This is a genomic window from Dyella sp. S184 (assembly GCF_009766065.1).
In the GTDB taxonomy this organism is placed as follows: domain Bacteria; phylum Pseudomonadota; class Gammaproteobacteria; order Xanthomonadales; family Rhodanobacteraceae; genus Rhodanobacter.
Genome location: NZ_LMUE01000002.1, coordinates 1515537 through 1628717, shown reverse-complemented (window position 1 = coordinate 1628717; position 113181 = coordinate 1515537). Strand labels below are relative to the sequence as shown.

The window sequence follows — 113181 nt, the reverse complement described above, 5'->3', positions numbered from 1 at the left end:
CGGAACACTGGGTAGATTGCGCGTAATAAACGGTAGCCGAAATTAGGTTCCGTTCGCGGCTTCACGGGATAGATGTAAGCAGGGCGGAAGAAGTAGGTAGTGGGGAACCCCGCCACGCGCAGTGCGCTCTCTGCTTGTCCTTTGTAACGAGCGAAGGGGATGCGGCTTCGTCCCGATGGATCCGCGCCGCTCCCACTTAAAAATGTAAACGCCGCGTTGGGGCTGTTTTCGGACAGGACATGCGCGAACTCGATCGTATATTCAACCGTAATGGCGCGGAGTTCCGTGTCTGACACGGCACCGGTATACGCGCCCAGGCAAAAGATCGCGGCATCTTGATCCGATAACACCGGTGCCAGCTCGGAGCAGTCTGCGAAGTTTTGATGAACAACTTCTTCGAGCTTCGGGTGCTTGATGCCAATCTTTCCACGCGCGATCGACGTCACGTGACTAACATCGGGGTGATCGAGGGCGTAACGAAGCACGTAGCCGCCCACCATTCCCGTCGCGCCAACAACGACTACGCGCATTTTGTCCGACTTTGTGGGTGTCATTTACGTCTCCGATACGCGCTGAATCGCAACCATCGAAGCTGTCCAATTTGTGGTGCTCATGACAGTGGGCGCTCATCCACCCAATCGACGAAGAGCTTACGTTCTGCAAACAGCCACTGATCATCCGTCTTTACGAACGTGTCGGAATAACGAAGGGACGCAACCATCAACCGGCGCATTTCATTCTCGGCCGTCACGTGATGCGCGAGGCAATAGGTCTCGCCGGTAGCATAGTCAGCGGTCAGCGAGGAGATCGTGCTCTGGCCGATGAAGTGGGTCGTTGCGTCATACTTGTTGAGATCCGCAAAGACCGGGGCGAGTGCATCACGCGAATGAAGTTCCATTGATGGCGTCAGATCTTTCGCATTCATGTAGACCACAAAGTGGGTGTTTGGCGTAAAGAGCGACATCTGACCTTTTGCATCACGACGATCCGCGCAGTGTGCACAAGCTTCGACGAGTTCGCGGATGGCGAGGCGATCCGCGACTTCAACGAGGGAGATAGTGACGCGCTTGCTCATGGGTTGACCTTCTGATGCGTCGATCGGAGACGAAGGTCGTGTTATTCAAGGATGGCCCGTGATTCAAGAAACGCCTCGATCCCGAATGTGCCAAATTCGCGGCCAACACCGGAATGCTTGAATCCGCCCCATGGTGCCTGTTGATCATCGCGCATGCCATTGATCACCACGCGCCCGGCGATGATCTGGGAGGCCACACGACGTGCGCGCTGCAGATCCGCGCCGCTTACGAAGCCATGCAGCCCATAGCGCGAGTCGTTGGCAATTCGGACGGCGTCTTCTTCGCTTTCGTAGGTAATGACGCACAGAACGGGACCGAAAATCTCTTCCTGAGCAATGGTCATGTCGTTCGTCACATTCACAAACACCGTTGGTTTCACGAAGTAACCCGCCTCGAAACCTTGTGGATGGCCCTCACCTCCGACGAGAACGTCCGCACCTTCCGAGATACCAGTGCGGATATAAGCCTGCACTTGTTCATATTGTTTCTTCGAAACCATGGGGCCTACGGTGGTCTTTCTGTTGGCCGGGTCACCCACTGCAAAGGCCGGCATAGCGCCCAAAATAGCTTTCTTGACGTCGTCGAGGCGACTCTTAGGCACAAGCAGCCGTGTCCCTGCTGCACACGCTTGGCCGCTGTTCATGAATGCGATGCCGAGGGCGGTTGGGATTGCTTTGTCGAGCTCGACATCATCGAGCAATATGTTGGGGGACTTGCCTCCCAGCTCGAGCGTGACACGCTTCATCGTCGCGGCGCCGTCGCGCATGATCTTTTCACCAACGGCGGCCGAGCCCGTGAAGGAGATCTTGGCGACATCTGGATTTCGAACGAGTTCGGCTCCGACGACGTCTCCACGACCAATGACCACGTTGAAAACACCACTCGGGAGTCTTGCCTCATGCAAACATTCGAGCAATACCTGTGTCTGTAGCGAACTCATTTCGCTGGGTTTGATGACCACCGTACAACCAGCGGCAATCGCCGAGGCAAGCTTGACTGAAATGAACAGCGCATTCGCGTTCCAGGCCGTGATTAGGCCGGCAACTCCTACAGGCTCATAGAAGACTGTGGTCTTGTCCCAGGTTCGAACCAACGGCAACTGCTGGAGCGCTTTCTCGGCCTGAAGAAACGACTCGGCAGCGGATCGCACAATAATTTCAGAGAACTGTGCGGTGCCGCCGTATTCTTCAATCATCACGGCTATTAGATCGTCAATACGTGCAGCGACTACCTCATGCAGCCTGTGCAACATACTGGCGCGTTCCTCCTTGGTCGTATGGGCGAAACTGATGAGTGCCTGCTTGGCCGCGGCGATGGCGAACTTTGCATCTTCCTCGTCTCCGAGTAGCGTCTTCCCGATCACCTTGCCGTTGCTCGGATTGATGCTCTCGATAACCTCGCGGCCGTGGGACTCAACGAACGCCCCATCAATGTAGTGCTTCGTGATTGTTTTCATCGAACATCTCCTTGCATGAGTATTTGCAATCGCAACTGCACCGCGAAAATTCTCGACGCTCCGATCCTTTACGTCAGCACGGCATGAAGCCCAATGAGCCCCGCGTTTGGGACTCGCTGGTTTGAATTTAAGGGTAGAGGCGCTCATCAAAATGCGCCAATCAGATCGCGCCGCGGACTCATCGCATTGCGCCAATTGGCGCGCATGTGATGCAGGTTGGATCACGTCCGGGTGAATTGTTCTGCCGGATGCGCTACGCAAATATGCATCGCTGCAACGGCTGCTTGGTGTCTATCAAATCCGGACCGTTACGGAGCAGAGCGCGTTAGCTCCATCGCGTGAGCTTCTTGAGTGCTTCGCGATATCTGGCTAGCCATGTGAAATTGATGGGGAACAGCACCAAGAAGTCGTACTTCTGCAACGCTTGTGACGCGGCCGTTGATCAGCTTCAACGCAGGGCGAGCTGCGCGCGCGAGAGTGATAGCGGCGTGATATCCATCAGAGCTTGCCCACCTTTGACACGACTTGCTCAGGCTTTGCGTTTAGAGGTTCAGGTATCAAACGCGAGCTGCGTTGCCCACTGAAATAGGACCAGAGCCACTGCATCTGAACCCGCAGACGGTTTTGCAGCTGCGGCAGGAACATCACGTGAAGGAACGCCCAGAGGAGCCAGGTTGCGAAGCCGCTTGTGCGGATGCGGCCGCGCTCCAAGACGGCAAAATTCTTGCCAACTACTGCCATGTTGCCTCGGTCGAAATACTCAAAGGGCCTTGAATCTGGCCGGCGCTTCCGAATTTCTCCTGCGATCCGTTTGCCGACGTAGCGACCTTGCTGGATCGCCACTTGTGCAACGCCCGGTAGTGGCCTATCTGCCTGAATGAACGCGGCAGCGTCCCCCACCACGAATACGTTCGAGTGATCCGCCAGAGAAAGAAAGGGTCCAACACAAGCACGGCCTGCACGATCCGTCGTCGTGTCCAGCATTTTGACGATCGGAGATGCCTGGACACCCGCCGTCCACAAAACCGTCGCGCTTTCAATTCTCTCACCGGAAGCGAACACACCTCGTTCGTCGACAACTTCAACTACGACGCCGGTGCGGACAGTCACGCCGAGTTTCTCGAGCCGCAGAGCTGCCTTGCGAGAAAGTGATTCGTCGAAATTGGCGAGAATACGCTTGCCGCCTTCAAGAAGGAGAATCCTAGTGTCAGCAGCATCAATGCGTCTGAAGTTGCAACGCATCGTAATACGAGCCATTTGCGCGATTGAAGCGGCGAGTTCTACACCGGTCGCACCTCCGCCTACCAGAACGAAAGTGAGCGCCCTGGAGCGTTCCTCAAGATCGTCTGTCTGCTCGGCGAATTCGTATGCGCTGAGCACCCGTGCGCGAATTGCTTCTGCATCCGCCAGTGTTTTCAGACTAGGGGCATAGGCCGCAAATTCATCGTGCCCGAAGTAACTTGGGCGTGCTCCTGTCGCAACCACCAAATAGTCGAAGGCCAGCCGTCGCTCAGGCAGCCCCGGGGCTTTAAGGCGCACGATCTTGGCAGCAAGATCCACACCAGTGACTTCGCCCATCATCACCGACAGATTGGGTTGCTCTTGGGCAAGCTGCCGCAGCGGCGCGGCCACCTCTGATGGGGCGAGCACGGCAGTTGCCACTTGATACAGCAATGGCTGGAATATGTGATGGTTTCGACGATCCAGCAATAGGACCTCTGCATCGCATCCCTTAAGCGCACGAACAGCCGCGATACCACCGAAGCCACCACCAAGAATGATGATTCGGTTCAAAGACATGTTCGGTTACTTCTGAAGTTTGGCATGCGCTCTTCTACGAAATCTGCGGCGGTCAGAACAACTGCTAGGACTAACTCGCTAGGTGCTACTAGATCCAAAGCGTCGCTAGCTTCGGCGATCATGTCCGGCGTGAGAGCGTTTCGCGTGCGTGAATGCACTCGCAAATATGGTTCGGTGGCGTCGCATAAAAAGGATCGGTTTGGGCCACCTGTCTTAGGTGGCTCCACCTTGACAGCGCTCACGCCGGAGTTAGAGAGGATGGTCGTCGAGGCAGGCCCTGCGATGTTGGTGGCCAAATCACTGACTTTTAGATCCGAAGAGATATTTGCGGGCTGCGCCATGGCTTGCCTTCAGAACGACTGATGGTGTGAGGCTTCGGCGAACCCATTGCACACTGAAATCATCCGCGCATTTGTATCAGTGCGGTACCTAATTAGTAATTGGAAGAAATGACAACTTGGTTGTTGATTTGCACATTCACTCGCATCGTGTGTCACCTTGGCAATCCAAAATAATTTCAACTGCGCATCACCCCGTTGAGGGCAGTAGTTCGCTCTCCTGTCGAGATCGGTTCCGTCAGTCTCACTACCGATTCCATGGGACCGACCGCGACGTATAACCATCCAGTACTCGGATGTCTTGTTGCGTTCGCCATCATTTTAGCGATCGGCTCTCTGTTCGCTATTAACAGCAGCGGAGATGCCATAGCGTCAAAAAACGGAGTGGCTCGCATATGACTGAGCATGCAGCGACAGTGCTTCACCCCGAACAGCGACCGTCGTCAACAGACAAGTCTTAGCCCAACGATCTCTAGTCATTTGGCACAATGCGATGAGTCAGTGGCGCGATCTGATTGGCACATTTTGATAAGCGTCCTTAACCTTAAACACGAACCGCCGAGTCGCATCCACTGACTCAGTGGCCTCAATGCCGTTCCGACACGTGACCAGGGATGCATAGCCAGACTCACGGGTCCGTATATTTGGCTGTTAAGTACATAGGGGGAGCTTCATGGGTCGCAGGAAAGGAATAGCTGGGCTGTCACTCTCTTGGAAGCGAGCATCAGGCTTAGCCGCCGCTAAGGGACGGCTTTCTCGCAAGATCGGTGTGCCGCTCACGAAATCTGGCCGTCAGCGCAAAGCCGGTGGGGCGATAGGATGCCCACCGCTTGACCGTCACGGCATGAGCGCCATCGCCAGGAACCATGGCGAACATGTGCTTCTCCTTTGGGCTCGCACACTATCTCGGTGGCTGAGATTCATCGCCCTTATCGTTAGGGTCAAAGGTCATCCAGGGAAGTACTCATGCACACTTTTGGCGTGCTGTGCAGCAACACCAACGACATCGTCTATCTCGGAGAGGCCTCGGACCCTGAAAATGCTTGTTATCGGGCGATTGGGACCGGAAACGGATGGGGCCGCCTCAGTCGCTTCAAACGTTTCGATCTGGGTGAGCCGAAGACTGAGGACAGTCGCTCGTGGTTGTGCTTCATCGTTTTCGATGTCTCCGGTGTTCTTGAACCAGACCCAAATGTTCGCCATGACGATCAGGCGATCATGAACGCGATCGGCGATGACATGCATGTGGGCACCTTCATCGCGGAGCAGCTTTGACAATGGATAGCATGCTCTGAATTGGTTTTCGTAAAGTTGGCCAGTGGGTCGCTAAAGGAGACGCGATCGCTTATGAGCTGGAAACCCATTCCCCTTACCGATATCGATAACCATTACTTGGCGGTCGGTTCGTATTGCGACAAAGCGCAGACCACGGATGGACGGATGCGCAAGAAGGATCGGCGGTTGCGCGCAGCGTTAGCCCTTGCTGATCCGTGGCACATGGATCTGACAGTTAGCCGCCGCAGCGGCAGGCTCTTCGCGGTAGTTGAGCCGCTGGATCGGCGTAAGTTCAATGAACTTCGGTGGATGAAACATCCCTGGATGTCGACTCGAAAGAGTAGAAAAGAATTACCGAAAGTGAGATTGGCTGTCGGTGAAAGTTCGTAGAAAGTAGCACCCATCACTGCAGCTATTTGATTCGATCTTGGTTCAGCGATTCTATGATCGCCTTCTCCGCGTTCAACGAGAAGGTGGCTCAAGCGTTCGCACTGATGAGTCGGATCGTGACAACGCTGCAGTACTCGGGACATAGGACGTACAGCGCCCACCCAAGAGGGGATAGCGTTCTGTTGTAAGAGATCGAGGGATCTGATGTGTCTGATGTGCGCGCTTATCCCGATCTCATGCTCTGCGAGCAGTGCGATGAGGTTTACGATCGACAGGCCATGGTGCAAGGTGCCAGTTGCTTCTGCAGCCGCTGCGGTTCAAGGCTTGGAAAGGGGTCGCTGCTTTCGATCGGTGCGTGGCTAGCATGGACGATCACAGCCGGATGCTTGTTCATTTTTGCCAATACGTTCCCAGTGGCGACCATCAGTCTCGACGGTCTGCAAAGCGAGGCGACCGTGTGGCAATCCATCTCGGCGTTGGCGCAAGGGCCTGGGACACCTACGGCCATTGCTGCAGGAGTCGTCATCATTGGCATTCCAGGATTTCAAATTGCACTCTTGTTGTGGCTGCTTTCATTCGCCGCTGTCGGGAAAGCGTGTCCTTACTTCGTCACCGTCTTGCGCTTCCTTCATGCCAGCCGCCCCTGGGGCATGACCGAGGTCTTTTTGCTCGGCGTGCTGGTGGCCATCGTCAAGTTGTCCAGCTACTTACATGTGGTGGCCGGGGCAGGGGTGGTCTGCGTCGCGTTGCTGGCGCCACTTATGGTGGTTATTACAGCACACGACACTGACGAGCTGTGGCGTCTGTATGAGAGGCATTTGCCATGTCGAGTGGTATGAGGGCGCGCGAGCTCGATTTGGTCTCCTGTTACCTCTGCGGAATGGTTTGCGAAGGTCGATCCTGCTGTGAGATTGAGACGCTCTATTGCTGGCGATGTGGAAGCGCCTTGCGTGTTCGGAAACACAATTCGCATGCACGATCAACCGCCTATCTCATCGCGGCATTGGCGCTGTATATCCCCGCGAATATCTATCCGGTGATGTATACGAAGATGCTGGGTGATGAAGCCGATAGCACGATCGTCGGCGGAATTATGGAGTTTTGGGAATCCGGCTCGTGGGATATCGCTCTGCTCATTTTTCTGGCCAGCGTCGCCGTGCCATGCACGAAGTTTATCGCCATGAGTTTTCTATTGTGGAATGGATCGACCACGGAGCAGGCGATGGTCGGCAAGACTCGACTTTTGAAGTTCGTCGAAGGGATTGGCTATTGGTCGATGCTCGATGTCCTTGTCGTAGCCATCGTTGCCGCACTTATTCAATTTAATGCGCTGGGGGTCGCCGAGCCGCGGCTCGGTATCGTTTTCTTTGGTGCTACGGTGGTGCTGACCATGATGTCTGCGCTTAGCTTTGATGGGCGTTTAACGTGGGATCGAAAGGTGGCTCATGGCTGAGCCTACGACGTCCTCTCCAGGACCCTTTCGAGATCCGCGCGTTCAGCTTCGAAAACATCGCACACCGATCGTGTGGGTCATTCCTCTCATCGCGATCGCGATCGGCATTGGCCTGCTGGTCCATGCAAAGCTTCAACAGGGTCCCTCAGTCGTGGTGAGCTTCGACTCTGCCTCCGGTTTGCAGGCGGGCAAGACCCTCGTCAAATATAAGGAAGTCGTTGTCGGCACAGTCAGTTCGGTTGGACTGAATGACGACGACCGCGTTCTGGCGACGGTGCAATTTGAGAAGAGCGCGCAGCGCCTGCTCCACGCCAACACGCAATTTTGGATTGTGCGTCCACAAATTGGCCCTGGGGGTGTATCGGGAATCGATACATTGCTTTCCGGGGCCTATATCGCACTTGATCCAGGCGCGCAGGCCAAGGCAAAGAAATCCTACGTCGCGCTCGAGAACCCTCCGATGGTCACAAGCGGGGAGCAGGGGCGTAGTTTTGTATTGAAGACGGATGACCTGAATTCGATCAATGTGGGCTCGCCCCTGTATTTTCGCCACATCGAAGTGGGAAGGGTATCGGCATACTCACTCGACGGTGCGACGAAGACCGTTGCCATTCGTGTCTTCGTTCGCGCGCCTTACGATCAGTTTGTCAGTGACGCCACGCGATTCTGGAATGCCAGCGGGCTGGATGTGTCGCTCACCTCCACCGGACTCAAGATGCGAACTCAGTCGTTGGCGACGATTGTGTCAGGAGGCATCGCATTTGATAACGCCCCCGAAGCGAAAGACTTGACCGAGGTTGCACCGGACACGGTATTTCCGTTGGCGGTCGACCAGGACGCGGCGATGTCCGATCGCGAGGGCACTCCTATCTTTTTTCAACTTCGCTTTCCCGAGGCCCTTCGAGGCTTGGAGAAAGGGGCTGCAGTTGAGTTCTTCGGAGTCAACGTGGGTGACGTGCGCAAGGTCACCCTCGATTACGACCCGCCTACGCGAAAGTTTAGCGTGGTCGTCGACCTGGTTGTTTACGCACATCGATTGGGGCCGGTGTTAGCCAAGTTTCCTTCAAGCGAGGGCAACGAAGCGCAAGTGGCCACCTTCGTCGGATCCATGGTGAAAGATGGATTGAGGGCACAAGCACGCTCGGGAAATTTGCTCACTGGGCAGCTCTACATATCGCTCGACTTTGTCCCCCACGCATCTACCGTATCGTTTGACGAGCAGCGCAGACCTCTGTCGATACCCACGGTTCCGGGCAGTTTGAGCCAATTGCCAGAACAACTGGCGGGCATGGTCAATAAAATCCAGAAAATTCCTTTCGATTCGATCGGAAAAGGGGTCGATCACGACGTCGCTGAACTGGGTAAGACACTCCATCTCCTCAATACGCAGACCCTTCCTACTGCACATGCGACTCTGGGGCAGGCGACATTGACCCTCCAGACAGCCAACGGCGCGCTGCAACCCGAGTCGTCTCTACAAACGAACCTCAACCAGCTCCTCGTCGAGTTGACTCGACTGAGCTACTCCTTGCGTGGTGTGTCGGATATGTTGAATGAACATCCGGAATCCTTGATCCGCGGTCGTCCGAACGCTTCGTCTTCTGACCACTCTTCGGGCGGCAAAGCACCCCAAGGCGGTCATCCATGAAGAGCTATGCGATGGTGGTCGTGTTGGCGCTTCTTGTAGGATGCGCTTCCACTGGTTTCCGATTTCACACCCTACAGCCGGGGGCCAGCAATCCAGAGACTTTGGCCTCAAAGTTCAAGGCACACCTGACCACGGTGCAAATTCCCGCAGAAGTGGATACCGAGCAATTGGTTGTTCGCGATAGTGGCAACACCTTGATCCGGGAACCGGCAGATCGATGGGCCGCGCCTTTAACGGATGAAATCAGGGCTGCCTTGGGTGATGCCTGGCGGCGGGACTACGGTTTGGATGATGTTCAAGGCGTCGACAGTACGGGGGCCTCCATCCCGCAAGTAGGCGTTCAAGTTCAAAAGCTCGATGCAACGATGGGATCTCACGTTGAGCTTGTGGCCAGCTGGCGGGTTTCTCTGGACCAAGGGCAAAAGATGAAGTCGTGGTCATGTCAGCGTGTCTTCTTCGAGCGTGCGTCCGGCGGTATCGATGAATTGGTCGACGCACAGCAACGTGTCTTTCGCTCTCTTGCCGGGGACATGGCCGCCTCTGTGATCGCTATGATCAACCGCGAGCCCCACTTTTGCCCTGAGCATTAATTCGATTCTTGCCAAGACCTATATGTCGCCGCTCATCTGAGCGGCGACATATAGCAGTTTTTCTAATACGCAAGGTCTTCTATCGACCCTGAGCAGAGGCCTCAAGCTACTCTCGGGAGAGGCGCCAGCCGCCAAAGCGGCCGGCTCGGCCACGAATTCGATCGATCTTGATCGCCAGATGAGATCGTCTCTGCCTACTGTTATCTGACATATCCGCGCCGTAGCGGTGACGCTAGCTTTTCGACACGAAGCGAACTCCTCTGACATGTCGACATACACTTTTGAGTCATTCGAATTATTCCTTTGGGTCAAGAATTCTACCCTGATGGAGGCATCGGACAGATCTGAATGCGCGTAACGTTTAGACGAGCACAGGTGTACATATCAGGTTGAGAGAGGCGGCTATGTATGAAGGTGCATTTGGTGAAAGGTTAGGACGTTCGTTTCAGATAAGTAGTCCGCCTACGCTTCAGAGTCAGACGAAGCGGGGAAGCCGGCTCGCTGTTACAGAGCTGAGTATCGATAAAGGCGGCTACGGCATGACCTCGCCGATGGGAAGCGATGATGCCTATCTAATCTGCCTGAACTTCAAGCAGCAGACCGCGCACGAGTTGTGGTGCGATGGTCGATCGGTATGTTCAATGGCCTATGAGGCAGGAACCACATATCTCTTAGATTTACGCAGAGATCCATTTGTTTACATTGGAGATCCGCTCCATTCGTTGTATTTCTACATGCCGCGAAGCGCGATCAGCGAAGTAAGCGGGGAGCTCGATAATCTGAGTGCTGGCGACATCGCTTTGCAGCCTGGCGAATACGTTAGAGATTCAACCATCTTGTGCATTGGTCAAACGCTGTTAACTATCTTTCGTAACCCATCGACCTCTCATCAGCCGCTCGTAGACCATCTTCTTCAGGGCCTATGTGCTTACTTCGCTTCCAATTTCGCCGGGTCTTCGTCTGCTACCGCCATCGTCAAAGGTACGCTCGCCCCATGGCAACAACGTCTAGTCACGCAGATGATGCGTGATCGACTATTTGAGGGCATATCGATCACAGAGCTTGCGGATGCCTGCAGCTTATCCGCCGGAGCGCTAGTGAGAGGGTTTAAGAGGAGTACCGGAGTATCGCCACATCAGTGGCTTCTCTATCGTCGCATCGACCTGGCGATCGAACTCATGTCGAGTACCGATACGTCTTTGGCGCAAATTGCCTTTAACGCTGGCTTTTCGGATCAAAGTCACTTTAGCCGCGTCTTCACGCAAAAATTGGGTGTCACTCCCGGCGCGTGGCGCAAATCCCAAGGCTCCGCTTGGAGGGCCGAAAGCGCGTAGTTGGTTAGCGATGCAATATTGCGCCAGCTCGCTAGGGAAACGAATCCAGGAAGCCACGCTTGACCGCGATCATAACGGCGTGCGTGCGGTCTTCGGCACCCAGCTTGGCCATGATGCTCTTCATACGTGCCTTGACCGTATCTTCGGTGACATTCAGTGCCTCAGCGATATCGCGATTGCTGCGCCCTTGAGCCACCAGAGAGAGAACGACAACCTCACGATCAGTCAGTCTCTCTCGTCCTGTGTGGCTTGCAATTTCTTGAGCAACCTCGGGGGCCACGATATGGCGACCAGCCAGTGCACCACGTATCGCTTTAATGATTTCGTCACGACGAGCGGTCTTCAGAAGGTAGGACGTGGCGCCGAGCGTGAAGGCTCGAACAACTCGCGCATCTCCCGGGAAGGTCGTTAGCACGATGATGATCGCGTCGGGAAATTCGGCGCGAATGGCGGTAATAGCCTGCAGCCCGTCCATGACAGGCATCTGAAGGTCAATCAACATCACGTCGGGAAGCAGCTTTCGAAACTGATCGATCGCTTCCCTGCCATCGGCTGCTTCGCCGGCTAATTCCATATCGGATTCTTGTTCGATGACCGCCCGCAACCCGTCTCGCATGACGGGATGGTCATCCACAACGAGGATCCCGAATCGTTCTTTGGTCTCGTTCAAAAGAGTCACCTGTCATCCATCGCGAGCACCGAAAATACGGATGTGAGCGGGATCCCTACCTTGTCCTCAATCGTAACGACTATGCGCTGACGTATGAGGCAATTCAATGCTCAAAAGTGTATTCTTCTTCGCTACCTAGCACTGCCTATTGCTCCCCGCATACGGCGGCGCCAACCGGCGTGGATTCCAGCGGGCGATTTGGAAAAACCCACATTCCAGTGCAAAAACCTACAAGAAGAAGATCAGCATTGTGCGTACTGTAGCCTGCACTGGCCCGTGATGAGGATTGCACGATGGCGACACACCTTTTGGCGGTCACATGGCAGAAGGCTCCCACAACCAATGCCGCTCACAATGGTGTATTGGATAAGGACTTCGAGGCTGTGCTGCGATTGGCTAGAGAAATCGACCATGAAGAAGAGCGCTTACGCGATTGGTACCTGACGGCGAAGATAAGTGAACTCGGCGGCAAGACGGCTCAGGAACTGGTCCAGGCGGGTGATGTCGGCCTCGTTATAGGTTTTTTGAGATCGATTGGGCGTGGCTATCGCGACTGATTTTTGGGGTCACGCACATGAGAGAGAGAAACCCATTCGAGACGGTGAGCGCGCAACTCGAAGAGGCCTATTCCATGAAGGAGAGGACAGCCTTTGTTGCGTTCTCGATCCTTGAGGAGCACCTCAGCGATTTCTCCAATACGCTGATAAGTGGGCTTGGCGACCGGGCGCGCGCGGTGCGATGGATGTGCATGCACCACAGGGTGTTTGAAGGTAGAAATGCCTATCAAGTCATCGCCGATGGCGAGACTGATCGGCTTTGGGAGGAAGTGACTCGTGCTTGCGGCGTGGCTGACTGAGTTCGTTAGGTATCTGCAAAGGAGTGATTTTTCATCCTTCGTCGTCAACTTTGTCCAAGAACGGAATGGTTTCGGGTGCCATAGTCACCTTGATTGAGTCCGCATCGCAACACGCTTCGTTTCATGAAGCATCTATCTACTTCTCACGAAAACTCGCCAAGCTCGTAAAGAACGCTTAGTACGCTGAGTGCGGAGGAATTCACCATGACAAATATTTCGTCGATCGTCAGCTGTCTTTTCGCGGCCCTCGCCGTGGCGGCGTTGACGTGGCTCGTGATCCGTATACCGGGTGAATACGCCTATGCGAGCGTGTGGCTCATGCCAACGGTAGCCGCCTTCTCTGCGTGCGCTACGGGGTTTGTGGTTATGTATCGCAGCATGGAACATAAGGTGGCTTTAGCCGGGAAGCCATCTAGCTCTGCTCAACTACTCTCGGGCCACCTACGCATGGCCGGCGTGTTCGACTCCGTCGGTAGGGTATGCATCGGTACAGGCGTCTTGAGTGCGTTGATTCAAACAATTTCCAGTCCGGTTCATTGCAGTTGGGAATTGCCGTTCGCCATGGGTGTGGGCATCTTGGTCGGCGTCAAAGCGTTGAGAAAAATATCCGTTCAGCGTGTTGAAACAGGATCCAGGCCTTTTTCGGGATTTACTGTCAGTTGAGCATGTTGCTCACCGTTGAGTGTTCGGTCGAATGACCGATGGCGAAAAAGATCGTCTCTGGCGAATGCTGGATGAGCTGTTCGGGACACAATAACTCTGATCAGCATTCACGTCGCGGCGTAAGTTTTCTGCTTTTGCAGTCATATTTGTTCAAGACCCGTCGAGCTGTGAATGTCATCGTATTCGCCCGGGCCATGGTCGGGTCGACAGGCCGCTCTTGTCTGACGTTCATCCAGGAGATGCCATATGAAACGCAATTTTTTCGTTCCCCTGACACCCCGCGGTCTCTCCAACATCTCTCCGCCTCCGCCTTGGCACTACGCCGGCGATTTCCTCGTCATTGACTTCTGGGCGCGTCCAGACGCTGTTGCGTCTCTTCTGCCTGCGGAGCTGCAGGAAGATACCAAGGCGGAAGGACACGCGCAGGCGTACTTCATTGACTGGCAATTCACCGGCGAGCATGACGAGTTACTGAATCCGGCACGATATCAGTACCGGGAATTCTTCATACTCGTTGATGCGTTGTTCGACGGTAAACCGGTTGCATTCTGTCCTTATATCTTCGTTGATAACGACGCGGCGATTGCGCGCGGTTTGACGCAGGGTTTCCCAAAGCGCCTAGGCTCGGTTTTCCAGACGCGCACGTTTAGTGCGAAAGGCCCCGCTGCCACCAAGCTCGCAGCCGGAAGTCGATTTGGCGCGAGTGCGTCAACGAACGGACAGCGCATAGCGAAGGGTATCGTTACCCTTGAAAAGCCCGTAACGGACCCTGCTGCCCTGGGTTCTCGTCCTACTATCAATATGCGTCATTTCCCCAGACTCGCAGCTGGACAGTGGGAGCGTCCTGCTGTGCACGAATTGGTGGAATCCATCATGGATAATTTCACAGTGGCTGATGCATGGATGGGTAAGGGCGAGCTGGCGCTGCCGGAGTGCGAGAACGAGGAGATTTCGGACCTTTCACCCGTGCGATGCGGCAACGGTTATCGGATGTGTGTCTCGTATTCCGTGACTGATCTCAAGACGCTGGTCGATCATTCGGTGAAGTGACGCCTATTGCGCTGCGCTGGTGCCATCAAGCATTAGGGATAGATAAACTTATGCCTCTCTACACGCTAGTGACACAGAAAGGAACGCTCGATGGTCACGCCAAAAATCGCTTGGCGAAACAATTGACATCGTTTCACTCCGAATATGCAGGTGTACCGCAAAACTGGGTGCATGTTGTGTTTCAGGACTTTGAGCCGGGCGATGGTTTTAGTGCGGGCGAAGAGGCGCCTACTGCTGCGCTTACCGTGCTCATTCGGTCGGGGAGGTCGGCGGAATACAAAAGGAAATTTCTCACCGAGTTGTGGGCCATGTTTCAGGCAGCAACCGCTGCGCCTGACGAACAAATCGTCATCGGAATACAAGAGGTGTCTCCAAGTCAGGCTATGGAAATGGGGAAGGTCATGCCTGACGTCGCAGGAGAAGAGTAAAGCGGATGCCCATGTACGGTGTTAGTCCATGGCTTCCTCTTGGTCACACTGCTAGGCGGCCTATCAATCTGGAGGCGTCGCGGTGGATCTGGGAATCACAGGAAAGACCGCCTTGGTTTGTGGTGCCAGTCAGGGACTGGGGCGGGCATGTGCCGAAGCGCTAGCTGCAGAGGGTATCAACGTGGTCTTGCTGGCGCGCACACACTAGCGACGCTTGAAAGCGCTCCCGATGAAATACGTCAGCGCTACCAGGTAAACGTCTCGGCTCTACCTTGCGGCGTCCCCACGGAGCAGGGGCGCCGCGAAGCTACCCACGCAGACAGTCAATTGGCCGGTCAAGGCTGGCTCGCAGCCGGCGGCGAAGGCACCTGCTTCTTCATGGCGAGCATGCACCCATTCAATGGTGCTGTTGTCGAGATGTTCGGCGATCAGACTAAGGGTATCGCCGACGATGCCATAGCAGCGTTTGACACCCGTTTGTTCGAGGACTTCCACGATGATTTCGGCGACTTTCTTGCTCATGGCGGACTCCACTGCTTGGGTGATGCAAGAGATGGATGGCAGGCGTTATGGCGATACCGGATGACGACCGAGTGCAAGATCGAGCGCGGCCTTGGCAATTTGCACATCGGCATCTGCGTCTTCCTGATCCGCCTGCGCTTGCGCGAGAACCGCCTCGTTATTCATGAGATCGGTGATACTACTGAGACCGCGTCGATAGGAATCCAAGGTCGCTTGATAGGCGACGTCTGAGGCCCTTGTGTAGGCAAGCGACTGCACGCGGTTATCGAGGCTGGTTTTGAGATTGTTATAGGCCTGCACGACTTGCTGTGAAGCACCGTCCTTGGTGGCCGCCAGAGAATCTTCGGCAGCGGATTTCTCGGAAAGGGCGACTGACACGTTGGTCGCGCGCGCGCCGCCATCGAATAATGCCCATTCGAACGAGACGAACACGGCATTGCCGGTACGGTTGATCGACGAATAGGGGCTGCCGTCGCTGCTGATTTCGCCGACGTTCTGAAACACCTGTGCAGCCAAACTGATCGTGGGCCGATAAGCAGCCCTCATTGTGTCGACTTTGGCTTCTGATGCGGCTACCTTGTCCTTGGCAGCGAGGATGTCCGGTCGCGACTCGAGTGCATCATCCATCAAGGCGTTCAGCGGTTTCAAAGAAGCAGCTGCTGCAACTTCCGATGGAGCGGCGATTTCAAAGTGACTTTCGGGTGGTAAACCGACGGTCGCGACCAGGCCTGCAAACGCGGTATCGGCGGCACCGGAAGCTTTGGTGAGCGCCAAATGCATGGCAGCGGTCTGGCGCTGAGCTTCGGCTACCTGGACCACGGTAGCGCGTCCATGATTGCGTTGGTCAAGGACGGCCTGTTCGGCAAGTCCGGCGGCGTCGATGGCTTTCTGCGCGGCACGAATGCGCCCTTGCGCAGAGACGGTCTCGAAGTAGGCTTCCGACACTTCGTAGATCAGCTTTTCCTGTGTCCCCAAGACCGCCGACTGCGCGGCATCGGCGTTGTGTCGGGCCTCTTCGACTTCGCCTTTGCGCCGCCCGAAATCGAACAGGAGCCACTTCATTTCGAGGGTTGGAAAAACCTCACGCGTCGACGAAACGAAATAACCTTTCGCCGAGACGGTCGGTGGAATGGCTAGCGGCGTGCGTTGGATACCACCCAGTGCCTTGAGGCTGACCTGCGGCGCGTATTGGCTCTTGGCCAATCGCGTCGCCAGATTCGCCTGGTACGCCTGTTCTTCAACTTCGCGTGTTTGCGGGTTGATCGACAACGCCAATTTCACCAGTTCCGCCAAAGAATAGGCCCGGTTTTCGACCGTGGGTGTATTCGCTGCCGCCGGCGCGGCGGTGGTTGTCGACGCCTGTGCCCACGAAACGGGTGCGTCGTTCGCGAATGCAGGCGTGGAGTGAGCCCAAAGCGCGATGGTGACGCCACAGCCGACAAGGAGTGACGATCTATAGCAGGCGCGATGCATGATCGATCTCTTCGTTCAGGCGCAAACGCGCACGACCGGCAAGTGACGTCGGATCCGGCACGTCAAGAAGTAGGGAATCGGGGGCAGGTCCTTTGGAAAGCGCGAGCAAGCGCTGCGACATGCAAAGATCGACGGCGGCTGGAGAGGGAGCCGAAGACTGCAGGCGCCGAAGGACAAAGGTCGAATAGACCAATCGCTCCATCGCAGATGCTTCGAGTTCGGCGGTATGAGCCGGTCGACGGCGCTGAACCCATGATCCTTCGAATACCGAGCGCGACTTCAACAAGGCTGCTTGTTGGACCTTGGTGTTGACCTCGAGCCGCAGGTCTGCGGCAGCTTGTGCCGTCGGCGCGACAAGGATTGCGCTTAGTTTCTCCAGTGACGAAAGCCAAAGGTTGCGAGCCTGCTGAAGCGCGCTGACGGGCCAAAGACTCGTAAAAAAGACACTGATCCAGATGTTTCCGATCACGATACCCACGACACGATCCCTCAAGACCGTTAGGTCGCTGGCTGGTGCGTACCCTTGCAAAACCCCCAAAAAAAACGCAAACGCCATTTGCATGCCGGCGTAAGAAATGTTTTCGCTGCTCGTGGAGATGCATGCGCAAAGTGCGGAGACGGTAGCGACAAGCAGGCATAGTTGACCGATATCCGTCAGCAACGGAATGACGAAGACCAGGCACAGGGCGCCGAGGATACCTCCCAAGACAGCACCCGAAATTCGTAGCGTCAGCTTATGCGCGCTTTCGCCAAAGGTGGTCAGAGAAACGAAGAAGCATGTCGTGACCGCGGTACTGATGCCTGGCCAATCCAGCAGCGAGTAGGTGGCGTAGGCGGCCAAAACGGCGAAAGTCACTTTGAGCGCGTAGCGTACGTATGCCGGGTTGTGAATGGCATCCGGCACAAACAGCCGACGAGCAGCGGTGGCGTGAGCATTTGAAGTGCCCACCTGGGCGTGCCCGCCGGCTTCCCTACGCAATTCCCAAAGCGCCAGACGAAGGGCTGCATACACAGGGTCGGAGCCGGATTTCACGCCCTCTTGAGCCATCGGAACGGCCGCGTCGTCGACTCCTCTGCGCTCGAGAAAGAGCGCCCGGCTTTGGCGAACGCTCGAAGCCAATCCATGCCGGGAGGTCGCTGGAAGCTGCGGCGGCAAAGCCCGGGCAATCTGGAGTATTTCGAGCATGAGCCCTAACAACCGTTGATCTTCTCCCGCGAATGCCTTGAGCTTTTTGTCCCACAAAAGGGCTTTCCCTTTTAGCTGGTTAAGCGCTACAAGCTTTTCGCGCAGCAAGGACGGGTCCTGGGAAAGCGGCAGTTCGATGTAGTCCGCGACGGCGTCCATCAACGCCGCGGCTCGTTGACGGGAAAGCGAAACGGGGCTTTGTCCGGTCAAAAGATTGAGCACGATGACGGTAAAGACAGGTATGGCGACCACGACCCAAAGCCACAGCACGATGTGCGTAACCGCCTCGGTATTGGGTGCGTTATCGACAAGTGTTTGCGAAAGCACCAGGACGAAACCAGAGAGAAAGGCGATGGGGCCAAGCGTGCTCGTCCGCGACAGGAACATGCCCAGGAACGTGCTCAGGGCCAGCAGCGGAATCCGTAGCGCGGGTTCCGACGCGTCGAACACGTAGAACAGCAGCGAGAGCGCGACTGCGAGCGTTACGGCCACCAGCCCACCGATCGCTCCGATAATCGTTGAAGCCGTGTCTTCCTGACTAAGAAGAAAGATCAGGTACGCAACGTAAGCGGGCAGGGGTATCTGAAATACCATCGCGACCGTAACCGCGATGGCCGTGCCCGTCGCGATGCGCGCGATGGAGCGAATCCGCGCTGCATCAAGCTGTAGCTCACGGTGCAGTAGAGTTTGGAGTCGTGCTGGGGAGGCGCTGTCGCTTATGACAGTCATTTCGCCACCTTGACCGAAGCGGTGGCGCCGATGCGCAAGAAGCTTGTATCGGCCTGATCCAGGCGCACCCATACCGGGAAGCGCTGCGCAACGACGACCCAGTTGAGGTTTCGATCGACCTCGGGCAATCCAGGGCCAGCCTGTCCCTCCGGTTGTACGCCGGGGCCAAGGCTTTCTACCGCACCTTGGAGCGGATGCTCGTCGTAGCCCATTACCCAGACCGTGGCACGATCGCCCACCTTAAGGTGATGCAGATCCGTTTCACGGAAATTGGCGATCGCATACCAATGGTTGTTGTCGATCAGCGTGAAAAGCGGATGGCCCTCGACAGCGAACGAGCCGATCGACAAATTGAATCCGGCGATTCGGCCATCGACCGGCGCCCGAATCACCGTCTCACGGACGTCACGCGCGGCCAGGTCCCGGGCTGCTTGGGCTCCGAGCAGCTGCGCCTTGAGGCTCTCCACGTCGCCGATGGCTTCCTGGGCTTGCGAGGCCTGTTGAATCGTTGCCGCCAACTGTGCGTTGGCCGTGCGCTCGTTCGTACGCGCTTCGTCCATTTGCTGTGCTGTCACGAAGCCTTTCGCCAACAGAGGCGCCATGCGCTCGACCGTGTTGTGCGCCAGCGCAAGTTGCTGGCGCGCGCGATCGACTTCGCGAGCGGCTGCCTGTGCACCCGAGCCCTGTGCTGTTACCTGACGGCCCGTCAGGTCTATTTCGGCCTCTAGGGCCGCGACCTGCGCGTTCGCCTGTCGAAGCTTCATCTCGAACGGCTCGGAATCGATGCGAAGCAGTACGTCACCCTGGTGGACAAACTGGTCGTTCTTGATGTCGGACTCGACGATGCGTCCGCTTACCTCCGGCGTAATGCCTGCGCTGTAGGCAAACACGTAGGCGTCATGTGTGCGAGGGCGCTGGTCCAGGACAATCATCGTCGTGATCAGCATCACTACTGCGCTGGCAATCGCAACAAATGCGATGATTCGACCCAGAGTTGTCTTTTCGGACATGCGTGGTGTCTCCTTCATCCCAGCCATAGCAGCCAGATCGCCAGGGTGACGGCCACCCACGTGCACAAGTAGACGACCACCGGAATCGGTAGCCCCGCGTCGATGCCAGTTTTTCCAAACACGGCGCGCAGAACCACTACGCCGGCCAGTCCAAGCAATGCGCAAATCATCCAGGTCGGAAAATAAGATCCCAAAATATTCCGAGAAGGGGACGCGCTACACGCAGCCAACGCGGCGACCGAGGTCAGGGCTAGCGCGGCACGCCACCAGGCTCTTGCTTGCGGTAATGAAACCAGTGGCTTCGAGCATCGACGTGAATTCATGGTGCGTTATTTCCTGGTGTCAGCGTCATTTGCACGAGAGTCATAGGTGGATTTGGCAGCCTGTCGCGGAGCAAGTACTTTTCGAAGATGCGCGACTTGTCCGGCGTCCACTGTCGTTTGTTGAACTCCCCAACCGGTCCTGACGAAGCTCGGAATGTCCGCAATATCGCGATCCGAGAGGGGGTCCGCGAAAGGTGGCATTGTGAACTGAGCGGGAGTAATGACCCCGCGGTGCAAGCGCGTGATGCGATTCTCCTGATTAGCGAAGTAGGTTCACTTTCGCCAAGTCGACCAACTGGCTTCCTCGGCCATCGAGAACCGCCTTGATCATGAAGAGACCGAATTTGTAGGCTTCATCGAACGTTGTCGTTGGCGGCATTGCCAATTCCTGGCGCGCGCTAACAACGTCCACTAGCACGGGGCCGTCGTGGTTGAACGCTTCAACAAGCGCCGAGCGAAGGTATTTTGGATCTTCAACGCGAATGCCCCTGACACCCACGGCATTCGCCATGTCTGCGAAATTGGGATTGACTAGGTCGCAGCCGGTATCCACAAAACCGTTGGCCTTCATCTCCATCTCAACGAAGCCCAAGGTTCCATTATTGAGCAGGATGATCTTGACCGGAAGCTTAAGTTGTACGAGCGAAAGGAAGTCGCCCATCATCATGGAGAAGCCGCCGTCGCCAGACATTGAGATCACTTGGCGTTGGGGGAAGGCGACCTGCGCGCCTATTGCGTGCAGCATCGCGTTCGCCATGGAGCCGTGGTTGAATGAGCCGACGATACGGCGCTTACCGTTGACTTTGAGGTAGCGCGCCGTCCAAAGAACGGGGGTACCGACGTCGCATGTAAAGATCGCATCCTCAGCAGCTAACTCGCTGACGAGTTGGGTTACGTATTGCGGATGGATTAACTTGCTGCCTTCCTTGGGTTCGGCCAGCTTATCAAGCCCTTTCCGCGCCTCTTTATAGTGAGCGAGAGACGCATCCAAATGGCTGGAGTCGACCTTCTCGGGAATCGAAGGAAGCAGGCTCTGAAGTGTTTCCCTCACGTCGCCAATGAGGCCAAGCTCAAGTGAGCAGCGATTTCCCAGCGCTTCGGGGCGTATATCGATTTGCGCGATCTTGGCGTGTGTTGGAAAGAACTGGCGGTATGGAAAATCGGTGCCTAGCAACAACAGTGTGTCGCAGTCCTTCATGGCGGCATAACCCGACGAGAAGCCTACGAGCCCAGTCATGCCGACATCGTAGGGATTGTCATACTCAATAAATTCCTTGCCGCGCAAGGTATGAACGATCGGCGCTTTCAGGCGCTTGGCGAGCTCGATCACTTCGTCGTGCGCTCCGGCACAACCTGCACCACAGAAAATGGTGACGCGTGTCGCATCCCTCAGCAGGTTTGCCAGTCGTTTGAGATCCTTCAATGAGGGGTGAACGATCGGCTTGGTCGGCATCACCCAGCGTGGCGGCTCGGCTACCGCGTCCTTGAGTGCGATGTCGCCAGGTATGACGATAACTGCCACGCCGCGTCGAGCGACAGCAGCGCGAATGGCACGCCCAAGAATCTGTGGGAGCTGGCTTGGATTCGACACCAACTCCACGTAATGGCTGCATTCCTTAAAGAGTGATTCCGGGTGCGTCGACTGAAAGTAATCGATACCGATTTCGCTACTTGGGATGTGCGCCGCGATAGCGAGAACGGGAACACCGCTGCGATGGCAGTCGAAAAGACCGTTGATGAGGTGAAGATTGCCCGGACCACAACTGCCAGCGCAAATAGCCAGTTGACCCGTCAAATGCGCTTCTGCACCGGCGGCGAACGCAGCGCTTTCTTCGTGACGCGTGTGGATCCATTCGATGGCGCCGGACTTGCGGAAAGCATCTGTCAAGCCGTTGAGCGAATCTCCAACGACGCCGTAAACGTGTTTGATGCCCGCTAGCTCGAGTACGCGGGCAATGTATTCGGCAGACGTCATAGCCATACCTGCAATCTCCTTACAATGAAAGTCGACGCACACCTGGGTGCCAATCAAGCGAATCGAACGAATCCGTAGATAGTCGGAAGGCCCGAATCGGCTGATGTCCGTGCTGTTCTTTCTAGAAAGAACCAAGCTCTAGCCGAAGACGACGTTAGCGCCAACGTCGCACGATAGGCTTGTACGCGATTGACCGGATATGTACGAAAACCACGCGACTTGTTTGGTCTACGACTCTGTTGAGCAATTCGACACTTTTGAGCCAGGGTGTGCGCGACTTTATTTGCATCGATCACGATGACAGGTCTCATCTGTTCCTTATGGGGCAGTTTTGTCCAAGACCGCGCTGGTAGTTGCGACCTAACGTCTCTGCATCGTTATGTCACGCAGTGGACGAATTGTGGCCACCCATCGGGCCGCCGATCGCGGAGACCAATCATGATGCTTAGAAATACGATCTCGTCGTCTTTGGTTCGTTTGACAACTGTGGCGGTCTGTGCGTCTTTGGGCGCCTGCACTGAGGGTGTACTTCTCCCTAAGGGACCTGTTGGGGCGCAAGAGAAACAGCTTCTGCTGGAAGCGCTCATTCCGATGCTGATGGTAATTACACCCATCATCATTCTTACGCTTTGGTTCGCCTGGTGGTTCCGCGCATCCAATGCAAGGGCGAAATATCGGCCGCAATGGGAATACTCCGGAGCCATCGAGTTTTCAATTTGGATGATCCCCATGCTGGTCATCCTGTTTCTCGGAAGCTTGGCTTGGGTCGGTGCACACCAGCTCGACCCGTATCGGCCACTGGCATCAAAGCAAAAGCCGCTTGTCGTCCAAGTCGTCGCATTGGACTGGCGCTGGCTGTTCATCTATCCGGAGCAAGGTGTTGCCAGTGTCAATGAGTTGGCCGTACCGATAAACACGCCGGTCTCCTTCAAGCTGACATCGGCGACCGTGATGAATTCGTTCTTCATCCCCTCATTGGGCGGTCAGGTCTACGCCATGCCAGGTATGCAGACACAGTTGCAACTGCAGGCGAACGAGGCGGGCAACTACCGTGGCCTGTCCGCGCAGTTCAGCGGCGATGGATTCTCTGATATGCATTTCCAAGTGCTTGCGACCGACGCGGCAGGCTTCGAAGCGTGGGTCGCGCGGACGAAGTCGGCGGCGACACAACTGGATGCAACGGCCTATGACCGTTTAGTGGCAGATCACAAGGTCGGCGAGGTCACGTACTACTTCCCGGTTTCAGGCGATCTGTTCGACCACGCCATCGACCACGCCACGAAACGTCCGGAATCGACGTTGGCCACCTCTGCAAACGCCCCTGGCGCTGCGCGCATACCCGCACGATCGGAGCACTGACATGTTCGGAAAGCTTACGTTAAGTGCGATCCCCTTCGACCAGCCTATCGTCATGATCACGTGTTCCGTGCTCATCGTCGGCATCCTGGCGATCCTTGCTCTGATCACCTACATGCACAAATGGACATGGCTTTGGACCGAGTGGATCACGACCGTCGACCACAAGCGCATCGGCATCATGTACACGCTGTTGGCAACGGTGATGCTTCTTCGCGGATTCAGTGATGCGATCATGATGCGTTCGCAGCAGGCGTTGGCAAGCAGCAACGCCCACGGCTTCCTTCCACCCGAGCACTACGATCAGATCTTTTCCGCGCATGGCACGATCATGATTTTCTTCATGGCGATGCCGTTCGTGGTGGGCTTGATGAATTTCGTCGTGCCGCTGCAGATTGGTGCGCGCGACGTGGCGTTCCCTGTACTGAATTCCGTCAGTTTTTGGCTGACCGCAGCTGGGGCACTCCTGATCAATCTTTCCCTTGGTATTGGTGAATTTGCGCGCACTGGCTGGTTGGCCTATCCGCCTCTCTCCGAGTTGCCTTTCAGCCCTGGCGTAGGGGTCGACTACTACCTTTGGTCGTTGCAAATATCGGGAGTCGGAACGCTTCTCTCGGGCGTAAATCTGGTGACGACGATCCTGAAGATGCGTGCTCCCGGCATGCGCTTGTCGATGATGCCGATTTTCACGTGGACCGCGCTTGCGTCAAACATGCTCATAGTCGCAGCGTTTCCGATCTTGACGGCAACGTTTGCGATGTTGCTGTTGGATCGCTATTTAGGAATGCACTTTTTTACCAACGATGGCGGTGGGAACCCCATGATGTACATCAACCTCATATGGACATGGGGTCATCCAGAGGTATACATCCTCATTCTTCCGCCATTTGGCGTGTTCTCGGAGGTCATAGCAACGTTCTCCCGCAAGCCGTTGTTCGGATACCGGTCGATGGTCATAGCAACAATGGTCATCACCCTTTTGGCGTTCACCACGTGGTTGCATCACTTTTTCACGATGGGCTCGGGCGCGGACGTCAATGGATTCTTTGGCATCACCACCATGGTGATTGCCATACCGACAGGCGTGAAGATCTTCAATTGGCTCTTTACGATGTATGGCGGGCGCGTGCGTTTTGCATCGCCGGTGCTATGGACCATCGGATTCATGGTGACGTTCACGATCGGCGGTATGACCGGTGTTTTGATGGCGGTGCCTCCGGCGGACTTTGTGTTGCATAACAGCCTGTTTCTCGTCGCGCACTTCCACAACGTGATCATCGGCGGTGTGGTTTTCGGCTGCTTTGCTGGTTTCACCTATTGGTTTCCGAAAGCCTTTGGATTTCGACTTCACGAAGGTTTGGGTAAAGCCGCGTTTTGGTGTTGGTTCTTCGGCTTTTATCTTGCCTTTATGCCGCTCTACATTCTTGGCTTCATGGGCATGACACGTCGCATGAACCATTACGACGATCCGGCATGGCTGCCATACCTGCTGTTCGCCGAGGGCGGAGCCGTGTTGATCCTGATCGGCATTCTGCTTCAGGTCACCCAGTTGGTATGGAGCATCAGGCACCGCGAGACGTTGCGTGGCGGCGCGGCGGACCCGTGGGATGGACGCACCCTGGAGTGGTCAACGACCTCGCCGCCTCCCGCTTATAACTTTGCGCGAGTACCGAAGGTGAGTGGTCTCGACGCGTACTGGGGAGCAAAGCAAGAGGTCAGGCCTGCCTCAAGCGAATCTTTCGAGGCTATTGAGATACCAAAGAACTCGGGGCTTGGATTTTTCATGAGTTTCTTCGCCGTCATCGGCGGGTTCGGCATGATCTGGCACATCTGGTGGATGGGTGTCTTGGCGATCATTGCGTTTTTCGCGTTGATCGCGTGGTCGTCCTGGGACGAAAACGATGAATTCGAGCTTTCGGCCGCTGAAGTAGGCCGGCTCGAGCGCACGCAACCTCACGTCGTCTGATCAGGAAGGGACAGAATTATGTCTAGCAATGTTGCATCGTTGGATATTCCCGTAGATGGCTCGGATGAGCAGTTGTCCTCCAGACAACATATCACCGGCTTTGGCTTCTACATCTATCTTCTGAGCGATGGCATCCTCTTTGCTGCGCTGTTCGCCGCGTTCGCCGTATTGAGGACTGCGACGGATGGTGGTCCTGATGGACACATGCTTTTCAGTGCGCACAACGCATTTATCGAAACGGCTTGCCTTCTCACAAGCAGCTTTACCTGCGGTATCGCCATGCTGGCGTGCGATCGGCGAAACAAGTTCGTTGCGCTTATAGGATTTCTTGTTACAGCTGCGCTTGGCCTGACGTTTCTAACGTTAGAGGTTCATGAGTTTGCCGACCTCATCTCGAGGGGCGACGGCCCCGATCGCAGCGCGTTCCTATCCTCGTTTTTTACGCTCGTCAGTACGCATGGTTTGCATGTGACATGCGGGCTCCTGTGGCTCGGCGTTCTCCTTGTTCAATTCCTCGGACGCGGATTTACGCCAGCAATGGTGCGTCGCTTCCTATGCTTTAGCCTTTTCTGGCACGTCCTCGACGTGGTTTGGATTGGCGTCTTCACATTTGTCTATTTGGTCGGAGGCTATCTATGACGACACATCTACGGCACGACCCGCCCCCCGGGGATTCACATACCCCTGGATTGGAGAGTCGAGAGGCCCACGGAGGCCTACGCGGCTACATTGTTGGCTACGTTTTGGCGATCGTGCTCACGGTCGCCGCATTCAGTGTGGCACGCAGCACGAATATGGCTCCGTTCAGCGTCGAGGCCGGATTGGCCGTTTTGGCGATCGCTCAGATGCTTGTTCATCTCATCTTCTTTCTGCACATCAACACTGCTCCCGCGCAAAAGATCAATGTCATAGCTTTCGCAACGACAATGCTGATCATCATGATCGTCGTCGTGGGATCCATGTGGATCATGGGTCACCTCAATCACAACATGGTCCCCATGGATCATCTGATGCAAATGCAACGCTAAGTCGCACTGCACGAAGTGACACCGTCGACGGATAGCGAGTGAGGCTCAGATACTCACGAAGACCGCGATTTCGTCGACATCGGATGGTGGTAGCGAAGGCGTCAGCCTGGGCCTTTCTGCAGGCAGGGCATCGATTACCAAGCGGAGATTCTGAAATTTCGAGAACAAAGGGCGCCGTACAGCGCCCTTTGTTCTGTTGTGCTCCGATTGAAAGGCTAGACTGGAGACCGGCAGCCTTTTCAGTTCTCGCATAAGTCTTTCACCCAGGTGTGCGCTTGGGAACGAGCACTATCTCATTGTCTCGGTGCAAACATGAAAATTCCAAAAGTAACGGGAAAGCTTCGCGAAGTGACCGCGGAATATGCGAGAGATCCGAGCATGATTGTCGATAGGTCCTATCGGGCGATCTCGCAAAGTGACGGGACTTACAACGACCTATCATCGAGCACCAAGAGCGATGTTATGGAGTCGATTCGGTTCTCAGCAACGCTTTGGTTCAATTCCATGTTGACGGGACAAAGTCCTACGGATGAAGACATGGAGATATTTCGAAACCTTGGGCGAAGACGTGTTCATCAAGGTGTTGACCTCGCGTCACTCCTAAGGGCCTATCGAGTCGGATCAAAAGAGCTTTGGAACGCTTACCTGGAGCTCGCGTCGAAGCAACAGGACGTACAGAGCGAGCTTCTTTTCACCGTATCACCGTATCTTCTCGATCATTTCGACGAAATGGCACAGTCGATCGCAATCGCCTATATGGAGGAGCAACACGGGCAGTCAAGGTGGAAGGACGCACTACGATACGAACTCTGCAATCTGATCTTTAGCCCTGCAGGCGAGATAGACGAGTTCAATAGAGTCTCGGAGGCCATTGGCATCGATCCAACGATCGCGCGGGTCGCGTTAGCGTTCGATACGAATGCGATAGACACGATGCCATCTCGCATAGAAGCTGAGCTAGACCGCGTGCAATTGGTTGTCACGCGCATGGCCAAGATCAGCGGGTCGGATCTTGTGAGGGTGATGTATCGCGGGCGATTGATTTTTTGGGTCCCCTGCATTCGAGGTGACTCCCTTCTCGCTAGTGATCGAAGAATGGGAGAGTTGGCTACGCGGTTAGTCGAGACTGTCCCCGAGTTCAAACGGGTAGGTGTAGGGATGATGGGATTGGGACCATCCGGTTGGTCCGGTTCCGTGGACGAAGCGGTCAAGGCACTGGAAGTCGGTGAGCGCGATGGGAGCGGCAATCGCCTGTATCGGTATTCAGACATCGCGCTGAACGAAGGCGCGAGACGTTCAGATAACGTTCTTCGTTACTTAGAGTCCCTCATTGAACGGCTGTCGCATGAACCGGATCTATTGAGAACCTTGGAGTGCTATTTGGATCAGTTCCAAAAGCGCAAGCAAACGGCCGACATTTTGGGGATCCACCCCAATACGCTGAACTATAGGCTTGAGCGCATCCAAGAGATTACTGGAGGGAGCATTCAAGATCCTGCATGGCTGGCGAAGCTCCATGTGGCGATACGGCTTCGCAAAGGGAGCTTGTGAGAGCAGCTTGGTCTAGCGACGTTGCCTGTCGCGTCGGACATACCTCAGATACCTCAGTATTTCCTTGCCGCGGGTGCCCATTTGCGCCTGGAAAAATTTCGTAGCCAGCCAGCCGTCAAATGCGAGTTGCTCACACGCTTTCCCGTCAGGCGTTGTGGGTTTCTACAAAAAAAATCAAGAATCGTCCAATTTCTATCAAGAAGGCATCGAGATATACAGGTGGCCGAAGGCAAGTGTGCCGACTACTGAGGCTGTATTTGTGCGGAGCGGGCTATCTATTTCTTCCTCGAGCTGGATGTGGCCGCTGGGGAGTGGTGCGACGCTGTTCTTCGCGCTTTGGAACTTAAACAGGTTACGGCCTGGATCCACAGAGCAAGGGAATCGCCCCCTGGAAGATGAGAGGCGTACCGAGCGCAAGCGCATAGCGCGAGAGCTGCACGACACCTTATTGCAGGGGCTGCAGGGAATCCTGCTTGAGATTGAAGTGCTTTCCTCCAGGCTTCCGGAAGAAGAGCGCGAGCGCGCGACAAGGATTGAGCAAAAGCTTCGTCATATCGTCGTGGACGGGCGCAACGCTATTAATGCGCTTCGTTTGCCCGACGACGACGAAAAGGATTGGGTAGCGGCGATCCTGGAAATGGGAGAGCGCGCGGCCTCAGATTCGAATGCCAAATTCACCTTAATGATAAAGGGTTCGCCTTGGAAATTACGACCAAAAGTACGAATTGAGGTGTTGGCTATTGTTCGTGAGGGTTTGCGCAATGCTTTTGAACATTCGCTTGCAAAGAACATCTCTATCGTCGTGGTCTTCGTGAAACGCGGATTGAAGATTTTGATTCAAGACAATGGTATCGGTGTCAGCGAGCAGCGCCTTGAGTTGTGCCAGAAAGAGGGCCACTGGGGAATCGCTGGTATGCGCGAGCGGGCCGAGAAATTGGGAGGAAGGTTAATGATCAAGAGCCGACTCTCCAGAGGAACGACGGTCATTCTAGTCATACCAAGGGAGCCCGTGCTTATGAGGCATCGCCTCTCATGCATGTCTAGGCAACGGTGGCCATTGAGCGACAGTAAGCACCAAGGGAAATTCTCTCTGCCACGGTGGTAACCGCGTTAATGTTGCAGCGGGTGGAGTGTGAAGCGGACGCAGAAACGGTAGGCACCTCGTGCGCAGATATCACCCATCCCGACGATTTCCTTGAGCATCGACGATGCTCTTGTGATTGTAATCGTTGGCGTTGGAAGTCTAATCCAGTCGATTTCCATAGTTATCGCGGCTCTCTTATTTAGCTGAAACAAAAATGAAATAACAACCATTTGAAACGCAATTAACGACTCGAAGCTCGCCTGAAGTCGAATTAGTAATAAGCACAATCGTCCCTATGGTGGCGGTTTCATTCAATACCAGAAGCTTCACTCGCGGCACTGTAGCGCTTTGGCTCTGACCAATTTCGTGTCAGAGCAATAGATAGGTATCCCATGTCTGAAACTATCAAAGGAAACAATCGAGACGTTGACGTCAAAGCCACCGTCTCCCGCCTTTTTGTACTTGAGTTGAATGCCGGGCGCATTCATTCCATGAATCCGGATGGTTCGGACCGTAAAACAATCGTAACGGATTGCCGGTTGCCGGATGGCATCGCGGTTGACGTAGATGCAGGTCACATCTATTGGACCAACATGGGTGTGCCGAGTCTCAACGATGGCTCGATCGAACGCGCCGACATTGACGGCACGAATCGAAAGACGATTGTTGCGCAGGGAGAAACCCACACACCGAAGCAGATCATCCTCGATAAGCGAGACGGCAAGCTCTATTGGTGCGATCGCGAAGGAATGCGTGTCATGCGCTGCAACCGTGATGGCTCGCAGCTGGAGACACTGGTCGAGACTGGCCATAGCGACACCGATCGCCACGATCAAAGGCGCTGGTGTGTCGGACTGGCGATCGATGAGAAATACGAACGAATCTACTGGACGCAAAAAGGACCCGATGATGCCGGGCTCGGTCGCATCTTGCGCGCTAATCTCAACATTCCAGCAGGTCAAGCGGCAGCAACCAGAGCCGACATCGAAGTCTTTTTCGATGACCTGCCGGAACCGATCGACCTTGAACTCGACGTCCATAGCCGTGTGCTCTACTGGACCGACCGCGGCGATCCTCCGCGTGGCAATACCGTCAATCGCGCCTCTATCGACGACAAGCCAGCCGAGCCTGAGATCCTGATAAGCCATCTAATGGAAGGCATCGGCATCGCCCTGAATGTGGCCAACGATCGCATGTTTGTGACCGATCTAGCCGGATCGATTTACTCCGCGCGGCTTGATGGCTCCGATAAACAAAATGTTCTTTACGCGCAAGGCAACCTGACCGGTATCGCCTACGCCGAAATCCCGCAGGAGCAATGAGATGTCGCAAAACAAACCCATTCGCCGGATTGCGATTATTGGCACAGGCGTCATCGGCGCCAGTTGGGCGGCCCTCTTCCTTGCCAAAGGTCTTGATGTCGTCGCCACCGACGTTGCGCCAGACGCGGAAGCAGCGTTGATTCGCTTTGTTGCTAATGCCTGGCCGGCACTGCAGCGGCTCGGCCTCGCATCCGGTGCCTCGCAGGATAGGTTGTCGTTCACGGCGTCCCTTCCCGATGCGATTAAAGATGTCGATCTCGTGCAGGAAAATGGGCCCGAGAAAATCGATTTCAAAAAGACGCTCTATCGTCAACTCGATGAGCTATTGCACGCCGACGTGATCATCGCTTCCAGCTCGTCAGGTTTGACGATGAGCGAGATCCAGTCGGCATGTGCCTTACACCCCGAGCGCTGCGTCATCGCTCATCCATTCAATCCGCCGCATTTGGTGCCCTTGGTCGAGATTGTCGGGGGTGCCAAGACCTCGGAAAAAACCATCGAACGTACCGCTGAATTTTATACCGGCCTCGGCAAGCGGACCGTCCGCTTAAACAAGGAAGTACCTGGGCATGTGGCGAACCGTTTGCAGGCCGCACTGGCACGCGAGGTATACCATCTCGTTGCCGACGGCGTCGTCAGCGTCGCCGATGTCGATACCGCACTGTGCTGGGGGCCTGGTTTGCGCTGGGGCATCATGGGTCAGGTGATGCTCAATCATCTCGGTGGCGGCCAAGGCGGCATCGAGCACTTCTTCCAGCAATTCACCGGGCCGATGACCGCTTGGTGGTATGTGCTGGGCAATCCGCAGCTGACGCCCGAAGTCCAACAAAAACTGATCGACGGCGTGCATGCCGAGGTCGGTTCGCGCTCGATCGATGAACTGGCGGCGGAGCGCGATGAAGTTCTGCTCGGACTGATTGAGCTGCGCAACAAAGCCGACAAGTTCCGCTCAACTACATCGAACTGAAATCGGGCATCAGCGCCAAGATCGATCATACCTTTTTAAATCTTCCGGCTTTCCAGCCGCAGGAAATAGGAACTCTACATGTCCACAGCGACCGAAACGAACAAGGCCGCCGGGCCGAAGCCTGTGCCAGTGCCGAATGGCGATTTCTATCTGCTCGTCGAGCTTCTCACGCCCGAGGAGAGAGACATCGTCAAAAAAGTGCGGACCTACATGGAAACCAAGGTCCAGCCAGTTATCAACAAATACTGGTCCGATGACGCGTTTCCGTTCGAACTGCTGCCTTCGTTCAAGGAACTTGGCATCGGCGGGCTTGGCTATGAGGGTTATGGCTGCGCTGGCGGTAGCCAGAAACTGTTCGGCTACGTCACGATGGAGATGGCGCGCACCGATGCATCCATGTGTACGTTCTTCGGTGTACACAGCGGCTTGGCCATGGGCTCGATTTTTCTCGACGGCTCTGAAGAACAGCGGCAAAAGTGGCTGCCGCCGATGGCGCGCTTTGAAAAGATCGGTTGTTTCGGGCTGACCGAACCGCTGGTCGGTTCGGGATCCAGCGGAGGTCTGAATACGACGGCCAAGCGCGAGGGCGATACCTGGGTTATCAACGGCCAGAAGCGCTGGATCGGCAACTCGCCATGGTGCGATATCTCGATCATCTGGGCACGCGATCTGGATGACAATCAGGTCAAGGGCTTCATCATCGAGAACAAGAATACGCCTGGTTTCCTCGTCGAAAAGATGGAGCACAAGATCGCGTTGAAGGTCGTTCAGAACGGCCAGATCACGCTGACCAACGTACGGGTACCGGAGGAGAATCGCCTGCAGGGCGGCAACTCGTTCCGCGACACCGCGCGCGTTTTGCGGATGACACGCTACATGGTGGGCTGGGCGTCCACCGGCATCCAGATGGGCGCGTTCGAGGCCACGCTTAAATACACGCAGGAGCGTTCGCAATTCGGCAAGCCAATCGCCTCATTCCAGTTGGTGCAGGACATCCTGGCCAAGATGCTCGCCAACGTGACGGCGTGTCAATGCATGATGCTGCGGCTCGCACAACTCGATGACGAGGGGAAACTCACCGATCACCAGGCGGCGCTCGCGAAAGCGTTCTGCACGGCCAAGTCGCGCGAAACTGTCGCCTGGGGACGCGAGCTTTTGGGCGGCAACGGGATCCTCGCCGACTACAACGTCGGACGTTTCTTCGCCGATGCCGAGGCACTCTATTCCTACGAAGGCACGTATCAGATGCAGAATCTGATCGTCGGCAAAGCCATCACCGGTCACGGCGCCTTTGTTTGACGCGCGCCGCGGCGACCAGCCAGAAAATCTAGCGAGATGGAAATGCCTGAGATCGTGACCGAGCGCTTTGAGAACATACTTCGAATCCAGTTCAACCGACCGGAAAAGAAGAACGCAATGACGTCCAACATGTACTCGACCTTAGCCGAGCTGCTCAATGCTGCTGCCAAGGACGACGAAACGCGGGTTGTGCTCCTGCACGGAGCCGGCGATTCATTCTGCGCGGGCAATGACCTCGAGGATTTTCTCCACAACCCCCCGAAGAGTGACGACAGCCCGCAGGCCCGCTTTTTCGCGGCGCTGATCGAGTTCGACAAGCCACTTATCGCCGCAGTACATGGCGTCGCCATCGGCGGGGGCACGACCATGCTCACGCACTTCGACTTCGTGTACGCCGCGGAGCACACGAGATTCCAGATGCCTTTCGTGAATCTCGCCCTGGTACCGGAACTGGGAACGAGCTATTGGCTTCCTGCGCAGATCGGCTACCTCGCCGCAGCGGAATTGGTTCTACTGGCGCAGCAGTTCGATGCACACCGTGCTGCCGAGCTGGGGTTCATCACGCGCATCGTGGACGAGGCAGACCTCATGGCGACAGCTCTGGACACGGCACACAAATTGAAACGACAGCCGGCCGGAGCCGTGCGTGCGAGCAAACGACTGATGAGGCGCACCTTGACCGCTCAAATGACGGCCGCTGCAGAACTCGAGTTCCAGGAGTACGCGTCGCGCTTGCAATCGGGTGATGCCAAGGAAGCCATCACGGCATTCTTCGAAAAGCGCCAGCCCGACTTCACAAAGTCGAAGGCTACAGTTGGAGGGTCCTTGCAATGACTTCGCCCATAACTACGTCGGCACTCGAACCATCTTCAACAACGGGGTTGAACCTCGAGAACGTTCTGTACGAGAAAAAGTGTTCGATTGCCTACGTAACAGTCGATCGGCCCAAGGTACTCAACGCTCTGAGTACGTCCACATGGACAGATTTGAAAGCTGCGTTCGAGGATGCGAAAGCCGACACCTCCGTGCGCGGTGTGATCCTAACCGGTACGGGTGACAAGGCATTCATTGCTGGCGCCGATATCGGTGAACTTGCGCATTTGGACACCTACGAAGCGGAGGAGTCGAGCCGGTTCGGGCAAGGTGTGCTGGACCTTATTGAAAATCTTGGCAAGCCGGTGATCGCTGCGATCAATGGCTTTGCGCTTGGTGGAGGCTGCGAGACGGCCATGGCCTGCACCATGCGGATCTCCGTGGAACATGCCAGATTCGGACAGCCCGAAGTGAAATTAGGCCTCTTGCCCGGTGGGGGTGGAACGCAACGTTTGCCGCGTCTTGTAGGAAAAGGGCGTGCGTTGCAACTGATCCTCACCGGCGAAACAATTTCCGCGCAAGAAGCCTACCGCATTGGCCTTGTCAACGAAGTCGTTTCTGCGGACAGCCTGATTGGTCGTGCCGAAACCATCCTGAAGCAGGTAGCGGCCAACGCGCCCATTGCTGTGAAGTTTTCCTTGGATGCGGCGAACAAAGGCATGGAGACCAGCCAAAGCGCAGGCCTCGCGCTGGAAGCTGCCTACTTCGGCATTTGTGCCGCCAGCGAAGACAAGAAGGAGGGTACCTCCGCCTTCCTCGAAAAACGTGCACCCCGGTTTCAAGGGCGCTGAAGTAACAGTCGCATATAGCAATTCAAAGAGAACACACATGGCAAGCGAGAATATTTTTTCCGGACTGAAAGTGGTTGATATGGCGAGCTTCATCGCAGGTCCCAGTGCCGCGGTGATCTTGTCCGACTTCGGCGCTGACGTCATCAAAGTGGAACCGCCAAGCGGCGAACTGTGGCGGCACGCGCACAACGCTCCCCCACAACCTGTCGCCGAGGATGCTTACCCGTGGCACCTGAACAATCGCAACAAGCGGGGTATGGCGCTCGACCTGAAGTCTCCGAGCTCCCAGCAGGTCCTCGAGAAACTCGTCAAATGGGCTGACGTTCTCATTGTCAATACGCCGCACCCGGCACGTGCGCGACTTAAGCTTGAGTATGAAGATGTTGCTGCATGGAATCCGCGTCTGATCTATGCAGACGTTACGGGTTTCGGCGATAAGGGGCCCGATGCAAATCTCCCTGGCTTTGACATTACGTCGTACTGGGCTCGCAGCGGGTTGTTGTCGATGACGCGTGATGCCGGCGCACCACCCACGTGGCCGGTGGCCGGCAGCGGCGATAACGCGACCGCGGTCGGACTCTATTCGGCGATAGTTACCGCTCTGTATCGTCGAGAGCGAACGGGTGAAGGGGCGCATGTCACGACCTCGTTACTCGCGCAAGGCGTATGGTCTGCGAGCGTCTCTATCCAAGCTGCGCTGTGCGACGCAAAATTCTTTGGGTTGCACGATCGAAAAAATCCTGCGAATGCGGCGATGAACGTCTACCGCGCTGCTGATGACACGTGGTTCGTTCTTGTTGTTACTTCTGACAAGTTGGCGGCCGTGGCAACCGCGATCGGCCGCCCCGATCTGCTGACCGATCCGAGATTCGCCGATCCGGCAGAGCTGTTGGCGAATATGCCGCAGCTCACTGCCATCCTGGACGAAGTTTTCGGCGCGCACCCGATGGAGCATTGGTACAAGGTGTTCAACGGTGTTCACGTGACGTTCGGCGCGGTGCGTGACCAGCGAGAAGTCATTAACGATCCACAGCTTCATGCCAATAACATCATCGTTCCGCTCGAGGGCGCCGGCGGTAAGCTGACGTCGACAATCAGCAGCCCAATTCAGGTGCATGGTGTTGCCAAGGTATCCGCCAGGCGAGCTCCAAGGATTGGAGAGCACAATGATGAAATTCTTCAGCAATTGGGATTCGACGCAACCGAAATAGAGGGGTTGCGCATAAGTGGAGCTGTTCCGGTGATGAAGGAACATGCAGGCTAGTACAACAATAGCGACCACATGATCATGAAGCCCGATAGCGCCCAGTTGCTTATGGGTGCCTACCACTTGTCGAGTGGCAAGCAGAGCGAGTGGTCTCGTGAAAGCAAGGAGTATGGGGGCTATATAAGTATCCCTACGCCATTTCGACCCAAACCTCGAAAGAGTGCTTATGGAAACGGCATTGATTGGCACATTGTCTGCGCTCACGGGCTCTGCTATCGGCGCGCTCGCACCAGTTCTAAGTAATGTCATTTTACAGAGGAGCACGACACGCAGAGAATTTCTGACCAGGAGCGTGGCGTCCAGGGAGTCCCTATATTCTGACTTCATTAATCAAGCATCGCACTTGTACGTCAGTTCACTAACGCGTGACATGGAGGACTTCGAGAGCTTGTTGCAAGTCCACGCGCTGGTGGGCCGAATGAGGCTTACATCTTCCAGCGAAGTCGTGAAGGAAGCTGAGGCACTCGTGCGCAAGATAACGGCTAATTTTTCTCAAAAAAATATGACGCTGAATGAAATACAGAAGCTCTCGCTCAGTGCCGGGAAGTCGCCTATTGAGCCCTTTAGCCTGGCCTGCCGCATTGAACTGAATACCATCGTTCAAACGATGCATCTTCCTCGATATAAATTGGATCATGCGTAGCATTGAGCAGTGTCGCACCCTGCATGTGAGTGCGGCCAATCTTGACTCACGGGGTTATTTTGTTGGGGAGAGTCTCCCTATGAAATCCATCTCCAACTCGCCTTCATACGTTTCAGCCCCGACCCTCAATGCTTCCTTGACGAGCGCTTGCGACACCTCGCTGGCCACACTCAAATCGGACTCATGAGCTTCCACCAGAAGCCCCTCGGCCAAGGAGCCAAATGCTCCAATGTCCACCGCTGCCTTGACGTGAGCGATGGTATGCGCAGGAAATGCAGCTACACGGCGAGCCAGTTTCTCGACAAAGGGGGTCAACTCTTCGGCCGGCAACGCTCGATTGATATAACCGTAAAGTTCTGCCAGCTCCGCCGAGAGATCATTGCAACTTAGCAGCACCTCCAAGGCGCGTGCGCGTCCCATGACCCGTGGCAATCGTTGCGTAGCGCCGCCGCCCGGTACAAGCCCAACCGCAACCTCTGGATGGCCAAAGATCGCTTTGCCTATGGCACCAAAACACATGTCCGCAGCCAGCGCGATCTCACTCCCGCCGCCCCGGCACCGTCCTTCGATTTTGGCAATGGTGACCTTGGGCATGTTCCTGAAGCGCTCGCCGATCATCTGTGTAAGACGAAAGCTTCGCGTATGCGATACCAATTTGGAAGCAGCTCCGACCCGGCCTAAACCAGAGTGGGCAATAAAGAAATCAGGAAGAGCGCTCTGCAAGACGATAACCCGGACACTCTCGTCGAATTCGAGCTCTCTACCGAGTCTGTCGAATTCCGGCGACAGAACTTCATCAAGAAGATTTATCGGAGGATGATTGATGCTGATGAATGCGACTCCGGATTCGAACTTGAGTTGGAAACATTTGTAGTCGGAATATGGCATGGGTTGGCTCCTATTCGGCGATCGATTTAGTAAGGCCCGATTTCAGCAGGATCCATGTTTTCGAATGCGTGGTCTTATGCGGTATGTAGCAACTGCGAGCAGCGGCGCGCGAGGCTGAGGTGGATGCGGTTAGGCAGAGCAGAGGAGGCTGCAAAAGTTCTGCAGGCTGCTACTCGCAATTCGCAGAAGCGTTTCGGAGGGCCGATCTGTCGGTAAGTAAGCGTCTCGATGCGCTCGGATCGTTCGTCAGTGCGCCTCCGGACGACTCAATTCTTCGAGCAGGAAAACAAACGACTCATACGGTCGCCCGGTCGCATGTCGAAGGCCCATCTCACAGGTTCGGTTCGCTGAAATGTAGGCCTCGGCCGGGTGAGCATCCAGAACGGCTTTGATCTCGCGGGTCGACGAGACGACGAGTTCGGGATGTAAGAGGCCTCTATCACCAGCCGTGCCACAGCAGGTCGTACCAATCGGCACCTCGACATCATCGGCCAAATGTGTCGCGATTTGCTTGAGCGTCTTAGCCAATTCCAAATGTGTGATAGAGCACGTTGGATGTACGGCGATCCGTCCGAGTTTCCGCCGGATAGTCAACTTCGGAAGCAGGTCGCGACACCATGCAATCGAGTCGATGATGGTCAAACTCTCGTACTTGGCCTTGGTCTCAGCGTCGAGTATTGAAGCAATATCCTGGCTGAGAGCGAGAGTGCAAGATGCTGCATCAACGACGATCGGGAGCTTACCGCCGTCACTCCATCGCAGCATGGCGTCGGCGATGGATTTGGCCATGAACGCGTGGCCTTTGGGATAGCCTTTCGACTTCCAAGGAGTGGAGCAACATAGGCCGGCGACATCAGGCGGAATCCACAACGGCTTTCCGGCTCGTTCGGACAGCGTGACGAATGCCTCCGGCAAGGACGGCGAAGCCGGGCCATCCGGATCGCGGCCAAACATCCGATTGATGCACGCGGGGAAGTAGACGGCTACGGCACCATTTTTTGGAGTCGAAGACGGAGCCCGAGCTGCCCGAGGCATAGGACCCGGCACACTGGGCATCAGATCGGAACTCACGATCGCTCGCGCAGCCCCGGTCAATGCCGTCAGTGGCTTGACTCCGAATAGCTTGTAGAACGCATGCGTGGCGGACAGGCTACCTCGGGCCAGCGTCTCGACCGCGCTCCAGTTCTTGGCGAGTCGCAACGCGACGTTGTCGGCCGTCGACGTGGTCTCTTTTGCACGGAATTCGCGGATCAGCGCGCCGGTGTTGATTCCGATCGGGCAGGGAATCGCGCATGTACCATCGCCGGCACAGGTCTCGATTCCGTCGTACTGATATTCCTCTTGCAGTTGGGCAAGCATCGGGGATTCAGGCGATTGGCGGGCCATTTCACGCCTGGTCACGATCCGCTGCCTTGGTGTCATGGTGACGTTGCGGCTGGGACAAACCGGTTCGCAAAATCCGCACTCAATGCATTGCGTGGAGTCCGTGACGTTTTCGATCAACGGCACCGATTTCATATTCTCCAAGTGGATTTTTGCATTGTGGGTCAGGATCACGTTCGGCCCTAAGATGCCTTTAGGGTCGGCGAGTTCTTTGATTCGCCACATCATGGCGGTGGCCTTTGCGCCCCATTCTGCCTCGACGAAAGGCGCCATGTTGAGACCGGTGCCGTGCTCAGCCTTTAGTGAGCCGTCGTGTTTTCGGATGACGAGATCGACGAGCTCCTTCATGAAGACCTCGTACCGCGTGTGGTCTTTTGGGTCGCCAAAGTCTGCGACCAGCGTGAAGTGAAGATTTCCGTGGGCTGCGTGGCCCGCGACCCCGGGGATGAAGCCGTGCTTGCTCAGCAATTCTTGGACGTCTCTTGCCCCTTGCGCCAGGCGTTCAGGCGGGAAGCACACGTCTTCGGTTATGAGCGTCGAACCCTTCGGACGCAGTTTGCCGATCAACCCGAGTAGTCCTTCGCGTACGTGCCACGCCAGCTCGACAGCTTCCTCCATGCTCGTGAACTCTACGGGATGGAGTAGATTGGCGTGAGCGGTCAACTCGACGACCTTGCTTTGCAAGACTTCAAGCGCTTGCATGTCTTCGGCGCCAAACTCGACGAGCAGGGCTGCAGCTTTTGGATCGAGAGTTTTCCAATAGCAAGGGGTGTTCGCGAAAGCTTGGCCGGCGGCAGTGAGGGCGGGGGCGACCATCAACTCGACGGCGGTGGCTCCGAGAGCAACGAGGCTGGGAACTAAGCCGACTGCTTCGTCGATGGTTGGGACTGGTATCCAGGCGACGCTGGTCACGTTCGGAGAAGGAACGGTACCAATCACCGCTTCGGCAACGAATGCCAGCGTGCCCTCGGATCCCACAAGCAGACGACGAAAGATTTCAAGTGGCGTCTCGCCATCGAGCAGCGCGCAGAGCCGATAGCCATGGGTGTTCCGTATCGAATACTTGCGTCGCACGCGGTCGGCCAACTCCCGGTCGGCGAGCAGCTCTTCGCGAAGTGCCAGCAGCCCTCCCGCAAGATCAGGTTCGGCTCGTTCAAATGCAGCTTCCGCGTCGGAAGCTGAGGTGTCGATTACAGCACCGGAGGCTGTTACGAACGTCATCGCCGAAACTGTCTGATAAGCGTCGTTTTTGACGGTGCAGCGCATACCACCGGAATTGTTAGCGATCACGCCACCGATGGTGCACGCTTTCGAACTTGCCGGGTCCGGTCCGAGCCGTCGGCCGTATCGCCCGAGCATTGCGTTTACGTGCGCTAGGATCATTCCAGGACGCGCGCGCACTCTGAAGCCATCGTCCTCCACTTTGGCGCCGTACCAATGACGGCGCACGTCGATGAGTAGATCGTCCGATAGAGATTGACCGTTCAGGCTGGTCCCCGCGGCGCGAAGCGTCGCGTGCCTCCCGTTCTCTCGGCAATAGCGGAAGAGCTTGACGATGTCTTCGGTGGTTCGAGGCTGCACGACGACTTGTGGGATGAGCCGATATGGGCTTGCGTCGGAGGCAAACCGTACGAGATCGATCGCTCTGTGGAGGACGCTCTGCTTTCCCAATAGGTTGATGAGATCAGTCTTCAGATTAGTGGGTGTCCCATCGACCAGAGAGGCGGGAACTGCATCGCTCTCTGATGGGCCATTGCCTCGTCCAATGCGCGAAGGAGTCGCAGAAAATAGCTTTCTCATCGCGGCGCATCCTCTTGTGACTCGCTCTGGACGGTGTTGCTCAAGACACCGATTCCCTCGATCTCCACTTCGAAGACATCGCCCGGCTTCATGAAAATAGGCGGCTTGCGCGCCGCTCCAACGCCACCGGGGGTTCCAGTGATGATCACGTCACCCGGCTCAAGACTGATCGCGATGCTGATTGTTTCGATCAGCACTGGGACGCTGAAAATGAGCTTGTCGATAGACGAATCCTGCATCACCTGGCCGTTTAAGCGCCCCTGAATGTGCAGCCCGTGAGCCCCCGGTGGCAGGGCATCGGGCGTCACCAGCCAAGGGCCGAACGCCCCTGTGCCATCGAAATTCTTGCCTATCGTCCATTGCGGCGTGCGCAGTTGAAAATCGCGGATCGTCGCATCATTGAAGAGGGAGTAGCCCGCAACGTGCTCGAGGGCTCTGTCGCGGTTGATGCGGCGTCCTCCCCGGCCGATCACCACGGCGAGCTCTGCCTCATAGTCCAGTGCGATCGATTCGGGTGGCAGAAGGATCGGCTCGCTGTGAGCGATCAGACTCGTCGCGAACCGCGCGAAAATTTCGGGATAGACCGGCTTTTTGAGTCCGCTTTCCTCGAGGTGATCATCGTAGTTGAGACCGACACAGAAGATTTTCGGCGGCTTGGGCACTGGAGGCAGTATCCGAACTGCGTTGAGGTCGATTGCATGCATAGGTAGAAGGCCTCTGCCTATGCGTAACAGATCTGCACCTTGCGCAATCAGTTCGGGAAGGGTGCCTGGAAATCCGTTTTCGCGCTCCGTGAGGCCGTGCCAGCCTGAGCCTTCATCTGCCGCAATCCCTAGGACATTTCCCCTCTCGAAATGGACGATGCGCATGGGTTTCTCCTTAAGCAGTGGGCTGCGGACACGCTTCCGACGAACCCATTGGCCAAACCGCTTCGCGATGTTCGCGTTGAGACCAAAGCTAGCGCAGCGCTGCCTTCCTCGCTTGTACAAGGTTGATTGGATATGTATAAAAGCTACGCGAGTCAAAAGAGATTGAACGAAGCCTAGCCGCGCCAACAACGTGCCCGGAATCATCCCGCATGACGATCCGTAGTCATTCTGTGCTGGAAGAGTTGGGCATCCCTGATTTCGTGTTGCGCCATAAGTGGAATATGGCTCGGGCGTTCTGTGGATGGCTGCTGGCCGCCATCATTCTCTTACTGTCATGTCAGGTCCACGCCGATCCGCGTCCATGGACGCTCGATCGTTACAAGCATGTGGCATGGACTGGTAAAGGTGGTGCGCCTACAGGGGTCGCCACACTAGCGCAAACGTCGGATGGCTACTTGTGGATCGGCACTGACCACGGTTTGTACCGCTTTGACGGTGCTCGGTTTGAGCGCTTTGATGACAAGTCATCATCGAGCCGCGCTGTCTTTGGTTTATATGCCAGTTCGGATGGCGGCCTATGGATCAGTTACGAACAGGGTGGCGCAAGTTTCCTGAAAGACGGCCGCCTAATTCATTACGGCCCAAAAGAGGGGCTTCCTGATCACAGTGAAATTGACGGGTTCGTTGAGGACAGTCACGGCGCGATATGGCTTTATGGTGTCGGTGGTCTCTACACACTCGTCGGGGAGCATTTCAAAAAAGTTGGTGTTGATGAGGGATTCAAGGGTAAGTACGCCACATTCTTATTCATCGCCCGTGACGGTGCTTTTTGGGCGGGTACTGGAACAGAGTTGGTTTACCGCGCCGCGGACGCCAAGCAATTTGTGCCTCTGGAACAAGCGGGGTTCGTGAGTCACATCGTACAGACCCCCGATGGCAGCGTATGGGTCGCGCATTTGCGCGGAGCCATTGAGCGCTGGACAACAAGCGCGGGGATGCCGGTTCGGGCTCCCGGAAGCATTACGACGACTTCCTCGGAGCGCATGTTATTTGATCGTCTGGGAGGGCTTTGGATTAATGGATTGGGCGACGGCGTACGCCACATCGCGTCTAGTGCAATCAGTGAGCAGACCGATCTATCCGTGCTGAACTCGAAAGTTGAGCTATTTAGTAGCTCCAACGGACTCAGTGGCGACTACGCATGGCCGTTGCTGCTCGATCGAGAGGGCAACATCTGGGTCGGTACCGGCGCCGGCGTGGATAGATTCAGTCGCAGCAATTTCGCGCCAGCCCCTTTTCCGGCGGGCACTCACGATTTTGCATTGGCGGCGGGGGCGGAGGGATCGATCTGGACTGGGAGTTCGTCAAAGCCGGTCATGGAGCTCAAAGACTCGCAACTTAAGACGTTTGGTGTGCCGCCTTACACGCTTGCGGCATACGCCGACCGCGATGGTGTGGTGTATATCGGAGGGGTAGGTGGAATCTGGAAGATGAGCGATGCGGGCGCCGAGCATGTGGCAAATCGCCCTAATGCCAATACCGCGGCATTTGCACTTGTCTTGGCAATAACCAAAGACTTGCACGATACGTTATGGGTATCGGTCAGCGGCCAATCGGGAGCGGGATTGTATACATGGGCAAATGGTCAGTGGAAAAAATCGTCTATCAGCGGCACGCCGCGCGTGGACTTTACCGATGCTGACGGAAGGGTCTGGCTGGGTTACAGGGACAATCGAATTGTCATCGTTGATGGGGATAAAGTCACCACATTCGGGCCCGCTCAAGGCGTGGTGGTCGGCGACGCGAAATCCTTTCAAGAGGACGGTCATCGTGTATGGATAGGAGGTAGTGACGGCCTGGGTTACATGGATGGGCTGCGTTTGAAGATGGTGGGACTGGCCGATGGTGGCTCGTTGAAAAGCGTCACGGGGATCATATTCTCGGCGCAGGGCGACTTGTGGGTCCACACGCTAGACGGTGTATTCCAACTGCCAGCAAAGGATGTGCGTCAAGCCGAAATTAATCCGTCGTATCCGATGCACTTTCGAAAGTTCGACACACTGGATGGGCTACCCGGCTCCCCTGCATTGGAATATCCACTGCCGTCGGCCATCAAAAGTACGGACGGAAGACTCTGGTTCGCGACCAGTAACGGAGTCGTCTGGCTCGACCCTGCGCAGTTGATCTCCAATCCCTTGCCACCTCAAGTGGTCATCGATTCTGTTGAGGCGGATGGCAACGCCTATACACCACAAGACGGACTGACATTGCCGGCGCATACCGAGAATGTTCGGATCACCTTTTCCGTGCTGAGCATGACCATGCCGGAACGTGTGGAGGCAAAAATTCGTATGCGTGGCTTGGACAACGATTGGCGCGAGGTGGGTTTGCAACGCGAGGTGAGCTATTCGAATCTTGGACCCGGGCACCACCACTTCGATGTCATAGGAGCCAATGAGGATGGTGTCTGGAACAATATGGGCGCCCACGTAGGGTTCACCATTAAGCCTGCGTTCTATCAGACGCTCTGGTTTATGGTGCTCTGCGCATGCATGGTGGTTCTCGCACTTTGGCAAGTTTTTGCATTTCGTGTCCGTCAGGTCAATCGTCGCCTACGCGTTCGTCTGGAAGCACGGCATGCGGAGAGGGAACGGATCGCGCGTGATTTGCACGATACGTTGCTGCAGAGTTTTCCGGGACTATTGATGAAAATGCAAGCTCGTGTAAACAGACTTCCGGAAGATACAGCCGAACGACAATTCCTAAATCAGGACCTGGATCAAGCGCGCGAGATCATTGTCGAAAGCAGAGATCAGGTCTCTCGATTGCGATCCGAAGAATACGGCAATCTCGCCGAGACTCTATCAGTCTTTGCGAAACAACAGATATCCCGTCTCGGGACGACGTTGAACGTGTCGGTTGAAGGCGTCGAACGAAATCTGAAGAAGGAGATTTTTGAAGAGGCTTCATTCATCATGAAGGAAGCCATGTTCAACGCCTATAAGCATTCTGGTGGAAGTCTGCTGACCGTTCATTTTGACTATCGTCCCGACGTACTGATTTTGGAGGTGCAAGACAACGGCAGCGGCATCGACCCGGCCGTCCTGGATGTAGGTGAGAAGCCGGGACACTGGGGCTTGACGGGCATGCGCGAGCGCGCCAGACAGATGTCAGCGAAGCTCTCCATCGAGTCGCCACCAGGCAACGGAACTCGCGTCACGCTCTGCATTCCAGCACACATCGCCTATTCAGCATCTACGAAGACTAGGCGTTTTTTCTGGTTTAGCGCCGCTCTGCTGGTGGGTGAGTCATGATGCGGCCAAGTGAGCCTGCCGTCGCAGCGGCAGACTCACACAGGTCAGGCGACCTTCCCTTCAAATCGATTGTAATCTTGGCCGCCTCTATCAAAAGAGAGGAGTTGATGTTGGACTGATATCATGGCTACGCCTTGGTGCGCGCAACACTATGCGGGGGAACTGCAATAGCGGTCCCAGTCACTCATCAACTTTGCACGCCGAGTCAGCAAATCCCCACGTTGATAGGCTGCCTCTGAGGCATCTTTGAGGAGATGCGCCAGCGCCTTCTCGATGACCTCACGCGAGTGCTTGGTTGTTTCCGCTGCCCAGTCACGAAAACTGGATCGAAAGCCATGGGGCACGCAAGGCCTCTTTTCTCTAGGGTCCATGAACCCGTTGCCTCCCTTGGCAATATCTGAAGCATGCATGCCCCTCATCAGCTTCTCGCCTGCAGCAGTGGTCAGGGATTGACCCTTCACGCCAGGGAATACATGGCCGGATGGAACGACCGGCTTGCCCTTCACTTTCGGTATCAACGAACGTAGCAACTCGACTGCTGTAGGCGATAGGGGCACTCGATGTTCCTTTTCCGCCTTCATTCGTTCAGCTGGAATGATCCAAAGGGCTTTTGGCAGGTCGATCTCATCCCATTGCGCACCTGCAGATTCGCCTGGCCGCGTAGTCGTCAGAATTTGCAGCTCCAGCGCGCGGGCGGACAGCCCTTGGTGCTGGCGAAGCTTTGACATAAATACAGGAATCTCAACGTAGGGCAATGCGGGCCTGGGTTTGACTTTTTGCACCTCACTGCGTTTGGGTAGCAGTTGGTCCAGATGGTTACGCCACGCCGCGGGGTTGTCACCGGTTCGGAGTTTGCGAACTGTTGCCCACGCCAGCACCGACTCGATCCGCCCCCGTACTCGGCTTGCTGTCTCGGTCTTTGTCGTCCAAATAGGATTGAGACAGAGCATAACGAGCTCCGTATCGACCTCATCGACCGGTACATTCCAGATCGGTTTGCAGTAAGTCGCGAGCGTGCTTTCCCACTGAGCAGCATGCTTGGCATTCTTCCAGCCGCTGCGATGCGCTTCGATATACAGAGCGGCACAGCGACCGAACGCCACCGCTCGTGCCTCGGCTAGCCGCTTCTGGTGCTGGGCAGACTTACGATCATCGATGGGGTCGATGCCATCCGCGACAAGCTGACGGCATTTCATGGCGCGCTTCCGCGCATCACTCAGGCCAAAGGAATGGAATGCGCCCAAGCCCATCTCTCGGGCGCGGCCGTTCATTTGGTAACGAAACACCCACGATTTTGAGAGGGAGGGGGATACTTGCAGATAAAGGCCGCCACCATCACCCAAGTACCCAGGTATTTGGATCCTGCGAACCTTCAGATCAGATAGTTTTTCGAGCGTGCGAGCCATTGTCTACCCCTGTTCCTACCCACGATTATACGCTGGATTTGATTGGACGCCTATGAGCCATTTTGGACAACAATGCGCCGTAGATGGCGTGGTTAAGCCATTTGTATGGACTTGTTTGGATGCGCTTGGACTCTGGGTAGACGGACTCTCTCTCCGCCAGATTGCATAAAGCCCTGATTTTTCAGGGCTTTTTTGTGGGTACAATTTTGCGGTCCATGGTCCGGATGATGCCTGTTGCAGGGTCGCACATCGAGCGCAGGCACCCCATCGCGGCGATCAAAAATCATTTCAGCTCTAAAGTACTCGTTGGAGATCTGCCGATAGCTCAATGTGTAGACGCTGTTGTATTCAGTCTCATATCGTTTCCACGAATAGACAGATCTTTAATTTACATACACTTCTGAAGCCAATTGGTTGCAACAGGAAACGCGATGGACTCCATGATCAAAACGCCTTCGGCACCGGTTGCCACACGACAGAACCTTCAGACCCGGTGGGTATTTGGCAATGTCTCGGACAGGCTGCGGCAGCAAATCGTGGAATTCTGGTTGCGGGAAGGAGCATTGACGAGTCCAGACGAAGCCTGGCGCCGCTCATTCGAGGTGGCATGTGTTCTCCAGGAGATGGAAAGTGGCCATATCGCAGGCGCTTGCACGGTGGCGATTCTTCTGGATGATCACGGCGCATCTTATGGATTCGTTCGTTTATTCATTCGGCCGGCCAGTCGGCTGGTAGGTCTCAATGTTCGTGTGATGGAGACGATGATCGAAGGTTTCAAAGCCATGGTGCACGAACCTGGCGCACCTCGCCGTCTGATCGTCACCCTCGAGAATCGCAAGATAGAACGTCGGGCTGCTCAGAGAATTATGGGAAGACTGGGTTTCATCCATGCCGGCACAGTGGCGAATGGAAAAGTCCTCATGCAATGCAGTCTGACGGCATAGCGCAATCAGTTACTTGCCGATCGAACGACGTGAAGTTGGTCAATTAACGACCGAAGCTCTATGAATGTACTCGATCAAGGCTAGGCCATTGGCCGCGGCGTGACCAAGCGCGGTATTGTCAAAGATGCACCAGCGCTGGAGGCATTGGCTACTGGGGCGACATAGCCAATACTCGATCCGGTGCAGCGTGGATTCGGAATAGCTGTCGTAATAGATCCGCGGCGAGCCGTGCAGACGCAGGTACTGTAGGTGAGGATCGCCGGCTGGAATCGCGGCCCGCGGATGCCGTGCAGGATCTGCCCCCGCGCGGGCTATGCCCCGTTCGCGCAGCGCGCGATCAACGGCCGGGTGAAACCATGAGGCATGCCGCGGCTCGCAGATTGTTCGACCTTGATACAGCCGCGCTAGCTGATCGAAAAATTTCAGCGCTTCCGCTGATGCATAGGCCAAACTGGGCGGCAACTGCAGCAATAGACATCCCAACTTCGTTCCCAATTCCCCGACCTGGTCAAGAAAAGTTTGCATCGCCGGCTCGCAGTCGTGCAGCCGAGCCTGATGGCTGATCGAGCGGGGCATCTTCACTGCGAACCGGAACGCCTCAGGCACGGTGGCCGCCCAGCGACGGTAAGTAGCTGGCAAATGCGAGCGGTAGAACGAGGAATTGATTTCGACACTATTAAACCTCTGGGCGTATCGCTCGAGGTGGCTATTCCTCTCGGGAAAGCGGTTCGTCACTATGGCCGGAATCGACCAGCCGGCGCAGCCGATGAATAGCACGGGCCTAGTTGGGGCGTTCGTAAGTGACTTACCGACCATGAACGTCTAGTTCTCCTCGGTGGCAATCAGCGGCTCCAAATATTTCCGCAGGCACACTAATGTGCGGAGTCCTCCATGTTGCGTGGCCTCATCGGCAAGCAAGACGTCACCAGCTCGGTATTCGCTCGTGACTTTATTGCGAATGGCGTGGATTGGCCGTGATGCTTTGGCGACGGGGTACTTCGCTTGAGGCCCAAGGATGGGCCGAACAATCCTTCGCGCGCCGCGCATCCCGGAATATCCCGACTGCCGCGCTTACACCCCAGCCCCTGCGGAGTTACTCTGCACCATTCCCATCAGCGATTGATGCCATGTTCGCCACGTTTCCAGCTCTACTCCGCATCCCCCTCGTGATGCTATTGCTCACCGTCAACATCGTGCTGCATGTGCTGCCGCTGTTTGTGTTCACGCTGATCAAGGTGATCATGCCGGTCCGCATGATCCGGCTTGCGTGTTCGCGCATCCTGATCGTCATCGCGGAAAGTTGGATCGCGGTCAACAGCCTCATGTTCGATTGGTTTACCCGTACACGCTGGCAGCTCGAGGGACTGACGGATTTGCGTTATGACGGCAACTATCTGGTGCTGTGCAATCACCAGAGCTGGGTGGATATCCCCGTGCTGCAGAAAATCTTCAATCGGCGCATTCCGTTCCTGCGCTTCTTCCTCAAGAGCCAGCTGATCTGGGTGCCGTTGCTGGGGCCGGCATGGTGGGCGCTGGATTTCCCGTTCATGAAGCGCTACTCGAAGGAGACGCTTGCCGCGCACCCGGAACTGCAAGGCAAGGACATGGAGGCAACCCGGCGCGCCTGCGAGAAATTCCGCCACATGCCGGTGTCGGTAATGAACTTCGTCGAAGGCACGCGCTTCACGCCGGCCAAGCATGATGCGCAGTCATCGCCGTATCGTTACCTGCTGCGGCCCAAGGCCGGTGGCGTGGCGTTTGTGCTCGATGCGATGGGCGATGCGCTGCATGCCATCCTCGACGTCACCATCGTCTATCCCAACGGCCCATGCACCATGATGGATCTGATCGCCGGCCGTATCCGCGATATCCGCGTGCACTTGCGCGAGTTGCCGATCGACGCCGAGTTGCATGGCAATTACGAAAATGACGTGGCGTTCCGTGAACGTTTCCAGACCTGGGTGAATACGCTGTGGAGCGAGAAGGACACGCGAATCGGACGCATGCATGAGCAACCGGTGGTACAGCAACAGGACCCCCAGCGATGCGCATCCTGATCGTCGGCGCCGGTGCCACCGGTGGCTATTTCGGTGGCCGTCTGCTGCAGCATGGGCGTGATGTGACGTTCCTGGTGCGGGAAGCACGTGCTGAAGTGCTGGCACGCAACGGTCTGGTGATACGCAGCATCACCGGCGATGCAAACCTGTCGGCACCACCGACCGTACTGGCGCGTGATCTGCGCACGCCATATGACCTCGTGCTGCTGAGTTGCAAGGCCTATGCGCTTGAACAGGTGATGGTGGACATCGCGCCGGCGATCGGCCCGCAAACCGCAATCCTGCCACTGTTGAACGGCATGCGACATCTGGATCTGCTCGATGCGCGGTTCGGCGCGGAACGCGTGCTTGGTGGCCAGTGCGTGATCGCCGCCACGCTGGATGCGCAAGGCATCGTGCAGCATCTGAACCAGTCGCACAGCCTCACGTTTGGCGAGCGCGACGGGACATTGTCCGAGCGCATGCAGACGATCACGCAGGTTCTCACCGGGGCGGCCTTTGATGCGCGTCCCAGCCAGACGATCCTGCAGGACATGTGGGACAAGTGGATATTCCTGGCAACGCTGGCCGGCATCACCTGCCTGATGCGCGCACCAGTGGGCGATATCGTCGCCGCGCCTGGCGGCGTGGCCGCAACGCTTGGCTTGCTGGAAGAATGCCGGGCGGTAGCGGAGCGATCCGGTCATGCGCCTGGGGAGGCGACGCTGCAACGCGCCCGCGGCGTGCTGACCGAGGCCGGCTCGGGCCTGACGGCGTCGATGCTGCGCGACCTGCAGCATGGCCATGCGATCGAAGCGGATCATGTCATCGGCGACATGCTGGCCCGATCCGGCCAGTCGCATGGCGACTGTTCACTGCTGGCAGTGGTCTATGCGCACCTGAAAGCCTACGAAGCAGGTAGGGCGCGCGTACCCGCATAAAAGAAAGCCGCGGCGCGATGACCGCGGCTTTCCGGGCGACTCAGCTGTTGCGGCTTACCAGATCTTCACCTGCGTCTCGGGCGAACGCACCATCGCATCGCCAGGCTTGCATTGGAACGCCTGGGCAAACTCCGGCATGTTCGACGGCGCGCCGATCGCGCGGAACTGCGCGGGTGCGTGCGGATCGGTGTTGAGCAGGGTGAGCTGCGCCTCGGGACGGATGCTGCCGCGCCATACGCGCGCCCAGTTGAGGAAGAAGCGCTGATCCTCGGTATAGCCGTCGATCTTCTTGTTCGCTTCGGCCGGGTTCTTCGACAGCGCCATTTGCAACGCGGTGTATGCCGCATTCAGGCCACCGAGATCGCCGATGTTCTCGCCCATGGTCAGCTGGCCGTTGACGTGCTTGCCGGGCAGCGGCTCGTAGCTGTCGAACTGCGCGGCGAGTTTCGCGGTACGCACCTCGAACGCCTTGCGATCGGCATCGGTCCACCAGTTGACGTTGTTGCCCTGGGCGTCGAACTTGCTGCCCTGGTCGTCGTAGCCGTGGCCCATCTCGTGGCCGATCACCGCACCGATGCCGCCGTAGTTGATCGCATCATCCGCCTTGGCATCGAAGAACGGCGGCTGCAAGATCGCCGCGGGAAACACGATCTCGTTCTGCTGCGCGTTGTAGTAGGCGTTCACCGTCTGTGGCGTCATGCTCCATTCGCTGCGGTCCACCGGCTTGCCGATCTTGGCAATTTCATAGTCGTAGTTGAATTTGTCGGCCGCCTGCACGTTGGCGTAGTAGTTGTCCGGCGTCAGCGCGAGGCCCGACCAGTCGCGCCACTTGTCGGGGTAGCCGATCTTCGGCACGAAGGTAGCCCATTTCTCCAGCGCCTTCTGCTTGGTCACGTCGCTCATCCAGGGCAGGTTCTCGATGCGCGTCTTGTAGGCAGCACGCAGATTGTCGACCAGCTCCTGGGCACGCTGCTTGGAGGCCGGAGAGAAATTGTGTGCCACATACAACTGGCCCAGCGCCATGCCCATGCCATCGTTGGTGGTGTTCAGGACCCGTTTCCAGCGCGGCTGCATTTCCTTCTGGCCGTTGAGGGTCTGTTGTTCGAACGCGAAGTCTTCCTGCTGGAATGGCGCGGACAAGTAAGGTGCCGCATTGGCGATCGCGTGGTAGCGGAAGTAGGCCTGCCATTCGGCGAGCGGCACGTCGCTGAACATCTTCTGGATCTCGGCGAAGAATTTCGGCTGCGACAGCGAGAAACCGTCCTTCACGTCGGCGCCCTGCGTCTTGAAGAACGCGGCCCAGTCGAAGCTCGGCGTCACCTTGTCGGCGTCGGCGATGCTGACGTAGTGGTAGCGGTTTTCCGGCTTGCGCATCTCCACCCGCGCCAGCGATGCAGCGGCGAGACGCGTCTCGAATGCCAGTACTGATTTGGCCTGCTGCTGTGCATCGGCGGCACCGACGCCGGTGAGCTCAAGCAGCTTCGCGATATGCGCCACGTAGGCGGTGCGGATTTTCTCGAAATCCGGCTTGCTGTAGTAATCGGTGGTCGGCAGACCGAGTCCACCCTGGCCGGCGTAGGCGATCTCGTTGTTGGAATTCTTGAAATCGGCATTGCCGCCGAAGCGGAACAGCACCGGTTCACCGCGGGCGTAGCTGTCACGGATATAGCCGACGACATCGGCCGTGTTCTTCAGGTCGCTGATGTCGGCCAGCTGCGACTTAATCGGATCGAAACCGGCCTTGTTGACGGCGGCTTCGTTCATGCCGGAGGCGTACAGGTAACCGATCTTCTGCTCGATCGAGCCGGGCTTGGCCTGGGCGACATGGCTGGCGGCGTCCTCGACGATCTTGTGCTGCACGTTGAGGCTGGCCTCGCGCAGTTCGTCGAAGGAGCCCCAGCGCGTGCGGTCGGCGGGGATCGGATTCGCCGCGATCCACTTCGCATTCACGAAGCCGTTGAAGTCGCTGCAGGCGCTGATCTTGCTGTCCAGCTCGTGCACATCGAACACGCTGGGGGTGGCGGCGACGGCGCCGGTGCACAAGGCCATGCCTACGGCAAACGCCAGCGGTTTCACGATTCGATGTTTCATGGGTTCTCCCTGATTGGCGCGATCGCGCATGTGTTGCCCGGTCGTGGGCAGACAGACCCTGAACCGTAGGCAGTGATGCGGGGTGGTAGACAGTGTCGAAGGTCACGGGTGGCCACCGCCGGGAGTTGCTGCAGATCATGGTGATGCGGGCCGGGCGCGCATTATCATCAACCGATGAGCGAACCCACTTTCCCCGTATTCCGCACAGCCGGGGCTGCCGATATCCCCATCATCGTGGCGCTGGTCGAATCTGCCTATCGTGGCGATTCGGGCCGACGCGGTTGGACCACCGAGTCGGAGCTGCTCGATGGTCGGCGTACCGACGAGCATGCGGTCGGCGAACTGGTCAGCCGTCCCGGTAGTTGCATCCTGCTGGCCGAACGCGACGGGCGGCTAATCGCCAGCGCCCATGTGGAACGGCAGGGCGAGTCCGGCTACTTCGGCATGTTCGCGGTCGATCCCGACGAGCAGGGTGGTGGCCTCGGCAAGGCCGTGCTGGCCGAAGCCGAACGAATGGCGCGTGAGCAGTGGCAGTGCCGCGCGATGCGCATGACGGTGATCGAGCAGCGCGCCGAACTGATTGCCTGGTATGAGCGCCGCGGCTATCGCCGCACCGGCGAATACCAACCGTTTCCGTATGGCGACGAACGCTTCGGCATTCCGCGCCGCGACGACCTGCGCTTCGAAGTGCTGGTCAAGGACTTCGCCGGGCAGGCGGCATGAAGGATTGGGTGAAAGTCGGCACGCGCAGCGAACTGCTGCCGGGCGAGTTCAAGGTAGTGTGGGATGGCGACACCCCGATCGCGGTCTACAACATCGACGGCGCGTTGTACGCGATCGAGGACACCTGCACGCATGACGGCGGCGATCTTGCCGGTGGCGAGGTGCATGGTTTCGAAGTGGAATGTCCGCGGCATGGGGCGCGCTTTGATCTGCGCACGGGTGCGGTGACGAAACCGCCGGCCTACGAGCCGATCGCGAGTTTTCCGGTTCGGGAAGAGGATGGGGCGATCTGGACGCGGGATGACCGATGAGAGCTTGTGTTGAGCTGTCTGCTTTCGGCTGCTCTGAGCAGCCGAAAGCAGTTGATCATCGTCGATAACTTCTGATGTCTAACGCCGTGTCTGGGCGCGGCGGATCCCGATGAAGTCGCAATAGGCAGCGCCCGCTTGACCTTGTCTAGAACCTTGAGATACCTTTATCAAAATTGATAAAGGTGTGCCTGCTCTTTGACTGAAAAGACTGCCATCGATATTTTGCTGCACCCGATACGCCTGAGGATCGTGCGGGCGTTTTTAGGAGGAGCGGAACTTACCGCTCGAGACTTGGCGCAAAAGCTTGACGATGTCCCACAAGCGACGCTTTACCGACACGTGAAGCAGTTGGTCGAAGCCGGCGCCTTGATCGTCACTTCGGAAACACCCGTGCGTGGCGCCCTGGAACGCACCTATCGACTCGATCCCAATGCCGGAAAGGTGGCTCCGGAAGACATCGGAGCCATCGACCCAAGAACCCATCTGAAATATTTCTCGATCTTTGTCGCGTCGCTACTTGAGGACTTTGGCCGCTACATGCGTGCCGATGACGTCGACGTGGTGCGCGATGATGTCCACTACTTGCAGGTGACTTTCAGCGCGGGATCGAAGGAATTTGCCGGCTTTATGAAAGAGCTGGAAGCGCTCATTCAGCAGTTTGCGAAACGTGGACGCGCCAAGAATCAAGTGCAACGAACAGTATCCATCGTCACTCTGCCGGAGCGGGCCACGAAAGCAAAGTAACGACCGCGACCGTCATTTTTTGAATGGAGAGGGTAAAAACATGTCCAGCCACTCCCGCAGGCATTTGAACGCTGGTTTAGTACGTGACTATGCTCCAGTTGGTGGCGTTTAACGCGAGATGTAAGGCCGAATCCATGGGCCCGTACATTCCATAGTTACCACCGGAGAGGAAGGTATCCAATGCCGCAGCTTCTATACGTGGGTCTTTTTGTGGCGCTTTTCGGGTCGCCGCTTTTGCTCGTGTTTTTCACGTGGCTGGGTTTCAATCAATTTTCACCGGTTCCACGTCTCACCCTATGGATAGCTGCTGTAGCTGTGCTCGTCATCGCTGCCGCAAACAGCGAGGCTTGGCATGTGCATCTCGGCTTGGAATGGCCCACATGGCAAAGTCTGGGGCTGGCTATTTCTGCCGCGGCGATCCTGTTCGTTGTGCTCAGCGCTTATGTATCCGTGCGAGGCAAATTTCGTGCTGCTTCGCCGAAACAGCTCGAGCTGCAGCGAAATCTTTTGCGCCTGCCGTTCGGCCACAGATGCTTCGTGGTGGTGACGGCAGCTGTCACTGAGGAGGTGCTGTTTCGCGGCTATGCCATCGGTGTAGGCCAGCATCTGCTCGGTAGCATCGGGTTAGCCTGCGTTCTCTCGATTGCTGCGTTCACGCTTGGTCATTTGCGCTTGGGGCTTGCTCACCTCGTCCCGGTTTTTGTCTGCGCGTTTGTTATTACGCTCCTCTTTACGCGCACCCAAAATCTCTGGGCCTGCATCATCGTGCATGCAATCCTTGATGGCGCCGGGATTCTTGTTATGCCAGCCCTCGCAATGCGCAGGCAAGCGGCACAGAGCACCGGTTAATAACCCCGCATTAGCGGACCGTGCTGACCGTTAGCTACGGGTCGATAGCAGTCATTCCTGGCGAGGAATTGGAACAGAAATATTCCTGGCTACGAAATATGCCGCTGCCGTTCGCTCAGGAGCGTGCGCCAGGACACTCGGCCGACTGGTGATTCAGCCCTTCGGCTTCTTTCTCGAAGCTAACTGAAATCGGCTTGCCGTTCTGCCACTTCACGTGAAGGACGTAGAGCGAGTCGAAGTCATCGTTGGCCCACACCGGCACCTGTTGCGCTTTGCCACTGATGGAGGCAACCAGTTGTTGCACTGCCTGCTGCGCCAGATTGTGTTCCCATGCCACATAGATCGTCGCCGAGCTGTAGGCGGGCTTGAGGAGTTCCTGTTCCAGCTCCGTGATCTGCCGCACTCCGAATGACGTGTTGACCGGCATGCCCAGACGAATGGCGGTCGGCTCGATGGTGGCCAGCGGGCGGATGTAGTTGTATTCGACGCCCTTGTCTCGCGCGGTCGATCCGGGGTCGGGTGCATAGATCGCGGTGGGCGTGCCGAATTTGGCCTGCATTACCTGTGGTAAAGCCAGTGCGCGATTCAGGCCCTGGCAGTCGAGTTGTCCCAGCCCCAGCGGTGGTTTTTCGCCGTGGCGAAGAAACACGATGGTCTGGTCGGCGTGGGCGACAGGGATCACCAGGGTGAGCGTCATGACCGCAAGCAGGGTGGCGAGCGACTTTGCCATATCGGTTCCTGATGAAGGATTTGAGTGCAGTGCGAGTGTATCGCCGGGGTCAGGGGCCGTCATGGGCGTGCGATATGTGCTGCCATTCCAGTCCTTGCGTGGATGCATTTCGCAGCGGCTGAGTGGGCTGTCTGATCAGTCTTTCGTGCAGGCCAGGTGCGATCCCGCCCTGCGCTGGGATGACGGTAGGGAAGAGACTGGATGACTGGAAAAGGCGGTTTGAAATTGCCTCAGAAGTGGTAGATGAACGCCACCGATTCGTTCCATTGCGTGCGCGAGCCGAAGCGCGTCACCAGCGGACTGTCACCGGCGTCACCAAGCAGTCGTCCATAGACCAGTGCCAGCGCGAAACCGGTGTGTTTGCTGGTCGGTACGAACAGGTCGTACTCCAGCGTGGCGAGTTGGCTGCCAGCGCCTGGTTGCCAGGCGGGTACGTTGAGTGTGCTGGCCTGGGCCGGGTCGATGCCGAAGAAGCGGTTCATCGCATGCGCGTTCATGGCCTGCCAGCGCAGCTCCACGGAATGTTCGAGCAGCCATACCTTGGGCAGATCCCACTCGCCGTAGATGTCGAGATACTCGCCGGCGCCGTTGGTGTCGTGGCTGAGATCGGTTCCGACATCTATCTGCTTGGTGAGTTGCCACTCCAGGTAGCCGCCCAGCGTGAGGCGGGGCGATAGCGGGGCGATCTTGTCGCGCAATACGCCGAGGTCACTGCTGTCACGACCCCACTGGTAGTCGCCGTAGATGCCACCGTGCAGCACGGAGCCGCCGATCAGATCGACCTGCAGGCCATCCAGGGTGGACAGGCTGACGCGGTTGGGGATCTCGATGTCGACGTAGGGTATCGGCTGGGTGCGCGAGGTTTTCGCTCCAGGCCAGCTGGGCAGGTATTCCATGCCGACGCCGCCAGCGAAGATGTTTGGGTCGGTATCGGCCATGCTGGCGTGTGCCCATAGCAGACACACCAGCAGGCTGGTCACCAGCAAGGGTCGACGAAAGGGGCGGGAATGCCGGGGCGTATGGCTCATGGGGGCGGCAGCATAGGGCCTGCGGGCCTGAATGGGGGCACAGTGGCGGCCTTTTGCTCAGCATTTGTTACGTAAAGGGAAAGGGCGCCGAAAGGCAGCGTTTCTACCCTAGCCAGTATCGTTATTAGCGCGAGCTCCCTCTGATGTCCGTGTCTGGCTGGACCATCCTCTGTGATTTCGACGGCACCATCTCGGTCGAAGACGTGATCGACTCCCTGCTCGACCGTTTTGGTCGTCCGGGTTGGGAAGTGCTTGAGCAGGACTGGCGCGCCGGCCGCATCGGTTCGCGCGAGTGCATGTCCGGGCAGGTCGATCTGCTGCAGATGACTCGTACGGAGCTCGACGCGCATCTGGCCGGGCTGTGGATCGATCACGCGTTCCCGGGTTTTGTGGCGAAGGCGCGCGAGTTGAATGTGCCGATCCGCATCGTCAGCGACGGTCTCGATTACGCGATCCACCAGATTCTCGGCCGTTATGGCCTGGACAACCTGCCGCTGGCAGCCAACCATCTGTCGCCGGCCCAGCCGCCGAAGCAGTGGCAGCTGACCTCGCCGTTCCAGGCGGACGGTTGCCGCAGTGGTACCTGCAAGTGCGCCTGCGTGGCGCAGGCACGCAAGACCGGTGCGAAGACCCTGCTGATCGGCGACGGCGCCTCGGATTTCTGCGCCGCCGATCGCGTCGATTTCGTGTTTGCCAAGCATCGCCTGATCGAGCATTGCCGTGCGACCGGTATCGACTACGTGCCGATCACCGGTTTCGAGGATGCGCTTGAGTTCTTGCCGAAGCTGCTCAACGGCAGCCTGTCCAGCCATTGGCATCACGAGCCGGCGCACGCTGCCGTTTCCTGATCACGCTGTACGCCGCTACATCTTCCGACACCCCGAATCATTCCGGATCTTTCTCCATGAAAATCGACAAGACCGCCGCCGGCTTCATCGACGACGCGCAGCTGCTCGCCGACGAGGCGAAGTACAGCTCCTTCGGTGACACCGTGCATTACGTGGACCCGCCGAAGATCTTCCGTCACGGTGAAGGCAGCTACATGTTCGACACTGCCGGCACGCCGTTCCTCGATCTGCAGATGTGGTACTCGGCCGTGAACTTCGGTTACGGCAACCAGCGCCTCAACAACGTGCTGAAGGATCAGATCGACCGCCTGCCGCAGGTGGCCAGCCAGTACCTGCACCAGACCCGCATCGAGCTGGCCAAGACGATCGCGCTGGATGCGAAGAAGAAGTTCGGTCTCGACGGTCGCGTGCACTTCAACGTGGGTGGCGCGCAGGCGATCGAGGATTCGCTGAAGATTGTGCGCAACGCTTGCAACGGCAAGAGCCTGATGTTTGCGTTCGAGGGTGGCTACCACGGCCGCACGCTGGGCGCGTCGTCGATCACCTCGAGCTATCGCTATCGCCGCCGCTTCGGCCACTTCGGCGAGCGTGCGATGTTCCTGCCGTTCCCGTATCCGTTCCGTCGCCCGAAGGGCATGACTCCGGAAGAGTATTCCGACAGCTGCGTGCGCCAGTTCGAGCGCCTGTTCGAGACCGAATACAACGGCGTGTGGGACCCGAAGACGAACCAGTGCGAATACGCCGCGTTCTACGTCGAGCCGATCCAGGGCACCGGCGGTTACGTGATCCCACCACCGGGCTTCTTCAAGGGGCTGAAGAAGGTGCTCGACAAGTACGGCATCCTGATGGTGTCCGACGAAATCCAGATGGGTTTCTGGCGCACCGGCAAGCTGTGGTCGATCGAGAATTTCGGCGTGACGCCGGACATCGTGGTGTTCGGCAAGGCGCTGACCAACGGCCTGAATCCGCTGTCAGGCCTGTGGGCGCGCGAAGAGCTGATCAATCCGACGGTCTTCCCGCCGGGCTCGACCCATTCCACGTTCAACTCCAACCCGCTCGGCACCGCGCTGGGTCTGGAAGTGATCAAGATGGGTTACGAGCTGGACTACGAGACCACGGTGCCGAAGAAGGGTGCGCACTTCCTCGAAGGCCTGCGCGACCTGCAGAAGAAGCACAAGGAAATCGGCGACGTCGACGGCCTCGGCCTCGCGCTGCGCGCCGAGATCTGCACCGATGATGGCTTCACGCCGAACAAGGAACTGCTCGACAAGATGGTCGACATCGGTCTGGCCGGCGACCTCGAGCACAACGGCAAGAAGATCGGCCTCGTGCTGGATGTGGGCGGCTGGTACAAGAACGTGATCACGTTCGCGCCGTCGCTGGACATCACGCACGAAGAAATCGATCTGGCGATGTCGCTGCTCGATCAGCTGCTGACCAAAGCCAAGAAGGGCTAATGTCGGTCGCGCGTGGATCATCACGCGCAAAAAGAACCCGGCGACCTGTCGCCGGGTTCTTTTGTTTGTTGCCGGGGGAAACCTCGTCAGGGTGCGTGCTTGATCGCCAACACCGCATTGAGACCGCCAAACGCGAACGAGTTGCTCAGTGCAGCACGCACCGGCATCGGCCGGGCGACATTCGGCACATAGTCCAGATCGCAGGCCGGATCGACCTTGTCCAGGTTAGCGGTGGGTGGCACCACGCTGTCGCGCATGGCACCGACCACCGCCACCAGTTCCAGCGCGCCGGAAGCGCCCAATGCATGGCCGTGCATCGACTTGGTCGAGGACACCGCAAGGCGATCGGCGTGCGCACCGAAGGCCATGCGGATCGCCCGGCTCTCGGTGACGTCATTGGCCTGGGTGCCGGTGCCGTGAGCGTTGATGTAGTCGACGTCCTGCGGGGCGAGGCCCGCGTCGGCCATCGCCTGGCTCATCGCCGCGGAGGAGCCTTCCGCGCTGGGCATCACGATGTCGGTGGCATCGGCGGTCATGCCGAAGCCGGCCACCTCGGCCAGGATGGTGGCGCCACGTGCCTGCGCATGTTCCAGCAGTTCCAGCACAAAGATGGCAGCGCCTTCACCAAGCACCAGACCGCGGCGGTTCGCGCTGAACGGGCGGCAGGTGTCGTCGGCCAGTACACGCATCGCTTCCCACGAGCGCAGGGCGCCGTAGGTCAGGCAGGCTTCGGTAGCGCCGGTGATGGCCACGTCAGCCATGCCGTAGCGGATCATCTGCGCGGCCTGGATGATGGCGTGGTTCGCCGAGGCGCAGGCGCTGCAGACTGCAAAGGTGGGTCCACGCAGGCCGTAGGCAATGCTGATCTGGCTGGCCGAAGCATTCGTCATCACCCGCACGATCGTGAGCGGATGCGCGCGCTGGGAGTTTTCCGCGTACAGCCGTTTGCTCTGTTCGTCCTGGGTGGTTTCACCGCCGACGCCGGTGCCGACCACAACGGCCGTGCGCACGCCGAGTCCGTTCTGGCTGAAGTCCAGCCCGGATTGCGCGATCGCCTCGCGCGCTGCATGCAGTGCGAATTCCGAGGTGCGATCGAGCATGATAAGGGTGCGTTCGTCGATATTCGCCGTCGGGTCGAAGCTCGCCGGCACCTGCGCGGCGATCTTCACCCGCAGGCGATCGGCATCGGGATGCTGCAGCGGACCGATGGCACTACGGCCTTCGCGCAGGCCCTGCCACAGCGCTTCGGCGCCGACACCGAGCGGACTGATCGCACCCATGCCGGTAATCACCACGCGGCGCATCTGCGGAACCGTGGGCATCACTTCGATCCTTCGCCCGCAGCGGCCTTTTCGTCCAGCGCCTTCTGCACCGCGTCGACCAGACTCTGCGTCGTGTCGGTGTCGAAGTTGGCGCCCTGCTGGTCGGGAAAGGTAATGTCGAAGTGTTCCTCGATGTCGAAGATCAACTCGATCGCCTCCAGTGAGGCGATGCCCAGGTCCTTCAGAGTGGACTCGGGCTTGATCGTGGTCACGTCGATCTTGGCCTGCTTGGCGATGATGTCGAAAACCTGTTGCTGGGTCGTATCGGTCATGACGAGTAGGCTCCTGGCTGCAAACCGCAGTTTTACATACTCACCAGTCTAGGCAAATTGGCTTACTCATGCCTTTCATTTCACAACTGGAACCGGACGCACTGCTCTCGCATTTCATGGCGCAGCCACCGCTCGGCTTCACCGTACAGCTGTCACCGCAAGGCATGCCGAGCTTCGTGGCGCCGTTCGACCTGCTGACCACGGCGGACGACGTGCTGCGCCGTCGCGTGACCCGCATGCCGCTGTATCGCCTGTGGGGGCGCCTGCTTCGCTGGCGTACGCAGTTTGCCGGCACCACCGTGTCCGAATACGCGCCGCTGCCCTCGAGTGTGCCGCCTGCTGCGCTGGCGCAAGGGCTGAAGGCGGCGTATGGACGTGAATGCAAGCTGATGATCGTCAAGGACATCGCGCAGGATTCGCCGCTGCTCAGCGATGCCGACAACGCGTATGCGCGTGAATTCGCCAGTGCCTGTGAACGTGAAGGCTATGTGTTGCTGGAAGGTCAGGCGCTGGCGTGGGTGCCGATCGATTTCGCGTCGGGCGACGAATATCTCTCGCGATTGTCATCCGGCCGGCGGAAAAATATCCGGCGCAAGTTGCGCTCGCGTGCCGATCTCGAGGTCGAGGCGGTGCGCACCGGCGACGCGCGTTTCAATGATGCGGCGACGCTGGCCGAGTTCTACGCACTGTTCGACAACGTGTATGCGCAGAGCGAGATCCACTTCGACCGGCTGAGCGCGGCGTTTTTCCGCGAGGTGCTGCAGGATGCTGGCAGCAATGGCGTGGTGTTCGTCTATCGGCATGCGGGGCAGATGATCGGCTGGAACCTCTGTTACGAGCACGGTGGCAAACTGATCGACAAGTATGTCGGCTTCGCCTATCCGCAGGCGCGCGAGCACAACCTGTATTTCGTCAGCTGGATGCACAATCTCGACTATGCGCGACAGCAGGCGCTGACCCATTACGTGGCCGGCTGGACCGATCCCGAAGTGAAATCCTTTCTGGGTGCAAGCATGACCTTCACGCGCCACGCGGTATATGCCCGCAACCCGCTGCTGCGTGCATTGCTGCGCCGGCTCGGCAGTCATTTCGAAAGCGATCGCAGCTGGCAGGCAGCCACGGAGGTTACCGATGAATGATCTGGCGAACCGACCTGTCGTGCTCGACATCGACCAGTCGGTCGGGCCCTTGCCTGATCGGCTGGTGTTGCCACTGGAGCACTGGCAGGAGTCGATCCGCTTCGGTTGCTCGCTGGCGACCATGCGGCGCTTCCGCACGATGCTCGACGAGTTGCTGCCGGCCGAGTACGGCACCGTGTTCATGGGCAGTGGCGATTTTCATCACCTGAGCTGGCCACTGATTGCGCGGCTGCAACCGCGTGTGCCGATGCAGGTGGTGGTCTTCGACAACCACCCGGACAACATGCGCTTTCCATTCGGCGTGCATTGCGGTTCGTGGGTGCGTCGCGTGGCGATGCTGCCCAGCGTCAGCCATGTGCATGTGCTCGGGATCACCTCGGCTGATATCGGCGCTGGCCATGCATGGGAAAATTACCTGACACCACTGCTGCGCGGAAAGCTCACCTACTGGAACATGGGTGTGGATACCCGCTGGGCGCGCCGGTTCGGCCTGGCAGATGCGTTTCGTGGTTTCGACACGCCCGAGGCCATGGTCGATGCGTTCGTCGAATTGCAGCGCACGCAGACCGCGCCGAGTTATTTGTCGATCGACAAGGATGCGTTTTCGCCCGAGGTGGCGCATACCAACTGGGATCAGGGTCGGATGCTGACCGGTCACGCCCTGGCCTTGATCGACAGCCTGCGCACTGATCTGGTCGGCAGCGACATCAACGGCGAGGTCTCGCATTATCGCTACCAGAGCTGGTGGAAACGCCAGCTGTCGGCGATGGACGAGCAGCCCGAGATCGATCCGGCGCAACTGGCTGGCTGGCAGGCGCAGCAGCATGCGTTGAACCTGCAGTTGCTGGAGGCGATTACGGCAAAATCCGGCTGACTCAGATCAGCACTGCTTCCAGCGTGCGACAGATCGTCTCGAAATCGTCGTCAGTCATCCATGGACTGTTGCTGATACTGAGGCTGCGCGCAGCGAAGTCCCGCGCATGTGGCACGTCTTGCGCTGGGACGATGTCGGCGAGATAGGCGTAGTCGGGCAGAGCGTGGATGAACAGCCGGCTGACACCCAGGCCGGCTTGCCACAGTTGCGCCAGCGCAGCATCGCGCCGCTTTTGATCAGGCAGCAGCAGTAGCAGGAACGGCCAGGTACCTTGTGCGCCGGCTGGATCATCGAGTACTTCGATGCCGTCGATCAGGCGCAGCCGCGGCAGGCGGCGTTGCGCCTGCGCAGACAGCTGGTCGAGAAACGCCGGCAGGCGCGTGGCGGCATGTGCACCCACTGCCTGCCGCCAGCGGCCGACACGGTGCAGCGGGATCGTCAGTGGGAAGTCATCGCCTACTGCGGACACTGGATCGCCACGGCGCAAGGCGCGGCGTAGTGGATTGCCATACGCCAGGCGCAAGCCGCGTGGCTGGTACAGCGCGGCGTAGCCGAGCAATTCAATGCTGCGTTTCCATTCCCAGCCGAAACGATGCGGAACGATGCGTGCAGCCGTACGCGCCAGCTGTTCGTGCAGCTTCGGGTCGCGCGCCAGCAACAGGCCGCCTTCGTAGATCGACAGTCCCTTGCCGGCGGCCAGGCTGAAAAAGCCGATATCACCGGCGAGCCCCACACTGACGCCAGCGCGGCGTGCACCCAGCGCCTGCGCGGCATCCTCGATCACATACGCGCCGACGTTGTTGGCCACCGCCAGCGCATCGTCGACATCAGCGACGCGGCCAGCCAGATGGGTGGGAATGATCGCCAGCGTGCGTTCGTCGCAGGCCGCGCGCAGTGCGACCGGGTCCATGTCGTAGTGCCCGGCGCGCAGATCGCACAGCTGCAATTCGAGGCCAGCCTGTTGCACGGCGATCGCCACTAGCGGACAGGTGAACGCGGGTACCACGACGCGACGGCGCTGCGGCTGCAGCTCGTGCAGGGCCGTCAGCGCGATCAGCAGCGATGCGGTGCCCGAGCATTCCAGTTGCAACGGCGGAGTGCCTAACTGTGCGGCGATGTCGGCAGCCAGGGTGGCTGCACCTGGACGCAGGTCGCTTAGCCGCAGTGGCAGGCCGGCGGTCGGTGGCAGTTCATGAGAGCGACGGGGCAGCATGCGCGCAGCTTAGCCGGTGCTCAGGCTTCGGCAGGTTCCGGCACGTGCTCGTGGCTTTCGGCTAGCCCCAGACAGACGATGCCGGCAAGGATCGCGACCGCGCCCAGCACGCGCCCGGCGGTCAGGTGTTCGTCAAACAGCCACACCGACAGCAGCATCACCGACACTACTTCCAGGTGCGAGGCGGCGAAGGCGGGGCCGATCGGTGCGTGCTTGAGCAGGGTCATCCAGGTGAAGAACGCCCCGATGTAACCCACCACCGCGCCGTATACCCAAGGCTTTGCGAACAGGCGCAATAACCATTCGATGTTGGCTTCCACGGGCAAGGCGTGCATGCCGGCGTACTTGAAGCTGATCGCGCCGATCGAGTCGAAGCCCATCAGCAGCAGGAAACCAATCAGGTAGAACCAGCCGTGTTTCATCCGGCTACTCCCACGATCGCCACGCCAAGCGTCACCAGCAGGATGCCGGCCACACGAAGACGGGTGAGTTTTTCACCGAACAGGAGGCGCCCGGCCACCATCACGGCCACGATGTTGATCGACCCCAGCAGGATGGCTTCGGACAGCGGCAGCAGCGACAGGAATGCGATCCATATCAGGAACTCGATCACATAGCAGCCGATGCCGAGCCACAGCCAGGGGCGTCGCGCCATGTGCAGCCAGCGGGTCAGGCCATCGCCGGGCGCATTGGCCGCTGCCTTGAACGCCAGCTGGCCGCCGGTGTCGAGCACGACATTGAGCAGCCACAGAACCGCTACCAGGCTGGAGATGGAACCCGCCGCCGGCATCATCAGGCCGCGACACACTGTATGCCGTGGCCCGCGGCGATGTTGTCGAAAAACGCGGCCGAGCGATCGATCAGGGTGCGCCGTTCCTTGTCGATGGTGATCATGTGGTAGCTGTCCTTGAGCAACAGTAGCTCGGCCGGTGCGCTGACTTCACGCATCACCAGTTCGGCATTCTTGAGGCTGGCGACATCGTCTTCGCTGGCATGCGCGACCAGGCACGGTGCAGTCACCTGCGGCAGCTGGCTGCGTACTTCGGCGGCCAGGCCATACATCTCGGCCAGCGAATACCACGGGTTGCCAGGCAGGCCTGCGGCGGCGCTGTCGCCGCTGAGCATCGCGGTGCTGACCTGCGCACGCAGGCGCTCGTCACGTATGCCGTAAGGTGGTTGCTCCATGAAGCTGCGGTTGCGGCCGATGCCCAGCTTTTTCAGCAAGGGCAACAGGAACGACAGACGTGCGGACCACGGAATGCTCCAGCCGTCGTAGCGGAAGGTGGCGCCGTAAACACCGACGCCGGCGATCTGCTGCGGGCGATCCGCCGCCAGCTTGAGTGCGAGCAGTGCACCCATCGACAGGCCGCCGACGAACAAGTGGTCGACCTTGCCGAGCATGTCGTCAGCCGCCTTTTCAACGCTGGCATACCAGTCGTGCCAGTCGGTCGCGAGCAGATCCTCGACGTTGCCGCAGTGACCGGCCAGTTGCATGCCGTGCACGGTGAAGCCGGCACGGTTCAGGCCCTTGCCGAGCAAACGCATTTCCATGGGTGTGCCGGTGAGGCCATGGATCAGCAGCACGCCGCTGCGTCCGCCCTCGAAGAAGAAATCAGTCTGCTGAATCACACGGTTGCCCTGTACTGGTAGGCCGCCATCGCTTGAGCGACAACGGTCCCTGATACGGTAAAGGGTCGCAGATCGCAGTTTCTTCAGTCTTTCGAGGGGGTTGGGGCCGGTGTCGAAGCGGCGCCGAAGCGCACGATCACACGCTGGCCGATGCGCAGGTCCTGTGGCTGGTCGAACGCCAGCACGCATTCCACGGTGCGCGCGTTGGCGCGTATCTGCGGGTCATTTTCCAGTGTAGCTGGGCCGTACACCTGGCCAATGCGCAGCACGTGGGCACTCAACGGGGTGTTGCCGCTCCCGCCGTCGGCGACCACCTCGGCATGCATGCCCGGCTGGATCAACCCGACGAAGCTCTCATTGAGCTCGGCACGGACAATTCGCGGCTTCTGCGGCAGCAGGGTGAACAACGGGCCAGCCGATGGCGACACGCTGGCACCGGGCTGCGCCAGCACGCGTATCACCTCGGCGTCGAACGGCGCGAGCAGGCTGCGCTGCTTCAGCTCGTAGCGGGCTTCCTGCAGCTTCTGGTCGGCCATGTCCTGCGCTGCGCGGTCGGCCTGTTGTTCGGCATCAAGTTGTGCCGCGGCCTCGCGTGCATCATCGGCACTCTGGCCATCGCCGGCACCGGCAGCGACGGCAGCGGTCAGCCGCTGGGCGCGCTGCTTGGCAGCCACCTGCTTGATGGCGAGCAGTTTCAGCTGCGCCTGCGCCTGCTCCATCTGCGCCTGCGCGGCATCCACTGCGAGCGTGGCCGATTCGGTATCCAGTGCAGCCAGCAGCTGTCCCTGCTTGACGTGGTCACCTTCATGCGCGGTGACCTTGGCGAGGGTACCTTCGCGTGGCATCGACAGGCTTAGCAGGCCGCCTTCGATGTCGATCCGGCCGCGTGCCACGGCGGTATACGCGGCGACGGGTTTGGCAGTGGCACTGGTTGGCGCATCAGTGGACTTGGAGCAGGCAACCAGCAACCACGGCATGGTTACGACCAGACAGCCGAGGCGGATCAGTAGCGCGGCATGCGGGTGCCGCGACGCGGAAAACAGGGGCGACTTCATGATGGGGTTCCGTTGTCAGACGTGTCTGGTCGCTGGTCACTTAGGATACGACCGTCTTCCATCGCCAGGACGCGGTCGGCGTGGACGACCAGACGCGGATCGTGGCTGACACACAACACGGTGGTGCCGTGCGTGCGGGCGATCCGGTGCAGGATATCGATGATCATCTGGCCATTGGCGGCGTCCAACGCACTGGTCGGCTCGTCGGCGAACAGCAGCTCCGGTTCCTTGGCCAGCGCACGGGCGATCGCCACGCGCTGCTTCTCGCCGCCGGACAGCTCGGACGGCCGCAAGCGCATGCGATGCGCCAGGCCGACTTCCTCCAGCGATTGCTGCGCACGGCGACGTGCCTCGTTGCGTGAGAGGCCCATGTGGTTCAGCGGCAACTCAACCTGCTCGAATGCGCTCAGCGCAGGGAACAGGTTGAAACCCTGGAACACGAAGCCGGTGTGCTGCAGGCGGAAACGTTCCAGCGCACGCAGGTCGAGCTGGCCGAGTTCGCTGCCGAGTGCCTGCACGCGACCGCTGTCGACTTTCTGCAGGCCGCTGAGGATCGCCAGCAGGGTACTTTTGCCGCAACCGGAGGGGCCGGAGATCAGGGTCAGCTCGCCGGCGTCGATGCTTAGCGTGAGGCCATCCAGCACCTGTGTGCGTTGGTGGCCGGACATGAAGGATTTGCTGATGCTTTCGGCAAACAGGGCGGCTGCGGGTAGCTGTTCGATGGCCGTGGCAGGATGCATCGCGACTACCTCAGCAACGTGGCGGGATCGGCGCGGCGCATGCTGCGCATGGCGGCCAGTCCGGAAACCGCGGCCAGGCCCATCACCAGGATGATGCAGGCCAGTACCGCCCGTATATTCAATGACACCGGCACATCCTGGCTGCGTGCCAGCAGCATCAGCACGATGCCAAGCAGGCCGGCACCGAGCAGGCCCAGCGCACCGACCCAGAACGCCTGTTCGAGCACTACCTTGCGCAAGGCACCCACGCCCACACCCAGGGCATTCAGGGTGGCGTACTCGCGCATCGAGCCATTGACCGCAGCAATCAGGGTCTGGCTGGTGATCACGGCACCGACCAGAAACACGATGCCGGCCAGGAACAGCACGCCGGCACCGGCGCCGGTGTCGAACAGCCAGTAGCGCACCGAGATTTGCGCGAAATCCTTGGCGCTCCAGGTCGTGTAGGGGCCGAACGCTTTGGAGCCGCGCAGGCGCACGGCGACGGCATTGGCCTGGCTAGGATCGTGCAACTTGGCGACCAGGTAGGTGGGGCCGATGTCGGCCGGATCCTCATCCAGTTGTCGCGCGGTATCCAGCGAGCACAGCACGTTGACGCCACCCAGCGCCCGTAGGCCGCTGCTGACGCCGACGACGCGCACCTGATGGCCATTGATGGTGGCGGTCTGGCCGATGTCGACACCGAGCTGATCCAGCGCGGAGCGGTCGACCACCACCGCATCCGGCTCCGCCAGCCGCGCGCGCAGATCGGCTGGCAGTGCCTTGGAGAACATCAGGCCATCCGGGCGCGGGTCGATGCCGGAAACGAACACCGAGACACCGCCGGTATCGCGTGGACCGCGCCAGTCACCGTCGACCCATATATACGGTTCGACGCGCTGTATGGCCGGATCCATCAGGATGCGTGATTCCACGTCGGCATCGATGTTTCGACCCGAGCCCACGCTCTGGGTGCCTGGATAACCCACCCATACATCGGCCGATGAACCGGTGATGTAGAGGCTGGTGCTGCCGAAGATGCCCAGCACCAGCGCGATCTGCAGCAGCTGCAACAGGCCGGCAAAACCAACCGCCAGCATGGCTGGCAGGAAGCGCCGCCATTCGTAGATCAGCGTCTTGCGCGCGAGGGCCACCATCAGCGGTGTACCTCGTCCGTGTTGGCTGCAGGGGGCGTTTCGGTAGGTGTCGGCAATGGCGCACCGCCGAGTGCCTTGAACAGCGCCACGTAAGCGAGGCTGTGCCCGGCACGGGCATCGGCCAGTTCGATCGCAGCCTGATCGGCGGCGATCTGGCTCTCGGCACGATCGAGCGGGCTGCCTAGCTGCAAGCTGACCCGGGTCTGCACGGTCTGGTCGACGTGCTGCAGTGCCTGCCAGGCATGCTGGGTCTGCTGCTCGCGCTGTTGCTGTTGCTGCACACTGCCCAGTGCGGTTTCCACTTCAGTCACACCCTGCAGTACGGCTTGCCGATAAGCCAGCACGCTGGCTTTGAGCTCGTGATCCTTGGCGTGCCTGGCGGCCAGCAGGATGCCCCAGTCGAACAGGGGAATATTGATCTCCGGCCCTATCGCGACGATCGAATTGGGGGTGGTGCCATGTTTTTTGTCGTTGAAGATGTCGACCGACCAGTCGATCGAACCGCCGAGGCCGATACGTGGAAATTGATCGGCGTGAGCCAGCGCCAGTGCACCGGCGGCCTGCAGCACATCGGCTTCAGCGCGGGCAATTTCGGGGCGTGTGCGTACCAGGTCTGCCGGAGCACTGTCGAGTCGCCATGCGCCCAGTTCGGGCGGTGTGCCTGGCTGTGACCAGGCGGCGTCGGGCTGATTCTGGCCGAGCAGCATGGCCAGTTGCTGGGCACTGGCAGTGATGGCCTGTCGGGGGGCTGCCAGAGCGGCCGTGGATTGCGCGAATGCCGCCTGCGCCTGATCTACCGCGCTGGGCGCCACCAACTCCAGATGCTGGCGCACCTGCAGCAATTCGTATTCGTGCTGACGGGCCCCGTTGATCTGCGACAGCAGTTGTTCCTGCTGTTGTGCCGTGCGCAACTCGATCCATTCGCGCACGACTTCGGCGACCAGTGAAACCTGAGCGGTGCGCAGATCGGCAATGCTCGCATCCAGTGCACCGCGCGCTTCGCGGCGGGAGCCTTCAGCGCGGCCGAACAGGCCAAGTTCCCAGCTGGCATCGAAGCCGGCCAGCTGATAGGAGGCATGTGCGCTCGGTTCGACCACGTCGCTGGTGCTCGCGTGCAGCGACGGCAGGTAGCGTGTTTGAGCACTACGCTGCACTGCGCGCACCGCTCGCATGCGCTCGACTGCTTGGGCTACATCGAGATTGTTGGCCAATGCGCGGTCAACCAAGGCATCCAGCGCCGGATCACCGAAGGCATGCCACCAACCATGCAGGTCGGTCGACTTGGTGGGATCCGAGGCAAGTGCATGCTGCCACTGCACCGGTAGCGGCGGTGCCAGCTTGGGCACTGGCGCAGCGCAGCCGGCCACGCCACCGAGCAGCACGCCCATCAGGCAGCCACGCAGGAGGTTGGTGGAGATTGCCCTGCTCAAGAATCGAAATGGCACGGTATGCATGGTTCCATGGCGATGACCCGACGCTGGCGCGACTGGTCGATATCCGTGGTGGTCATCATTATTGGTTGGCCACGGCAGCGTCACTCACTATTGTGAAGGCGAAGTGGCGGATCGCAATAGGGTTTCGATCAGGCGTATAGGCAAGGTGCAGTGAATGTGGGTGTTCGGACTCATGCGGAATGCGTCGTCATCGGCGGGAAGCGGACTTCGACGCACAGGCCACACTCCTCACCTGAACGGTAGACCACCTCGGCATCATGCCGCTCAGCAATGCGCTGGACGATCGCCAGACCCAGCCCGCTGCCTTCCTCGCCGTTGCTGGCGGCGCGAAAAAAGCGCTCGCTCAGGCGTGGCAACAGTTCGGGCGTTACCCCTGGACCGTCGTCCTCGACACTGAGGTTGGCGCCACCATCAGCCCGCGCCTGCAGGGAGACAGTGACGCTGCTGCCGCGGCCGCCATAGCGCACGCTGTTGTCAATCAGGTTGTCCAGCAGGTCCTGCACACTGGCAGCATCGCCCATGATGCATAGCGCTTGCTTAGCTGCAGGCCTCTGATAGCCAAGGTCCACGCCGGCGACCAGCGCGTCATGCACGCGCAGCGAAACGGCTTCGGGAACCAACCGGCCCAGATCGAGCTGTTTGAATTCCTCGCTGTCCGACGGCGAGGCCTGCGCGCGGGCCAGCGACAGCAATTGCGAGGTGGTCCGCGCGGCACGATGGGTCAGGCGCTGGATGTGCATCAGCGCATCGGTCACCGTTTCCGGCTGTGGGTCGGCCAGGGCGCGGTCGACATGCAGGCTCAGTCCGGCCAGTGGCGTGCGCAACTGATGCGCGGCATCGGCGATGAAGCGGTCGTGCAGGGCCAGCATGCCGCGCACGCGGCTGAACAGCGCGTCGATGGTGCGGGTCAGTGGCTGGATTTCCTGGGGGACATCGGGCCCGTTGATGGGCGTCAGTTCGTGCGTGCGCGCGGCCAGCCGGGCGGTGAGCGGGTCGAGTACGCGCAGACCACGGCTGACGCCAAACCAGACCAGCGAGAGTACACAGACGAGCAGCAAGGTCTGCATCAGGGTCGCCAGCAACAGGATTTCCCGCGCCTGCTCGTGCCGGTCACGCAGGGTTTCGGCGACGGTGATGACCAGGCTGTCGCTGGGATCATGGCTCGCGGGTGTATGCACGCTGGCGGCGCGCAGCGCATGCTTGTCCAGCTGAGCGTCGTAAAGCATCGGTGCAGCACCCAGCGACGGCGCTTGCGACAGCTGCGGCAGGCGCTCGTTGCCGGCCAGCAGGCCGTGCCTGATGCTAATCACACTGAAATAGCTGTGGCCATCCGGGTCGTATTCGAGCAGGAACCGCGCCTGTGGGGTGAGGGTGCCCCCAAGCTGGTCGTTGCCGAGCATTTTTGCCAGCGTCAACGCATTGTCGCTGAGGTCGCGGTCATGCACCTTGTTGGCGTATCCCAGTGCAACGCCATAAGTCAGCATCGCGTCCAGAAGCAGCAGCGCAGCCATCGGAATCAGCAGGAAAATCAGCAGGCGTCGGCGCAGGCTGGGGCGTCGGTGACGCGTGCGCAGCGAGGTCATGCCGGATCGCTCGCGGATTCTTCGGCCTCTTCCAGCAGATAACCGAGGCCGCGGATCGTGCGCACGCCGGTGCCGCTGCCCTGCAGTTTGCGGCGCAGGCGATGGATCGCGATGTCCAGTCCGTTATCGGTCAGTTCCTGGTCCCAGTCGCATAGCGCCTCGATCAGCTGCGCACGGCTGGTTACGCGATCGGCACGCAAGGCGAGTGCTTCGAGCAGGCCGAATTCGCGCGCGGTCAGTTCCAGTGGCGTCTGATCAATCCAGGCACGATGACCGGGCAGATCCAGCCGCAAGTTGCCCAGCTGCAGTTCCGGCTTGCCCTGACTGCTGGCCCGGCGCAGCAGGGCGCGCACACGTGCCTCGAACTCGCTCAGCGCAAAGGGTTTCACCAAGTAGTCGTCGGCGCCCAGATCAAGTACGCGGATGCGTTCGGGCAAACCGTCGCGTGCAGTCACCACCAGCACTGGCAGCCCCGTGCCACGGCTGCGCAAACGCCGCAACACCTCGCTGCCATCGAGCGAAGGCAGGCCCAGATCCAGCACGAGCAGATCGTAGTCGTGGTCGCGCAACGCTGAATCGGCAAGGCTGCCGTTGGCCACATGATCGACAGCGTGACCGCCATGCCGCAGCGATCCACAAATGCCTTCGGCGATGGATGGATCATCCTCGGCCAGCAGGATGCGCATGAGGGACTCCTGGAGACGTGGGCCGCGGGGCAGCAACCATGCTGCGCGCGGTATGGCCTGATTCCTGGCTGCTGCCCTGAACGAGCAAAGCGCGCCTACGGATTCTCCGGTGTTGTGCACTATCAGACAAGGTGCGACCACCGCGGTTCCCGTGGTGGCTAGGTACCGTGGGTGGCTTGTTCAGGCGTACGCGCGCCGGTGCTCGCGATGCGGCGGGTAATAGGCGAACACGTGGCTGTGGCTGCCGTAGAAATCCATGTCCTCGATGTGTTCGCCGCCGAGGCGCTCAGCCACCCGGTCTGAGGCCTCGTTGCCGATCCGCACCAGGCTGATCACGCGCTGGGCATGCAGCTGGTTCCAGGCAAAATCGAGTACGGCATCGCCTGCTTCGGTGGCATAGCCATGGTGGCGGTGCTCCGGCTTCAGCATCCAACCCAGCTCCAGATCCGGCCAGCCATCGGGGTACATCAGCCCGGCGCGGCCGATGAATTCACCAGTGGACTTCAGCTCCAGCGCCCACATGCCACAGCCGCGAAGCTGCCAGTGGCCCAGCAGCATCGCCAGCGAGCGCCAGGCGTTGGTGCGGTCCAGCGGTTGGCCATCGCCGATCCAGCGCGTGCTGTCCGGGTCGGCCAGCATCGCGGCGTAATCGTTGAAGTGCTTTTCAGTCAACGCGGTCAGGCGCAGGCGCGCCGTTTCAAGAGTTGGGATATCAAACATCACGATCAACGGTAGGTGGCACCCAGCAGTTCGGCCAGTGCGTGAGTACTGCTGGCGAGACTTTCTTGCCAGGACAAGCCGGTGATTGTCTCACCAGTGACCGAATCGGCAAAATCCTCGGCTTCACCGGGCGGCAGCAGGTGCCGGTAGTCCACGGTGATTTCCGTGCCGGGCGGCAGCTCGGCCAGCGCAAACACGAAACCCAGGTGCCACAGCCCATTCGGCGTGAAACTGTGGTTGATGTAGCACTCGTCCGGCCAGTCGGGCGACAACGTGTAGCGATCCTCGAACCAGCGTGCACTGGCGTGGAACTGTGCGCTGAGTTCCGGCGATGCCGTGATGTCGGCATGCCGAAAGGTCCGCTCGATGCCATCCGGTGCCGTGATAATGCGCCCCGCCGCCACAGTCTCATCGAGAAACAGGCCCTTGCCGGCACCCTGGATGGCAGAGGCGGCAATGTGATAACGCGGCAGGATCATGGCGAGGCGGCGAGCAGGATGGGCGCGCGAGTGTAACGCAAGCGGCGCGCCCCGCGATGGGTCGCGCCGCCCGGCCCCGTCTTCCCTACTACTTCCCGGCGGCAGCTTCTTCAACGGCGGCCTTTTTGCTCTTGCGCCTGCTCTTGGCGGGTTTATCCGCCTTGGTGGCGGTATCGGTCGCGTTGTCGGTGAGTAGGATGGCTGTGCGATTGCGTTCAAGCGTCGCTGGGCCAAAGCCCTTGACCTGGGTCAGGTCATCGGCACTCTTGAACGGCCCATGAGCATCGCGCCAAGCGACGATCTGCTGTGCCTTTGATTGACCGACGCCATCCAGCGAGCTGGCGATGGTGGCAGCGTCGGCCGTGTTGATGTTGACGGGCGTCGCGGCGAACGACAACCCGGGCAGGGTCAGGGTCAACGCCAGGGCAAGTGCGGCAAGTTTGTGGAACATGGCCTTCCTCCGTGAGCTGTGATGGCGGCATCCAGGTGCCGCGACGCAACTTTGCCGAGCGGTGATAAGTGACGCAGTCGGGATTGCTGCAAGGCACGCGTGCGCGATACACGTCGGCGCTTGTGCGTGCTGCCTGATGGCGTGTCGGTGTCCGGCGCTTCCGAAGGGCGCTGCTACAATACGAATTTGATCGGTTGCCGGAGCTTGACCATGGATACTGCCCGCCTTTCCCGTTTCGTCAGCGGCTTGTGGGACGACGAAATCGTGCCGCAGCTGGTCGAGTACATCCGCATTCCCAACAAGTCGCCGATGTTCGATGCCAAGTGGGTCGAACACGGTTACATGGATGCCGCGGTCAAGCTGATGGAGACCTGGGCGCGCTCCAAGTTGTCGGCGCTGCCGGGTGCCACGCTGGAAGTGGTGCGGCTGGAAGGGCGCACGCCGCTCATCTATATCGAGGTGCCGGGGCAGGGCGACGACACCGTGATGTTGTATGGCCATCTGGACAAGCAGCCGGAGATGACCGGCTGGGCTGACGGGCTCGGTCCGTGGACGCCGGTGATCAAGGGCGACAAGCTATACGGTCGTGGTGGCGCAGACGATGGCTATGCGATCTTCGGCTCGCTGGCAGCGCTGCTGGCGCTGCACGAGCAGGGCATTCCGCATGCGCGGTGCGTGGTGATGATTGAAGCCTGCGAGGAATCGGGCAGCTATGACCTCCCGTATTACGTGGACCATCTGGCCGCGCGTATCGGCAGTCCATCGCTGGTGGTGTGCCTGGACTCCGGCTGCGGCAACTACGACCAGCTGTGGCTGACCACTTCGTTGCGCGGCATGACGGGCGGCAACCTGACCGTACAGGTGCTGGAAGAAGGCGTTCACTCAGGCGACGCCTCGGGCGTGGTGCCGTCCAGCTTCCGCATCCTGCGCGAACTGTTGTCGCGACTGGAAGATCCGGTCACCGGTCAGATCAAGCCGAAGGAGTTGTACGTCGAGATCCCGCCGCAGCGGATCGAGCAGGCCAAGCTCTCGGCTGAGGTCCTGGGCGACGATATCTACGACAAGTTTCCGTGGGTTGAGGGCATGCAGCCGGTCACCCATGATCTGGCCGAACTGGTGCTCAACCGCACCTGGCGCCCGCAGCTGGCGGTGACCGGCATCGGCGGCATGCCGTCGCTGGACAGCGCAGGCAACGTGTTGCGCCCGCTGACGTCGGTGAAGCTGAGCCTGCGCGTGCCGCCAACGCTCAACGGGGCCAGGGCCGGTGATTTCCTCAAGCAATTGCTGGAAAAGGATCCGCCATACGGCGCCAAAGTCACCTTTGCACTGGAAAAGGACGGCAGCGGATGGAACGCGCCGCAGCTGTCGCCCTGGCTGGAGCAGGCGGTCGCCGATGCCTCACAGCATTACTTCGGTGCGCCGGCCACTTACATGGGTGAGGGTGGCAGCATCCCGTTCATGGGCATGCTGGGTGAGAAGTTTCCGAAGGCGCAGTTCCTGATCACCGGCGTACTCGGCCCACATTCCAATGCGCATGGTCCCAACGAATTCCTGCACATACCTACCGGCAAGAAGGTCAGCATGGTGGTCGCCGAAGTGGTGGCACGACACCATCAACAAGCTGCCAAGGCCTGAACCGGACGGTCGAAGCATGAGCCCGGACACTGCTTATCTGGCGGGCAACTGGGCGCAGGTCCGCCAGCGTGTCGATGAGGCCTGCCGCGAGGCCAGGCGCGATCCGTCCTCGGTGAATATCCTGCCGGTCAGCAAGACATTTGGCCCGGAACTGATACGGGCCGCCGTCACGCTGGGTTTGCATCGCTTTGGTGAGAACAAGGTGCAGGAAATCCGCGGCAAAGCTGCGCTGCTGGCGGATTGCGGCATCGACTGGGTGGTGATCGGCCATTTACAGACCAACAAGGTCAAAGATGTGGCCCGGCTGGCCAGTGAGGTGCAATCACTGGATCGGCTGGAGCTGGCCGAGGCGCTGCATCGGCGGCTGCAGCAGGAACACCGCGTGATCGACGTGCTGGTGCAGGTCAAGACCTCACCTGAGCCGAGCAAGTACGGTCTGCCTCCGGAACAGCTGTTGGCCTTCCTCGACACCTTGCGTGGCTACGACACATTGCGCGTGCGCGGTTTGATGACGCTGGCGATCCACTCCAGCGAGCCGGACGAGGTGCGTGGTTGTTTCCGTCTGTTGCGTGAGTTGCGCGATCGGGCATCGGCACAAGGTCATGATTTGCCAAGACTTTCGATGGGTATGAGTGGTGATTTTCCGCTGGCGATTGCCGAGGGTGCCACCGAGGTGCGGATCGGCACGGCCATCTTTGGTCTTCGACTCTATCCGGACGCCTGAATTTTGTGATCAGCGTCACATAAACGGGGCTTTGAATTCTTTTTCAGGGTGAGACTCCGGCTATTTCTTTTGAAAATCAATCGATTGAATACGATTTTGTGGTGAGTTCACGTTTCAAAACGATGGGGTTTAGTTAACCGCAATCGAACATACGGCCTATGCCTTCTTGCTAACTTCACCCAATCGTCACGTCGTCAGCTTTGCAGGCGGCTAATCCTGTGTATTCCAGGGGATTTTTCCCGCATGCCAATCAACCGATTGACCGCCTTCTCTGTGCTTGCTGCAGCCATGCTCGTCGTCGTACCGGTGCAGGCAGCTACCAGCAAGACCCACGGCAAGACGACCCATGCGAAGCAGGCGCAGCAGAAACAGACTCACGGCAAAGTGGTAGCGCATAGCAAGGTGGTAGCGCATAGCAAGGTGGTAGCGCATAGCAAGCCGGTACACGCTCACGGCAAGCTCGCAAAATCGACACACAAGGCCACCCACTCCTACAGCAGCAGTCTTGCAGATGTGACCATCCCGGCCACGGCGATCACCGTCGTCGCCGTCGAGATGAAGCCGTTGCTGCCGGCAGCGGATTCGGTTCAGACCAAACCCTTCGTGCTGGCCGACTCTTCGGACGCCGTCACTGCGCAAACGCTGAACCAGCTGCCGATGCTTGATCCGGCCCCGATGCTGGCGCAGTCCATCATCCCGGTCGATATGACATCCCTGACGGTAGTTGCTGGCAGCGCCGTGTCGAACAATGTCGTGACGACCGACAGTGCCGCCGCAGATCAGGTTGATGCCGACGAGGAAATGCCTGCCGCTGTTGATGCCGGGAGTGTCACGGATCTGCGCAAGGCGTTGATCGGGTTGGCGATGAATCTGCGTGACATCCGTTATGTGCGCGGTGGTCACGATCCCTCGACCGGTTTCGATTGCAGCGGTTTCGTCCGTTACGTGTTTGCCCATGCGATCGGCCTGCAGCTGCCGACAAATTCAGCCTCGCAGTTCCTGGCCGGCCTCAAGGTCAATCGTGCCGACATGAAGCCGGGTGATCTGGTCTTCTTCCGCACCCACGGCAAGCGGAACATCTCGCACGTCGGTATCTACATTTCCGACGGCCGTTTCATCCATTCGCCCGCCACCGGCAAGTCGGTTGAGATTTCCAGCCTCAACGAGGCCTACTGGGCCAAGCGCTTTGCAGGTGCCAAGCGTCCCGAGGTGATTGCACAGGTGGCGAGCAAGGGTTGATGCGTTGCGGGGGTTACGTCGTATGAAAAAGCCGCCGAGAGGCGGCTTTTTCGTTCCCCGCTGCACGGGCTTGCCGCATGAACGATTTCACGCCTTGCGGGTCAGCGTATCCATACCTATATCTGCGCGGTGCAGCCACTGCACGTTTGACCCTGCTACACCTGCCGTTGATCCCCCCGGAAGCCGCCGAATGCCATTTGACCTGCCGCCCGTCACGCGCAACCTGCTGATTGCGAACGTCGCCGTGTTCCTGCTGCAGCAGGTCATGGGCGACCCCATGCTGCAGTATTTCGCGTTGTGGCCGCTTGGCAGCGGCCTGTTCGGGGTCTGGCAGATCGTCACCAGCGCCTTTCTGCACGGTGGGGTGACCCACATTTTGTTCAACATGATCGCGTTGTACATGTTTGGCGGGGCGATCGAACGAACGCTGGGTGCACGCAATTTCACTATCTATTACTTCGTGTGCGCGATTGTCGCCTCGTTGCTGCAACTGGCCGTGCTGTGGTTTTTTCCGCCGACTGAGTACGGGCCAACGCTCGGCGCATCCGGTGCGATCTTCGGGCTGCTGCTGGCATTCGGCATGATGTATCCGCACGAGAAAGTGATGCTGATGTTCCTGCCGATCCCGATGCCGGCATGGCTGTTCGTGACGGGCTATGCCATCGTCGAGTTGACCCTGGGCGTGACGGGCATCGAGCCGGGGGTGGCCCATTTTGCGCACATCGGCGGCATGCTGGGCGGCATCGTGCTGATCCAGTACTGGCGCGGGCGCTTGCCGTTCAAGCCGAAGCGGCAGTTGATGCGCTGAAGCCTCAGCGCATCAACTTGCACAGAGCGATCAGCGCAGCGCGAGGAAATCCGGACTCACCACGAAGCGTACTGCATCCAGCCGCAGGCGGGATTGCGGCAGGGAGGCCAGCAGGGCGGAGCGTTCGTCGGCAACTGCGACGATTTCCGTCTCGCTGATCGAGGGGTTGACCGCACGCAACGCAAGCAGGCGGGACAGTTCGGCATCCAGCGTAGCCGTGGCCAGTGCCACCGCTTCGTCGATGCTGGCTTGCCCGCGTGCGCCGGCCAGCGTCTCGGTACGCTCCAGCATCGGCGGCACCAGCTTGCCGAGAAATTTTCGGTAGCGTGCCACTTCAATATTGCGGTCGCCAGCCTTGCGCAACGCGGTTTCGCTGGGTGAAAAATCGGGTCGTTCCGCCAGTCGGGTATCGACCGTGACGGTGATCGGCAAGGTTGGCAGGAAGCGTTCGGCATCGAGCTTGCGATCGGCCACGCATTCGAGCACGAACACGGACTGCAGCAAGGCGGTCCGCGGTGGCAGCACATCATCGACCATGAAGGCGGCATTGCCCTGCTCACCGGACAGGGCCAGATCCAGCGCGCCGGCGACCAGTGGGTGATCGAGTCGCAGCAGCGGGAGGTCCTCGCGCGCCAGCGCCACCTCGCGGGCAAACGTCGCTGACTGCGGGCCCTCGGCGAAGCCGGGCAGGGCATCGGTGGACAGGTATTGCGGATCGAGCAATAACACCTGGCCGCCAAGTTCCTCGGCGTGGATGCCAAATGCTTCCAGCAGGCGCTGCACGAACGCATCGCGGCCCGGGTCGTGATCTTCGCGGGAAAATGCCTGCTGTAGCTCGTCCGCATGCAGGTCGCGGCTGGCCGCCAGTTCCAGCAGATGATCGCGACCGCCACGGATCAGTTCGGCCATCTGCTCGTGACTGGCGGCCGTCTCGGCCAACAGCACGTCCAGTTCCTGGTCGCGGTTGTCATTGCCGCGGGCGTGTTCGTCGGCCAGTCGGGCCAGCGGCTCGCCATAGCAGCGCAGCAGTTCGCGGCCGTCGGCTGGACTCATGCGGAACGCATTGACACCTTCGTCGTACCAGCGTGCCAGCACGTGCTGTGCGCTGTCGGCGACCAGCAGGATATGGATGTTGATGTCGTGCTTCTGGCCGATGCGGTCGAGGCGGCCGATGCGTTGTTCGAGCAGGTCCGGATCGAGCGGCAGATCCCACAGGATCAGCCGGTGCGCAAACTGGAAGTTGCGTCCTTCCGAGCCGATCTCCGAACACAACAGCAGGCGTGCGCCGTCAGGCTGGGCGAAGTACGCCGCGTTGCGATCGCGCTGGATGATGCCGAGGCCTTCATGGAAGCGCGCGATGCCGGTGCCGGTACGCGTGCGCAACGCGTCTTCCAGTGCCAGCACCTTGGCCTGGCTGCGGCAGATCAGCAGGAACTTGTCCTGCGGATGCCGATCGAGCAGGGCGATCAGGGCATCGATGCGCGGATCGGCGCTGTAGTCGACCTCGATCAGGGCCGGCGGCTGCTGGATGTCGGCGTGGAATTCGGCCAGCAGCGACTGGCGGGTACTTTCCTCCAAGATATCGGCGTCAAGCAGGTGCCACTCGGGCAGGCGCTTGGGAAAACCACCGACGCCGGCGCGGTTGTTGCGAAACATCGCGCGGCCGGTGCCATGGCGGTCGATCAGCGCGGCAAGCAGCTCGCGTGCATTGGCCGGCTTGGTCGATTCGGCCAGTTGTGCGGTGAGGACTTCATCGCCATGAAATGCTTCGGCCAGCGCGGTGCGCTGGTCATCGTTCAGCGCGACGCCGTCGAGCAGCTGGTCGGCAATCTTCGACAATGCCTGATAGGTATCGGCTTCGGCCAGATAGCCGTCCAGATCGCTGTAACGCTGCGGATCGAGCAGGCGCAGGCGGGCGAAGTGGCCGCTGCGACCGAGCTGTTCCGGGGTGGCGGTAAGCAGGATCACGCCGGGGATCACCGCAGCCAGTTGCTCCACCATGGTGTAGCGCGGGCTGGCCGCTTCCGGTGACCACGCCAGGTGGTGCGCTTCGTCGACCACCAGCAAATCCCACGGCGCATCGAGCAATTGTTGTGCATACTTCGGCGAGTTCTCGAGAAAGCCGAAGTCGGCGATCACCAGCTGCTCGTCCTCGAACGGATTGCTGTGATCGCCGGACTGTTCCAGCGCTTCGCAGCGTTCCTCGTCGTAGATCGCAAAGCTCAGATTGAAGCGGCGCAGCAGCTCGACGAACCACTGGTATACCAGCGTATCGGGCAGCAGCAGCAACACGCGCGAGGCGCGGCCGGTGGCGAGCTGGCGCGCGATGATCATGGCCGCCTCGATGGTCTTGCCCAGGCCGACTTCGTCGGCCAGCAGTACCCGCGGCGGTCGACGTGCAGCAGCGATGCCAGCTACGCGCAACTGGTGCGGCACCAGCCCGATCCGTGCCGCGCCTAGCCCCCATGCCGGCGAACGGCGTGCTTCGGCGCGACGCCGCAGGCCTTCCAGGCGCAGCTCGAACTGTGCCACCGTGTCGGTACGGCCACCGGTCAACCGGTCATCGGCCTGGCTCACGCTCTGCTCGTCGTCGAGTTGGCCTTCCTCCAGCTCGCGACCTTCGCCGCGGTAGATCAGCAGCTCATCGCGGATTTCCACCCGTTCCACCAGGAACGCGATGCCCTTGCCGGCGACGCGCTGGCCCGCGCGAAACTCGGCGCGCAGCAGTGGCGCCGAATCGACCGCATAGGGGCGCAGCACTCCGGCCTTGGCAAACAGCACCTGCACGCCACGTCCTTCGACGCGTAGCACGGTGCCGAGGCCAAGCTCGGGTTCAGCAGAGGAGATCCAGCGTTGACCAGGTACGAACATTGCGCAGCCGTATAGCGTCGAGGGCTGTCGATTATCCGCTCAACGGCTGTGGCTGACCATGCCTTCATTTGCATGGTCAGCATCGACACAGGCTTTTATGGCTGTGGGCAGTCCATCACGCAGCCGGCGTTTATGCCGCGATCGCTGATGCCTGGTTTCTGGTGCTGCATAGACGATGCGCATCGAAAGCTTCGATGTGCATCTCCAAAAGACGCGTATCACGTTACTGGCGCATTACCAGCAACCGCTGCCGGTACCACTATTGGTGCCGCTGGTGGTTTGTACACCGAGATCCGTAAGCTTGTAGCTGCCGCAAGCATCACTTTGCTGGGTGCCTACGGGGGCTGCCGTTGCCGTGTAACTCGCTGGGGCAGTGCTCGTGGCAGCAACCGGGATGATGCTCACGCTGTAGTAGTCCTCATTGGTGCTGTTCGGGACCTGGAGTGTGGTACCCGTGGTCGAATAACCGACCGACGCCAGTGAAGCGGGGTAATAGTTGTTGGCGGCGTAGTATTTTTCCTCGCGGCCGGACAGGTCAAACAGCGCCGTCTTCGCCGAGGTGCGGCGAGACTGCATGATCTGCCTCTGGTAAGCCGGTATGGCGATGGCTCCCAGGATGGCCACGATCGCCACGACGATCATCAGTTCGATCAGGGTGAATCCGGCAAGCCTGCGCCATGCCGGATTCCTCGGCACCGATCGAAGCGGATGTGTCCACGTGGCATGAAGCATGGCTTCGGATTTCCCGGTGATGACCTGTTGTGTGATGGATGTTGTTTGCATTGTCGTCACCATTCTCAATCAATGCAGCTCGATCCATGTCAAGCGGCCACCAAGGTTTCCGCCGGGCGGATTGACCTGGTTGACCGTGCCGGTGCCGCTGGTGGTCTGGGAAATCAGATAGGGATTTCCGTTGGCCGTCACTACCGAGGGGCTGCCTGTCGCGTTGACTGCAATGCCGCTGACAGGGCTTCCGTTGACGTTGACAAAACCGCCGCTGCCGCTGGAGAAGAACGATTGCGAGAAGGCACCACCCGTTGCCGGATTGAGCGCCATGGTCCAGCCCAGGGCGTTCTGCACAGTGCAGGTAAGCGGAGCGTTGTTCGCCGGAATCGTGGTGTTCACGATGAACGCGCCTTCGACCTCGACCGGGCTGTAGATTATCTGCTCGGTCTGATTGCTCAGGCCTACGCTGCTGACGCCGGCATAGCCAGGCAGGTTCATGTACCAGCCGTATTGGGTTCCTGCCGTGGAGCCGCAGCTCATCCCGACGAAGCAGATGGTCGAATTGCTGACCGTACGATAACCCTGTCCGGTACCGGACGTGGTTGCGCTGGTCTGGCTGGTCACCGTTTGCTGTTGCAGACTGCTGATCGTGAACCCTGAAGTGGGGGCTGCCGATCCGGTCAGGCCATTGTAGCTGGATCCGACGGTACCGGACTGGCCGACTTTCCAGTCCCAGATGCCGTACATCGACTGCTGGCCCGGGGCGTATTGGATAGCCGCGGTGGTTGTTTGCGGGATGACGTTGCCGGTGCCGAACTCGATCATGATGCGCGGTATACCGGTGGCATTGGGTGCCACCGATAGAGCCACTACCGCAGTCGTGATCGGCTGGTTCGTGACCGTCGTCGTCGATGTCTTGTCAGCTGTCGGGCACGGCGTTGTCGTCACCGAGCAGCCGGTTACGGTCGTGCTCGTGCTGGGCGTCGTGAACAAGGGAGTCGGAGTGGCGCTGGTCCCCGGGATCGCGCTGCTGCTGTAATCCGTCACGCCCCACTTGGCCGGATTGCTGTTGGTCAGATCGAACCGCCACACGTTTCCGAAGGCATCGCCTGCATAGACATAGTCGGTGATGTGATCGCCGTCGAGATCCGTCGGTGTCGCATAAGCGATGCCGTTGGGGTTGGCTGCAGTACCGGCCTTGCCGGTATCCAGGTAGTACACCGTGGAAGGAACACCGCTGGTCGTGATCGTCATGACATAGATGCCGGCATGACCCGTTGCACTGTTGAGACCATTGCCGAAGATGATGCCCCACTGCCCGTTGTGCAGGCGGCGGATCTGCGGCGTTCCGTAGGTCTGGCCCAAGTCGTTCGCGCACAGGGTCGCACTCGTCCCGCTCCCGGTGTCGCCCGCGCAGACCAGTCCATTGGTTCCCGCGACCGCGCCCGTACCCCACTCACCCATCACATTGCTGGCGGAAAAACCGCTCGCCGGACTGGTGATGTCGATGGCGTAGATCGCATTGCCGCCTGCTCCAAGACCACCAACCAGCCAGGTATGCCACCCGCTGCTGTAGAACAGGTCGCCGGTACCTGGGGTCGCGTCCACAAAATAGTTGTGCGAGTAATTCGGGCTTGAATAATCCAGGGTCGGCGTGGTGCTGTTGTGGATCGTATTCATCACGGCCTGCGGCATGTAGGCGAACAGTTCCTTGCCGTCATTGCTGGTGGTGTTATACGAGCCGTCCGTGTTGTAGGAGCCCGTTTCGAAAGCATGCATGAAGCCGTCATTGGCACCGTTGTAAACGACGTTCAGGCGGGTGGCGTTGGCAGTCAGGAACGCCGGGTAGGTCGTTGCGCCAGTGGCGTTTTCCGGAGCGACTGTCGCGGGATACAGCTTGTCTGCCCAGGTGGCTGTATAGGGTGCCGAAGGTGGCCCGACCCAGGTCGGGCTGGAATCGATGATGTCAGCCAGCACACTGGTGCGATTGCGGTAGATCTGGGTACCCGTGGCTCCTGAAGTCGGAATTTCATTGGTGCGATCACCGCTCAGATAGGCGAGCAGGCGCGCACCGGCGGCGGAGGCGCCGGTGCCGGTGGTACCTGCCTCGAGCCATCCCTGTTCGGCGGTGCTCAACGTGCCAAAGGCTGTGGTATCGCCTGAGGGGAAACCTGTCGTGTTCGAGAAATTGATGCCCGGTGTGGTAGCGGCACCATTGGAGGTAAGCAGCGTGCGGGTGGCCTGTGCCGTACCACTGGTCGCGGCGGTGGCGGGGCAGGCGCCGCCGGTCAGGACGCAGGATGCATCCCAGTTGGCGGTCGGGTCGATCGAGACGACGCCGGTGGTGGTATTCACGTCGAGATTTTGTGCGTCGAGTTCACCCCACCAGTTGTTGGGATGGTAATAGGCCAGATAGACCTGGGTACCGGTCTTGACCTGGCCGGCCTGCTGCACGTTCAGTCCAGCCGAGCTGGCGGCGACGTTCGCGGGAGTGGCCTGGAAGCAGGTGATCTCGTGTACGTTGTCGCTGCCGCCGGTGGAGCCACCGAAACCGAACAGGAAACTGCTCGGCATGGTGCCGTTGGACGACGAGATGCTCTGGTTGGTGAGCACGTTGACGTAGTTGCCACCGTTGTAGCTGTACGAGAGGCTCAGCAAGCCGGACTGGGTGACCTGAAGCTTGTAGGCAATCGCTGTCGCACCGGTTCTTACGGACGTGCTTTCGTTGGCGATCGGTGTCGACGAAGTCAGGTTGACGAACGCATTGGGTATGGCGGTGTAGTCAGGCAGCGGGGTGATCGTGGAGGTATTCGCCGTTTTCGTTACGGTCTGTTTCGAGGTGATCGGATAATAAGTGCTACCCACCAGGCCAAACTGAGGAGTGGTCGGATCACCATCATTGCTGGAACTGGTGGTTCCGGAAATGGTGGCTCCCTGGGCGGCGTAGGAATAGTTGGTCGTGGTTACAGTTGTAGCTTGGGATTGAGTTATGGTTTGTGTGCACGTAGTGTTCTTGCCGCTGATTTTTTGCGTAGATGTATAGGTGGCGTACGTGCTTTTAACGGTGGTAGGTCCGACTGAGGTTGTCGCCGGTGTTTGCGAGTACAGCGTCCCCGAATACGTCAGTTGTGGGTTCGCTGCGCTGCCGGCGCCGCCGGTAGTTCCGCTACCGTTGGTGTTGGATGCCGGGGTGGACTGTTGCGCACTGCAGCCCGATGGAGAAGTCGCGGAGGAATAGGTGTTGGTGACCGAAGTGGCGACCAGCGGGCTGTAACCCCCGTTCTGCGGGTAGGTATAGGTGTAATTGTAGGTGGACGTATATGTGCCGTTGTTGAAGGTGAAGGTGCCACCGTTCTTGCAGACGTTTTGAACATCGGTTGCCGTTGGCGTGTATCCGCCACCGGCCGCGTTTACGGCAGCCGTGAGGGATACGAGGTTGATGTTGCCGTAGCCGCGCAGACCGATGCGACCGGGTTGATATTCGGCGCCATTGCCGCCGTTGACCGATGTGGCTTGATCACCGCTGGCGGTGTTGTCGCTGTTATTGAGGAAGTTGCCGTACTCATCCATGCCGAGGCCGATGTAGGCGTCCGTCATGCCGATGTAGGGATTGTTCGAATTCGAACAGCTATAGCCCAGACTGCCGCCCCAGGATCCAAGGTTCCAGGTATTGGTGCCACCGGTGTTGGTGGGATTGGCTGCGGCCGTAGTGACCGCGGCTGCATCAGCACCATTCAACAGGTAAAAGCCGATGCCGTCCGCGCCGTGCCCACCCGAGTTGTCACCGCCATACGTATAAGTTGTAAAAGTGACCTGAATGCCCTGGTTGGAGGGAAACGGCGTCGTGGAAATAATCGCGCCATTTTCGCTGTAATAACACGTGTTGGTAGTACCGCTGCCCGAGCTGTTGGGCACCTGTGCGCAACCATTGGTCAGGCGCAAGGCGCCATTGCCTGCGGTATCCGCGTTATTGGTCAGGCCCGTCTGGACTTGTGATCCGTAGTAAGCCAACCCCTTGCAGGCAGGGACTGTCCCGGCGCCGTTGCCGGCGGTAAGGCAGGCACCATTGAAGGGTGCCCAGTTCAGGGAGGCACTGGTTCCGGTGAAGCTGTCCTGGACAACGTTCGCGGTTTGCGCGACCGCCGCAGGCGCCCATGATGCGCCGAGGCAGGCCAACATGAGCCCTGCCGCGAAAACGATCCTTGCTGGTGTTACCCGAATCGTATTCATCACAGACCCCCGAGGTTTTTGATACCGCTAGTCAGCTGAAAGATGCTCTGCACCACGGCGACCGCATTGGCGTTGCCGCCGTAGGCCAGGGCGGTGATCTGGTAGATCTGGCCTTGCCCGCTGGCGGACAGGCCAAGATATTGGATATAGAACTGCGGGTACGCGAAATACGTACCGTTAACCGCGCTGCTGCCGCCGTTCACTTGAATATTGAGGGCGGGCACCATGGTTGAGTAGACCTGCCCATTGGCGAGGGTCATTGCAGCGCCGGTTGCCGCGGGCTGGATGGCTACCGCCACACCGCTGCAAACCGTGGCTGGAAGGGCTGTAAGTGGTTTCGCCGTGGGGCAATTGGCGTTTTGCGCAAGCAGCGACAGGTTGTTCGTCAGCTGGTATTCCGCGTAGAGCTCCGTACTCTCGGCCAGCTGATACGCGCGTGCCTTTTCCTTCGTGTTCGCGGACATGTTTTCCTGTACGCGAAAGCTGTGGTACATGCCCACGGCCAGAAAGGTCAGCACGATCAGCAACAGCAGGCTGATGATAAGTACAAAACCGCCTTCGGCCCGGGCTCTGGATGTTTTTGCGGAATTCATAGGTCGTGTCGACGCTGGTTCGTAGGTTGAATGAGACTAAGGATCAGGGGCTCGGATTGGGTACCGTGATCGCGACGGTCCGGCTGATCGCAGGGAGTGTCGTAGGCTGCCCCGGCTGCCCGGACAACGGATTGTTGAACGTCAGTGCAATTTGGACGGATTGAATATTGCTGTTACTGGTTGAGGCGTTGTTCCAGCCGACGCCACTGGCGACGGCTGAAGCGTTCAAGTATTCATACGTCGCCGGGGTGGGCGTCTGGAGGGTGTTGTAACGCACAGCCAGGTGCGAGACGCCCGCCACGACCGGCAAGGTGACCGGGGCAATCGTGGCGCCAGCAAGGGTAGTGACACTCACCGTGCATTCCAGATTGGTGCCGACGACGGAATAGAGGTTGACGACGAGCGAACCCTGCGTTTCGGTCTGCCCCAGACAATCGAGCGTGTTCGTATCAGCCACGAAACGGACCTCGAGCGTGTCGTTGGCACCGGTAGCGGAGGCTGTTCCAGTGCCGTAGATGGACTGTCCCGCGACGGTATAGTCCCCGATGATCGGGAATGACGTGAGCAGTGAATAGGGCGTGGCCGGTGCCGGGACTTGATAGTTGAGATAGACCGGGTAGTACCCGCCGGTTTGCACGGTGTTGGCCATGATGGTCAGCGCCATGCGTTCATTGTCCTGCAACTGCGCCAGTTGCCCCTGCGCATTGAACGTCTGGCGTGTCTGGAACCAGACCTGGAACAGGCCGGCGAGTAGAAACGCGCCGATGGTGAGGGCGATCATCAGCGAGATGAGGTTTACGCCACGTTGGTTGGCAAGGGTCTGGCGCATGGTGCTCAGAATTGGTTGACGAGCGTATAGCTCATGGATGTTGGCGTGGCGTTGCTCAGGGTGCCGCTGTTGAGAGCGGCAGTTGCTTTTTGCGACCAGTGCACGGTGATGGTGCAAATTGAGGGTGAGGCTATCTGGCAGGTGAAGTGTGCGGTGGCGCCTGGGACTTGGGTGTTCAATTGGTAGCCCCAGCGTTGCAAGTCGAAACCGGCCAGCTGCGGGGCGGTGCAGGCTGTCGTGTAGCAGTTGGTGTTCTGCGATGCCAAGGTGGTATCCGACACGGTGCCTATCGAAGAGCCCGATGCGGGAGCTGACACGGTGAATGAGGAAACTGGGGGGGTCAACCAATAGCCAGGATTGGCCTGCATGGCATCGGCGATGCTGCGGGCTTCGATGGCTGCCAGTGACTCTGTCTGCGACGAATGCGTGCTGGCGATGGCCGAAGCCTGCATCGCCGCGATGCCGATGAGGCCGATGGAGATGACGACCAGGGCAACCAGGACTTCCATCAGGGTGAAGCCCCGAGTCCTGATGTAGGAGGATCGGGTCATGGACAGACTCCCGGGTTCTGTGTTGCTGTGTTCTGCGCTGCAAGCCCTACCTCTGAGACTACCAGGCACCGGATCCAGGCGGCGGTGTTGTTGGGGTCGTGCAGGCTGAGAGTGACGTTTGCGGCGACCGAGCTGCCACCCATGCGGTTGAATGTCAGTGCGGCGGTGGTGGCGGGGGTCGTATTCACGGTATCTCCGCCCTGCAGAGGTGCATGGATGCGCAGCAGGGTGTCTCCGGTCCCTGCGGCATAGACTTGGTTGTTGGCGCCGGCGGTGCCATTGACATCGGTGAAGACGATCCAGCCCGCATTCCAGCCTGTCGCGCTTGCGCTGCAGGTGGGGATGACTGCGGGTGGGTTCGCAGTTGCCGTCGCAGAGGCGCAGATCGTGACTGTCACGCCTTGCTTGATGGCGGCCGAGCGCGCCAGCTCGATATCGCCATTGAGGTCGTTGAGTTCGCTGGCCATCCTGTCCTGTGCAGTGACGCTTTTGTACGAGGGGATGGCGAGCACGCTGAGGACCGCGATGATGGCAATCACCACGAGCAATTCCATCAGCGTGAATCCGGCTGACCGCTTGCGGAGCGTGTGTGTCGTGTTCATGTATGGATGGATCGCCCCTGTATGGCGTCGAATGCGCCAGACATTAGGTTTGCACCGGACGGCGTCCGATGAACTCCCCTGCTGGTGCCCCTGTAATCGATCCGCGTGATCCAGGCGATGGTTTCGATCTGCTGGTACGCAGCGCTGAGCGCGTGCGCAGATTTGACCTGCCGGGATGACCGGATGCGGAACTATCTTGATCCAGATGGATATGGATTTGAACAGCCGCCCGTCGGAGAAAAGCCACCGTTCGTCGGCGGGATTTTGACGCGGATCAAGAAGTTATCGTATTTTCTTGCGGTTCGGGGCGCCGACTGGCCAAGCGCCATATCGAGGGCAGGCCTGCCGGAATGCATGTGCGGACAATCCATCTATGGCGGCACAGGGCGGGGCCGGTCAACCCAGATCGGCGTCCCGTCTGGCGCATGTCAGCAAGTTACCGAAACGGCATTCACGGGCACCGGGACTGTATCTGGATGGCAACGTCAGCTCAGATATCGGACCACATCCGCAGCAGGTTGTGATAACAGCCGGTCAGATGCACGCGTGCCGACTCGTCGGCGCCAGTCGCAGTCAGACGTTGAATCGCATTGTCCAGATCGAACAGCAGTGCGCGCTGGCCGTCGTCGCGCACCATGCTCTGCACCCAGAAAAAACAGGCCAGGCGGACGCCCCGGGTCACCGGTGCGACGCGGTGCAGGCTGCTGGCGGGGTAGAGCACCATGTCGCCGGCGGCCAGTTTGATCGACTGTGCACCATAAGTGTCCTCGATCAGCAGCTCGCCGCCGTCGTAGCTGTCGGGTGGCGCGAGAAACAGCGTGGCGGAAAGATCGGTGCGGATCTTCGCGCCAGTGCCGGGCAACAACCGCACCGACCCATCCACGTGATTGCCGAAGTGCATGCCGTTTTCGTAACGGTTGAACATCGGTGGATACACGCGGTTCGGCAACGCCGCACTGATGAAGAGCGGCAGTCGCTCCAGTGCCGTGAGCACGATGTCGCCCAGTTCGGCCGCCAGAGCGGAGCCTTCCGCGATCTGCCGGTTCTGCTTGACGTGCACGCCCTGATGTCCCGCGGTGACGCGACCGTCGACCCACGGGGCATCAGCAGCGGCAAGCCGGCTGCGGAAGTGTTGCAACTGCCCGTCATCGAGCAGGCCCGGCACATGCACCAGCATGATCGGCGATTCCTCAGAACTTGTAGGTGAACGTCACCATGGCGGTGCGACCGACGGCAGGTACCGAGCGACCGCCATCCGATTGGATCAGCGCATCGAAGTACTGCTTGTTGGTCAGGTTGAGCACGTTAAGGCGAATATCATAACGTGGCTGATGCCAAGCCAGGGTGGTGTCCCAACGCGTATAGCCGCCGGTGCTTACCGTGTTGGTGTTGTTCGCGAAGCGTTGCGACATGTAGGTCGCGCCGCCGCCCGCTTCCCAGTTGCCGGCGAAGGTCCAGGTGGACCATGCGGTAGCCGTGTTGCGCGGTGTATTGGCCGGCACGTTGCCCTGGGTGCCGTCGGCGGCCTTGACCACCTTGGCATTCATGTAGGTGTAGCCGGAAAACACCTGCCAATGGTCGGTGATATGACCGCTGACACCGACTTCCCCACCGCGTACACGAATATTGCCGTCCAGCACATATTCGCCTGCAGAGGTCTGGGTGCGCGCGTTGGTCTGTTCGAGGTTGAACAGGGCTGAGGTGATTTGCAGCGTATCGTCGATCAGGTTCCACTTGCCGCCGAGTTCGTACGAATAATTTTTCTCGGGCGCCAGATCCTGTGTACCGCTGGTGAGGGTGAGCGTTTCCAGTGAGGGGTCGAACGAGGTGCCGTAGGACACGTAGTACGACTGGGCATCACTGGGCTGATAGATCAGGCCACCGCGCACGCTGGTGAAATACACGGTCTGTGCTGCGTAAGGCGGCGCCGGCAGGCTTGTCGATCCCGGGGCAACCGTCGATATCGAATTGCTGATGTCTGCCTGGAAACGATCCCGGCGCAATCCCGCGACCAGTATCCAGTGATCATCGAGCTTGATCGTGTCGTTGGCATAGATTCCCACCGTATTCGCACTGGACTGGGCATAGTTGCCGGCCGTGCTGGTCACGTTGGCTGGTGTCGATTCTTCTACCGGGTCGACCAGCGAGAGTAGTGGCAAGCCACTGCGTGTATAGCCCTGGTTGTTGTAATCCTCGTGGGACAGTTCGATGCCGCTGATCAAGGTGTGTTGCACGCTGCCGGTGTCGAACTTGGTCACCAAATCAGTCTGGCTGTCCAGTTCTTTCTGGTGGATGACACGGTCATGGCTGGCCAGCTGCACATACAGATCCTGCAGCGGAAGGTTGGTGGGATTGCCGGCGTTCTTGTTCAATGTCACGCCGGCTGCCGTCACCACGCTGTTGGCGGCGGTTTCGCGTGCATTGGTTGTGTACTGGCTGTATTGCAACTGGCTGCGCAAGGTCACGTCCGGGCTGAAGGTATGTTCCAGACGTGCATTGAAGTTGTTGACGTCCTGATCGGTATGGTCGTCGGTGAGCCCGTACCAGTTGTGGTGGCTCACATCCGCCGGACGGCCATTGATCGGCGGAAAGCCGTAGTCGGGCATGTCGTGATTGCGTTGCAGCAGCGCCGACAGGGTGATCTGTGTCGGTGTGCCGATGCCGAAGCGCACCGACGGCGCAATGCCGTAGTCCTTGTTCTCAAGCACATTGCGGGTGGACTGCATATCCTGCCCGAACACATTCAGACGTGCGGCGGAGGTGTCCGAGAGCGGCTGGTTGATGTCGGCGGTGGTCCGGTAACGGTCGTCGGTACCGATCGTGGCGCTGACCTCGCCAAAGGCCTTGAGTTCGGGTTCCTTGCTTACCTGGTTGATCACGCCGCCGGTCGAGCCGCGGCCGAACAACATCGAAGAAGGTCCCTTGAGCACTTCGATCGCAGACAGGTCAAAGGTGTCGCGGTAGTACTGGCCGGCATCGCGAAAGCCGTCCAGATAGATGTCGGTACGCGCCGAGAAACCATGCAGGTTGATGTTGTTGCCAATCTGGCCGCCTTCGGCACCGCCGATGGTAATGCCGGGCACGTTGCGCAGCGCGTCCTGGAAGGAGGTCGCGCCTTGCGCATCCAGCAGGTCGCGGTTGACCACGACCACCGACTGCGGGATGTCGCGCAGCGCAGCAGGGACCTTGGCGCCCACGCTCGAGCTGTCGGCATCGTAGTGATTGCCGATGACGCTGCCGGTCACGGTGACGGCGCCGAGTGTCTGCGCCGGCTTGGGTTGGACGGTCGTCGACGTGTCGGGCGAGGTGCTTTGGGCAAGCGCGGCCACGGGGAAAACAAGCACGGCCATCAGTGCTGCGTGCAGCGGGGTAACGCGGAAATGCTCGAGCATGTAAAACCTTTGGGATCGTGGCCAGCTGAAGCTGCCGGTGGTCGAATCGGGTGCGCTGGCAATCGCTGCTTGCGGCGTATCTGCGTGAAGCAGGTAATCATCAAATGCGAATCATTACTATTATCACATATAGTTACAAAGTTGTGAAGGCGTCGCTCATCGGAGCATGTTTGGGTTGCGCGTCTTCGGCGGTGCACCGCTGACGCCAGACGGATGCCGTCGGGCACGGCGAGGCAAAAAAAGACCCCGCACTTACATGCGGGGTCCGGGTTGCATGCCGCGATGTTCAGCGGCAGGTCGTGACGACGGGTCTTACCAGATCTTCACCTGCTTGTCAGCCGGACGCACCATCGTATCGCCAGCCTTGCACTGGAACGCACTCGCGAAAGCCGGCATGTTTGACGGGGCGCCCATTGCGCGCAACCCTGCCGGGGCGTGTGGATCGGTATTGATCATCAATTCCGCGGCTTTCTCGCGTGTACTGCCGCGCCAGACACGTGCCCAGTTGAGGAAGAAGCGCTGGTCTTCGGTGTAACCGTCGATCTTCTGCGCGGCCTCGGCTGGATTGGCCTTGAGTGCCGTCTGCAGTGCGTCGTAGGCCACATTCAGGCCGCCCAGGTCGGCGATGTTTTCGCCCAGGGTCAGCTTGCCGTTGACGTGCAGGTCCGGCTTGTCCTTGATCGGCGCGTAGCTATCGAACTGATCCACCAGCTTGCCAGTGCGCGCCTGGAACTGGGTCTTGTCGGCTGCGGTCCACCAGTCGTTCTGATTGCCATCGCCATCGAACTGGGCACCCTGGTCGTCAAAACCGTGGCTGGACTCATGGCCGATGACAGCACCGATACCACCATAGTTGATGGCGTCGTCAGCCTTCGCGTCGAAGAACGGCGGCTGCAGGATCGCGGCCGGGAAGTTGATCGTGTTGTCGCTCGGGTTGTAGTAAGCGTTGACCGTCTGCGGGGTCATGCCCCATTCCTTGCGATCGGTCGGCTTGCCGATGTGGGCGATGTCGTAGTCATAGTTGAACTTGTTGGCCGCTTCGACGTTGGCGTAGTAGTTGTCCGGCTTGATGTCCAGGCCGGACCAGTCACGCCACTTGTCGGGGTAGCCGATCTTCGGCAGGAAATTGTTCCATTTGTCGATGGCCTTGGCCTTGGTCTCGGCGCTCATCCAGTCGAGGTTCTCGATGCGTGCCTTCAACGCGTTGCGGATGTTGGTGACCAGTTCCTCGGCGCGCTGCTTGGCTTCCGGAGTGAATTCCTTGGCCACGTAAAGCTGGCCCAGCGCCTCGCCCATGCCGCCGTTGACGGCACCCAGCACGCGCTTCCAGCGCGGGCGCTGTTGCGGCTGGCCGGCCAGCGTGGTGCCGTAGAACGCGAACTTGTTGTCCTGGAAATTCTTGCTCAGGTACGGGGAGGCATCGTCGATCGCGTGGAAGCGCAGGTAGGCCTGCCACTGGCTGACCGGCGTGCTCGCCAGCATCTTGTCGAACTGGGCGAAGAACTTCGGCTGCGACAGCGAGAAGCCCTTGTCGATCTTCACACCCTGGGCATCGAAGAATTTTTCCCAGCTGAAATGCGGGGTGACCTTGTCAGCGTCCTCGATGCTTACGAAGTGGTACTCGTTCTTCGTATCACGCTCCTCGACCGGCGTCAGCGATGCGGCGGCGAGCTGGGTCTCGAACTTCAGCACGTCGTCGGCCTGCTTCTTGGCGTCGGCTTCGGACACGCCGGTCAGCTCAAGCGACTTGGCGATGTAGGCGACATAAGCGTCACGAATCGCCTTGTAGTCAGGCTTGGTGTAATAGTCCTTGGTCGGCAGGCCCAGGCCGGCCTCGTTGGCAAAGCCGATCTGCATGTCGGCATGCTTGAAATCGCCGCCCGTGCCGAACTGGAACACCTGGCCATCGCCTTCGGCGTAGCGCTTTATGATGAAATCGGCGACGTCGGTGTTGCTCTTCAGGCCAGCGATCTCATCGAGTTTCGGCTTGAGCGGTTCGAAACCGTTCTTCTCGATGGTCGCTTCGTCCATGCCCGAGCGATACAGCCAGCCGATCTTCTGCTCGATCGAACCGGCCTTGGCGCTGTCGGCGTTCTTGCTCGCGTCGTCGACGATGTCGTGCTGGGTCTTCAGGCTGGCTTCGTTGAGGATGTTGAAAGCTCCCCAGCGCGTCTGGTCGTTCGGAATCGGGTTCGCGGCGATCCACTTCGAATTGACGAAGCCGTTGAAGTCCTGGCAGGCCGGGATGTTCGGGTCGAGCTCGCTAATGTCGAAGATGCTCTTGCTGGCATCGGCGGTGGCGGTTGTGCTGGCTGCGGCCGGGGCGGCGCTGGCGCTCTTGGCCGGCGTGCTGGTTGCCGGAGCAGGGGCCGGTGCTGCGGCCTGTTCGCTCTTGCCGCACGCGGTGAGCGACAAGGCCAGGCTTACCGCCAGGGCCACGGGCTTCAGATACTGCTTGGTCATGGATATCCCTCTGTGAGTCATGCCGCCGATCGGGCGGGTACGTTGGTTGTTCGCTGGCTGTACTGTCAGGGGCAACCCCAAAAGCACAGTCATACTTGTTCACGCTAGGTCAAACGTCATGGGTCAGACAGTGTCAAAGGTCAGGGGGTGTTTCTGGCACCGACCTGCCCAGGATGGGGCGGCAAGCTGTGCAACTGCGCGGCATCGATCCGCAATACCGGGTACGCGCCCACCTGCTGAACGGCGTACCACGGCGAACGCTCGAAGAAGAATTCGAGCCGCGCGCCGGGATTGGCGGCGAAGGCCGGGTTGTCATGCAGCTTGCGCTCGAACTCGGCCTTTAGTGCGGGATCCTTCGCCAGCATCTCGCGCGCCAGCTTTTCCAGAACGCGCGGCTCGCCATATTCCTTCGCCTCGAAGATCGCGTTGAGATAACCCCAGCGCAACAGCGAATCGGGTGCCTGCGGTTCGAGCAGGTTGATCACCACGTTGGCGGCGCGTTGGGCCAGTGGCACGATCACCGAGCCGGCGGCCAGCGTTACCTCGCGCGGCACTGCATGCAGCGCGAAGTCGCGCAGCATCAGATGCCCCTCGAACGGTTTGCTGGCCCAGCTCGGATCATCGAGCTGATAGCCCTCGGCGTGGATTGTCAGCGGGTGATCGATGCGGCGGTAGTGGATGCCGTGTGCATCGAGCTTGTCGATGATTGCGGTCCATTGCGCTGGCACCACGTACGCCACCGGCGGGGTGATCGACAGATCAGGAAGCAGGCCGTTCCAGTTATCGATCGTGTACGTCTTCGGCTGGCTTGGCTCGTAGTGGATCCATTCGCTGTTGGAAATGTCGCTATGGGTTAGCGTGAACGCGTAGCCCTTGAGTTCGAACTTCGTCGATTGCGGGTCCGGCTTGAAGGTCAGCGGCACCTGGGCCTGTGTATCGTGGGCGCGGGCAATGGTGTCGCCATCGGCCTTCGAAGTGGTGGCGAGCAGCGCGGCCGGATCCTGGTTGATCTGCTCCAGCATGAGCTCGACCAGGTCGTACACGGCATGTACGCGATTCGCGTAGGGTTTCAGCATATGCGTTTCGATGAGTAGCGCAGGGCGGTTCTGCAGCGCCGCGTAGCCGGTGGAGAAGCGCGGGCCGGAGCCGAAGTTCTCGATGCCCTTGCGCGGATCGCGACCGTCCTTGAACTCCAGATAGATCGAGCCGAGGTGGTCACGCTTCTCGTACGCAGGCATCGCGTGGTTGACGATGGCGTCGTGCTGCCATGCGCTTACCGCGGGATCGAGCTTGTGCGGATCTTCGGTGTACCAGGTCAGGTCGTACTGGTAGTCGGCACCGTCGGTGGTGTGCACGTCGATCAGGAAATCTGGCAGCCACTTTTGCCAAAGCTTCAACCAGGCGAGCATCTCCGGTGCGTCGGCTTTCACGTAATCGCGGTTGAGATTGAGGTACTGCGACTGCCCGCGAAAGCCCATGCTCTCCGGGCCGTTCTGGTTGATACGGTGGTATGGCGACGAATTCTCGTGGCCATCGACGCTGAATACCGGGATGTAGACCAGCACCACATGATCGAGCACGTGCGGGTATTTGTGGGTGATTGCGATATCGCGCAACAGCATCAGTCCGGCGTCCTTGCCCTCGATCTCGCCGGGGTGGATGCCAGCCTGCAGCAGCACGATCGGCTTGCCGGCCTTGCGTGCGGCGGCGGGATCGAACGTGCCATCGCCACTGGCGATCACCACGGTCATCGGCCGACCTTCCGGCGTGGTGCCGAAGGTTTCCAGGTGAATGACGCCCGGTGCCGCCTGCTGTAGTCGCTTCAGATAGGCCAGGGTATCGGCATAGCTCGGCGTGGTGCGGAAATGCGTGGCCTCGGCCGGCGTGATCCAGTCGGTGGCGTTCGAACCGGTAGCGTGCGCAGCCATGGCGGCAACACCCAGAAGGGTGGCTAGCAAGACATGGCGAAGACTCATGCGTGATCCTCGGGTTCGTCGTGTCGCATCGTCGCGGGCGAGGCGGGCAGGGTGTCGGGCGCCACCGCACCACCGGAAATGATGAAGGCCATCGCCTGGTCCATCGTCCAGTCGGTGGGGGTCAGTTCGTCCAGTGGTACTACTTCGAGATAGCCGCCAGTGGGGTTCGGCGTGGTCGGGATGAACACCGCCGCCATCTCGCGGCCGCTACCTTCTTCGATCATCACCCGGGTGACGAAGCCGACCACCTTCATGCCGCGGCGTGGAAACTCCACCAGCACCACCCGTTGCACGCCGGACGGCTTGTTCTGCAGCACGGCCATCAGTTTCTTGGTGCCGCCGTAGATCGTCTGCACCACTGGGATGCGCGCCAGCAGGCCGTCGAACGCATTGATCAAACGCTGGCCGATTACCCGGTTGGCCAGCCAGCCGAGCAGGTACAGCGCTACCAGGGTGATCAACAGCGCGATGATGAAGAGCAACCATTGCGTGTTGAGCGTGTCGGCCACACGCGGTGCGACCAGCGCCAGCGCATTGAGCAGCGCACTCACCAGTGGGGTGCCGATGCCTGCCAGCATGCCCAGCACGAACTTGAACACCAGCCAGGTCACCCACAATGGGATGAAGGTAAGCAGGCCGGTCAGCAGAAAGCGTTTGAGGCGCAGCGGTCGCATGGGCGGATTCGGTCGGCTAGGGGTGCCTTCATTGTAGGGGACGGCGATGGCCTGTCATGTTGCCGCTGCGATCTGGACAGGTCGGCGCTGTTGGCCGCGCCATTGCGCCACTGTGATTTTTTTCGCGCCTGTGCGAATCATGGGGTGAATCGAAGGGAATGCATACGTCCATGACCGCCAGACAGCTCCAGCAGCGTTTCGAAACGTTGCTGCAGGAACATCGCCGGATCGTGTTCAAGGTGGCTGGCCTGTACACCCGCACTACCGCCGATCGCGACGACCTGGTGCAGGAGATCAGCGCGCAGTTGTGGCGCTCGTTCAGCGGCTACGACGAGACGCGCGCGAAGTTCTCCACCTGGATGTACCGCATTGCGCTGAATGTGGCGATCTCGCAGGTGCGGCGTGAGCATTGGTCCGAAGCCGACCGTTTCGAGCCGCTGGAAACGCACCATCTGGAAACCGTCGGCGGTGGCGAGCCGATTGCCGAACAGGACGAACGGCTGCAGGCGCTGTACGCGTTCATCGGCCAGCTCGATCCGCTCAATCGCGCGCTGATCCTGCTGTACCTCGAAGACCGCAGCTATGGCGACATCGCCGAAATTCTCGGCATCAGCGAAACCAACGTAGCCACCAAGATCAATCGCATCAAGCAGAAGTTGCGCGGGCAGATGACTGCGGCAGAAACCACTGGAGCATGACGATGGAACTCGATGAGATGAAATTCGCCTGGCAGGCACTTGACCGTCGATTGGAGCAGCAGCACACGCTGAACCTGCAGATTTTTCGGGATGGCCGGCTGGACAAGGCGCGGCGGGGATTGCGACCCCTCGTGTGGGGACAGGCCATCCAGATCATCATCGGCATTGCTGGAGCGCTGCTGTTCGCGCCGATCTGGATCGCCCACCTGCATCAGCCAGCGGTGCTGCTGGCCGGGCTGGTGATGCATCTCTATTGTCTGGGTCTGATCATCGTCGGTGCCGTGGTCGAGGCACAAATCGCGCGTATCGATTACGCGGCGCCAGTGATGGTGATCCAGCACCAGCTGTTGAAGCTCAGGAAAATCTATGCCATCGGCGGCGCTCTGGTCGTGGGCTTGCCGTGGTGGTTTCTGACCGCGCCGCTGCTGGTGGTGCTCACTCGCGGTGCAATCATGGACAAGGCACCGTCGGTGATCTGGATCCAGTTGGCGATCGGCGCGGCGGGCCTGCTTGCCACGTGGTGGTTCCATCGCTGGGCGCATCGACCGGAGCGCGCCAGACTGGCACGCGCATTGGACGACAGCACAACCGGTGGCAGCATTCGACGCGCACAGGCAGCTGCTGAAGACATCGCCCGTTTCGAGCAGGAGTAGCGGGAAGCCACGCTGGTGCGAAACAGGACTCAGCGCGCCTTCGGTTTCAAACGTACGTATATCTGCTTGCGCACGCGGGCGATCACTTCGCCGGAAGCGGTTTTCACCTCGGTCTCGAACCAACGCAGCACTTTCTCACCGCCAGCCGCTGCTGCACGCAATTCGTCAACGACGCTGCTTTCCAGCTTGAAATGAGCATAGACGTCCTCACGCCCCGGCGCGACGAAGTCGATCGTGCCGGCCTTGTCCCACACGTAGTAGTTGTTGCCGAGCTGGTGCATCGCCAGCAGCATCCAGAACGGATCGACCATCGCGAACAGGTTGCCACCGAACTGGCTGCGCACGTAGTTGCGATTCCATGGACGCAAGCGCAGCACTACCTTCGCTTCGGTGTAGTCATCGTTGAGCGATTGCAGGCGGATGGAATTGCACAGGAAAGGTGGCCACAGGTTGAGCAGGTGGCGGAAGGTGGAGGCTTTCATCAGTTCGCCGTCATCAAAACAGCAACGAAGCCATCTTGCGACGGTAGCGGCTGACCAGATCGGCATCATCGAGCGTGGCGAACGCGGCGAGCAGGCGTTTCTTCGCCTGGCCATCGTTCCAGTCACGGGCTTTCTGCAGGATCGTCAGGAACTGCTCGAGCCCGGCCTCAGCGTCGCCTTCATGCAGCAGTCGCACGCCGAGCTGATCACGTGCAGCCCAGTCGTTGCCATCGGCCTGAACGAGCTGCTGCAATTTTGCTTTCTCGGGCGCGTCCAGCAGCGCATGGGCCAGTTCCAGCTCGCTGCGCAGGCGCACGGCGCGTGCGTCGATGGCGAGGTTGGCCGGTAACGCAGCCAGCTCCGTGGCAGCGGCATCCACCTGGCCAGCGCGCATCAGTGCCAGGGCCAGGTCGAGTTTCAGATCAGGCTTGCCCGGTTCGGCGGCGATCGCCTGCTGCAGGCGGTCGATCGCCTGTTCGGGAGTTTCCTGTACGACCTCTTCCTCGATGGCCTCGGCAAGTGCTTCCAGCGGCTGCACATGGCGTGACAGGAATTCGCGCAACTGGCCTTCGGGCAGTGCCCCGGCGAAACCATCGAGTACCTGGCCATCCTTCACCAGTACCACGGTCGGGATGCTCTTGATGCCGAACATGCCGGCCAGTTCCTGCTGCTTGTCGACATCGACCTTTCCCAGCCGGAACCCGCCGTTGTACTCGGCGGCGAGCTTTTCCAGCATCGGTCCCAGCGTCTTGCACGGCTCGCACCAGGTGGCCCAGAAATCCACCAGGACGGGTGTGGTCAGGGACGCCTGCAGCACATCGGCTTCGAAGCTTTGCTGTTCCACGTCGAAGACATGGGCGGGGGCAGCATCAGTCACGGGAAACTCCAGTTCGGCGGATGTCGGTTCAGATCAGGGCAATACCCAGCATATCAAGCGGCAGGGATGCTCTGGCACCGCATTCACGATAGATTTGCGAGAATCCGCGGATCGTCACGCCGGAGCAAGGCACCGAGTACATGGGCACGACTCCACCCGAAGCGTTGCTAATCTGCGAGCACTGCGACACGGTCTACCGCCGTCGCACGTTGGCGCGTGGGGAGGTGGCCCGCTGCGCATGCTGCCATGCAGAGCTGGAACGTCATCACGGCCTGAGCCTGACCGCCCTGCTGGCGCTGGTACTGACAGCCATGATCGTGTTCGTGCAGGCAAACATGTGGCCGATCGTCACGCTCGGCTTGAACGGCCAGTTCAGTGGTGCCACGCTGTGGGGCACGATCATCGCGATGTGGCAGCAGCAGGCCCAGGTGATTTCGGTACTGGCCGCCGCGACCCTGTTTTTTTTTCCGCTGACCAAGATGTTGCTGCTCGGCTGGCTGCTCTGGTTTGCGCGCCTTGGTCGGCGCGCTCCGGGTTTCGCTCCGATGATGGTGGTGCTGCATTATCTGCAGCCGTGGACGATGAGCGAGGTGTTCGTGCTGGGGGCGCTGGTGGCAATCGTCAAGGCGCACCTTTACTTCGACGTGGTGGCGGATCCGGGTATCTATGCCTACGCCGCGCTGACCTTGCTGATCACCGTCTTTGCCGGCGTCGACCTGCGTCAGCTGTGGGAGCTCACGCCGGAGGATCCCGCATGAGCGCGTTCCCGCGTGCTGCCGAGCTTGGCCTGATCAGTTGCCATGTCTGCAAGCTGGTCTGTGCGGACGCACTCGATGGCGATGATCCGTCCGATGAGATGGCGTGCCCGCGCTGCGGCTCGGCGCTGCACCGACGCAAACCCTCCAGCTACGTGCGCGCGTGGGCGCTGCTGATCGCTGCGTTCCTGCTGTACATTCCGGCCAACGTGCTGCCGATCATGCGTACCGCCAGCCTCAACGACATCGACGACAACACTATCATCAGCGGCGTGGTCGAGCTGTGGGTCAAGGGTTCGCCCGATCTGGCGGTCATCGTGTTCACCGCCAGCATCGTGGTGCCGATGCTGAAGTTCCTTTCACTGGGCACGTTGCTGGTGAGCTGCCAGCGCGGCAGCGACTGGGCACGGCCGCAGCGTGCAAAGCTCTATCGACTGATCGAATTCATCGGCTACTGGTCGATGCTGGATGTCTTCGTGGTGTCGTTGCTGACGGCATTGGTGCGCTTCAATTTGCTGAGTCGAGTGGAACCATTGCCCGGCGTGATCTTTTTCGGCCTGACCGTGGTGCTGACCATGCTGGCCTCGATGAGTTTTGACCCCCGGTTGATCTGGGATGGCAGGGATAGTGATGACTGACGACAGCCAGATTGAACAGGGTGGCCGGCACGGCGGCGAATTGCCGCGACCGGTGGTGAAGCATCGTCGTTTCAATGCCTCGCTGATCTGGCTGGTGCCGGCGCTGGCGGCACTGGTCGGCCTTTCGCTGGTGGTCAACAGCTGGCTGCAGGCTGGCCCGACCATCACCATCAGCTTCCAGAGCGCCGAAGGACTGGAAGCCGGCAAGACGCCGGTGAAATACAAGAATGTGGTGATCGGCAGGGTCAACAAGATCCATCTCAGCGCCGATCACAGCCATGTGCTGGTCAAGGTGGGACTGGAGAAAAGCGCCGAAAGTTTTGCCACCCTGGGCGCCCGCTACTGGGTGGTGCGGCCGCGGATCGGGTTGGGCGGTGTGTCGGGCATCGATACGTTGCTGTCGGGCGCATTCATCGGCGTCGACGTGGGTGATTCGAACGCGCCCGCGGACGAGTTCAAGGGGCTGGAGACGCCACCGGCGGTGAATCATGGCGCGCCCGGCCGCAGTTTCATGCTGCATAGTGACGACCTCGGCTCGCTGGATATCGGCTCGCCGGTGTACTACCGGCGCATCCAGGTCGGGCGCGTGGTGTCCTATCAGCTGGACAGCGATGGCAAGGGCGTCTCGCTGCAGATCTTCGTGGACGGCCCCAATGACAAGTTCGTCACCACCGCCACGCGCTTCTGGAACGCAAGCGGCATCGACGTGTCGGTTGGGGCGAGCGGGCTGAAGGTCAACACGCAGTCGCTGGCGTCCGTGCTGGCCGGTGGCCTGGCGTTCCAGGATCCCGCCGGCCCGCATGACAGCACGCCGGCGCCGGAAGGAACCGAGTACACGCTGTTCGGCGATCAGGCCAGCGCGATGGCACCGCCGGACGGTGAGCCGCATTACATCCGCCTGCGCTTCGAGCAATCCGTGCGCGGGCTGGCGGTGGACGCACCGGTGGAGTTCCTCGGCATCAACATCGGCAAGGTAGTCTCGATCAAGCTGGATTACGACGAAAAGACGCAACGCTTCCCGGTCGTCGTGGGGGCGGTGGTCTATCCGCAGCGCCTGGGCAATGCCTATGACAAGCTGGAAGCATTGGCCAAGGCACGCGGTGAGAATCCGGACCTGTCGCAGTTGATGGGACGCCTGGTCGAGCACGGCCTGCGTGCGCAGGCGCGCAGCGGCAACCTGCTGACCGGTCAGCTGTATGTGGAATTAGATTTCGTGCCGCACGCGCTGCCGGTGGCGTTCGATCCGAACGCCAAGCCGCTGATCATCCCCACGGTGGCCGGCAGCTTCGACAAGCTGCAGGAGCAGCTGGCCGAGATCGTCGACAAGGTCGACAAGATTCCGTTCGAAAGTATCGGCAAGAACCTGGACCAGACCCTGGCCGGGCTCAATGCCACGTTGAAGCAGGTCAACGGCCAGACCCTGCCGGAGTTCAAGACAACTCTGCAAGGCGTGCAGAAGACCATGGGCTCGGCCAGCGATGCGCTGTCCAGCGATTCGCCGCTGCAGCAGAACCTGGGCAGCACGCTGCAGGAATTGCAGCGCATGGCGCGTTCGCTGCGCGTGTTCACCGACTATCTGGATGGCCACCCGGAGGCGTTGATCCGCGGCCGTCGCCCGGACGCCAAACCCACCCCCGACACCACAACGCCGGCGGCTACCGAACCGCAGCCTGGGAGCAAGCCATGATTCGTACGGGAAGATGTCTGCTGGGTGTGGTCACGATGCTGGTTCTGGCGGCCTGCGCTTCGGCGCCACTGCATTACTACACACTGATTGCACCGGCTGGAGAGTCGGCCAATGGGGTCATCTCGGCAAGCCAGGCTGAGCCGTCGCTGCCATTCGAACTGTTGCCGGTCAGCATTCCGGCGCAGGTTGACCAGCCGCAACTGGTGGTACGCGAAGGCGGGCAGGGCGTCGCCTTGCTCAATGGCGAGCGCTGGATCGCGCCGCTAGGCGACGAGGTGCGCGGCGCCTTGTCGGCCGATCTAGCGCGTGAACTGCATAGCCAGGATGTCAGCGGCCTCCCCGGCAACGATAAACCGGTGTTGCGGATCAAGCTGGATCTGCGTCGTTTCGACTCGCAACCCGGCAGCTACGCCTTGATCGAGGGAACCTGGAGCGTGCGCCAGCTACATGGCGCCCAGGCCGGCATGCTGGCATGCACCAGCCGGGTCAGCGTCGCCGTCGGGCCGGGCTACGCTGCGCTGGTCGAGGGGCATCAGCGCGCAATCGGCCAGCTGGCGGCGCAGATCGCCAGTGCTGCGCGTGCGCTCGGGAACGGGCAGGTGGCGGCGTGCCCGGCTGGATAAATCGCTTCAGGCTTGGCGCTGGGTCCGCGCTGAGCTAATCTGACCAGTTCACCGCGGCCGGCGCAGCCGGGCTACGCAAATCGCATCATGGCGCCAGGAATCATGCAGGATATCCAAGACCCGAACACTCCGGAACAAGGCGCCGCTACTGATGGCTACCGGCCACAGTCGGTGGAAGCTGCCGCGCAGCAGTACTGGAATGCGCAGCATGCGTACGAGGTGAAGGAGGATTCCTCCCGGCCGAAGTTCTTCTGCTTGTCGATGCTGCCGTACCCGTCCGGCGCACTGCACATGGGCCACGTGCGCAACTACACCATCGGCGACGTGATCAGCCGTTACCAGCGCATGCAGGGCAAGAACGTGCTGCAGCCGATGGGCTGGGACGCGTTCGGCCTGCCGGCCGAGAACGCCGCGATCAAGAACAACACCGCGCCGGCCAAGTGGACCTACGCCAACATCGACCATATGCGCAGCCAGCTGAAGTCGCTGGGCTATGCGATTGACTGGACGCGCGAGTTCGCCACCTGCAAGCCGGACTATTACCGCTGGGAACAGTTGATGTTTACCCGCCTGCTGAAGAAAGGCATGGCGTACCGCAAGAACGCGGTGGTGAACTGGGATCCGGTCGACCAGACCGTGCTGGCCAACGAACAGGTGGTCGATGGTCGCGGCTGGCGCTCCGGCGCCGTGGTGGAGAAGCGCGAGATCCCGCAGTGGTTCCTGAAGATCACCGACTACGCACCGGAGCTGCTGGATGGCCTGGACACGCTGCCGGGCTGGCCGGATGCGGTCAAGACCATGCAGCGCAACTGGCTGGGTCGCAGCGAGGGTCTGGAAATCCACTTCGCAGTGCAGGGTGAGTCCGAACCGCTGAGCGTGTTCACCACCCGCCCCGACACGCTGATGGGCGTGACCTTCGTTTCGATTGCCGGGGAACATCCGCTGGCGTTGAAAGCGGCGCAGGGCAATGAAAAGCTGGCCGCCTTCCTCGACGAGCTCAAGCATGGCGGCGTATCCGAAGCCGAGCTGGAGACCCAGGACAAGCGCGGCATGGATACCGGGTTGCGCGCGATCCATCCCATCAGCGGTGAACCGATCCCGGTGTGGGTCGCCAACTTCGTGTTGATGGGCTACGGCACTGGTGCCGTGATGGCAGTGCCGGCGCACGATCAGCGCGACTGGGAATTTGCACAGAAGTACAGTTTGCCGATCCGGATGGTGATCGTCGATCCATCGGTGATCGATGCACTGAATGAGATCGAGCATGACCTGTCGCAAGGCGTTGGCATCGATCCGATGCGCGCTGCCTTGCGTGGCCGCGAAAGCAACATGCAGGATATTTCCGCGCCGTTGCGCGTGGTCGAGGAATTCGAGCGACGCATTCTCGAAGATGCCGCATGGACGCCGCGCGGCGTGCTGGTGAATTCCGGTGAATATGACGGCATGGATTTCGCTCAGGCGCTGGATGCGCTGGCCAGACGCTTCGAGCGCAACGGTACCGGTTCACGCAGGGTCAACTGGCGCCTGCGCGACTGGGGTGTCAGCCGCCAGCGTTACTGGGGCTGCCCGATCCCGGTGATCTATTGCCCGAAGTGCGAAGCGGTGCCGGTGCCGGAAGACCAGTTGCCGGTGGTGCTGCCCGAGGACGTGGCGTTCTCCGGTGTGCAGTCGCCGATCAAGGCCGACCCGGAGTGGCGCAAGTGCGTGTGCCCGCAGTGCGGTGGTCCGGCCGAGCGCGAGACCGACACGTTCGATACCTTCATGGAATCGAGCTGGTACTACGCGCGCTACACCAGCCCCGGTGCGAATGCGCAGATCGACGAGCGCGCGAACTACTGGCTGCCGGTCGACCAATACGTTGGCGGCATCGAACACGCGATCATGCACCTGCTGTACTTCCGCTTCTATCACAAGCTGCTGCGCGACGCGGGCATGGTGCATTCGGACGAGCCGGCGCAGAACCTGCTGTGCCAGGGCATGGTGATCGCCGAGACGTTCTATCGCGACCAGGTGGATGGTTCGAAGGACTGGATCAACCCGGCCGAGGTCGACGTGCAACGTGACGAGCGCGGTCGCGTGACCGGTGCGGTACTGCGCGCGGATAGTCAGCCGGTACAGATCGGCGGCACCGAAAAGATGTCCAAGTCGAAAAACAACGGCATCGACCCGCAGACTATGGTCGGCAAGTACGGTGCCGATACCGTGCGGCTGTTCTCGATGTTCGCCGCGCCACCGGAGCAGTCGCTGGAATGGAGCGAGGCCGGCGTCGAAGGCATGGCGCGCTTTCTGAAGCGGCTGTGGCGCGAGGTGACCACGCATGTGGCGAACCCCGATCATCCGGTCACCGATCCGTCGGCGCTGGATGCGGGCCAGAAGACGCTACGCCGCCAGTTGCACGAGACGATCCAGAAGGTCGACGACGATTTCGGTCGGCGCCATGCGTTCAACACCGCGATTGCCGCGCTGATGGAACTGCTCAACGCGCTGAACAAGTTCAGTGACCAGAGCGAGCAGGGCCGTGCGGTGCGTCATGAGGCGCTGGAAGCGATGGTGCTGCTGCTCAATCCGGTGGTGCCGCATATCAGTCATGCACTGTGGCAGACGCTTGGTCACGCCGAGACGGTGCTGGAGGATCAGCCGTGGCCCAGGGCAGACCCGGCCGCGCTGGTGCGCGACAGTGTCACCATGGCAGTACAGATCAACGGCAAGTTGCGCGCTACCATCGAGCTGGCTGCGAATGCCTCGAAGGAGGACGCCGAGGCTGTGGCGCGAGCGCAGCCGCAGGTCCTGCATTTCCTGGAAGGCATGAGCGTGCGCAAGGTCATCGTGGTTCCCGGCAAGATCGTCAACATCGTCGCAGGATGAAATCCATGAGCTTCATGAAAGCAGGCCGCCTGTTCCAAGCTTCGCTGCTGTTGATGTCGGCACTTGCGCTGGCCGCGTGCGGTTTCCATTTGCGCGGGAGCGTGGCGTTACCGCCATCGATGCAGAAGATCCATCTCACCGTCACCGGTGGTGGCGAGTTCCCGCGCATGCTTTCGCGCGCGCTGGAGGTTTCCGGCGTCACCGTCGAGGACAAGGGTGGTCCGGGTATTGCGGAGCTGAACGTACCGGTGGCGGCGTTTGGTACCGACTCGCTGACCAACAGTGGGTATGTGCGCATCACTGAGTATTCAGTGCACTACCAGGTGCAGTTCAACGTGGCCGGAGCCGATGGTCAAGTGCTGATACCGCAGCAGAACATCAACATGTCGCGCGAATTCAGTTACGACGCTACCGACACCATCGGCAATGCCTCGCAAATCCAGCAGATACAGCACAGCCTCAACGACGACATGGTGCAGGCGATCCTGTTCCGCCTGCAGGCCGCCGGCAAACACGGGCTGGCCGTACCGGCGAGCGCCGCCAGCACGCACTGATGCCGCTCAGTTCCGGCCAGTGGCAGAAGGCGTTGGCGGCTGACCGCCTGGCGTCGGTATACCTGCTCGCCGGCGAGGAGCTACTGGTGCTGGAGGCCGCCGACGCACTGCGCGCGCAGGCGAAGAAACTTGGCTACAGCGAACGCGAGGTGATTGACGTCACCCAGCATTTCGACTGGGATGATCTGGCGCGTTCCGCAGCCGGCATGTCGCTGTTCGCCACCCGCCGGCTGATCGACCTGCGCCTGCCTACCGGCCGCCCTGGCATCGATGGCGCCAAGGCGATCAACGCGTTCTGCGCCGATCCGCCGCCGGATGTCACCCTGTTGGTCACCGCGATGGAGTGGAGCAGCAAGCACGATGGTGCGTGGAGCAAGAAGCTCGACGCCAGCGGCACGATGGTGGTGTTCAACGCGCCACGCCCGAACGAATGGGGTGCGTGGATCGGTGCACGGCTAGCCTCGCGCGGGCTGTCCGCCACGCCCGATGCGATCGCTTTGCTCGCCGAGCGCGTCGAAGGCAACCTGCTGGCTGCCGCGCAGGAAATCGACAAGCTCGCCATCTTGCACCGGCAGGGTCGCATCGATGCGACCGAGATGGAAAATCTGGTCGCCGATAGTGCCCGCTACGATGTGTTCAAGCTCACTGATGCCGCCTTCGTCGGCGACGGCGCGCGCGCGTTGCGCATCCTCGCCGGGCTGCGTTCCGAAGGCGACGAATTGCTCGCGTTGATGGGCTGGCTGGTCAATCAACTGCAACTGGCACTGCGCCTCGCCAACGCGCATGACCTTGCGGCCCAGTTCCGCGCCGAACATCTATGGCAGGCGCGCGAGACTTTGTTCCGCCAGGCGTTGCGTCGTGCGCCGCGGGATCACTGGCTGCAATGCCTCGCTCGTGCTTCACGCATCGACCGCATGGTCAAGGGTCGTGAGACCGGCAACCCATGGCAAGAGGCCGAGCGGTTGATCGCCGCGATCGCCGAACCGCGCGCGGCCAAGGCGCTGGCATGACAATCTCCTTTCCCTGCCAGCAGGGGAGGGTCGGGGAGGGGTAAGGCTCTTGCCACAGACAACAATCAAACCGCTCGCCATCTTCGGTGGCACCTTCGACCCGGTGCATCTGGGCCACCTCAGTGTGGCGTGGGAGGCGTCCGAGCTGCTCGACGCGGAAGTGCGGCTGATGCCGGCCAGCGTGCCGCCGCATCGAGCGCCGCCGATGGCCTCGGCTGTGCAGCGTGTGGCGATGCTGCGCGCTGCGCTGCAGGGACAATCACGTCTGACGCTGGATACCCGTGAGCTGGAACGCAGCGGGCCGTCCTACACGATCGATACCCTGATCGAGCTGCGCGCGGAACAGGGCGAGCGTCCGCTGGTGCTGCTGATCGGTGCCGATGCGTTCGCCGGACTGCCGGGCTGGCATCGCTGGCGCGAGCTGTTCGAGGTGGCGCATATCGGCGTACTGAGCCGGCCGGGCGTGGAAGCCGGGTTTCCGGATGAGCTGCAGCAGGTGGTCGCAAACCGGCGCGTGCAGCATGCCGCTGCGTTGCGCCATACGGGCGCCGGCAAGCTGATCGAGCTGGCAGTCACCCCGCTGGAAATCTCTGCCACGCGCATCCGCGAACTGCTCGTTGAAGGGCGCGACCCACGCTATCTGCTGCCGGAGGGGCTGTTCGACGATCCGGGATTGTTGGCGCCATACCGTCGTTAAATCGCGAGCTGAAAGAAGTTTTCGCGAATCCCCAAGCGGACGTGAAGGCCCTTCCTGTGTCGTGCCTGATCAAACACTACTGGCCAGCTGCCCCTGCACGTCATTGATCGAATCGCGGATACGTTTGCTGAAGACCGAATCCTCGTGATGGATCAGCACCAGCCGTTCGGTGGCGCGGGTCATCGCCACGTACAGCAGGCGCGCTTCATGCGCCTCGTCTTCGCCGGCCTTGGGCATCTGGCCGAGGTGGGGAATGATCACCAGCGGGAATTCCAGACCCTTGCTGGAGTGCATGCTGATCAGCTTTACGCTGTCCTTGACCAGGAATAGTGAGCCCTTGCCACCCTTGTCGTCGGCGAGACGGCAGGCGAAATCGGCCTGTTCCAGCGCGGCGCGCAGCTTCTCGCCCTGCCAGTTGAAACGGTAGATCACCGCAATGTCATCAAGGTGACGGCCATGCGCCAGTTCGTCACGGATCTGGCTGACCAGGGTGGCGAGTTCCGCGCTGGCACTGTCAGCGCGGATCAGCTCAGGTACTGCACCGCGCCGCCCTGCACTTTCCGGTGCGATCAGCGGCACGCCATCGTCCTCACCGGCCTGCGCATCGAGCAGTTCGCTGGCGAATGCACGGGCGACCGAAAGGATCTCCAGCGTGTTGCGATAGTTGAGCTTGAGGATGGTGGTGCGACCCTGTGCCTGCACACCGAGGCTTTTCCAGGTGAACTTGCGCCGGTTGGTGCTGCTGTTGATGTTCTGCGCATCGTCATACAGCACCAGCAGCGAGTTGGTGCTGGGGTCGATCATCTGCACGATCAGTTTGTACCAGTCCGGCTCGAAATCGTGACCCTCGTCGACCAGCACCGCACCGTACTGGAAACGCGGGATCTGGCCGCGCTCGACGCCATCGATCACCCGCTGCACCATCTGTTCGAAGAAGTCCTTGCTGCCTTGCTCCGGCAGTTCGACATGGTAGGCGGTGAGCATCTTCCGGCACCACTTGTGGAAGTTGTAGACCTGCACTTTCTCGCTGAGGCCGCGCTCGCCGATCAGCTGATCTAGCCGCGCCGCCAGTGTCTTGTTGTAGCAGAGCACCAGAATCGGTTTGGACAGCTCGCGCGCCAGCTGCATCGCGCGGAAACCGAGGATCATCGTCTTGCCGGAGCCGGCAACGCCGTGGATGATCCGGTGCTCGTCACCGAGCGAACGCGCCAGCTGCTCCTGCTGCGCGTCCATTACCTTGACCAGGTCGGGGATTTCCAGCGACTTGGTCACGCCGGTCGCGCTGCTGTCGAACAGACCGAACTGGCCCTCGCCCGGCGCCACGCGGATTTCCGGAAACAGGTGCCAGCGCACCCGGTCGATCTGCGGCAGGGTCAGGGCAGTGGGGAATACCTGCGGGAACATCGCCCACAGCTTTTCCTGGAAGGCTTCGGAATCGACCGTTTCATAAATCTCGTCGCGGCAGATCGCCAGGTGCCCGGGAATCACCACTTCGAGGTCGCCATCGACGAACTGCTGGCGGCTGATGTTGGCCAGCACCACGCCGTATGCCCACGGCATCACCAGCTTGCCGGCATGACGGCTGGACGGCGGATGACGCAGTGCAGGATCGCGCTCCAGCACCACGCCGATTTCCAGTGCATACGCACGGGCCTGCAGTAGCGGGTTGTTTTCCTTGACCAGGCCGCGCTCGGTGACCAGGGTGAACTGGGTGCTGTCGGCGTGACGGATGGTGTCCGCCTTCCAGTCCTTCACCTCCAGCACCAGCATGCCGCGGCGCGGATGGAACACCACGAAATCCGGGCGCTGTTGCTTCAACCCGATCGGCACGTCGTACCACAGCAGGTAATCGTCCTCGAGTTTCTGTTCCAGTCGTTCGGAAAAGCGTTTCTCGCCGCCGGTCATGCGTGGCAGGCAACTGTTGCGGGTCGGAATGAGTGTTGCCACAGGCGCCCCTGGCTGACGTATCTAGTCGACGTTAGCCGATAGGGCGGAGCTGTCAATGCCGGGCGCAATGCAGCGGTTCCCGGACATGCTGGAGGCATGTCCGGGAACGGATCTACGCCCAGTGCTGCAACTGCTCCACTGGCACGTCCATGCGCCGGCAGGCGCGGCTGGCGATGCCGTCCTTCAGTGCGGCGCGAAAGACCGGCGCGACGGTCCACAGCGCGTGGGCCGCCAGTCGTGCCTGGCGCTGCTGCCATGGTGTGCGGCCGAGCAGTTCTGTCGCCCATTCCGGCAGCAGGGCAGCGCCGGCGTGCAGGAACAGATCGCGCGACAGTCCCGCCGCCGGTACCGGCAGACGTACCTGCGCCAGCAGTTCGAGTACCACGCGCGAGCGTTCTGTATAGGCCAGTTCGGGCTGGATGCGCTGGAAGTAGTCGTTGACGGCCTGTTCCGAGGCGGGTACCGCGCGGGCGCCCAGCGCTTCGGCAATCCGCCGCACCTCGTCGTAATAGCGATCGGCCGCATCCGCCGGAAGGGTGGCATGGCTGTAGCGGCGATAACCCTGCAGGAAGCTGTACGCCTCGGTGACATGTACCCAGGTCAGCAGCGCGGGATCGTCCGCGGCATATGGACGTCCATCTTCAGCATGGCCGGTGATGTGTGTGTGGATCTGCCGCACATGTTCGATCAGCGCCTCGGTCTGCGCGCGTGGTGCGTAGGTGGTACCACCGACAAACGCGGTGGTCCGACGCAAACGCCCGAGCAGGTCGCCGCGGAAATTGGAGTGATCCCACACGCCGGCCAACGCCAGCGGATGCAGGGTCTGCAAGGTCAGTGCGGCCAGGCCCCCGGCCAGCATGCCGGGGAAATCCGAGTGCACGCGCCAGGTCGCGCTGTCCGGCCCGAACAGGCCCGGATCGCCGTGCGGATGGTCGTAATCGATGCTGCCGGTTTGGGCGCGCGGGAAGGCGCTGAGCACCCAATGCCGGATCGCGGCGCGCAACGGGCGGATCGGTTCGCGGGCGATACGGGTGAGGAAATTCGGCGGCGAGGGCATGCGCCAAGTCTAACGTGGCTCCACGCCCATGCCGCCGATAAGGTGTTTCACGTATCCAGCGTCGCATCCAGCGTGATGGCGGCCTTGAGCACCTTGGAGACGGGACAGCCTTCTTTGGTCGCCTGTGCGATCTTTGCAAACGTGGCCGCATCCGTGCCGGGCACCTTGGCCTTGCAGGTGAGCTGCACGGCCGTGATCGAGAAGCCGTCGCCATCCTTGTCCAGCGTCACCACCGCCTTGGTATCGATGCTGTCGGCGGTGAGTCCGGCGTTGCCGAGCCCGAGCGAGAGTGCCATCGAATAGCAGCCGGCATGCGCGGCAGCAATCAATTCTTCCGGGTTGGTGCCGGGGCCGTCCTCGAAGCGGGACTTGAAGCCATACGGCGCCTCGCGCAACACGCCGGTTTCGGTCGAGATGCTGCCTTGGCCGTCCTTGATGCCGCCGGACCAGTGGGCGGATGCGGATTTCTTCATGGGATTCTCCTGCGAGACGGTAGTGGACCAGCGGGCAGTGTGGTGGTTGGCTCATGCAGGCCGCGCGAAGGGATCGGCGAGTCGGCTTCACCTCCGATTACCGCCAGCAGGCCGTATGCTTAGCGCTTGTCATGTCCGTGTCGGAGATCGCATGTCGTTTGCCATTCATCACGATCGCGCTGCGCATCGCTTCGAAACGCAGGTGGACGGCGTGCATTGCGAACTCGACTACACCCTGGTGGGTGGCGTGCTGACGATCACCCACACCGGGGTGCAGAGTGAAGTGGGCGGACGCGGCATCGCCTCGGCGCTGGTGCAGGCAGCCATGGATACGGCGCGTGCCGAAGGCTGGAAGGTGGTGCCGGCCTGTTCGTATGCCTCGGTATGGATCACGCGGCATCCGGAGTATCAGGATTTGTGCCGGTGAAACTCCCGCTATCATCGCCCTGTTGCCGGTCGCCGAGCCGGACATTTCGGAGGTTGCGTGCTTCAATGTGATGATCCATCTATGGCTACCATGACGGTGTTGCCGTTCGCGGCGTCCGCGTGGTGGTATGCATGAGCAACGCATCCCCATCCGATGATGCAAACGTAGCCGCACAGTCCCGGCCCAGGAAACGCCGTTGGCGGCCATTTCATTTCATCAAAGTCCGACCGCGAATGATCGTGTCATTGACGATCTTCATCATCACCAGTGCGTTGCTGGTGGCAGGCGGATTGCGGCCAACCATCGCGATATTGCTGGGGTTCGACTTGGGTGCCCTGGTGTTTCTGGGCATTCTGGCGCGGATGTTCAATCAGGCCTCGCCGACGAGTATGCGCAGCCAGGCGCGGGAGCAGGACACCGGGCGCTGGGGCGTCCTGTGGAGTGGCGTGGTGCTGTCGACTGTGGTGCTGGTGGCGTTGAGCAATGAGTTGCATGCGGCCAAGGCAGGCGGTGCGCTGGCGATCGGGGTCGGCGCGCTCAGCGTGGTGCTGAGTTGGCTGTTCCTCAACACCATGTTCGCGATGCACTACGCGCATGGCTTCTATGGCGATTTCGGCGACAAGCACTCCGGACTGGATTTCCCAGACACTGCAGAACCGGATTACTGGGATTTCGCCTATTTCGCGATCGTGATCGGCATGACGTTCCAGGTTTCCGACGTGCAGATCACCAGCCGTTACCTGCGTCGCGTTGCGTTGCTGCACAGCGTGATCGCGTTCTTCTTCAACGTGTTCATCATCGCGATCACGGTGAATATCGTGGCCGGGCTGGGCGGTGGCTAGGCCGGCACGATGTAACCGTCGGCAAACGGGCGGCGAATGAATCGGCGGGACGGTATCAGCGTCCTCTTTCCTTCTC

Annotated in this window: 106 protein-coding genes and 1 pseudogene (2 of these 107 running past the window's edge); 54 read left to right on the top strand and 53 right to left on the bottom strand. The window is 59.7% G+C overall.

Features of this window, described 5'->3' with window-relative positions; genetic code table 11:
• From GSQ75_RS07175 to GSQ75_RS07160, 4 genes are all read right to left on the bottom strand, one after another.
• A protein-coding gene (locus GSQ75_RS07175; protein ID WP_158753766.1) for an NAD-dependent epimerase/dehydratase family protein crosses the window boundary here: on the bottom strand, positions 1-554 show its 5' portion. The gene continues 160 nt to the left of window position 1, outside the view; only the first 554 of its 714 coding nucleotides appear in the window; it begins with the start codon at positions 552-554; its stop codon lies beyond the left edge, outside the window.
• Between the two features lie 56 nt (positions 555-610).
• Complete coding sequence (locus GSQ75_RS07170) at positions 611-1075, bottom strand: nuclear transport factor 2 family protein (RefSeq protein ID WP_158753765.1); 465 nt, start codon at positions 1073-1075, stop codon at positions 611-613.
• Between the two features lie 41 nt (positions 1076-1116).
• Entirely contained in the window at positions 1117-2532 is a 1416-nt protein-coding gene (locus GSQ75_RS07165) for an aldehyde dehydrogenase family protein (protein WP_158753764.1), read from the bottom strand.
• 498 nt (positions 2533-3030) lie between these two features.
• Positions 3031-4332 (bottom strand): NAD(P)/FAD-dependent oxidoreductase, encoded by a 1302-nt coding sequence (locus GSQ75_RS07160; RefSeq protein ID WP_158753763.1) that lies wholly within the window; start codon positions 4330-4332, stop codon positions 3031-3033.
• A 1304-nt stretch (positions 4333-5636) separates the two neighbouring features.
• Here GSQ75_RS07160 and GSQ75_RS07150 point away from each other — a divergent pair.
• The 7 genes from GSQ75_RS07150 (at position 5637) to GSQ75_RS07120 (ending at position 11360) form a co-directional block, all read left to right on the top strand.
• Positions 5637-5945, top strand: coding sequence for a hypothetical protein (locus GSQ75_RS07150; protein ID WP_158753761.1), 309 nt, complete (start codon positions 5637-5639; stop codon positions 5943-5945).
• A 72-nt stretch (positions 5946-6017) separates the two neighbouring features.
• Positions 6018-6335 (top strand): hypothetical protein, encoded by a 318-nt coding sequence (locus GSQ75_RS07145; protein ID WP_158753760.1) that lies wholly within the window; start codon positions 6018-6020, stop codon positions 6333-6335.
• A 206-nt stretch (positions 6336-6541) separates the two neighbouring features.
• Positions 6542-7174 (top strand): paraquat-inducible protein A, encoded by a 633-nt coding sequence (locus GSQ75_RS07140; RefSeq protein WP_158753759.1) that lies wholly within the window; start codon positions 6542-6544, stop codon positions 7172-7174.
• 107 nt (positions 7175-7281) lie between these two features.
• Entirely contained in the window at positions 7282-7788 is a 507-nt protein-coding gene (locus GSQ75_RS07135; RefSeq protein WP_254058461.1) for a paraquat-inducible protein A, read from the top strand.
• Positions 7781-9436 (top strand): MlaD family protein, encoded by a 1656-nt coding sequence (locus GSQ75_RS07130; RefSeq protein WP_158753757.1) that lies wholly within the window; start codon positions 7781-7783, stop codon positions 9434-9436. The genes GSQ75_RS07135 and GSQ75_RS07130 overlap by 8 nt, the downstream gene beginning before the upstream one ends.
• Positions 9433-10026, top strand: a complete 594-nt coding sequence (locus tag GSQ75_RS07125) for a PqiC family protein (protein ID WP_158753756.1) — start codon at positions 9433-9435, stop codon at positions 10024-10026. Before GSQ75_RS07130 ends, GSQ75_RS07125 begins: the two co-directional genes overlap by 4 nt.
• 539 nt (positions 10027-10565) lie before the next feature.
• Positions 10566-11360, top strand: a complete 795-nt coding sequence (locus tag GSQ75_RS07120; protein WP_158753755.1) for an AraC family transcriptional regulator — start codon at positions 10566-10568, stop codon at positions 11358-11360.
• A 31-nt stretch (positions 11361-11391) separates the two neighbouring features.
• Here the strand turns inward: GSQ75_RS07120 and GSQ75_RS07115 are convergent, their stop codons facing one another.
• Positions 11392-12030 carry a response regulator transcription factor gene (locus tag GSQ75_RS07115; RefSeq protein ID WP_158753754.1) on the bottom strand — a complete coding sequence of 213 codons (639 nt, stop codon included), beginning with the start codon at positions 12028-12030 and terminating at the stop codon, positions 11392-11394.
• 293 nt (positions 12031-12323) lie between these two features.
• On the opposite strand from GSQ75_RS07115, the gene GSQ75_RS07110 reads away from it, so the two are divergent.
• The 6 genes and pseudogenes from GSQ75_RS07110 to GSQ75_RS07085 form a co-directional block, all read left to right on the top strand.
• Complete coding sequence (locus GSQ75_RS07110) at positions 12324-12587, top strand: hypothetical protein (RefSeq protein ID WP_158753753.1); 264 nt, start codon at positions 12324-12326, stop codon at positions 12585-12587.
• Between the two features lie 17 nt (positions 12588-12604).
• Entirely contained in the window at positions 12605-12886 is a 282-nt protein-coding gene (locus tag GSQ75_RS07105) for a hypothetical protein (protein ID WP_216840624.1), read from the top strand.
• 204 nt (positions 12887-13090) lie between these two features.
• The gene (locus tag GSQ75_RS07100) at positions 13091-13549 is read left to right on the top strand and encodes a hypothetical protein (RefSeq protein ID WP_158753751.1); all 459 of its coding nucleotides are present in this window, start codon (positions 13091-13093) and stop codon (positions 13547-13549) included.
• A 246-nt stretch (positions 13550-13795) separates the two neighbouring features.
• Positions 13796-14599 (top strand): acetoacetate decarboxylase family protein, encoded by an 804-nt coding sequence (locus GSQ75_RS07095; protein ID WP_158753750.1) that lies wholly within the window; start codon positions 13796-13798, stop codon positions 14597-14599.
• Between the two features lie 50 nt (positions 14600-14649).
• Positions 14650-15027, top strand: a complete 378-nt coding sequence (locus GSQ75_RS07090; RefSeq protein WP_140804569.1) for a tautomerase family protein — start codon at positions 14650-14652, stop codon at positions 15025-15027.
• An 82-nt stretch (positions 15028-15109) separates the two neighbouring features.
• A pseudogene (locus tag GSQ75_RS07085) lies at positions 15110-15226 on the top strand (SDR family NAD(P)-dependent oxidoreductase); the annotation flags it as partial.
• Positions 15227-15294: 68 nt separating this feature from the next.
• Here GSQ75_RS07085 and GSQ75_RS07080 read toward each other — a convergent pair.
• The 6 genes from GSQ75_RS07080 to poxB form a co-directional block, all read right to left on the bottom strand.
• Positions 15295-15549, bottom strand: coding sequence for a thiamine pyrophosphate-binding protein (locus GSQ75_RS07080; protein ID WP_216840623.1), 255 nt, complete (start codon positions 15547-15549; stop codon positions 15295-15297).
• A 45-nt stretch (positions 15550-15594) separates the two neighbouring features.
• Positions 15595-17022 (bottom strand): TolC family protein, encoded by a 1428-nt coding sequence (locus GSQ75_RS07075; RefSeq protein ID WP_158753748.1) that lies wholly within the window; start codon positions 17020-17022, stop codon positions 15595-15597.
• Complete coding sequence (locus tag GSQ75_RS07070; protein ID WP_158753747.1) at positions 17003-18937, bottom strand: FUSC family protein; 1935 nt, start codon at positions 18935-18937, stop codon at positions 17003-17005. Before GSQ75_RS07070 ends, GSQ75_RS07075 begins: the two co-directional genes overlap by 20 nt.
• Positions 18934-19947: an HlyD family efflux transporter periplasmic adaptor subunit gene (locus GSQ75_RS07065; RefSeq protein WP_158753746.1), complete on the bottom strand. Its 1014-nt coding sequence runs from the start codon at positions 19945-19947 to the stop codon at positions 18934-18936. Before GSQ75_RS07065 ends, GSQ75_RS07070 begins: the two co-directional genes overlap by 4 nt.
• Before the next feature lie 14 nt (positions 19948-19961).
• On the bottom strand, positions 19962-20270 hold the full coding sequence (locus tag GSQ75_RS19290; protein WP_158753745.1) for a YtcA family lipoprotein: 309 nt from the start codon (positions 20268-20270) through the stop codon (positions 19962-19964).
• A gap of 259 nt (positions 20271-20529) precedes the next feature.
• Positions 20530-22245 carry a ubiquinone-dependent pyruvate dehydrogenase gene (poxB, locus tag GSQ75_RS07055; protein WP_216840622.1) on the bottom strand — a complete coding sequence of 572 codons (1716 nt, stop codon included), beginning with the start codon at positions 22243-22245 and terminating at the stop codon, positions 20530-20532.
• A gap of 438 nt (positions 22246-22683) precedes the next feature.
• On the opposite strand from poxB, the gene cyoA reads away from it, so the two are divergent.
• The 13 genes from cyoA (at position 22684) to GSQ75_RS06990 (ending at position 36392) form a co-directional block, all read left to right on the top strand.
• The gene (cyoA, locus tag GSQ75_RS07050) at positions 22684-23604 is read left to right on the top strand and encodes a ubiquinol oxidase subunit II (protein WP_216840621.1); all 921 of its coding nucleotides are present in this window, start codon (positions 22684-22686) and stop codon (positions 23602-23604) included.
• Between the two features lies 1 nt (position 23605).
• A complete protein-coding gene (gene cyoB, locus GSQ75_RS07045) occupies positions 23606-25567 on the top strand; it encodes a cytochrome o ubiquinol oxidase subunit I (RefSeq protein WP_158753743.1) in 1962 nt (653 codons plus the stop codon).
• Positions 25568-25585: 18 nt separating this feature from the next.
• Complete coding sequence (locus GSQ75_RS07040) at positions 25586-26206, top strand: cytochrome c oxidase subunit 3 (RefSeq protein ID WP_158753742.1); 621 nt, start codon at positions 25586-25588, stop codon at positions 26204-26206.
• Positions 26203-26595, top strand: coding sequence for a cytochrome o ubiquinol oxidase subunit IV (cyoD, locus tag GSQ75_RS07035; RefSeq protein ID WP_158753741.1), 393 nt, complete (start codon positions 26203-26205; stop codon positions 26593-26595). The genes GSQ75_RS07040 and cyoD overlap by 4 nt, the downstream gene beginning before the upstream one ends.
• Positions 26596-26907: 312 nt before the next feature.
• Positions 26908-28146, top strand: a complete 1239-nt coding sequence (locus GSQ75_RS07030; RefSeq protein WP_158753740.1) for a helix-turn-helix domain-containing protein — start codon at positions 26908-26910, stop codon at positions 28144-28146.
• Between the two features lie 154 nt (positions 28147-28300).
• Positions 28301-29251 (top strand): histidine kinase, encoded by a 951-nt coding sequence (locus tag GSQ75_RS07025; protein WP_158753739.1) that lies wholly within the window; start codon positions 28301-28303, stop codon positions 29249-29251.
• Positions 29252-29622: 371 nt separating this feature from the next.
• The gene (locus GSQ75_RS07020; protein ID WP_158753738.1) at positions 29623-30552 is read left to right on the top strand and encodes a 3-hydroxyacyl-CoA dehydrogenase; all 930 of its coding nucleotides are present in this window, start codon (positions 29623-29625) and stop codon (positions 30550-30552) included.
• Between the two features lies 1 nt (position 30553).
• Positions 30554-31519: a 3-hydroxyacyl-CoA dehydrogenase NAD-binding domain-containing protein gene (locus GSQ75_RS07015; RefSeq protein WP_158753737.1), complete on the top strand. Its 966-nt coding sequence runs from the start codon at positions 30554-30556 to the stop codon at positions 31517-31519.
• Between the two features lie 78 nt (positions 31520-31597).
• Positions 31598-32818 carry an acyl-CoA dehydrogenase family protein gene (locus GSQ75_RS07010; protein ID WP_158753736.1) on the top strand — a complete coding sequence of 407 codons (1221 nt, stop codon included), beginning with the start codon at positions 31598-31600 and terminating at the stop codon, positions 32816-32818.
• A 42-nt stretch (positions 32819-32860) separates the two neighbouring features.
• Positions 32861-33652 carry an enoyl-CoA hydratase-related protein gene (locus tag GSQ75_RS07005; RefSeq protein ID WP_158753735.1) on the top strand — a complete coding sequence of 264 codons (792 nt, stop codon included), beginning with the start codon at positions 32861-32863 and terminating at the stop codon, positions 33650-33652.
• Positions 33649-34482, top strand: a complete 834-nt coding sequence (locus GSQ75_RS07000) for an enoyl-CoA hydratase-related protein (RefSeq protein ID WP_158753734.1) — start codon at positions 33649-33651, stop codon at positions 34480-34482. The genes GSQ75_RS07005 and GSQ75_RS07000 overlap by 4 nt, the downstream gene beginning before the upstream one ends.
• A 37-nt stretch (positions 34483-34519) precedes the next feature.
• Entirely contained in the window at positions 34520-35746 is a 1227-nt protein-coding gene (locus GSQ75_RS06995) for a CoA transferase (protein WP_158753733.1), read from the top strand.
• Positions 35747-35915: 169 nt separating this feature from the next.
• Entirely contained in the window at positions 35916-36392 is a 477-nt protein-coding gene (locus tag GSQ75_RS06990) for a hypothetical protein (RefSeq protein ID WP_158753732.1), read from the top strand.
• 54 nt (positions 36393-36446) lie between these two features.
• Here the strand turns inward: GSQ75_RS06990 and GSQ75_RS06985 are convergent, their stop codons facing one another.
• From GSQ75_RS06985 to GSQ75_RS06975, 3 genes are all read right to left on the bottom strand, one after another.
• Positions 36447-37280, bottom strand: coding sequence for an enoyl-CoA hydratase/isomerase family protein (locus GSQ75_RS06985; RefSeq protein ID WP_158753731.1), 834 nt, complete (start codon positions 37278-37280; stop codon positions 36447-36449).
• 246 nt (positions 37281-37526) lie between these two features.
• On the bottom strand, positions 37527-40463 hold the full coding sequence (locus GSQ75_RS06980) for an FAD-binding and (Fe-S)-binding domain-containing protein (protein ID WP_158753730.1): 2937 nt from the start codon (positions 40461-40463) through the stop codon (positions 37527-37529).
• Positions 40460-41332, bottom strand: a complete 873-nt coding sequence (locus GSQ75_RS06975) for a fumarylacetoacetate hydrolase family protein (protein WP_158753729.1) — start codon at positions 41330-41332, stop codon at positions 40460-40462. Before GSQ75_RS06975 ends, GSQ75_RS06980 begins: the two co-directional genes overlap by 4 nt.
• A 209-nt stretch (positions 41333-41541) precedes the next feature.
• Between GSQ75_RS06975 and GSQ75_RS06970 the strand changes: the two genes are divergently transcribed.
• Positions 41542-44646, top strand: a complete 3105-nt coding sequence (locus tag GSQ75_RS06970) for a sensor histidine kinase (RefSeq protein ID WP_158753728.1) — start codon at positions 41542-41544, stop codon at positions 44644-44646.
• A gap of 149 nt (positions 44647-44795) precedes the next feature.
• Here the strand turns inward: GSQ75_RS06970 and GSQ75_RS06965 are convergent, their stop codons facing one another.
• Positions 44796-46052: a site-specific integrase gene (locus GSQ75_RS06965; protein WP_158753727.1), complete on the bottom strand. Its 1257-nt coding sequence runs from the start codon at positions 46050-46052 to the stop codon at positions 44796-44798.
• A gap of 431 nt (positions 46053-46483) precedes the next feature.
• Between GSQ75_RS06965 and GSQ75_RS06960 the strand changes: the two genes are divergently transcribed.
• Positions 46484-46996, top strand: coding sequence for a hypothetical protein (locus tag GSQ75_RS06960; protein ID WP_158753726.1), 513 nt, complete (start codon positions 46484-46486; stop codon positions 46994-46996).
• 39 nt (positions 46997-47035) lie between these two features.
• On the opposite strand, the gene GSQ75_RS06955 is transcribed toward GSQ75_RS06960, so the two are convergent.
• Positions 47036-47812: a DUF72 domain-containing protein gene (locus GSQ75_RS06955; protein WP_158753725.1), complete on the bottom strand. Its 777-nt coding sequence runs from the start codon at positions 47810-47812 to the stop codon at positions 47036-47038.
• 311 nt (positions 47813-48123) lie between these two features.
• On the opposite strand from GSQ75_RS06955, the gene GSQ75_RS06950 reads away from it, so the two are divergent.
• Complete coding sequence (locus GSQ75_RS06950; protein WP_158753724.1) at positions 48124-49053, top strand: acyltransferase; 930 nt, start codon at positions 48124-48126, stop codon at positions 49051-49053.
• Positions 49041-49973 carry a 2-dehydropantoate 2-reductase gene (gene panE, locus GSQ75_RS06945; protein WP_158753723.1) on the top strand — a complete coding sequence of 311 codons (933 nt, stop codon included), beginning with the start codon at positions 49041-49043 and terminating at the stop codon, positions 49971-49973. Before GSQ75_RS06950 ends, panE begins: the two co-directional genes overlap by 13 nt.
• 54 nt (positions 49974-50027) lie before the next feature.
• Here panE and GSQ75_RS06940 read toward each other — a convergent pair whose 3' ends face one another.
• Positions 50028-52064 (bottom strand): M13-type metalloendopeptidase, encoded by a 2037-nt coding sequence (locus GSQ75_RS06940; protein ID WP_158753722.1) that lies wholly within the window; start codon positions 52062-52064, stop codon positions 50028-50030.
• A 174-nt stretch (positions 52065-52238) separates the two neighbouring features.
• Here GSQ75_RS06940 and GSQ75_RS06935 point away from each other — a divergent pair, with 174 nt between their 5' ends.
• The 4 genes from GSQ75_RS06935 to GSQ75_RS06920 all read left to right on the top strand — a co-directional run bounded on the left by GSQ75_RS06935 (position 52239) and on the right by GSQ75_RS06920 (position 54691).
• The gene (locus GSQ75_RS06935) at positions 52239-52787 is read left to right on the top strand and encodes a GNAT family N-acetyltransferase (protein WP_158753721.1); all 549 of its coding nucleotides are present in this window, start codon (positions 52239-52241) and stop codon (positions 52785-52787) included.
• Positions 52784-53098, top strand: a complete 315-nt coding sequence (locus tag GSQ75_RS06930; RefSeq protein ID WP_158753720.1) for a non-heme iron oxygenase ferredoxin subunit — start codon at positions 52784-52786, stop codon at positions 53096-53098. Before GSQ75_RS06935 ends, GSQ75_RS06930 begins: the two co-directional genes overlap by 4 nt.
• Positions 53099-53293: 195 nt before the next feature.
• On the top strand, positions 53294-53842 hold the full coding sequence (locus GSQ75_RS06925) for a helix-turn-helix domain-containing protein (protein ID WP_158753719.1): 549 nt from the start codon (positions 53294-53296) through the stop codon (positions 53840-53842).
• Positions 53843-54022: 180 nt separating this feature from the next.
• Positions 54023-54691, top strand: a complete 669-nt coding sequence (locus GSQ75_RS06920; RefSeq protein ID WP_158753718.1) for a CPBP family intramembrane glutamic endopeptidase — start codon at positions 54023-54025, stop codon at positions 54689-54691.
• Between the two features lie 115 nt (positions 54692-54806).
• Here the strand turns inward: GSQ75_RS06920 and GSQ75_RS06915 are convergent, their stop codons facing one another.
• Both GSQ75_RS06915 and GSQ75_RS06910 read right to left on the bottom strand, forming a co-directional pair.
• Positions 54807-55421: a hypothetical protein gene (locus tag GSQ75_RS06915; RefSeq protein ID WP_158753717.1), complete on the bottom strand. Its 615-nt coding sequence runs from the start codon at positions 55419-55421 to the stop codon at positions 54807-54809.
• Between the two features lie 230 nt (positions 55422-55651).
• Complete coding sequence (locus GSQ75_RS06910; RefSeq protein WP_158753716.1) at positions 55652-56449, bottom strand: MipA/OmpV family protein; 798 nt, start codon at positions 56447-56449, stop codon at positions 55652-55654.
• Positions 56450-56592: 143 nt separating this feature from the next.
• Here GSQ75_RS06910 and GSQ75_RS06905 point away from each other — a divergent pair, with 143 nt between their 5' ends.
• A complete protein-coding gene (locus GSQ75_RS06905) occupies positions 56593-57297 on the top strand; it encodes an MtnX-like HAD-IB family phosphatase (protein ID WP_158753715.1) in 705 nt (234 codons plus the stop codon).
• A 56-nt stretch (positions 57298-57353) separates the two neighbouring features.
• Positions 57354-58754, top strand: coding sequence for an aminotransferase class III-fold pyridoxal phosphate-dependent enzyme (locus tag GSQ75_RS06900; RefSeq protein WP_158753714.1), 1401 nt, complete (start codon positions 57354-57356; stop codon positions 58752-58754).
• A gap of 86 nt (positions 58755-58840) precedes the next feature.
• On the opposite strand, the gene GSQ75_RS06895 is transcribed toward GSQ75_RS06900, so the two are convergent.
• Together GSQ75_RS06895 and GSQ75_RS06890 are read right to left on the bottom strand one after the other, a co-directional pair.
• Complete coding sequence (locus GSQ75_RS06895) at positions 58841-60076, bottom strand: beta-ketoacyl-[acyl-carrier-protein] synthase family protein (protein WP_158753713.1); 1236 nt, start codon at positions 60074-60076, stop codon at positions 58841-58843.
• The gene (locus GSQ75_RS06890) at positions 60076-60348 is read right to left on the bottom strand and encodes a phosphopantetheine-binding protein (RefSeq protein WP_158753712.1); all 273 of its coding nucleotides are present in this window, start codon (positions 60346-60348) and stop codon (positions 60076-60078) included. Before GSQ75_RS06890 ends, GSQ75_RS06895 begins: the two co-directional genes overlap by 1 nt.
• 68 nt (positions 60349-60416) lie before the next feature.
• Between GSQ75_RS06890 and GSQ75_RS06885 the strand changes: the two genes are divergently transcribed.
• Both GSQ75_RS06885 and GSQ75_RS06880 read left to right on the top strand, forming a co-directional pair.
• The gene (locus GSQ75_RS06885; RefSeq protein WP_158753711.1) at positions 60417-61487 is read left to right on the top strand and encodes a GNAT family N-acetyltransferase; all 1071 of its coding nucleotides are present in this window, start codon (positions 60417-60419) and stop codon (positions 61485-61487) included.
• A complete protein-coding gene (locus tag GSQ75_RS06880) occupies positions 61480-62361 on the top strand; it encodes an arginase family protein (protein WP_158753710.1) in 882 nt (293 codons plus the stop codon). Before GSQ75_RS06885 ends, GSQ75_RS06880 begins: the two co-directional genes overlap by 8 nt.
• Position 62362: 1 nt before the next feature.
• Here the strand turns inward: GSQ75_RS06880 and GSQ75_RS06875 are convergent, their stop codons facing one another.
• From GSQ75_RS06875 to GSQ75_RS06815, 13 genes are all read right to left on the bottom strand, one after another.
• On the bottom strand, positions 62363-63574 hold the full coding sequence (locus GSQ75_RS06875; protein ID WP_158753709.1) for a DegT/DnrJ/EryC1/StrS family aminotransferase: 1212 nt from the start codon (positions 63572-63574) through the stop codon (positions 62363-62365).
• Between the two features lie 20 nt (positions 63575-63594).
• Positions 63595-63996 carry an EamA family transporter gene (locus tag GSQ75_RS06870; RefSeq protein WP_158753708.1) on the bottom strand — a complete coding sequence of 134 codons (402 nt, stop codon included), beginning with the start codon at positions 63994-63996 and terminating at the stop codon, positions 63595-63597.
• A complete protein-coding gene (locus tag GSQ75_RS06865) occupies positions 63993-64367 on the bottom strand; it encodes an EamA family transporter (RefSeq protein ID WP_158753707.1) in 375 nt (124 codons plus the stop codon). The genes GSQ75_RS06870 and GSQ75_RS06865 overlap by 4 nt, the downstream gene beginning before the upstream one ends.
• Positions 64367-65203 (bottom strand): alpha/beta fold hydrolase, encoded by an 837-nt coding sequence (locus tag GSQ75_RS06860; RefSeq protein WP_158753706.1) that lies wholly within the window; start codon positions 65201-65203, stop codon positions 64367-64369. The genes GSQ75_RS06865 and GSQ75_RS06860 overlap by 1 nt, the downstream gene beginning before the upstream one ends.
• Before the next feature lie 83 nt (positions 65204-65286).
• Entirely contained in the window at positions 65287-66258 is a 972-nt protein-coding gene (locus tag GSQ75_RS06855) for an HlyD family efflux transporter periplasmic adaptor subunit (RefSeq protein WP_158753705.1), read from the bottom strand.
• Positions 66255-66998 carry an ABC transporter ATP-binding protein gene (locus GSQ75_RS06850; protein ID WP_158753704.1) on the bottom strand — a complete coding sequence of 248 codons (744 nt, stop codon included), beginning with the start codon at positions 66996-66998 and terminating at the stop codon, positions 66255-66257. Before GSQ75_RS06850 ends, GSQ75_RS06855 begins: the two co-directional genes overlap by 4 nt.
• A gap of 5 nt (positions 66999-67003) precedes the next feature.
• Positions 67004-68134, bottom strand: coding sequence for an ABC transporter permease (locus GSQ75_RS06845; protein ID WP_158753703.1), 1131 nt, complete (start codon positions 68132-68134; stop codon positions 67004-67006).
• Entirely contained in the window at positions 68134-69579 is a 1446-nt protein-coding gene (locus GSQ75_RS06840; RefSeq protein WP_254058460.1) for an efflux transporter outer membrane subunit, read from the bottom strand. The genes GSQ75_RS06845 and GSQ75_RS06840 overlap by 1 nt, the downstream gene beginning before the upstream one ends.
• A 179-nt stretch (positions 69580-69758) precedes the next feature.
• Positions 69759-71171: a sensor histidine kinase gene (locus GSQ75_RS06835; RefSeq protein ID WP_158753702.1), complete on the bottom strand. Its 1413-nt coding sequence runs from the start codon at positions 71169-71171 to the stop codon at positions 69759-69761.
• The gene (locus tag GSQ75_RS06830) at positions 71168-71857 is read right to left on the bottom strand and encodes a response regulator (RefSeq protein ID WP_158753701.1); all 690 of its coding nucleotides are present in this window, start codon (positions 71855-71857) and stop codon (positions 71168-71170) included. The genes GSQ75_RS06835 and GSQ75_RS06830 overlap by 4 nt, the downstream gene beginning before the upstream one ends.
• Positions 71858-72037: 180 nt before the next feature.
• Positions 72038-72577 (bottom strand): GNAT family N-acetyltransferase, encoded by a 540-nt coding sequence (locus GSQ75_RS06825; RefSeq protein WP_158753700.1) that lies wholly within the window; start codon positions 72575-72577, stop codon positions 72038-72040.
• A 5-nt stretch (positions 72578-72582) separates the two neighbouring features.
• The gene (locus tag GSQ75_RS06820; RefSeq protein ID WP_158753699.1) at positions 72583-73056 is read right to left on the bottom strand and encodes an SET domain-containing protein; all 474 of its coding nucleotides are present in this window, start codon (positions 73054-73056) and stop codon (positions 72583-72585) included.
• Positions 73057-73144: 88 nt separating this feature from the next.
• Entirely contained in the window at positions 73145-73507 is a 363-nt protein-coding gene (locus tag GSQ75_RS06815; RefSeq protein WP_158753698.1) for a helix-hairpin-helix domain-containing protein, read from the bottom strand.
• A gap of 210 nt (positions 73508-73717) precedes the next feature.
• On the opposite strand from GSQ75_RS06815, the gene GSQ75_RS06810 reads away from it, so the two are divergent.
• The 4 genes from GSQ75_RS06810 (at position 73718) to GSQ75_RS06795 (ending at position 77913) form a co-directional block, all read left to right on the top strand.
• On the top strand, positions 73718-75142 hold the full coding sequence (locus GSQ75_RS06810) for a M20 family metallopeptidase (protein WP_158753697.1): 1425 nt from the start codon (positions 73718-73720) through the stop codon (positions 75140-75142).
• 16 nt (positions 75143-75158) lie between these two features.
• Positions 75159-75866: a YggS family pyridoxal phosphate-dependent enzyme gene (locus tag GSQ75_RS06805; RefSeq protein ID WP_158753696.1), complete on the top strand. Its 708-nt coding sequence runs from the start codon at positions 75159-75161 to the stop codon at positions 75864-75866.
• A 657-nt stretch (positions 75867-76523) separates the two neighbouring features.
• Positions 76524-77105 carry a C40 family peptidase gene (locus GSQ75_RS06800; protein ID WP_254058488.1) on the top strand — a complete coding sequence of 194 codons (582 nt, stop codon included), beginning with the start codon at positions 76524-76526 and terminating at the stop codon, positions 77103-77105.
• Between the two features lie 190 nt (positions 77106-77295).
• A complete protein-coding gene (locus tag GSQ75_RS06795; protein ID WP_158753695.1) occupies positions 77296-77913 on the top strand; it encodes a rhomboid family intramembrane serine protease in 618 nt (205 codons plus the stop codon).
• 30 nt (positions 77914-77943) lie between these two features.
• Here the strand turns inward: GSQ75_RS06795 and rapA are convergent, their stop codons facing one another.
• The 13 genes from rapA to GSQ75_RS06730 all read right to left on the bottom strand — a co-directional run bounded on the left by rapA (position 77944) and on the right by GSQ75_RS06730 (position 96820).
• A complete protein-coding gene (gene rapA / locus GSQ75_RS06790) occupies positions 77944-80784 on the bottom strand; it encodes an RNA polymerase-associated protein RapA (protein ID WP_158753694.1) in 2841 nt (946 codons plus the stop codon).
• Positions 80785-80823: 39 nt separating this feature from the next.
• On the bottom strand, positions 80824-80967 hold the full coding sequence (locus GSQ75_RS06785) for a hypothetical protein (RefSeq protein ID WP_158753693.1): 144 nt from the start codon (positions 80965-80967) through the stop codon (positions 80824-80826).
• Between the two features lie 51 nt (positions 80968-81018).
• Entirely contained in the window at positions 81019-81516 is a 498-nt protein-coding gene (locus GSQ75_RS06780; RefSeq protein WP_158753692.1) for a type IV pilin protein, read from the bottom strand.
• A 69-nt stretch (positions 81517-81585) separates the two neighbouring features.
• On the bottom strand, positions 81586-85689 hold the full coding sequence (locus GSQ75_RS06775; protein WP_158753691.1) for a PilC/PilY family type IV pilus protein: 4104 nt from the start codon (positions 85687-85689) through the stop codon (positions 81586-81588).
• 50 nt (positions 85690-85739) lie between these two features.
• Positions 85740-86333, bottom strand: coding sequence for a PilX N-terminal domain-containing pilus assembly protein (locus GSQ75_RS06770; RefSeq protein WP_343160913.1), 594 nt, complete (start codon positions 86331-86333; stop codon positions 85740-85742).
• 43 nt (positions 86334-86376) lie between these two features.
• Entirely contained in the window at positions 86377-87162 is a 786-nt protein-coding gene (locus tag GSQ75_RS06765) for a pilus assembly protein (protein ID WP_158753689.1), read from the bottom strand.
• Positions 87163-87167: 5 nt separating this feature from the next.
• Positions 87168-87713, bottom strand: coding sequence for a type IV pilus modification protein PilV (gene pilV, locus GSQ75_RS06760; RefSeq protein ID WP_158753688.1), 546 nt, complete (start codon positions 87711-87713; stop codon positions 87168-87170).
• Positions 87710-88315 carry a GspH/FimT family pseudopilin gene (locus GSQ75_RS06755; protein ID WP_158753946.1) on the bottom strand — a complete coding sequence of 202 codons (606 nt, stop codon included), beginning with the start codon at positions 88313-88315 and terminating at the stop codon, positions 87710-87712. Before GSQ75_RS06755 ends, pilV begins: the two co-directional genes overlap by 4 nt.
• A 490-nt stretch (positions 88316-88805) precedes the next feature.
• Complete coding sequence (locus GSQ75_RS06750) at positions 88806-89492, bottom strand: Fe2+-dependent dioxygenase (protein WP_158753687.1); 687 nt, start codon at positions 89490-89492, stop codon at positions 88806-88808.
• A gap of 13 nt (positions 89493-89505) precedes the next feature.
• Entirely contained in the window at positions 89506-91707 is a 2202-nt protein-coding gene (locus GSQ75_RS06745) for a TonB-dependent siderophore receptor (RefSeq protein WP_158753686.1), read from the bottom strand.
• A 312-nt stretch (positions 91708-92019) separates the two neighbouring features.
• The gene (locus GSQ75_RS06740; protein WP_158753685.1) at positions 92020-94170 is read right to left on the bottom strand and encodes a M13 family metallopeptidase; all 2151 of its coding nucleotides are present in this window, start codon (positions 94168-94170) and stop codon (positions 92020-92022) included.
• A gap of 140 nt (positions 94171-94310) precedes the next feature.
• Positions 94311-96146 carry a M14 family metallopeptidase gene (locus GSQ75_RS06735; protein ID WP_158753684.1) on the bottom strand — a complete coding sequence of 612 codons (1836 nt, stop codon included), beginning with the start codon at positions 96144-96146 and terminating at the stop codon, positions 94311-94313.
• Positions 96143-96820, bottom strand: a complete 678-nt coding sequence (locus GSQ75_RS06730; protein ID WP_158753683.1) for a DUF502 domain-containing protein — start codon at positions 96818-96820, stop codon at positions 96143-96145. Before GSQ75_RS06730 ends, GSQ75_RS06735 begins: the two co-directional genes overlap by 4 nt.
• Positions 96821-96990: 170 nt before the next feature.
• On the opposite strand from GSQ75_RS06730, the gene GSQ75_RS06725 reads away from it, so the two are divergent.
• Together GSQ75_RS06725 and GSQ75_RS06720 are read left to right on the top strand one after the other, a co-directional pair.
• The gene (locus tag GSQ75_RS06725) at positions 96991-97518 is read left to right on the top strand and encodes an RNA polymerase sigma factor (RefSeq protein ID WP_158753682.1); all 528 of its coding nucleotides are present in this window, start codon (positions 96991-96993) and stop codon (positions 97516-97518) included.
• Between the two features lie 2 nt (positions 97519-97520).
• Positions 97521-98171 (top strand): hypothetical protein, encoded by a 651-nt coding sequence (locus GSQ75_RS06720; protein WP_158753681.1) that lies wholly within the window; start codon positions 97521-97523, stop codon positions 98169-98171.
• Positions 98172-98200: 29 nt separating this feature from the next.
• Here GSQ75_RS06720 and GSQ75_RS06715 read toward each other — a convergent pair whose 3' ends face one another.
• Complete coding sequence (locus tag GSQ75_RS06715; protein ID WP_158753680.1) at positions 98201-98653, bottom strand: DUF4442 domain-containing protein; 453 nt, start codon at positions 98651-98653, stop codon at positions 98201-98203.
• A 13-nt stretch (positions 98654-98666) separates the two neighbouring features.
• Positions 98667-99530: a thioredoxin gene (gene trxA, locus GSQ75_RS06710; protein ID WP_158753679.1), complete on the bottom strand. Its 864-nt coding sequence runs from the start codon at positions 99528-99530 to the stop codon at positions 98667-98669.
• 140 nt (positions 99531-99670) lie between these two features.
• Here trxA and GSQ75_RS06705 point away from each other — a divergent pair, with 140 nt between their 5' ends.
• The 8 genes from GSQ75_RS06705 to nadD all read left to right on the top strand — a co-directional run bounded on the left by GSQ75_RS06705 (position 99671) and on the right by nadD (position 108359).
• Positions 99671-100288, top strand: coding sequence for a paraquat-inducible protein A (locus GSQ75_RS06705; protein WP_158753678.1), 618 nt, complete (start codon positions 99671-99673; stop codon positions 100286-100288).
• Positions 100285-100923: a paraquat-inducible protein A gene (locus tag GSQ75_RS06700; protein ID WP_158753677.1), complete on the top strand. Its 639-nt coding sequence runs from the start codon at positions 100285-100287 to the stop codon at positions 100921-100923. Before GSQ75_RS06705 ends, GSQ75_RS06700 begins: the two co-directional genes overlap by 4 nt.
• Positions 100916-102610: an MlaD family protein gene (locus GSQ75_RS06695; RefSeq protein ID WP_158753676.1), complete on the top strand. Its 1695-nt coding sequence runs from the start codon at positions 100916-100918 to the stop codon at positions 102608-102610. The genes GSQ75_RS06700 and GSQ75_RS06695 overlap by 8 nt, the downstream gene beginning before the upstream one ends.
• Entirely contained in the window at positions 102607-103233 is a 627-nt protein-coding gene (locus tag GSQ75_RS06690) for a PqiC family protein (protein ID WP_158753675.1), read from the top strand. Before GSQ75_RS06695 ends, GSQ75_RS06690 begins: the two co-directional genes overlap by 4 nt.
• A 102-nt stretch (positions 103234-103335) precedes the next feature.
• Positions 103336-106098: a leucine--tRNA ligase gene (gene leuS, locus GSQ75_RS06685; protein WP_158753674.1), complete on the top strand. Its 2763-nt coding sequence runs from the start codon at positions 103336-103338 to the stop codon at positions 106096-106098.
• A gap of 5 nt (positions 106099-106103) precedes the next feature.
• Positions 106104-106652, top strand: a complete 549-nt coding sequence (lptE, locus tag GSQ75_RS06680; protein ID WP_158753673.1) for an LPS assembly lipoprotein LptE — start codon at positions 106104-106106, stop codon at positions 106650-106652.
• On the top strand, positions 106652-107662 hold the full coding sequence (gene holA, locus GSQ75_RS06675) for a DNA polymerase III subunit delta (RefSeq protein ID WP_158753672.1): 1011 nt from the start codon (positions 106652-106654) through the stop codon (positions 107660-107662). Before lptE ends, holA begins: the two co-directional genes overlap by 1 nt.
• Before the next feature lie 49 nt (positions 107663-107711).
• Positions 107712-108359, top strand: a complete 648-nt coding sequence (nadD, locus tag GSQ75_RS06670) for a nicotinate-nucleotide adenylyltransferase (protein WP_158753671.1) — start codon at positions 107712-107714, stop codon at positions 108357-108359.
• A gap of 69 nt (positions 108360-108428) precedes the next feature.
• Here nadD and GSQ75_RS06665 read toward each other — a convergent pair whose 3' ends face one another.
• From GSQ75_RS06665 to GSQ75_RS06655, 3 genes are all read right to left on the bottom strand, one after another.
• Positions 108429-110306 (bottom strand): 3'-5' exonuclease, encoded by a 1878-nt coding sequence (locus GSQ75_RS06665; protein WP_158753670.1) that lies wholly within the window; start codon positions 110304-110306, stop codon positions 108429-108431.
• 112 nt (positions 110307-110418) lie between these two features.
• Positions 110419-111363, bottom strand: coding sequence for an oxygenase MpaB family protein (locus GSQ75_RS06660; RefSeq protein WP_158753669.1), 945 nt, complete (start codon positions 111361-111363; stop codon positions 110419-110421).
• Between the two features lie 47 nt (positions 111364-111410).
• Positions 111411-111836, bottom strand: a complete 426-nt coding sequence (locus tag GSQ75_RS06655) for an OsmC family protein (RefSeq protein WP_158753668.1) — start codon at positions 111834-111836, stop codon at positions 111411-111413.
• A 151-nt stretch (positions 111837-111987) separates the two neighbouring features.
• Between GSQ75_RS06655 and GSQ75_RS06650 the strand changes: the two genes are divergently transcribed.
• Complete coding sequence (locus GSQ75_RS06650; protein WP_158753667.1) at positions 111988-112263, top strand: GNAT family N-acetyltransferase; 276 nt, start codon at positions 111988-111990, stop codon at positions 112261-112263.
• 233 nt (positions 112264-112496) lie between these two features.
• On the top strand, positions 112497-113105 hold the full coding sequence (locus tag GSQ75_RS06645; protein WP_254058459.1) for a DUF1345 domain-containing protein: 609 nt from the start codon (positions 112497-112499) through the stop codon (positions 113103-113105).
• On the opposite strand, the gene GSQ75_RS06640 is transcribed toward GSQ75_RS06645, so the two are convergent.
• On the bottom strand, positions 113102-113181 hold the end of the coding sequence (locus GSQ75_RS06640; RefSeq protein WP_158753665.1) for a hypothetical protein. The gene runs 367 nt beyond the window's last position; the window shows 80 of its 447 coding nt (coding positions 368-447); the start codon falls outside the window, past its right edge; it ends in the stop codon at positions 113102-113104. The genes GSQ75_RS06645 and GSQ75_RS06640 overlap by 4 nt on opposite strands.

Excerpts from the sequence above, each read along its gene's own strand:
- GSQ75_RS07130 (WP_158753757.1), top strand. The coding sequence starts at position 7,781 with ATGGCTGAGCCTACGACGTCCTCTCCAGGACCCTTTCGAGATCCGCGC.
- GSQ75_RS06770 (WP_343160913.1), bottom strand. The coding sequence starts at position 86,333 with ATGAATTCCGCAAAAACATCCAGAGCCCGGGCCGAAGGCGGTTTTGTA.
- GSQ75_RS06960 (WP_158753726.1), top strand. The coding sequence starts at position 46,484 with ATGGACTCCATGATCAAAACGCCTTCGGCACCGGTTGCCACACGACAG.
- GSQ75_RS06975 (WP_158753729.1), bottom strand. The coding sequence starts at position 41,332 with ATGCGCATCGTCCATTTCGAGAGGGGAAATGTCCTAGGGATTGCGGCA.
- GSQ75_RS07040 (WP_158753742.1), top strand. The coding sequence starts at position 25,586 with ATGTCTAGCAATGTTGCATCGTTGGATATTCCCGTAGATGGCTCGGAT.
- GSQ75_RS06730 (WP_158753683.1), bottom strand. The coding sequence starts at position 96,820 with ATGCGACCGCTGCGCCTCAAACGCTTTCTGCTGACCGGCCTGCTTACC.
- rapA (WP_158753694.1), bottom strand. The coding sequence starts at position 80,784 with ATGTTCGTACCTGGTCAACGCTGGATCTCCTCTGCTGAACCCGAGCTT.
- GSQ75_RS06995 (WP_158753733.1), top strand. The coding sequence starts at position 34,520 with ATGGCAAGCGAGAATATTTTTTCCGGACTGAAAGTGGTTGATATGGCG.
- GSQ75_RS07125 (WP_158753756.1), top strand. The coding sequence starts at position 9,433 with ATGAAGAGCTATGCGATGGTGGTCGTGTTGGCGCTTCTTGTAGGATGC.
- GSQ75_RS06690 (WP_158753675.1), top strand. The coding sequence starts at position 102,607 with ATGATTCGTACGGGAAGATGTCTGCTGGGTGTGGTCACGATGCTGGTT.
- GSQ75_RS06700 (WP_158753677.1), top strand. The coding sequence starts at position 100,285 with ATGAGCGCGTTCCCGCGTGCTGCCGAGCTTGGCCTGATCAGTTGCCAT.
- GSQ75_RS07095 (WP_158753750.1), top strand. The coding sequence starts at position 13,796 with ATGAAACGCAATTTTTTCGTTCCCCTGACACCCCGCGGTCTCTCCAAC.
- leuS (WP_158753674.1), top strand. The coding sequence starts at position 103,336 with ATGCAGGATATCCAAGACCCGAACACTCCGGAACAAGGCGCCGCTACT.
- GSQ75_RS06895 (WP_158753713.1), bottom strand. The coding sequence starts at position 60,076 with ATGCCCACGGTTCCGCAGATGCGCCGCGTGGTGATTACCGGCATGGGT.
- GSQ75_RS06915 (WP_158753717.1), bottom strand. The coding sequence starts at position 55,421 with ATGGCAAAGTCGCTCGCCACCCTGCTTGCGGTCATGACGCTCACCCTG.
- holA (WP_158753672.1), top strand. The coding sequence starts at position 106,652 with ATGCCGCTCAGTTCCGGCCAGTGGCAGAAGGCGTTGGCGGCTGACCGC.
- GSQ75_RS06865 (WP_158753707.1), bottom strand. The coding sequence starts at position 64,367 with ATGATGCCGGCGGCGGGTTCCATCTCCAGCCTGGTAGCGGTTCTGTGG.
- GSQ75_RS06970 (WP_158753728.1), top strand. The coding sequence starts at position 41,542 with ATGACGATCCGTAGTCATTCTGTGCTGGAAGAGTTGGGCATCCCTGAT.
- GSQ75_RS07110 (WP_158753753.1), top strand. The coding sequence starts at position 12,324 with ATGGCGACACACCTTTTGGCGGTCACATGGCAGAAGGCTCCCACAACC.
- poxB (WP_216840622.1), bottom strand. The coding sequence starts at position 22,245 with ATGACGTCTGCCGAATACATTGCCCGCGTACTCGAGCTAGCGGGCATC.
- GSQ75_RS06875 (WP_158753709.1), bottom strand. The coding sequence starts at position 63,574 with ATGCTGCCCCGTCGCTCTCATGAACTGCCACCGACCGCCGGCCTGCCA.
- GSQ75_RS06870 (WP_158753708.1), bottom strand. The coding sequence starts at position 63,996 with ATGAAACACGGCTGGTTCTACCTGATTGGTTTCCTGCTGCTGATGGGC.
- GSQ75_RS06830 (WP_158753701.1), bottom strand. The coding sequence starts at position 71,857 with ATGCGCATCCTGCTGGCCGAGGATGATCCATCCATCGCCGAAGGCATT.
- GSQ75_RS06980 (WP_158753730.1), bottom strand. The coding sequence starts at position 40,463 with ATGAGAAAGCTATTTTCTGCGACTCCTTCGCGCATTGGACGAGGCAAT.
- cyoA (WP_216840621.1), top strand. The coding sequence starts at position 22,684 with ATGATGCTTAGAAATACGATCTCGTCGTCTTTGGTTCGTTTGACAACT.
- cyoB (WP_158753743.1), top strand. The coding sequence starts at position 23,606 with ATGTTCGGAAAGCTTACGTTAAGTGCGATCCCCTTCGACCAGCCTATC.
- GSQ75_RS07090 (WP_140804569.1), top strand. The coding sequence starts at position 14,650 with ATGCCTCTCTACACGCTAGTGACACAGAAAGGAACGCTCGATGGTCAC.
- GSQ75_RS06705 (WP_158753678.1), top strand. The coding sequence starts at position 99,671 with ATGGGCACGACTCCACCCGAAGCGTTGCTAATCTGCGAGCACTGCGAC.
- GSQ75_RS06890 (WP_158753712.1), bottom strand. The coding sequence starts at position 60,348 with ATGACCGATACGACCCAGCAACAGGTTTTCGACATCATCGCCAAGCAG.
- GSQ75_RS07000 (WP_158753734.1), top strand. The coding sequence starts at position 33,649 with ATGACTTCGCCCATAACTACGTCGGCACTCGAACCATCTTCAACAACG.
- GSQ75_RS06695 (WP_158753676.1), top strand. The coding sequence starts at position 100,916 with ATGACTGACGACAGCCAGATTGAACAGGGTGGCCGGCACGGCGGCGAA.
- GSQ75_RS06985 (WP_158753731.1), bottom strand. The coding sequence starts at position 37,280 with ATGCCATATTCCGACTACAAATGTTTCCAACTCAAGTTCGAATCCGGA.
- GSQ75_RS06715 (WP_158753680.1), bottom strand. The coding sequence starts at position 98,653 with ATGAAAGCCTCCACCTTCCGCCACCTGCTCAACCTGTGGCCACCTTTC.
- GSQ75_RS06740 (WP_158753685.1), bottom strand. The coding sequence starts at position 94,170 with ATGACCAAGCAGTATCTGAAGCCCGTGGCCCTGGCGGTAAGCCTGGCC.
- GSQ75_RS07005 (WP_158753735.1), top strand. The coding sequence starts at position 32,861 with ATGCCTGAGATCGTGACCGAGCGCTTTGAGAACATACTTCGAATCCAG.
- GSQ75_RS07020 (WP_158753738.1), top strand. The coding sequence starts at position 29,623 with ATGTCTGAAACTATCAAAGGAAACAATCGAGACGTTGACGTCAAAGCC.
- GSQ75_RS07100 (WP_158753751.1), top strand. The coding sequence starts at position 13,091 with ATGACAAATATTTCGTCGATCGTCAGCTGTCTTTTCGCGGCCCTCGCC.
- GSQ75_RS07160 (WP_158753763.1), bottom strand. The coding sequence starts at position 4,332 with ATGTCTTTGAACCGAATCATCATTCTTGGTGGTGGCTTCGGTGGTATC.
- GSQ75_RS07165 (WP_158753764.1), bottom strand. The coding sequence starts at position 2,532 with ATGAAAACAATCACGAAGCACTACATTGATGGGGCGTTCGTTGAGTCC.
- GSQ75_RS06955 (WP_158753725.1), bottom strand. The coding sequence starts at position 47,812 with ATGGTCGGTAAGTCACTTACGAACGCCCCAACTAGGCCCGTGCTATTC.
- GSQ75_RS06855 (WP_158753705.1), bottom strand. The coding sequence starts at position 66,258 with ATGAAGTCGCCCCTGTTTTCCGCGTCGCGGCACCCGCATGCCGCGCTA.
- GSQ75_RS06785 (WP_158753693.1), bottom strand. The coding sequence starts at position 80,967 with ATGCGCATCGTCTATGCAGCACCAGAAACCAGGCATCAGCGATCGCGG.
- GSQ75_RS06655 (WP_158753668.1), bottom strand. The coding sequence starts at position 111,836 with ATGAAGAAATCCGCATCCGCCCACTGGTCCGGCGGCATCAAGGACGGC.
- GSQ75_RS06650 (WP_158753667.1), top strand. The coding sequence starts at position 111,988 with ATGTCGTTTGCCATTCATCACGATCGCGCTGCGCATCGCTTCGAAACG.
- GSQ75_RS07075 (WP_158753748.1), bottom strand. The coding sequence starts at position 17,022 with ATGCATCGCGCCTGCTATAGATCGTCACTCCTTGTCGGCTGTGGCGTC.
- GSQ75_RS06755 (WP_158753946.1), bottom strand. The coding sequence starts at position 88,315 with ATGAACACGACACACACGCTCCGCAAGCGGTCAGCCGGATTCACGCTG.
- GSQ75_RS06780 (WP_158753692.1), bottom strand. The coding sequence starts at position 81,516 with ATGCTTCATGCCACGTGGACACATCCGCTTCGATCGGTGCCGAGGAAT.
- GSQ75_RS06845 (WP_158753703.1), bottom strand. The coding sequence starts at position 68,134 with ATGGTGGCCCTCGCGCGCAAGACGCTGATCTACGAATGGCGGCGCTTC.
- GSQ75_RS06920 (WP_158753718.1), top strand. The coding sequence starts at position 54,023 with ATGCCGCAGCTTCTATACGTGGGTCTTTTTGTGGCGCTTTTCGGGTCG.
- GSQ75_RS06765 (WP_158753689.1), bottom strand. The coding sequence starts at position 87,162 with ATGCGCCAGACCCTTGCCAACCAACGTGGCGTAAACCTCATCTCGCTG.
- GSQ75_RS06750 (WP_158753687.1), bottom strand. The coding sequence starts at position 89,492 with ATGCTGGTGCATGTGCCGGGCCTGCTCGATGACGGGCAGTTGCAACAC.
- GSQ75_RS06905 (WP_158753715.1), top strand. The coding sequence starts at position 56,593 with ATGTCCGTGTCTGGCTGGACCATCCTCTGTGATTTCGACGGCACCATC.
- GSQ75_RS06795 (WP_158753695.1), top strand. The coding sequence starts at position 77,296 with ATGCCATTTGACCTGCCGCCCGTCACGCGCAACCTGCTGATTGCGAAC.
- GSQ75_RS19290 (WP_158753745.1), bottom strand. The coding sequence starts at position 20,270 with ATGAATTCACGTCGATGCTCGAAGCCACTGGTTTCATTACCGCAAGCA.
- GSQ75_RS07010 (WP_158753736.1), top strand. The coding sequence starts at position 31,598 with ATGTCCACAGCGACCGAAACGAACAAGGCCGCCGGGCCGAAGCCTGTG.
- GSQ75_RS06930 (WP_158753720.1), top strand. The coding sequence starts at position 52,784 with ATGAAGGATTGGGTGAAAGTCGGCACGCGCAGCGAACTGCTGCCGGGC.
- GSQ75_RS06720 (WP_158753681.1), top strand. The coding sequence starts at position 97,521 with ATGGAACTCGATGAGATGAAATTCGCCTGGCAGGCACTTGACCGTCGA.
- GSQ75_RS06660 (WP_158753669.1), bottom strand. The coding sequence starts at position 111,363 with ATGCCCTCGCCGCCGAATTTCCTCACCCGTATCGCCCGCGAACCGATC.
- GSQ75_RS06885 (WP_158753711.1), top strand. The coding sequence starts at position 60,417 with ATGCCTTTCATTTCACAACTGGAACCGGACGCACTGCTCTCGCATTTC.
- GSQ75_RS06820 (WP_158753699.1), bottom strand. The coding sequence starts at position 73,056 with ATGATCCTGCCGCGTTATCACATTGCCGCCTCTGCCATCCAGGGTGCC.
- GSQ75_RS06775 (WP_158753691.1), bottom strand. The coding sequence starts at position 85,689 with ATGTTGGCCTGCCTCGGCGCATCATGGGCGCCTGCGGCGGTCGCGCAA.
- GSQ75_RS06745 (WP_158753686.1), bottom strand. The coding sequence starts at position 91,707 with ATGCTCGAGCATTTCCGCGTTACCCCGCTGCACGCAGCACTGATGGCC.
- GSQ75_RS07070 (WP_158753747.1), bottom strand. The coding sequence starts at position 18,937 with ATGACTGTCATAAGCGACAGCGCCTCCCCAGCACGACTCCAAACTCTA.
- GSQ75_RS06825 (WP_158753700.1), bottom strand. The coding sequence starts at position 72,577 with ATGTTTGATATCCCAACTCTTGAAACGGCGCGCCTGCGCCTGACCGCG.
- GSQ75_RS06965 (WP_158753727.1), bottom strand. The coding sequence starts at position 46,052 with ATGGCTCGCACGCTCGAAAAACTATCTGATCTGAAGGTTCGCAGGATC.
- GSQ75_RS07065 (WP_158753746.1), bottom strand. The coding sequence starts at position 19,947 with ATGTCCGAAAAGACAACTCTGGGTCGAATCATCGCATTTGTTGCGATT.
- GSQ75_RS07015 (WP_158753737.1), top strand. The coding sequence starts at position 30,554 with ATGTCGCAAAACAAACCCATTCGCCGGATTGCGATTATTGGCACAGGC.
- GSQ75_RS06735 (WP_158753684.1), bottom strand. The coding sequence starts at position 96,146 with ATGAGTCTTCGCCATGTCTTGCTAGCCACCCTTCTGGGTGTTGCCGCC.
- GSQ75_RS06850 (WP_158753704.1), bottom strand. The coding sequence starts at position 66,998 with ATGCATCCTGCCACGGCCATCGAACAGCTACCCGCAGCCGCCCTGTTT.
- GSQ75_RS06940 (WP_158753722.1), bottom strand. The coding sequence starts at position 52,064 with ATGAAACATCGAATCGTGAAACCGCTGGCGTTTGCCGTAGGCATGGCC.
- GSQ75_RS07145 (WP_158753760.1), top strand. The coding sequence starts at position 6,018 with ATGAGCTGGAAACCCATTCCCCTTACCGATATCGATAACCATTACTTG.
- GSQ75_RS06910 (WP_158753716.1), bottom strand. The coding sequence starts at position 56,449 with ATGAGCCATACGCCCCGGCATTCCCGCCCCTTTCGTCGACCCTTGCTG.
- GSQ75_RS07150 (WP_158753761.1), top strand. The coding sequence starts at position 5,637 with ATGCACACTTTTGGCGTGCTGTGCAGCAACACCAACGACATCGTCTAT.
- GSQ75_RS06990 (WP_158753732.1), top strand. The coding sequence starts at position 35,916 with ATGGAAACGGCATTGATTGGCACATTGTCTGCGCTCACGGGCTCTGCT.
- GSQ75_RS06950 (WP_158753724.1), top strand. The coding sequence starts at position 48,124 with ATGTTCGCCACGTTTCCAGCTCTACTCCGCATCCCCCTCGTGATGCTA.
- GSQ75_RS06645 (WP_254058459.1), top strand. The coding sequence starts at position 112,497 with ATGATCGTGTCATTGACGATCTTCATCATCACCAGTGCGTTGCTGGTG.
- cyoD (WP_158753741.1), top strand. The coding sequence starts at position 26,203 with ATGACGACACATCTACGGCACGACCCGCCCCCCGGGGATTCACATACC.
- GSQ75_RS07080 (WP_216840623.1), bottom strand. The coding sequence starts at position 15,549 with ATGAGCAAGAAAGTCGCCGAAATCATCGTGGAAGTCCTCGAACAAACG.
- GSQ75_RS06835 (WP_158753702.1), bottom strand. The coding sequence starts at position 71,171 with ATGACCTCGCTGCGCACGCGTCACCGACGCCCCAGCCTGCGCCGACGC.
- GSQ75_RS07120 (WP_158753755.1), top strand. The coding sequence starts at position 10,566 with ATGACCTCGCCGATGGGAAGCGATGATGCCTATCTAATCTGCCTGAAC.
- GSQ75_RS06880 (WP_158753710.1), top strand. The coding sequence starts at position 61,480 with ATGAATGATCTGGCGAACCGACCTGTCGTGCTCGACATCGACCAGTCG.
- GSQ75_RS06815 (WP_158753698.1), bottom strand. The coding sequence starts at position 73,507 with ATGTTCCACAAACTTGCCGCACTTGCCCTGGCGTTGACCCTGACCCTG.
- GSQ75_RS07170 (WP_158753765.1), bottom strand. The coding sequence starts at position 1,075 with ATGAGCAAGCGCGTCACTATCTCCCTCGTTGAAGTCGCGGATCGCCTC.
- panE (WP_158753723.1), top strand. The coding sequence starts at position 49,041 with ATGCGCATCCTGATCGTCGGCGCCGGTGCCACCGGTGGCTATTTCGGT.
- GSQ75_RS06810 (WP_158753697.1), top strand. The coding sequence starts at position 73,718 with ATGGATACTGCCCGCCTTTCCCGTTTCGTCAGCGGCTTGTGGGACGAC.
- GSQ75_RS07105 (WP_216840624.1), top strand. The coding sequence starts at position 12,605 with ATGAGAGAGAGAAACCCATTCGAGACGGTGAGCGCGCAACTCGAAGAG.
- GSQ75_RS06725 (WP_158753682.1), top strand. The coding sequence starts at position 96,991 with ATGACCGCCAGACAGCTCCAGCAGCGTTTCGAAACGTTGCTGCAGGAA.
- GSQ75_RS06800 (WP_254058488.1), top strand. The coding sequence starts at position 76,524 with ATGCTTGATCCGGCCCCGATGCTGGCGCAGTCCATCATCCCGGTCGAT.
- pilV (WP_158753688.1), bottom strand. The coding sequence starts at position 87,713 with ATGACCCGATCCTCCTACATCAGGACTCGGGGCTTCACCCTGATGGAA.
- lptE (WP_158753673.1), top strand. The coding sequence starts at position 106,104 with ATGAGCTTCATGAAAGCAGGCCGCCTGTTCCAAGCTTCGCTGCTGTTG.
- GSQ75_RS06935 (WP_158753721.1), top strand. The coding sequence starts at position 52,239 with ATGAGCGAACCCACTTTCCCCGTATTCCGCACAGCCGGGGCTGCCGAT.
- GSQ75_RS07030 (WP_158753740.1), top strand. The coding sequence starts at position 26,908 with ATGAAAATTCCAAAAGTAACGGGAAAGCTTCGCGAAGTGACCGCGGAA.
- GSQ75_RS06900 (WP_158753714.1), top strand. The coding sequence starts at position 57,354 with ATGAAAATCGACAAGACCGCCGCCGGCTTCATCGACGACGCGCAGCTG.
- GSQ75_RS06805 (WP_158753696.1), top strand. The coding sequence starts at position 75,159 with ATGAGCCCGGACACTGCTTATCTGGCGGGCAACTGGGCGCAGGTCCGC.